Source organism: Aestuariivivens sediminis (genome assembly GCF_022662105.1).
GTDB classification, from domain to species: domain Bacteria; phylum Bacteroidota; class Bacteroidia; order Flavobacteriales; family Flavobacteriaceae; genus Aestuariivivens; species Aestuariivivens sediminis.
The window spans coordinates 1-115,343 of record NZ_JAKMCP010000006.1 but is presented as its reverse complement, the minus strand read 5'-3'; the positions used below and the strand labels follow the sequence as shown (position 1 = coordinate 115,343).

The window sequence follows — 115,343 nt, the reverse complement described above, 5'->3', positions numbered from 1 at the left end:
TACGTAGAAATCGATGAAATCTATAGAATTGCTGGTGTTTTGGAAGCGAACTCCTGTGAGTATTCTACGGATATAATGAAGCATTATTAAATTTAACTCTATATTGATTATAAACAGTGAGGTATTGTTGGTGTCGATAACTGGTATCCCAAACCACAGAACCGATATATGCCAAACGGAAACGTAAAGCGGAATTATAGTTTTATTTGATTCCTTTAAAAAATGCTTCCAAAGCTGACTTTAATACATTAGGTAAACTGTATAATTAGTCGAATTGTGATTTTAAAATAATAACTTTATAGCCCATAGGGAGGAATTAAAAAAAAATGAATTAAATGACACCAGATTTTACAAAAGTTCACAACAGGTTTAAACTTAACAACCATCACTATAATTTTAATGATTTAATGGAAGTCGCTTACAGTTTTGTTAAGGAAGGAGAACCTTTCGAAAGGGCTTTAGGCAATTTTTTATTGGACTGGCTGGATAATAAAGATTACTTGAATGTCCAAACTTCGGGGTCTACCGGGACACCAAAAAAACTAAAAATCAAAAAGCAGCACATGGTCAATTCGGCCATTATGACGGGAGATTTCTTCAAATTGGAACCAGGGGATAATTTATTAAGCTGTTTACCATCTAATTTTATTGCTGGAAAAATGATGATAATTAGGGCAGTAATATTGGGATTGGAATTGGAATTAATAAGACCTTCTGCCTTTCCACTGATTGATTATCAAAGGAAATATGACTTCTGTGCCATGACACCGATGCAACTCAAAAATTTTTTGAAGTATAGTGATAATTTAAAGACCATTATTGTTGGAGGTTCTAAAGTCCCCAAATCATTAATTAAGGATTTGCAAGAGGTCAAGGCAAACGTTTATGAGACCTTTGGAATGACAGAAACTATAACCCATATTGCTGTTAAGAAACTAAATAATTTTAAAGAAGAAGATGTGTCCACTTCTTATTTTAAAGTATTGCCCGATATCAAAATAAATCAAGACAAACGCGGATGCTTAATTATTGATGCCCCAAAACTTTCAGATGACACTATCGTAACCAACGATGTAGTGACTTTACATGGTCAAAATGAATTTGAATGGTTGGGACGGTATGATAATGTTATTAATTCTGGGGGTATAAAATTACACCCGGAAGCGATAGAATCTAAATTAAGGAAAAAGATTCAGGAGCAATTTTTTATAGCATCAGAGGAGGATGATACTTTGGGATCACGATTGATATTGGTTATAGAGAGTGATACCAATACATTGGGGACTTCAATATTTGATGATCTTGGAAAATACGAAGTTCCTAAAAAGATTTACACCCTTAAAAAATTTATAGAAACCAAGTCGGGGAAAATCCACAGAAAAAAAACATTGGCTTTATTAAATACTAAATCGAATTAAATTAAAATGCTTTATCCTCTAAAAGGATTACTGCTGCATCTTCAAGTAATAATCTGCTGAATGTCTACCGGAACCATAAATAATAAAGAAAATAGACACTAAAAGTGTGATACTTGCCATGATTAAATTATTTACAATCATGTCACCAGCAAAATTGATTATGATAGCTCCAATCAATATGGGGATTTGAGCAAGTATTGCCCATCTGGTCAAAAGACCAAAGGCAATTAAAGTACCGCCAATAAAATGGGCAGGGGCAACATAATGCACAATTAGCATGCCTCCAGCCATACTATGCAAAGGCTTGAAAAGATCCATTAACATTTCGCTGTCAGACATAAAATTCACTCCTTTGATAAATAAAAATACACCTAGGGCAATACGCAGCAAATCGATAGGCAAATACGAATGCGCATTAGCCCATTTGTTTAATGATTTTATTGTTCCCATGACTAAATTTAATTTTGGTTTACAATCTAAAAGGTACAAAAAATAGGTGAAATTTTAAAATTATACTTGCAAGACCCCCATATTAAAAGGTTTATCTATTGGAGCATGGTTTGCTGCTTCAATACCCATGCTAAGCCAGGTTCGAGTATCTAATGGATCTATTATGGCATCTGTCCAAATATGGGCAGCGGCATAATATGGTGAGATTTGTTTATCATAGCGGGCTTTTATTTGGCCAAATAATTCTTCTTCTTTTTTTGGTGTTAATTTTTCACCTTGACTTTCCAAGGATGCCTTTTCTATTTGTAACAACACTTTGGCAGCACTGTTACCGCTCATTACAGCTAATTCTGCACTTGGCCAAGAGACAATAAGACGCGGATCATAAGCCTTTCCACACATAGCATAATTACCGGCCCCGTAACTATTCCCAACAATTATTGTAAATTTAGGTACCACCGAATTACTCACAGCATTTACCATTTTAGCACCATCTTTTATAATACCATTGTGTTCACTTTTGCTACCCACCATAAAACCAGTGACATCTTGTAAAAATACTAATGGTATTTTTTTCTGGTTACAGTTGGCAATAAACCTTGTAGCTTTATCCGCACTATCATTATAAATTACACCTCCAAACTGCATTTCACCTTTTTTGGTTTTTACCAGTTTACGTTGATTGGCCACAATACCAACCGCCCATCCATCAATTCTGGCATAACCGGTAATAATGGTTTGTCCATATCCCGCTTTATATTCTTCAAGTTCAGAGTGGTCTACCAATCGCTTAATGACTTCATACATATCATACTGATCGGTTCTCGATTTTGGTATAATACCGTAAATTTCCTCTGGATTGTTTTTAGGTTTATTCGGCTCGGCTCGATTAAAACCAGCTTTATCGTAATCTCCAATCTTATCTACTATATTCTTTATAGTATTTAAAGCATGTTTATCGTTTTTTGCTTTATAATCCGTTACCCCGGAAATTTCACAATGAGTAGTTGCACCTCCCAGAGTTTCATTGTCAATCGTTTCACCTATGGCGGCCTTCACTAAATAGCTACCAGCAAGGAATATGCTACCTGTTTTATCAACAATTAATGCCTCATCACTCATTATGGGTAAGTATGCACCGCCGGCTACGCAACTTCCCATAACTGCAGCAATTTGGGTAATTCCCATGCTGCTCATAATAGCATTATTTCTAAAAACACGTCCAAAATGCTCTTTGTCCGGAAAGATTTCATCTTGTAGGGGTAAGTATACTCCAGCGGAATCAACTAAATAGATTATGGGTAATTTGTTTTCAATCGCAATTTCCTGGGCCCTTAAATTCTTTTTCGCGGTTATAGGAAACCAAGCACCTGCTTTAACGGTAGAATCATTTGCCACCACAATGCACTGTTTACTTTTAACGTAGCCTATTTTTACTACAACACCACCAGAAGGACAGCCTCCATGTTCAGTATACATATCCTCCCCGGCCAATGCTCCGATTTCTATGGACGGGCTGTGGTCATCCAACAAGTATGCAATACGTTCTCTCGCTGTCATTTTACCCTTGCCGTGAAGTTTGTCAATCTTGGACTTTCCCCCACCTAAATGAACTTTTAGGAGTCTAGATTTTAGCTCGGAAAGTAATAGCTTATTGTAATCTTCATTTTTATTGAAGTTAATATCCATGGAGTAAATAGTTTCTTGCTAATGTACAAAAGTTTCAAATTTTAAATGGATTATGTTAATTAAATCATAAAATACATAACATGGTAATAATTACCTTGGTAAATAAAAATATTTGATGTATATTTGTACCAAATAAAAAAATAGAATGAATAGAATTATAGCTTTTGCAGGTAGTAATAGTACCAAATCCATAAATAAACAATTAGTTGCATGTGCAGCGGGTCTGATAGAGCAATCTGAAGTGAAGATATTAGACCTAAATGACTTTGAATTGCCCTTATTTGGAGTGGATTTGGAAAAAAAATTTGGAGGACAGCCCAAAAACGCCCATCGATTTTTAGAACATATTCGATTAGCCGATGGCATAATCGTGTCTTTAGCGGAACACAACGGGGCTTACACGGCTGCATTTAAAAACTTATTTGATTGGATGTCACGTATTGAAGGCAAAACCTTTTATGGCAAACCCATGCTACTTATGGCCGCATCTCCTGGGGGAAGGGGAGGGAAATCGGTTTTAGATATTGCACAAGATCGCTTTCCAAGACATAATGCCAATATCGTAGACATTTTTTCATTGCCATCATTTGACGATAATTTCAATGACGGAAAAATAACTAATCTGGAATTGAATGATGATTTAACCCGGAAGGTTGAAAAATTTCAAGCGGCCATAAAGACTATTACAGAAACTGCAAGTGGATAACGGTGAATTAAATCAAAGTTTATGGGCAATCTTTCAAAAGACATAAAATCCAAGTTTCAAAATAACAGGGTAAAGGCCATACTCAATATTATTTATACGGCTAATTGGATCAATACCAAACGGAATGCCTTTTTTAAACCTTACGGGATATCGCCACAGCAATACAATATTTTAAGAATTCTGAGAGGAGCCGGTAACCCTCTAAAAGTGCAGACAATTAAAGACCGGATGTTAGAGCGATCGCCAAATACAACACGCCTAATGGATAAACTCTGTGATAAACAATTGATTAGCCGAATTCCTTGTCCCGGAGATAGACGTGTGGTACATGTGAAAATCAATGATCAAGGTTTAACATTATTGCAGGAGATCGATAAATACTTACATCATGATTATATAAATAACTTGACCGAAGAAGAGGCTGCAATATTAAGTGATCTCTTAGATAAAATTAGATAAATAAAATAGAAAGGAAACATTAAAATGAAAACAGTAGTCCATAAAGCAGATAGTAGAGGTTTTGCGAACAATGGATGGTTACAGGCGAACCATTCCTTCAGTTTTGCTAATTTTTATAATCCTGAAAAAATACATTTTGGAGCATTGCGGGTACTTAATGACGATGTAATTGCACCTAAAATGGGTTTTGGCACCCATCCTCATAACAATATGGAAATCATTACAATACCTTTAAAAGGTGTTTTAAAGCACAGGGATAATATGCACAATGCATGGCAGCCTATATTGCCTGGGGAGGTGCAGGTTATGAGTGCAGGTACGGGAGTGCAACACTCAGAAATTAACGGATCTGAAAAAGAACATTTAAGCCTGTTCCAAATTTGGATTATTCCAAATAAAGAGCAAGTATCACCGAGGTATAATCAAAAAAAATTTCTCGAAGCGGGTCGGAAAAATAAAATACAGACACTGGTCACATCAATTGATGAAGATCATGAAGGTAGTCTAAAAATTCATCAGGATGCTGTCATATCTAGAATTGATTTGGATAAAGGAAAGTCCTTTGAATATATCTTAAAGAAATCTGATAATGGCGTTTATGTAATGACCATAAATGGACTCGTTCAAGTTGATAGTAAAGTTTTAGAATCTAGGGATGCCGTAGGAATTTCCGAAACGGAAAAATTTCAAATAATGGCCAAAGAAGATTCCAGCCTGTTGTTTATTGAAGTTCCCATGCATATTTAATTGGAATATCATTATCAGTGTCATTAAACATCCAACATCTGGATGTTTTTTTGTTTAAAAATGCGATATTTGCTGATAAGTTATTAACCAAAAACGAAAATTTTATGGCAATGAATAAAAACACGGTGTTGGCTTGGGCCACATGGATAATGATCTTTGTTGGACTCGCATTAATTGCACTTGGTGCTTTTAGATATGATGAAATTGCAGGCTGGGGATTTGCCTCTGTGGGTATTGGTTTTCTGGCAAATGCATGGGTGTTTAATGCTTTAAAAGGCAGGGTATAATGAGCGACGATAAGAAAGTGATTTTCTCAATGTCTGGGGTTTCTAAGACCTATCAAAGTGCAAATACCCCTGTACTAAAAAACATCTATTTAAGTTTTTTTTATGGTGCTAAAATTGGCATTTTGGGTCTGAATGGATCCGGTAAATCCACACTTTTAAAAATAATTGCCGGAATAGATAAAAACCATCAAGGGGATGTTGTTTTCTCGCCGGGATATTCAGTTGGTTATTTAGAGCAGGATCCGCAATTGGACGATAAAAAAACAGTATTGGAGGTAGTCAAGGAAGGAGCATCAGAAACTGTTGCTATACTAGATGAGTATAATAAAATAAACGATATGTTCGGTCTGGAGGAGGTATATTCTGATCCTGATAGAATGGAGAAATTAATGAATAGACAAGCAGAACTTCAAGACCAAATTGATGCCGTTAATGCTTGGGAATTAGATACGAAGCTCGAAATAGCCATGGATGCTTTACGTACCCCTGAAGGGGACAAAAAAGTAGGTGTTTTGTCGGGAGGTGAACGACGTCGTGTAGCGCTCTGTAGATTATTGCTTCAAGAGCCGGATGTTTTGTTGTTGGATGAACCTACAAATCATTTGGACGCAGAATCAGTACATTGGTTAGAACACCACTTGGCACAATATAAAGGAACTGTCATTGCCGTTACCCATGATAGATATTTTTTAGATAATGTTGCGGGGTGGATTCTCGAACTGGACCGGGGAGAGGGTATACCCTGGAAAGGAAATTATTCATCTTGGTTAGAACAAAAATCAAAGCGCTTGGCTCAAGAACAAAAGCAAGCCAGTAAGCGTCAAAAGACTTTAGAACGTGAGTTGGAATGGGTTCGAATGGCGCCAAAGGGACGGCAAGCGAAGCAAAAGGCACGTTTAAGTAATTATGATAAATTATTGAGTCAGGACCAAAAACAACTCGACGAGAAGCTTGAAATTTATATTCCTAATGGTCCTCGTTTGGGGGTGAATGTTATTGAAGCGCTAAATGTAAGTAAGGCTTATGGTTCTAAATTACTTTATGAAGATTTAAATTTTAAATTACCCCAAGCTGGAATAGTTGGAGTTATTGGCCCAAATGGTGCTGGTAAAACTACTGTTTTTAAAATGATTATGGGGGAAGAAAGTCCAGATAAAGGAACCTTTACTGTAGGTGACACCGTCAAAATAGCGTATGTAGATCAAAGCCATTCCAACATTGATCCGGAAAAAACCATATGGCAAAATTTCAGTGATGAGCAAGAATTAATTATGATGGGAGGAAGACAAATAAATTCTAGAGCCTATCTTAGTCGATTTAATTTTTCAGGTAGTGAGCAAAATAAAAAAGTTAAATTGCTTTCGGGAGGTGAACGTAACCGTTTACATTTAGCCATGACCTTAAAGGAAGAAGGGAACGTCTTACTTTTAGATGAGCCTACTAACGATCTGGATGTAAACACGCTGCGCGCTTTAGAAGAAGGATTAGAAAATTTTGCGGGGTGTGCCGTAGTTATTAGTCACGATCGTTGGTTTTTAGATAGAATATGCACGCATATTTTGGCTTTTGAAGGGGATAGTCAAGTCTATTTTTTTGAAGGAGGTTTTAGTGATTATGAAGAAAACAAAAAGAAAAGGCTAGGAGGCGAAATAATACCAAAAAGAATAAAATACAAGAAATTAGTGAGATAATTTATGGGTATGATGATCTTAAATCATTTAGAATCGGTATTCTTATTTTCATACATATGCCCTTCAGTAAAATCCTGATAGGGTTTGTTTTCATCAATTTCAAAATTTTTCAAACTGTTTAGACGCTCATTTTCTTTTTTCAATTTATAAGACTTTCTTACGCCTAAGAATAATAAAATTCCAAAAAATATTAAGACAATGGTAAGTATGGTAACAATATCAGCTTGACTTATGAGAAAAAATAATAAAAAATTAGACATTTTAATGATTAAAAAAAGTTTACATTATAACAAAGATATAGTATTATTAATGTCTAAACAACATAAATTTACATAGATGAAGGACTCTCGGGTTAAAAATATAAGGATTGATCTTCTTTCGAAAAAGGCGTATACACTTAATAATATTACATTCGATTACCAACTAAAAAATGGGAATTGGGTCAGGCAATCTAGGGAGTGTTATGATAGAGGGGATGGGGCTGCAATTCTTCTATATAATAAAAATAAAAAAACGATTATTCTTGTAAAGCAATTTAGGATGCCAACATATGTTAGTGGTAATGGCGATGGTTTTTTGGTAGAAGTGTGTGCTGGATTACTGGACAACCAAGATCCGATAGACTGTATTATTAGGGAAACGGAAGAGGAGACTGGTTATCGTGTTTCCAATGTAAAAAAAGTGTATGAAGCTTATTCCTCTCCAGGGGTAATGACCGAAAAAATGCATTTTTTTGTTGGAGAATATTCAAGTAATATGAAAGTGAATGATGGTGGTGGCTTAGATAGTGAACATGAGGACATTGAAGTTTTGGAACTTACATTTAAAGAGGCTAAAGCAATGCTCCAGAACGGTTTTATTAATGATACCAGAACAATTGTTTTGTTACAATATGCGTTAATACAAAACATCTTATAATTTTAATTCCATTTTAATATCACTGCGTTTATAGGGACTATTTGGTTCCAGGTCAACCTCCGAAAAACCATATTTCCTGTAGATATAAATGGCATTTTCCAATTTGGTATTGGAATACAGGATTAATTTTTTAAGGCCATTGACTTTTGCGAAAGTGATACAGTATTCCATGAGTTGCTGGCCAATTCTATACCCTCGGTAATTAGGCTGAACCGCCATTTTGGTCAATTCATAATGTCCAGTGTTTTGAAACGGCATAAGGGCAACTGTACCAATAACTTCACTTTTTAAAAGAGCAAAGAAAATATAACCCCCATTATCAATAATAAACTTTTTGGGGTGTTTTAATACTTCTTCGTCATAGGGTTCAACATAAAAATAGGTTTTGAGCCATTCTATATTTAATGTGTAAAATGCCTGATCATATTGCTTTTCATAAGTAATGATCTCAATGGTCATAAGCTCTGATAAAATCAGTTATTAAATACGAAATGAGTTTGCCAACTTTCATTTCTGTTTTTTTGGATGGTGAAGCTTCACATATATGAAGGTAGCATGCGTTTTCATGTTTTGCCATATAGGATAAAAAAGAACGTGTTTTATTAGTGCTAAATCCACTTGGTGTCATAGCGCTACTTGGAATATCCTGTATCGCATCACAGTCTATTTCTATCCCAAATGGCTTATCTTCAACATGGTTTAAAGCACGGTGCATTTCTGCTTTAAACTTCAATTCCTTCCTTATTTCAATGGATTCAAAAGTATTATATTGAATAAACTTAGACTTCTTTAACGATTGAAATAATTTATCTGAAGTGTAATTTTCATGAATTCCAAAGACAAAATACTTTTCCAAAAACCCTTCGCTATAAGCGTAACTAAATCCATTACCACTATGCCTGCCTTCTTCCGGTCTAAAATCGCTATGCGCATCAAAATTTATGACGTTTATCGTTTTATTTGAAGCCATAGCTGCGCCTTTAATATTACCGTAGGCATTATTATGACCACCACCAATCACTATTGGCGTTTTACCGGCTGAAATAATTTGGTAAACGAGATGGGAAACATAACTGTCAATATTTTCAACGATCGATCTTGCATCTTTAATATGTTTCTTTTTAGATGAGTCCATTTGATATATCAATTTTAATTCTTCGCTAAAGTCCAAATGACCCAATAATAAGACAGATTTAGGATTACTATAAATATTGCTTTGTATATTTAACAACGATTTTAACGTAGCTTCCCATGCCTTTGAAGTACCAATTTTTCCGTGATTGGCAAAGACCCCGATATCTTCCGGTATGCCAAAAATTACATACTTGACATCCAAACTTTTAAGTTGAACGTATATATTGGAAATGTTAGGTAATAGTTGAACATGTTCACCAAATTTGGATTCTCCGAGACGTTTATTGATTAGTTTAGTTTTAAGCTGTCTATTAAATAAAATGAGTTTATCCACAGGGTATAGTTAATTAAATTATTGATAAAAATAAAAATACATCAATTATTACGTTTACATTACAAATTATAAAACAATTATCATTTTAAAGATTAAAACAAAACAATTATGGAAAGTAACAAAAGTAGCATGGGGTTAAAGGTGGCATTGGGCATAGCCTTGGTATTATTTTTAGGTACGGCCTTCTATACCATGAATCTCTACAAGGAGAGTAACGATACCAAAAAGCAATTAACTGAAGAAAAACAATTGGTTATGAATGATTTAAATGCCATGGCCAAGCAATATGATGAAGCGATTAGCGAAAATGAAATAGCCAATGCAGATTTGGTTGAAGCGAGAGCGCGTATTCAAGGGTTAATTGATTCATTAAAAATTTCTGAAACTAATGTTAAAAGTTTGTGGAGATATAAAAGTAAATATTTAGCCTTACAAAAAGAAATGGATGTACTGTTAGCTCAAAATGACTCTTTAAGAGTTGAAAATTCATATTTGGCTACCTCCCTTGACAGTACACGAGTAAGATTAGAAGAACGTACCATTTTTACAGATTCTTTATTGGTACAAAACACGGCTCTGGCTGAAGTTGTAGAAAATGCTGCTGTATTATCAACAGTTGGATTAAAAGGTTTTGGTGTTATAGAAAGAACCTCGGGAAAATTAATTCCAACTGAAAGAGCAGGTCGTGCAGACAAAATAAGAGTTTGCTTTACGGTTGCAAAAAACGCCTTAGTTCAGTCCGGTGATCAAGAATTGTATATTCAGGTTATTGATCCTAAAAGCAATACACTCGGATTAAACGAACAAGTTCAGTTTGGAGAAAAGACACTTAATTATAGTTTAGTGAGTAAGTTTAATTATGAAAACAGTAACCTAAACATTTGTGAATTTGTTACTTCTAAAAATGATTTTGAAAAAGGGCGCTATGTGGTAAATGTTTTTAATCAAAAGGATTTGGTTTCGACATCAGAATTTACACTCAAATAGCACTTATTATTAGAGTATTTATAAAAGCCACAAACAGAAATGTTTGGGGCTTTTTTAATTAAAAATTCTGCCATTTATCAGAACTTGCTCTATATGATTTTCTCCAAATGCGTAGGGCAAATAATTATAGCTTGGTATATTTTTGGTAATTATCAAATTAGCTTTTTTTCCAATACTTATACTTCCATAGTCTTGAGCGCATCCCATGGCATATGCACCATTAATCGTGGCCGCATTTATAGCCTCCTCAGGGGTCATTTTCATTTTTATACATGCTGTACTGACTACAAAATTCATATTACCACTAGGAGTAGAACCTGGGTTATAATCTGTGGCCAATGCCAATGGTAGACCTGCATCCATTAAAGACCGAGCAGGGGTATAAGGAATACCCAAAAAAAAGGAGCAGGAGGGAAGAGCAACAGGTATGGTTTTTGAACCTTTCAACGCATTAATATCTGCAGCATTCAATTCTTCAAGATGATCTACAGAAAGTGCACCATGCTTTACTGCAAGGGCAACACCACCAAAGGCATTAAACTGATTAACATGAATTTTTGGTAGCAGTCCATATTCCTTTCCCGCAATTAAGAGACGAGCGGTATCTTCTAGATTAAAGTAGCCTTTTTCGCAAAATACATCAATAAAATCGGCCAAATTTTCCCTATGTATTAAAGGAAGCATATCGTTAATTATATGGTCTATATAAGCAGTTCTTTTGTTTTTAAAATTGAAAGGGAGTGCATGAGCGCCTAAAAAGGTCGCCTTTATCATAATTGGAACAGCAGTCTTTATCCTTTTGATTACACGCAACATTTTTAATTCAGATTCAAGAGAAAGGCCATATCCCGATTTAATTTCCAGAATACCGGTACCCATTTTAATGACTTCTTTCACTCTTTTTATAGACTGATTAAACAACTCATCCTCATCTGTAAGTTCAAGCATTTTAGCCGAATTTAAGATGCCTCCACCACGGTTAGCGATTTCTTCATAGCTCAGCCCATTGATTCTATCGACAAACTCTTGTTCTCTATTGCCGGCATAGACAATATGACTGTGAGAGTCGCACCATGTTGGCAAAACCAATTTACCCGAAACATCAATTATTTGATCATATGTGATGTTAGAGCATTCATTCATTATTCCATAATTAGCAATACGATCATTATCAATTAAAAGATAAGCGTTCTTTATGGTTGGAAGAGCTTTCATGGCATTTCCTGCTACTAAGTTCTCTCCTTTGTTCCTTACTTGTACAAGTTCCTTTATGTTGGTGATTAGGACTTTCATTTTTTATTTTAAAAAAACAATTTGGTTTAGACTACAAACAAAGTAATAATTTCATTAAATTTAAATATTGTATAGACAAATGTTATGATTTTTGTTTAAAATACAATTTTACCCCTTATGGCTAATAAAAATTTTGACTATTTAAATTCTATAACTGATATTTCTGAGGAACTTTTTGAGAAGCTCAAAAGTATATCCGAGTTTAAGGTTATACCCGAAGGCACTCAGCTTGTAAAGTTTAATGAAGTTCCCACGAAAGTTAATATGTTAGTTTCGGGATTGGTCAGATGCTATTTAACCACCGAAGAGGGTAAGGAATATAACAAAAGTTTTTATCTTCCAATTAGTTTTGTTGCTTCTCTAACCGCTTTAATGAATAACAAACCATCACTTTTTGTATTTGAAACCCTAGCTGATTCTGAATTTTTCGAGATAGATTATAATAAATTAATGGCTTTATGTAGTGAAAATAGTCAGATTAATACACTTTACACTAAAGTTCTGGAAATATTATATTCAAAATATGAAAGGCGATTGGTCGAACTCATTTCGTTAAATGCAAAAGATCGTTATTTGGCTTTGCGTGATCAAATTCCAAATGTTGATATTACTATTCCTCAATATCACATAGCCTCTTATCTGGGCATCACAGCAGTACAATTAAGTAGAATTAGAAGGAAAATGGATATACATTAACATTTGTTAACGAATATATGTCATATATAATATAAATTTATCGCGATTTCTTTTTAGATTAAAAAAGATTGATAGCTAACCAACCAAAAAAAACAGGCATTATAATTATAATGCCTGTTTTTGATTTTTAAAACGATTATTTTAAACTACCAACCATATCTTCAGGTTTAACCCAGGCGTCATATTCTTCGGCGGTGACATAACCTAAATTAATAGCCTCCTCTTTCAAGGTTGTACCATTTTTATGAGCTGTATTAGCAATTTCAGCAGCTTTATAATACCCTATTTTAGTATTTAGTGCGGTAACCAGCATTAATGAATTATTAAGAAGCTTTTTAATTACATTATGATTGGGCTCAATACCAACGGCACAGTTAATATCAAAGCTCACGCATGCATCTCCAAGTAATTGGGCAGATTGTAATACATTTGACGCCATTACTGGCTTGAATACATTTAATTCATAATGCCCTTGCAAACCACCAACAGATACGGCAACATCGTTACCAATAACTTGTGCACAAACCATAGTTAATGCTTCACATTGTGTTGGATTGACTTTACCAGGCATAATTGAACTACCAGGTTCATTGGCAGGTATTGTAATTTCTCCTATACCGGAACGGGGACCTGAGGCCATTAAACGTATATCGTTGGCTATTTTATTTAGTGAAACAGCCAATTGTTTTAATGCCCCATGAGTTTCAACCAAAGCGTCATGAGCAGCTAAAGCTTCAAATTTATTTGGAGCCGAAATAAATGGCAGGTTGGTAAACTTGGAAATATATTCAGCAACGCGTTTGGCATACCCTTTTGGAGTATTCAGACCCGTTCCAACTGCGGTTCCCCCCAAAGCCAACTCGCTCAAATGGGGTAAAGTATTTTCTAAAGCATTTAACCCGTGATCCAATTGGGCTACATAGCCGGATAATTCCTGACCTAAGGTAAGAGGAGTGGCATCCATTAGGTGTGTGCGACCAATTTTAACTACATTTTTAAAAGTTTCTGCTTTTTTGTTAAGTGTGTTTCTTAATTGCTTGACACCAGGAATAGTCGTTTGCACGATTTTCTGGTAAGCGGCAATGTGCATTCCTGTTGGGAAAGTATCATTGGACGATTGTGATTTATTAACATCATCGTTTGGCTGTATGACTTTTTCACCTTCTCCAATGACCTTTCCAGCCAATTGTTGGGCCCTATTGGCAATAACTTCATTGACATTCATGTTGCTTTGCGTTCCGGATCCTGTTTGCCAAATTACCAACGGAAATTGATCATCGTGCTTACCTTCTAAAATTTCATCGCAAACCTTGGCAATTAAATCACGTTTTTCAATTGGTAAAACCCCTAATTCACAATTTGTAAAAGCCGCGGCTTTTTTCAAATAGGCAAAGCCATAAACGATTTCTAATGGCATGGAAGCCGGTGCTCCTATTTTAAAGTTATTTCTGGAACGCTCTGTCTGTGCACCCCATAATTTATCGGCAGGTACTTTTACCTCACCCATAGTATCTTTTTCTATTCTAAAACTCATTTTAAAATGATTTAATTATGTCACAAAGTTAAAGTTTTGTAACGTTCTGAATCATGATTTGTATTAGTTTTTTTAATCTTTAACAATAATACAACTGCTCATTTCTTTGAAATTCCAATTAAATATACTAATTTAGTAGGATTTAAAAAATTAATATAAAAATGGCAACAATTAGATTAGGAGATGTAGCTCCAAATTTTACTGCAAAATCTACAGAAGGCGAAATTGATTTTCATAAATGGCTAGGGGATAGTTGGGGGGTTTTATTTTCCCATCCAGCAGATTACACACCCGTTTGTACTACGGAATTGGGTACCGTCGCAAAATATAAAGCGGAGTTTGATAAAAGAAATGTAAAAGTGGTCGCTTTGAGTGTTGATGGCATTGAATCACATAATGGATGGATTAATGATATTAACGAAACCCAAGGGACTACTGTAAACTTTCCTATAATAGCAGATGAGGATAGAAAAGTTTCTGTCTTATATGATATGATCCATCCCAATGCGGATAGCCAATTAACGGTGCGATCGGTGTTTGTTATTGCCCCAGATAAAACAGTGAAATTGATTATTACGTATCCCGCATCTACAGGTCGGAATTTTGATGAATTATTACGCGTTATTGATTCGCTACAATTAACGGCATACCATAAAGTGGCCACTCCAGCTAATTGGAATAATGGCGATGATTGCGTTGTAGTGCCCGCAGTGGCAACCGAAGATATACCCAATTATTTTCCAAAAGGATTTAAAGAGATTAAACCGTATTTGCGAATAACACCACAACCCAATCTGAATTAGTTTAATATGCTGCCGATAAAATTTTATTTCATATTGTGAAACACATTCCTTTGCCTTATATTTGCAGTATATTTTAATAGACAAAAAATAACCATGTTTGAATTTGATCAATATTTAGGCTTTTTAGCATTTTTAACCATACTGACTATTGGCTTTTGGTTAATGATTTTTTTATTAACCTTTGTCATCCCTTATTGGATTGGGGGTTCTTTAATTGAAAGATTAAAGGAAATTAAGGAAGATAAAAAAGCCAAACGATTAAATTCTTAATGTTTAGCTTATTTTGAAAAAGGGAAATGTTTTAATTAAAACGTTTCCCTTTTTTAATGTTATGCTTTTGAAATTTAACTTTTACATTTCTATATCACCACCACCAAAATTACTAGGTCTTTGCGGTTTCTTTTTTTGATTAAATCTGTATGTAAAGGATAAATTATATGATCTAACACCTCTAAATCTTAATTCTCTCTCGTTTATAAAGTCTTCCGTTTCTACAGTTCCATTATAAGATCTTGAATCAAACAGATCATTTATATTGAATGCTATGGAGGCCTTCTCCTTAAATAAATCTTTGCTAAACGCAAGATTGGTAGAGAACACACCATCTCTTCTATTCTGGGCATCTTCACTTGGACCTCTGTAGTTTAAACTCGTTTGCCAATCAATTTTTCCTGGCAGGGTAAGTTTATTATTAAGTCGAATTCCCCAGGTTAAATTTTCAGAGTCAAAATTCGTATCTTCAAAATTTCCATCAATAATGGAATTATAAACATTGAAATCCGTATTCACACGCCATTTTCTATTTGGACTATACGAAAGATTAAATTCTAAGCCATAACGATTTTCTGTTGCAATATTAGCAGGGCCTCTTTGGATAACTGGTATATCCTGGCCATCAATATCTACAGTTTCACCGGTTTCCCTACTAATAAACTTAATGACATTGATGGAATGTTGATAATATAGAGAAGACGTTAATACAAATTTGTTGAACCGGTTAAGATACCCCAAATCAAATGACCCGGTGTATGTCGGTATTAAACCAGGGTTTCCTTGAAAGATATTGGTAAGACTACTTCTGGATGGATACGGATTTAAAAAGAAGGACCATGGTCTTCTTAGTCGTCTGTTATAACCAAAAGTTAGATTTTCATCTTCATTAAATTCATAGGTTAAATTGATCGTTGGAAATAGTCCGGTAAAATTTCGTTTTTCAAAATCACCGGAGGTTGGTTGGTCCAATGTCAATTGTGTATTTTCCATACGAAGTCCTACTAAATAAGAAAATTTATTGATTTTACTTCCAAACTGGGCATAGGCCGCGTGAATATAATTTCTAAAATTAAACACATTGGTTAAACCCGTATCGATTTCGAAAACTCCGGTATTTTCATTCAATAGTTCGACTTTATAGTCGGTAACACTTTCATCAAAATCTCCACGATATCCCATTTCAAATTGACTATCTTCACCTATGGGCAATACATAATCCGTTCTCAAGAATATTTTGGAATTATCTACAAGCTGGGTTAGGATATCAGTATCAATACCATCTACGTTGATTAAAGAATATTGATCATTATTATTGTCTTCAAATTGAAAATCAAATGTCAAGGTATGTCCATCGTTTTGAAAGTTCTTTGTATAGTTGAATGAATACTGAATGTTCTTTGAATCGCGTAATTCTGGATCCAACCTCAAATTTTCACTTAGAAGGTTACCATTAGAATCATATTGCAAAAGTAGATTTGTTGAATTATTATCTCCACTATTATCACTATAGACCATAGCAGTAGTAATCGAAGATGTTTCGTTAATATACCATTCTACCCCAAAATTATTGGTAAAACCTTTGGTAGTCTCGATCCAGTCTCGCTTCTCATCACTGATGTTACCATTTCTTTTAAATGTCGTATACGTGTACCATAACCCGGGTGATTCATTATATCGATACGATAAGGTATTAAACAAATTTATATCACCGGTTCTAAAATTGATATTCCCCGAAATTCCAGCCTGGTCGGGATGTCCAACATTTGTGGTTAAGGCGCCATTAAGACCTTGCAACTTACTTCTTCTTAAAATAATATTGAGAATACCTGCTGTGCCTTCAGCTTCATATCTTGCGGAAGGAGATGTGATAACTTCTACTTTCTCTATGGCTTCAGCTGGTAATTGTTTTAATGCATCACTGGATTCCAAACCTACTAATCCAGATGGTTTCCCATTGATGAGTATTCTTACATTATCATTACCCCTTAATGCAATATTACCCTCGGCATCAACGGATACAGATGGAACATTATCCAATACATCACTAACATTACCACCTCTTACAGTAAGATCTTTTCCCACATTATATATTTTTTTATCGAGTCTAACTTCAACAGTTGTACGTTCTGCAATAACTTCAACGGCATCCAATGTGGCTATGTCAAGATCCAAATTAATAACTCCCAGATCCAAATCTGCTACAATTTTTTGGTTAAAAAGTTGGTAGGGTTTGTAGGATATGTATTCTACTTTAACATCGTAAATTCCTTTTGCTACTTTTAATTCAAAAAACCCGTTAATATCGGTGATGGTTCCATCGATAACTTTCTTATTTTCATGACTATATAATGAAACGGTAGCATATTCGAGAGGTTGTTGCGTTTCACGGTCAATTACTGTCCCTGTAAGCGTCATTTTTTTTGGATTGTATTCAGCTTCTTCTGAAGGCAGGGGCTGAGCGGTTACATAACTAATAAAAAACAAATAGGAGATAATTCCCAGAAGAAACTTGTACATGATTGATTTTAAAAAATTAGACTACAAAAATAGGGTACGGTTTAGACCACATGGGTTAATTATTTGTTAAAAAACTAACCTTGAAAATCAAGATTCTCATCATTTCCATTGTAATTTCCGTTACCCTTATTTTGCTGTTTTTGCTGGTTAAATCTGAGAATGAAAGATAAATTTATTTGTCGCTGCCTCCATTGAGATTCTCTTTCATTGACAAAGAATTCTGTTTCCGTGATTGATCTGTATTTTCTAGAATTGAATAAATCCCGAGCATTGAGTGAAATAGTAGCTTTATTGTTAAACAGTTCTTTACTTATCGCTAAATCTAAAGAAAATATGCCTTTAGTTTTACTTTGAGCATTTTGCCTGGCACCTCTGTAATTTGCATTGGTTTGCCAATCAATACTATTAAACAATCTTATTTTGCTGCTGAACCTTGTGAACCAGCTTACATTTTTAGCTCCATAATCGACATCGTTAAACGACCCCTGGGTCTGAAACTGAAAAATATTAAAACTTGTATTAAACCTCATGGATTTATCCGGATTATACATTATTCCAAATTCACCCCCCGTTCTTTTATTTGTAGAGAGGTTTACGGGGATACTTCTTATGATATCTATCTCATCTGAAGTTTGCCGACCGGTATTTTCTTGGATACGCTCAAACGACCCTGTTTCGTATTGATAATAAATTGATGTCGACAAGGTCAAGTTTTCCCATCGCTTTAAGTATCCAATATCAAAGGTACTAGCAAAAGCCGGATCCAGATTTGGATTTCCCTGGAACACATTGGTTCTACTAGAACGTGTTGGAAATGGATTGATATACCATCCGTTTGGTCTGTTAATTCTTCTATTGAAGCCAAAAGCTAGGTTTTCTTCAGAATCTTCTTCATTACCACTTAAATTGTAAATTACATTTATTGTGGGAAATAGTCCTAAATAGTTATTGTTAAATTTTGTTTCTATCGGGAAGCCAAAAGCGTCTTCAATTTCTGAATCCGATAATCTCGAGTCAATAATTCCTTTTAATTGCGTGTTTTCCAAACGAAGTCCAATAAGGAAAGAGAATGCCCCAACTTTATTGCCATACTGCGTATACAAGGCATTAATATTCTGAGTATAATCAAACACATTGGAAATGGTATCATTAATAAAAAAGGTACCATCTTGAATGTTTTCTTGTTCTAAAGCGTAATTAGTGATTTCATTTTCAAAGGTCCCACGGTAACCTGCTTCAAACCTGGAGTTCTTACCGATAGGTAATACATAATCCGTTTGAATAAGGTATTCCTTTTCATCTTCAGTAGCAAAAATACGTTCTTCTTGAAATGGTTCGGGATCAGTTTGGTTTGTAATTAAATAAATTTCATTAATCTGGGTATATTGCTCTTCAGAATCACTTTCAAACTGAAAGTCCCCGGTAAGCTGGTGTCCGGTATCATTAAATTTGGTTATATAGTTTAATGAAATTTGGTAGCTGTTATCTTTTTCATTAATGCCTTCTCTCCGTAGGGTTTTCTCAATAACATCACCAAAATTTAGACGGGTACTATTATTGCTTCCTAAATCGGCATCCTCTCCATAACGAAAGAAAACACTCCCGGAAAGCGAAGTTTTTTTGGATAAAAAGTACTCTAAACCAATATTTCCATTGTAATTTCTATTTAAACGTTCAACCTTCTCATCCTCTATAATTCTTTCGAACTCTGGCTTTATTGTCGTGTTATTTTCTATTTTATCAAAATATCTGGTGTTTTGATAACTGTTTCTTGGAGCATCAAAATATCTAAAACCAAGATTTGAAAATAGATTAAACTTTTCCGTTCTGTAATTAAGATTTGATGAAATTCCTAAATTGTCCGGTTGCCCTAGGGTAAGGTTAAGAGACCCGTTAAATCCTAATGTTTCTTTTTGTCTTAAAATAATATTCAAGATTCCGGCAGTTCCTTCAGCATCATAACGTGCAGAAGGAGAAGTAATGACCTCAACGCGCTCGATGGCTTCAGCAGGCAATTGACTCAATAGGTTTGTGTCTCCAAAACCGGCTAGTGCAGAGGGTTTACCATTAATTAAAATACGTACATTTTCATTTCCCCTTAAGCTGATGCCTCCTTCAATATCAACCGAAACGGAAGGGATATTATTTAGTGCATCACTTACAGTCCCACCTGAAGTCGTGAGATCTTTACCAATGTTATATATTTTTTTGTCAAGTTTTATTTCCACTGTTGTTCGTTCTGCAGTTATTTCAACAGCCTCTAAAGATTCTATGTTTAATTTTAAGGCAATGGTACCTAAATCTAAATTTTGTGAAATCATGCGATTGTTATACGATACAGGTGTATAAGAAATATATTCCACTTTAATGTCATACGTCCCTTGAGAAATCCTTACACTAAACAATCCATTTAAATCTGTAATAACGCCATCAATTAGTTTTTGTTCGGTATGACTGTAAAATGACACAGTAGCATATTCAAGAGGTTGATTTGTTTCAGCATCAATGACCCTGCCTTTGACCGTGATGTTTTTTTCGATTCCTAAAGCATTTATATTAAAACTCAAAAAAAATAAAAGAAGAAATTTAGTGTGTAATCGTGTAAGCATATACTTGTTTTGGGTAAAATTACACGAAGGATATTAGTTTATGGTTAATAATTTGTTAAAACATTTCATAAAATAATTAAACAAAATTAAATAATGGTTGAAATTATTTCCGGTGGTCTACCAACTACAGCCCGGTTGTTATGTTTGACAATTGGACGCTCAATAAGTTTTGGATTTGCTATCATTGCTTCAATAATTTCGTCATCCGATAAGTCTTTACCCTTATAGTTTTTTTTCCAGATATCTTCATTTTTTCTAACCAATTCCTGAGGTGAAATGTTTAAAATAGTGATGATTTCTTTTAGCTCCTCAACAGAGAGGGGATTGTCAAGATATTTAACAACTTTAAAGGGTTTATTGGAATTTTCCAATATTTGTAAGCCCTGTCGGGATTTTGTACAACGTGGATTGTGATATATGGTTATCATGCTAATAGTATGTTAAACTTTTTTAAGTCTTGTTTTAACTGACTGGGGCTTTTAAATTGAATGCTGTTTAAGTTTAATGTCTGGGCAGCCTCTACATTTCTAAGATTATCATCAATAAAAATCGTATTTGAGGGAGATAGACCAAAACGATTTAAGGTAATTTTATAAATGTCATTAAAGGGCTTTCTGGTTTGTTCTTGGCCAGATACTACGATGCCTTCAAACCAGTGTAAAAATTCAAATTTTTCTAGTGCAATAGGAAAAGTTTCTGCACTCCAATTGGTTAAAGCAACAATTTTGTATTCTTTAGAATTTATTAATTGCTTGAGGATATCAACCGAACCACTTATGGCCCCACCTAACATTTCAACCCAACGTCCATAAAACATTCTAATTTCCTTCTCATATGCCGGGAATAAAGCCACCCGTTCTTCGGTAGCTTTAGCTAGAGGATAACCGGCGTCTTGATTTTCATTCCAATCATGAGTACAAATAGTATCAAAAAACCATTTCATTTTTTCTCTATCATTACCAAACACATCAAGAAAAACATATTCTGGATTCCAATCAATAAGTACACCTCCCAGATCGAATATGATTGAATTTATTGTTTTCATTTATATGGTGTTTGATCCTTCTTGTTTTTGTCCCATCATCATTAGGTAGGCTTTTAAAAAAGCATTGATATCACCATTCATTACCGCATCAATATTTCCAGTTTCATAATTGGTACGTACATCTTTAACCAATTTGTATGGATGCATCACATAATTTCGTATTTGGCTACCCCATTCTATCTTCATTTTACTGGCCTCAATGTCATCTCGTTGTTCGAGTTGTTTTTGCAGCTCAATCTCGTACAATTGGGATTTTAACATTTGCAAAGCACGAGCCCTGTTATCGTGTTGTGATCGTGTTTCGGAACAGGATATTTGAATACCTGAAGGCTTATGCGTTAACTGTACTTTAGTTTCAACCTTATTCACATTTTGTCCTCCTGCACCACTGGATCGCGCAGTGGTAATATCAATATCTGCTGGGTTTATTTCTATTTCTATGGATTCATCAACTAATGGATAAACATAAACCGAGGCAAAACTGGTATGTCGTTTGGCATTGCTGTCAAAGGGAGAGATTCTAACCAGTCTGTGTACACCATTTTCACCTTTTAACCATCCAAAAGCAAAGTCTCCTTCTATTTCTAAGGTTACGGTTTTAATACCAGCCACATCACCTTCCTGGAAATTAAGTTCTTTAACTTTAAAACCACTTTTTTCTGCATACATTAAATACATCCGCATTAACATACTAGCCCAATCACAACTCTCCGTCCCTCCAGCACCGGCGGTAATCTGCAATACAGCACTTAGGTTATCTCCTTCATCCGATAGCATATTTTTGAATTCAATATCCTCTAACAAGGTGGAAGCCTTTTCAAACTGCTGTTCAACTTCTTCAAGTGTGGATTCACCTTCTTTGTAAAACTCATATAGCACGCCTAAATCCTCAACACGGGTTTTAATGGTATTGTAGTCTTCTACCCATTTTTTCTTAACACGAAGTGACTTCATAATGACTTCAGCTTCTTTGGGGTCATTCCAAAAATTAGGGTCAAAGGTTTGTTCTTCTTCGTTTTGAATTTCAATTAACTTGGCATCTATGTCAAAGATAGTGCCTTAGTTTGTCAAGGCGGGTATTAAGATCTTTAATCTGATCGGAATTTATCATTGTCATAAGTATTTTGAGCAAAAATAGGATTTATCACTTCAGCAGAAAATAAATATGACTATAATTTTATAGCTTTACCAATTTAACTTAAATTATGAGAATTGATCTTAGAAGTGATACCGTAACCAAACCCTCCCCAGAAATGCTTAAGGTAATGATGCAAGCTGAAGTTGGAGATGATGTGTTTAGGGAAGATCCAACCGTAAGCATTCTGGAAAAACGTGTGGCAGACATGTTCGGTAAGGATCAAGCATTGTTTTTTCCAAGTGGTACTATGGCCAACCAAACGGCCATAAAATTACATACCCATCCGGGAGAGCAGTTGATTTGTGATAAATATGCACATGTTTACAATTATGAATCTGGTGGCGTATCGTTTAACAGCAATGTATCCTGTAAATTGATAGATGGAAATAAAGGAATGTTTACGGCACAGCAAGTCATTGAGGCCATTAACCCAAAAGATTATTGGTATGCCAAAACCAGTGTTGTGGCGATCGAAAATACAACTAATAAAGGAGGTGGTGCCTGCTGGGATTTTAATGAGATTTTAAAAATTAAAGGAGTGTGTCATGATCACAATTTGGGACTTCATTTAGATGGAGCACGATTGTGGAATGCTTTGGTGGCCAAAAATGAAACAGCAAGTCAGTATGGAAACGTTTTCGATACCATTTCTGTTTGTTTCAGTAAAGGCCTGGCATGTCCCGTAGGTTCTATATTAGTTGGTGACCATAACATTATGGAAAAGGCAATTAGAATACGTAAATTGTTAGGGGGTAACATGAGACAATCAGGTTATCTGGCTGCTGCTGCATTATTTGCTTTAGATAACAATGTGCAAAGACTGGTTGAGGACCACCGAAAGGCAAAAGAAATAGGAGAAGTGCTGAATAAACTATCTGTTATAAAAACCGTTGAGCCCATTGAAACCAATATTATCATTTTTGAATTACACGATAATATCGAAGAAGCGGGTTTTATTCAATTATTGGCAAAGAAAAACATTCATATTATGACCATGGGTGGTGGTAAATTACGTATGGTTACTCATTTAGATTATACCAATGCCATGCACGACGTATTGTTACAGGTATTATTTGAAAACTTTAAGAATCCCTGATTACTTAAACATATCCAAACCGGGAATATTTGGTAACCCTTCCTTAGCTACTGCTGCTAATTCAGTTTCATTAACTTTAGTTGCCTGTTCAATTGCTTTGTTTAGCGTAAATATTAAATCCTTCTCTAACTGGACTTTATCTTGCAATAAATTGTCATTAATATCAATATCTTTTATGATCCCATTGGCTGTTATGGTTATTTTGATATTGCCATCATCACTTAACGCATTTATTGAAATAGTATCTAAACGCCTTTTAGTTTCTTCAACTTTTTTCTGGGTTTCTTTGAGTTTACCCATCATACTCATCATATCTCCAAACATAATTTTAGATTTAAAAATTAAACAACAAAGTTATTACAAACTGAAGTAATGTATTGTTTTTTCTCATGAAAAATTAAAAACATCCTCATAATTCTATCACTAAGTTTTATTTTTGCAATTTCTTCTCCAGGAGAGAAAGTCATGAATATGAAAACAATGGATCCAAAACCACCAATTGCTAAAAAAATACCAAAAGAACTTAAAATTCATAATGATGTTAGAATAGACAACTACTATTGGCTAAGGAATAGAGACAATGAAGAAGTGATAGCGTATTTAAATGCGGAAAACGAGTACACCAAGAGCGTTATGAAACATACGGAAAGGTTTCAAACAGCACTTTTTGAAGAAATGCGAGGTCGCATAAAAGAAGACGATACGACAGTACCATATAAACTGAATGGCTATTGGTATATAACCCGTTATGAAGTAGGAAAGGATTACCCGATTTTTTCTAGAAAAAAAGACACCTTGGATGCTCAGGAAGAGATCCTGTTCGATTGTAATGATATGGCCAAGGATCAAGTCTATTTTAATTTAGGTGGAATTTCGATTAGCCCGGACAATACTATGGCAGCTTTTTCCACAGATTTGGTGAGTAGAAGACAGTACACCATTCAAATTAAAAATTTGAAAACGGGAGAAATTTATCCGGATAAAATTGAAAATACTACTGGAAATGCTACATGGGCTAACGATAATAGAACATTGTTTTACGCTCGTAAAGATGAGCTAACTTTGCGTTCTCATAAAATCTTCAAGCATGTATTGCATTCCAACGAAGAAGATTTAGAAGTGTACCATGAACAAGATGAAACGTTTAACATCTTTGTATATAAAACGAAATCTAGAAAATATATTGTTATAGGTTCGTCAAGCACATTAACTTCAGAATATCGTTTTCTTGATGCCAATACCCCAAATAAGTCTTTTAAGGTATTTCAGGAACGAATTAGAGAATTGGATTATAGCATTTCACATTATGGCGACCATTTCTTCATTATAGCCAATTGTGATGGCGCCACTAATTTTAAGTTATTAAAAACTAACGAACGTCTAACCCAAAAGGAAAACTGGCAAGAGGTTATTCCATATCGGGATAATGTTTTGATAGAAGACATAGAAATTTTCAAGAATTATATCGTTATTAATGAACGGGAAAATGGATTAAACCGATTGCGAATAATGAGCTGGAACGGAATTGAGGATTATTATATTCCTTTTAAAAGTGAAACCTATACCCTTTATATCGGTAATAACCCCGATTTTGATAGTGATTTACTGCGTTATGGATTTAACTCTTTGACTTCACCCAGTGCAATTATTGACTATAATTTAAATACAAAACAAAGTGAAGTTAAGAAAGAACAAGAAGTACTAGGTGGCTCCTTTAAAAAAGAAAATTATACATCCGAACGTATTTGGGCCACTGCACGCGATGGCGTTAAAATTCCTATCTCATTGGTTTACAGAAAAGGAATTAAACGCGATGGAAAGAATCCATTGTTACAATATGCATATGGATCATATGGTTCAACCATTGACCCGTCGTTTTCAAGTATTCGATTAAGTTTGTTGGATAGGGGGTTTATTTATGCCATCTCACATGTACGTGGTGGTGAATATTTAGGACGAAATTGGTATGAAAACGGAAAATTGCTGCATAAGAAAAATACATTTTTCGATTTTATTGATTGTTCAACACATTTAATAGAACAGAAATACACTTCAAAAGAACATCTGTATGCTTATGGTGGTTCGGCAGGAGGGCTACTAATTGGGGCGGTCATAAATAGTAATCCAGAACTATACCATGGCGTTTTGGCCGCTGTACCTTTCGTTGATGTCGTGACAACTATGTTAGATGATACTATTCCATTAACAACTGGTGAATATGATGAATGGGGAAACCCAAACGATGAAGCGTATTATCATTATATGAAATCGTATTCCCCCTACGATAATATAGAAGCTAAATCTTATCCGAATTTGTTAGTAACCACTGGTTTTCATGATTCACAAGTGCAATATTGGGAACCGGCCAAATGGGTAGCGAAGCTTAGGGCATTGAAAAGAGATAACAATAAATTGCTTTTTAATATTGATATGGATTCTGGTCATGGAGGCGCTTCTGGAAGATTTGAAAGCTTAAAAGAGGTCGCTTTGGAGTATGCTTTTTTATTAGATTTGGAAGGAATAAACAACTAATAAAAAAAAATGTACTATTTTTGCATGGTTTTAGCTTATATTTATTTTGTGAAAAAATATGGCTCTCTAAAAGTGTTTATGAATTTAACAAGACTGAAACATTTCTTTTTTTAAAGAAATTTATGTTAATTTATATATTGTTTTTAGAACAGTAAAACGAACTAATGAAACATAGCAACCAAGTTTATGATAGCGTCTTAGATTTAGTTGGTCAGACACCTCTCGTAAGACTTAATAAATTTACCGCAGACTTCAAAGGGAGTTACTTCGCTAAAGTAGAATCTTTTAATCCAGGTAACTCATCAAAAGACAGGATAGCACTTTATATTATTGAAGAAGCTGAAAAACAAGGAGTTTTAAAACCCGGTGATACAATTATTGAAACCACATCAGGTAATACTGGATTTAGTATTGCCATGGTGAGCATAATTAAGGGTTACAATTGTGTACTGGCTGTAAGCTCGAAATCTTCAGCAGATAAAATTGATATGCTAAAAACCATGGGGGCTAAGGTTTATGTTTGTCCGGCCCATGTTAAAGCAGACGATCCCAGGTCGTATTATCAAGTCGCTAAACGTTTACATGAGGAAATAAAGGGATCTGTTTACATAAACCAATATTTTAATGAATTAAATATTGATGCACATTACTACAGTACGGGCCCTGAAATTTGGCAACAAACCCGGGGTAAAATTACCCATTTAGTGGCTTGCAGTGGAACTGGAGGTACCATTTCTGGTACGGCAAGATATTTAAAGGAGCAAAACCCGAATATTAAAGTGTTAGGTGTAGATGCTTTTGGTTCCGTTATCAAAAAATATCACCAAACTAAGGAATTTGATGAAAAGGAAATTTATCCATACCGAATTGAGGGATTGGGTAAAAATTTGATACCTTCTGCTACAGATTTTGATATTATTGATGAATTCATAAAAGTTACAGACGAAGATAGTGCCCATACGGCACGTGCTGTTGCAAAAACAGAAGGCCTATTTGTTGGGTATACCTCAGGAGCCGTAATGCAGGCAGTTAAACAATTAAATGATTTAGGAAAGTTTAAAAAAGAGGATCAAGTGGTTGTCATTTTTCCAGATCATGGTTCGCGATATATGAGTAAAATTTACAGTGATAAATGGATGAGTGAACAAGGGTTCTTTGATAGTATGAATGAAGTAACAGAAAAGATCCAGTATATAAAATAGTCGAAATAATTAAACGTTGATAAGGAGGTAACCTGTATTGTTTCTGCAATATGTTATCTCTTTTTATTTCCAAATTAATTGTCCATTAAAAAATTATGCTCAAACCATTTAAATATTTAATTTTGCGGATTGAACTGAGGTCTGAAAGTTTTTAAATAAATGGGAATATTGTCTCACATTTGGTTATGAAATGTTCACACAGTAAAAGTTTAAGGACTTTGCCTTGTAATTAATAGCAATAATAGTTAAAATAAATGAAAGATTTATTTGATAAAATTTACAAAGATAAGGGGCCATTAGGGAAATGGGCTTCACAGGCTGAAGGATATTTTGTGTTTCCAAAGTTAGAAGGAGAAATTTCCAACCGGATGAAATTCCAGGGAAAAGAAGTTATTACCTGGAGTATTAATGATTATTTAGGACTTGCAAATCACCCTGAAGTTCGAAAAGTAGATGCCCAAGCAGCAGCTCAATATGGATCAGCATATCCTATGGGAGCAAGAATGATGTCTGGTCATACAGATCTACACGAAAAACTTCAAGATGAATTGGCTGCCTTTGTTAAAAAAGAAGCCGCATATCTTTTAAACTTTGGGTATCAGGGTATGGTATCTACCATTGATGCCTTGGTAGCTAAAGATGATATTATTGTTTATGATGTCGATGCACATGCTTGTATTATTGATGGGGTACGGTTACATATAGGTAAACGATTTACTTATAAACACAATGACGTTGAAAGTTTAGAAAAAAATCTTGAACGTGCCACTAAAATGGCAGAACAGACTGGTGGCGGTATTTTAGTCATTTCTGAAGGTGTTTTTGGTATGCGTGGGGAACAAGGACGTTTAAAGGAAATTGCCGCATTAAAAAAGAAATTTAAATTTAGATTGTTTGTTGATGATGCTCATGGTTTTGGAACTTTAGGTGCCACAGGAGCAGGTGCAGGAGAGGAGCAAGGCATCCAGGATGATATAGATGTGTATTTTGCTACTTTTGCTAAATCTATGGCAAGTACGGGAGCTTTTATTGCTGGAGATCAAGAAATTATAGACTATTTAAAATATAATTTACGGTCCCAAATGTTCGCTAAATCATTACAGATGCAATTAGTTGTTGGCGCATTAAAACGTTTGGACATGTTAAGAACTATGCCGGAGTTAAAGGAAAATCTATGGACTATTGTTAACGCTTTGCAGTCTGGCTTAAAGGCGCGAGGTTTTGATATAGGAACTACTCAAAGTTGTGTGACTCCAGTGTATTTAAAAGGTAGTATCCCTGAGGCTATGGCATTAGTTAAAGATTTAAGAGAAAATTATGGAATCTTCTGTTCTATTGTCGTTTATCCGGTAATCCCTAAAGGGTTGATTTTACTAAGAATGATTCCAACTGCTACGCATACAATTCAAGATGTCGAGGAAACCTTAGATGCATTTGAGGCTATCAGGGAACGTCTTGATAACGGCACATATAGGCGATTGTCAGCAGCGGTTATGGCCGCGATGGGAGATTAATACTTTTTAATTAGATCGAAAATTCAGTTAAGAATTATGTTTTAAATTAAAGTTTTCTTAAATGTCTTGCGACGTTTATAGACAACGGGGGAGAAGTGTTTCCATATTTGATGGATTGCTATATTATCTTCAAGTTCTGGAGTTCTATAACATGTTTTAATCCCTTTTTCCGTAAATACTTTGTAATACTCATTAAAGATCACAGCGTGAACTCCTTTATGCTGATAGTCCGGACGGATCCCAATCAAATAAAAAATTACATCTTTACTGTGTTTCTTGGCATGTAAAATATGTAAAAATCCAAAAGGAAAGAGCTTGCCTTTTATTTTTTGAAGGGTTTTAGAAAAAGCTGGCATTACAATAGCAAAACCAATTAAATTATCATCTTTATCTATTATAAATTTGATATATTCTGGGTTTACAAAACTTATAAACTTCTTTTTGAAATAGGCTTTTTGTATGTCATTGATAGCAACAAAAGAAGACAATGAAGAATAAGATTCATTAAACAGATCAAACATCCTGTCAACGTAAGGCATAACTTCTTTTGTTTTCTTAAAGTTCAAAGCTTCAATTTGATAGCGTCTTTTTATAAGTTCATTCGCTTTCATAAAGGTATCTGGATTTACATTTTTGAAATCAAATTTACTCTCAGAGTATTCCTTTTCTATAATATAATTCTCAGATTCATAATGCTTGCGGTAATACGGGTGATTATACCAAGTTATCATGGGTCCCATGGAATCAAAACCTTCTGTGAGTAACCCAACTTTATCTAAATTAGAAAAACCAACAGGTCCTTCAGTATATTCTAAGTTATTTTGTCTACCTATTTCTTCTACTTTATTTAACAACGCTTGTGATACTTCAAAATCATCTATAAAGTCGAACCATCCAAAGCGCATCTTTTTTTGATTTTGTTCTTTAATCTCGATAAAATTCATTATTGCCGCAATTCTACCAACAATTTCATCATTCCTGTAAGCCAAGAATAATTGAGCCTCAGCATCTTTAAAAACTGGATTTTCCGTTTTGTCAAAGGTTTTCATTTCTTGACTTATAATTGGGGGGACCCAATTTTCAGAGTCTTTGTATAAGGTAAAGGGAAACTTAACAAATGCTTTTAAATCCTTTTTGCTTTGAACTTCTTTTAGTGTTATCATAGAGCAATTAATCGAAATCTATTGAACGTCGTTTTTGTTTTTCAATAATGGAATCAGATCCTTCTTTTGATCTTTTGCGTTTAGATCTACGGTCTACTTCCATGGCAGAACCACCATTTTCAATATTCTCCTGATCCTTATCTTCATGAAAATCAAATCTATAGGATGCTCCAAAATTAAAACTAAATACTGCTGGTGTATCTTTTGAATTAAAAGTTATTGCAGTATCCAATTGAAAGTTTGGACTCCATAAGTATGCACCACCAACCCGAAAAAGGTTGTCTGCATAAAAATCGCTTTTAATACCTTGCGTTTCACCAAAAATAACCCATTGTGGATTAAAGGAATGTGTTAATGTGAAAATATATTGAAAATCAGACTGATCCGTTCCAATTCTATCTTTTATTAAATTTACTACAAAAACCCAGCCCCCGGAGAAATTGTTTTGTGTTGCCAGGATAACTTTGGGACTAAAACCTTCGATATCCGCTGCAGTATATGGGTTGTTTTTGGTATCATAATTTGCACCTGCATATACAGATACCGCTGGAATCAAAGAACGCCATTTAAATCTATGATTTGCTTTCCAGCTGTAAAGATTAGGTTTGTCATTAGCATTTTTATAGGGGTCATAAATTAAATATTTCGCACCTAAAGTAACATGCTTGAAATTGGACCGGTCTTCTTCAAAAGGAATGCTCGAATAATACGTTTTTTTGTCATTTTGATAAGTTCCCTCAATATTCAATTCTAATTCTTCCCATAGAATTCCATAACGAGCAGCAAAATCAACACCAAAACCATCAACCTTTGTTCTTAATGCAGGCGTGCGTTTTTCATTAATAATATAGGGGCCAACCTCAAACTGAAGTACATTGGTGCCCACCGAAAAAGCACTCCTTGATACGCCGGGCCTATTAGAATTTATAACATCGGTATACTGGGCATAAATAAAAGTACTTAACAAAATAAAAATTAAATTTATAGTAGATTGGAAAGGCCTCATAGTTATTGATTTTAGATTGTGTTTTATAGGCTTAATTGATGAAAATTATCATTGAATAAGCTAATAACGCGTTCTCAAATATAGATATTTTATACTTTTTTTATCATTTATAAACAGTTTTTAAGTCAATAGAATTGTATTTTTGTTTTAAAAGAACATATATGCTACAAGAAGCTTCTGTAACTGGATTGGTAAGAATGATCCTGATTATTCTACTCATCTATTTCGGAATAAAAATATTAGGACGCCTACTAGCTCCCTTTTTAATTAAATATGTCTCCAAAAAAGCGGAACAACAATTTGGGGATCAATTTGGGCAATTTCAAAAAAAGGATCAACAAGAACACCCAAAAAAGGAAGGTGAAGTGACTATTGATAAAATGCCTAACACAAAGACGTCCAATAAAGATGTTGGGGACTATGTGGATTACGAAGAAATTGATTAATTTCCCCATCCATAGTCACTAAAACACTTTTATGACATTTTCTTTAAAAAAAATACTTCCACACCTTTTAGTGGTATTAGGGTTTATAATGCTTTCCTTAGCTTATTTTAATCCTGTATTAAAAGGAAAATCCATTTTCCAAAGTGATATCATGCAATTCATAGGCATGTCCAAACAACAAACAGATTTCAGGGAAGTTACAGGAGAGGAAACTTATTGGACCAATAGCGCCTTTGGTGGTATGCCAACCTATCAGTTAGGAGCAAAATACCCCCATAATTATATTAAAAAACTGGATTTGGCGCTTCGATTTTTACCACGACCAGCTGATTATTTATTTCTGTATCTTTTAGGGTTTTACCTCTTATTATTGGTTCTTGGTGTGGATTGGAAAACTTCGATAATTGGAGCTATTGCCTTTGGGTTTTCAACCTACTTAATTATAATTTTAGGCGTTGGCCATAATAGTAAGGCCCATGCTATCGCATACATGCCATTAGTTTTAAGTGGTATTATATTAACATTTCAAAAGAAATATATTTTTGGGTTTTTATGGACTGTTATTGCCATGGGGTTGGAGTTAATAGCCAATCATTTTCAAATGACTTATTATTTATTCCTGTTAGTCCTTGTTTTGGGTATAGCCTATTTGGTTGACGCTTACAAAAAAAAGATACTGTTCAATTATTTTAAATCTCTTGGTGTTTTAATCTTTGCCGTAGGTTTGTCAATGGCTTTAAATGCTTCGGTTATTTTGGCGACACAAGAATATGTTAAGGAAAGTTCCCGAGGTCAAAATGAGGTAACTATAAACCCTGATGGATCTTCAAAAGAAATAACCAATGGATTAGATCGGGATTATATTACGCAATACAGTTATGGGATTTTAGAATCTTTGAATTTATTCGTTCCAAGGTTGACAGGCGGAGGAAATGGTGAGCCTATGGGTCGAGAATCCCATACTTATGAGGCCTATAGAAAACTTGGAGCATCACCAAGTCAGGCGATTGAAGCATCAAAACATGCACCATTATATTGGGGTGATCAGCCTATTGTCGAAGCTCCTGCTTATGTTGGAGCCGTTGTGCTATTTTTGTTTGTTATTGGGTTATTTTTAGTAAAGGGACGAATCAAATGGTGGTTGGTGGGAGGTACCGTATTGTCTCTATTACTGTCTTATGGCAAAAACTTAGAATTTTTGACCAATTTTTTTATTGATTATGTCCCCCTGTACAACAAGTTTAGGGCGGTAACGTCCATACAGGTTATTTTGGAACTATGTGTACCGGTAATGGCCGTTTTTGGATTGGTTAATCTGTTTAAAGCGAATCGAAATGAAAATGACAAATGGCAGGCTTTAAAATATGCTGCTGGTATTACAGGAGGTATGGCCATAATGTTATTGCTTTTTAAGTCGTCATTTGATTTTTCCGGTGTCAATGATTCGTTTTATCGTCAAAATTATGGACAGGATTTTGTAGATGCGATAAAAGCGGACAGAAAGTCTGTTTTCACCCTTGATACATTACGTTCCTTAATTTTAGTCTTATTTTCAGCTAGTGTTATTTTTGCTTATTTAAAGGAAAAACTAAAGCAAGAATGGGCTATTGTGATATTTGGTTTTCTTGTATTGTTTGATTTAGTTGGTGTAGATAGGCGTTATGTTAATAACGATGATTTTGTATCTTCCAAACAGGTGAAGTACCCCTTCCAAATGTTGGAGGCCGATAAAGAAATAGCTAAGGACACCACGCACTTTAGAGTATTTGATTTAACGTCATCTGGAGCAAGAGCATCTTACTTTCATAATTCCTTAAATGGGTATCATGCAGCTAAATTAAGACGATATGAAGATGTTTTTGATTTTTATGTTGTAAAAAACAATATGAATGTCTTAAATATGTTAAATACCAAGTACATTATAGCTCAAGATGAAAAGGGCAATACGTTTAGCTATCTTAACGATGAAGCTAACGGTAATGCTTGGTTTGTTAAAAAACTTCAGCGATTACATACGGCGAATGAAGAAATTTTAATTTTAGATAGTTTAGATACAAAAAGCAAAGCAGTTTATACTTTTGGCAATGTATCGAAAAACCAGAATGAAGAAATGACTGAACTTAAATCATTCATGGTGGATTCGACTGCATCAATACAGTTATTAACACATCGGCCAAATTATTTGAAGTATCGATCGAATAATAAAAATGAGGGTTTTGCTGTGTTTTCTGAAATATATTATCGATATGGTTGGAAAGCTTTTATTGACGGACAGGAATCATCACATATTCGTGTTAACTATACATTAAGAGGCATGGAAATACCAAAGGGTACCCACATTATAGAATTTAAGTTTGATCCCGAGGTGGTTAAAACTGGAAGTAAAATTACCTTAATGAGTTCTATTCTATTTGTATTACTGTTGTTAGGGGGCATTTTGTATAAACTTAAAAAAGATTCCAATAAACTTTTAGTTTCAAAAAATAGGTGATCTAACATCTTAGGATTGACCGTAATGGGCAAAAAAAAAGTTTTAATAATTACATATTATTGGCCACCAGCAGGAGGACCAGGTGTCCAACGCTGGTTGAAGTTTGTAAAATATTTACCGGATTATGGTATCGAACCTGTTGTTTACATTCCAGAAAATCCTCATTATCCCATTATAGACAATACTTTAGTGTCAGAAGTATCAAAAACCTTGACTATTTTGAGGCACCCGATTAAGGAGCCTTATAAATTGGCTAGCATTTTTTCTAAAAAGACCACGACGACGATTAGTAGGGGCCTTATTTCCGAACATAAAAAGCAGAATCTCCTGGAAAAGCTAATGCTTTATATTCGTGGAAACTGTTATATTCCCGATGCCCGAGTAGGATGGGTGCAACCTTCTGTTAAGTTCCTTGTTGATTATTTAGAGAAGAGTGAAATAAAAACAGTAATTACTACCGGTCCACCACACAGTCTACATCTTATCGGTCTAAAACTTAAAAATACAACAGAAATAAAGTGGATCGCAGATTTTCGAGATCCCTGGACTACCATAGGATATCAAAAGCAATTGAAATTAACAAATAGATCAAAGCAAAAGCACAAAATCCTTGAGAAAGAAGTCTTAAATGCAGCTGATCAAATCATTGTTACCAGTCAAGTCTTGAAATCTGAATTTGAATCTATTACAACGCATCCCATTGCATTAATTACGAATGGATTTGATTACGAACCGGTTACTGAAATTAATTTAGACAAAAAATTCACCATGTCGCATATAGGGTCTTTACTGTCCAAACGAAACCCTGAGATACTTTGGCAAGTTTTAAGTGAATTAATTGATGAAAATGAATCATTCGCTAGTCATTTTCAATTGAATATAGTTGGAATTGTGAGTGCAGAGGTCTTGCAATCCATTAACAAATATAACTTAATTAATTATTTAAATAACATTGGTTATGTTTCACATAAAGAGTCTATTAAGTTTCAAAAGCAATCACAAGTATTACTGCTTATTGAAATTGATTCCGAGGAGACCAGGTCAATTATCCCAGGAAAACTTTTTGAATATATTGTTTCCAATAGACCAGTTATTGCCTTGGGACCGAAAGGATCTGACACAGAGCGCATACTGAAGGAAACTAATACAGGCCAATACTATTTATATTCTGAGGACAAACTTCTAAAAGAAGTTATTCTAAACTATTTTGAGTCCTATGAAAAAGGAACATTACAAACATTTGGGATAGGTCTTCAAAAATACAGCAGAAAATCGTTAACAAAAGCGCTATCTAATTTAATTTAATGGGAGTAATAGTATCACAATCAATAAAAAACACCATTGTTACCTATATAGGGTTTTTTATAGGAGGCGTGAATGTCCTGTTTTTATTTACAAATTTTTTAAGTGATGCCTATTTTGGGTTGATTCAGTATTTATTTTCGACAGCGGCCATAATGATGCCACTAATGGCTTTTGGGGTACATAACACCATGGTAAAGTTTTATTCTTCTTATAAAACACGTCAATCCCAAAATAGTTTTTTAACCTTGATGCTTATTTTACCCATGTTTGTGGCCTTACCGATTGGTTTAATAGGGTATGCCTGTTTTGAAACTATTAGTCATTGGCTTACCATTAAAAACAGTATTATTCAGGATTACATTTGGGTGATTTATATAACGGCAATTTTATTAGCCTACTTCGAGGTCTTCTATGCTTGGAGTAAAGTACATATGCAAAGTGTATTTGGAAATTTTATGAAAGAGATTTTTTATAGGCTTTGTACGACTTTATTATTGTTTGCCTTATATTTTAATTTAATTTCGGTGGAACAATTAATTTACGCACTAGTAATTGTACATTTTGTGCGTATGCTTATCATGGCATTATATGCCTTCAGTTTAAGGTTCCCGGTGATGTGTTTCTCAAGATTACTTAACATCAAGTCTATTTTAACCTACTCTGTTTTGATAATTCTAGCCGGTTCTATAGCAAATATAATTTTAGAGATTGATAAGTTTATGATAGGACTATATATTGAAATTGAAAATGTAGCATACTATGCCGTCGCCATTTATATTGCTAGTGTAATTGGTGTTCCTTCTCGTGCAATGCACCAAATTACGAATCCTTTAACTGCTAAATTTTTAAATGATCATAACAAGCTTGAGTTAAAACTATTATATCAAAAAAGTTCCTTAACACTTTTAATTATTAGCGGATTGATTTTTCTGCTAATAGTATTAAACATTAATGAACTTTATCATTTAATTCCGGAAAAATATCAGGGAGGAATAACTGTAGTTCTTCTAATAGGCTTGGCAAAACTTTTTGACAATCTCCTCGGCAACAATAATGCCATATTATTTAACAGTGATTATTATCGGGTGGTATTGGCTTTAGGGGTTGGATTGGTCATAATAACTATACTGTTAAACACGTTGTTTATACCTAAATTTGGAACTATTGGTGCTGCATATGCAACATTTATTTCCGTGATAACCTACAATGCGGCCAAACTATTTTTCGTTAAAGTTAGGTTCAAAATAGTTCCATTTACGGCCGATACTTTTAAAGTTGGTGTCGTTATTGTATTATTTTTTTGTGTGTTTTATTTCTGGGATTTTTCATTCCATACAATTTTAAACATTATTATTAAATCCACAGTTATAAGTATATTATATTTAGCTCTGATTTACCAATTTAAATTATCAAGCGATATATCAAATATTTTAAATAGATACTTTGGTCTTTTAAAGAAATAAAAGAGAAAACCCCACGATGTTGCTTTGAGGCAAACTTATCGCAGGGCTTTCCAACTAACCAACCAAAGAGGTTAAGATCTTCTTCTAATAGATCTTGTACTTTTATTGTCTGAGCTACTGTTATTTTGTGTAACTCTATGATTTGAACTTTGTCTAGATCCGGGAATATCATGTTTAAAAGTTCTGGATGTATTTCCCATTGGTCTTTTTGTGACTTTAGACTTTACAGATTTTGTAATGTCTCTGTTATAATTACGAAAATTAGAGCTATTTGGTTTTCGATTTGTAGAATTATTTCTAGTACGATCTCCGGAGTTAATTCTCGAATTATTTTGGGCATTAGATCTCGTTATTCTTCTAACGTTGTTATCTGCGTGTTTAGTATAATTTATTTGGGAATTATCACTTGTATTTCTTGAATAGCGTCTATTGGTATTATTACTTGCTGAATTAGGTGTAACATCTTTTCTATTTCTTCCATTTGCCATTGACGTATTCGCGTTATAATTTCTTCTTGAATCCGAAGTATTTGCATTTCTATTTACACGAGTCAAGTTCCTAGAACTCCTGTTAACAGTTGCATAATTTCGGTTCCGAGTAATTGCACTTCCTCTTCTGGTTGCAACAGAAGTTCGCGGTCTATAATTGTTGTAGAATGGTCTATTGTAAACATACCTAACCGGGGTATAATATTGTCGATATGGTCTATTGTAAACTACACAAAAATCATTGGCGGGAATACTATAATAACGATGCCATGGTCTATAGACATAATGCCTGTTATAAACATTTATAAATCCGGTACAGTGACTAAACCTATTGTACCTGTTGTAGTGCACATATAAACCGCCTAATCGTGACACATATCCAAAATTATTATAATGAATATTCACATTTCCAGCCTGAATGATACGGCCGTAATAGTCATAATAAATGGGTATGTTCTCTATTTGAATTACAGCACCAAATTCGTCATACTGCACATAAGCGTTGTAATTATATCCAGAATTAAAACTAATGTTAAGATGTGGGGCTCCAATTGATACGCTTAATTGGGAGTTGTTACGCAAGATATTGAAATCAAATTGCCCATCCGGAAATACAGAAAATTCAATACCACCTTCTATAAATATGAAAGAATTACCATAACCACCATAGATTACTGATGATGAATTGCTATTTTTACTTAAGGTTGTTTTTGCATTAGTGGTAAACCCAAACATGAGAAATCCAACTAATATTAATGCTAATTTTTTCATAATTAAACGTTTTACTTGTGAATACAACCTACTGAATACAAACAACGTGCCAAAACAAAAATAACAGGTTAATTGATTGATAACCAAAAGATAATAAGCTTTAGTTTATTTAAATTATAACCGAAAAGAAATCTGATTATCTTATTCCTTTTGAAAATCGAATAAAATGGAATCAAATATAAGTCACTATTTTTTGATAAAAATTTTATTTCATTGACTAGACAAACCTCATGTTAAACTTATTCACCATGAAAAACATAGATCGCAGAAACTTTATAAAGAAAACCGCACTTACAGGTGCAGGGATGTCCTTAGGAAGATTATTTTCATCTTATTCAAGTAATGATGTTTTATTTGAACCTAATGACAGATATATGGGAGGATTTAAAGCCCCTAAGTTGGATACTGTACGAATTGCACTCATTGGAGTAGGAGCTCGTGGCAGTAGTCATGCCATTCAATTAGCATCTATTGCGGGAACTGAAATAATAGCCATTTGTGATTTATATGAGGACCTGGCCAAAAGTTCAGCTGTAAAATGTACTCATATAGGAAAAGGTTTGAGGCATAAACATATTGGGACATATTACGGTGATGAAGATCAATGGAAAGTGATGCTTGAGGAAACTAAACCGGATGCCGTTTTTATAGCAACAAACTGGAATAATCATGCACTAATGGCAATTGCTACCATGAAAAAAGGGGCACATGCCTTTATTGAAGTTCCTATCGCAGTTACTTTGGAGGAAATGTGGGAAATTGTATTTGCCTCTGAGCAAACCCAGAAACACTGTATGATGATGGAAAATGTAAATTATGGTAGGGAAGAACTCCTCTATTTAAATATGTGTCGACAAGGTGTTATTGGCGAATTATTACATGCCGAAGCCTCCTATATTCATGATTTGAGAGAGCAGATGTATAATGTGGATCGAGGTACCGGGTCATGGCGAACATACCATTATGCGAAGAGAAATGGAAATTTATACCCAACTCACGGCTTAGGTCCTGTAGCCCAATATATGAATTTAGTTAGGGGAGAAGATAATTTTAGTAGCATAGTATCCTTTTCAACCTTGGCACTGGGAAGAAAATATTTTGCTGAAAAAAATTTTCCAAAGGCGCATAAATGGAATCAAATTAATTATACCGGAGGTGATTTAAATACTTCAATTATTAAGACAACAATGGGAAGAACTATTATGATTCAATGGGATGAGACTAGCCCTAGACCATATACCAGGCATAATTTAATTCAAGGGACTAAAGGGACATTGGCAGGCTTTCCAACGCGAGTTTCTTTGGAAGGAGGTGTTGAAGGCGTAACTGAAGATCACCACAATTGGGTCCAAGGGGACCATTTAGAAAAAATTTATGAAAAATATGAACATCCCCTTTATGTGAGGTTGGGAAAATTATCCGAAAAGATGGGGGGACATGGAGGCAAGGATTTTATGATGCTCTTCAGAATAGTAGAATGTTTAAGACAGGGTGAACCTCTTGACCAAAATGTGTATGAAGGATGTTTTTGGAGTGCGGTATCTCCACTAAGTGAAAGGTCTGTGGAACAAGGCGGTGCTCCTCAGGTCTTTCCTGATTTTACAAGAGGAGAATGGAAAAGAACCCATCCCTTAACCATCATTAAGTAGCGTTTGTTAAGTGGTCCATGCACAATAAGAAAACGCCCAAATTCCATTGGGCGTTTTCATTCAAAACTGAGTGTATTACGTGATCATCTTTTTCGCTTTTTTGATTTGCCGTTATCTTTGTAATAGTAATATGCATCATTATTATCCTTCCAATCATTATGCTCATGACTGTGAATTCCACTTGAGTGAGACATATGGCAAGAGTTAACACCACAAATGTTACAATAATTATTAGGGTTTACACGACCATGGGAACTTACAATTTCACCCCAACGGTTATAGTTAACATGTAATCCCCCAACTTGTGTTAAAGTTCCGTTTCTACCTCTTCCATATGTAATAAAGACGGAGCCTATGCGGGTAACCTTTCCAGTTCTGTCGTAATTTATAAGGACATTATCGACTCGTCTTACCCTTCCCAATAAATCTCTAGAAATAAAGACACCATTGTTTCTGTTAGGCGTATAGCCCATATTAACATTTGGCCCTACGTGATTCATATTAATATGGGCCCGCTTCGAACGTTTTTTATAGTAAATATCAACATTATATGAATGGTATTTGTTGGCATCAAAATCAAAACTTCCATCGGGGAAAATTAAAAATTCAACACCACGTTCCATAAAAACAACAGGCTCTGAAAAGTTATTAAATGAGTTAATGGTTACCTGTCCTACACTATGGTCCAGGGAATTTGTTGCTGATACTGTCACCAATCCTATTGACAACAAGGTAAAAAATAGTAATGCTTTTTTCATAGTTCATAAGTTTTAAGTTTCCCTACTCTTTTTTAGCTTTTCGGCTTCCGCTATACTTGTTAATTTTCAAGAGGTATGCCAAATAAAATTGCAGAAAAGATGATTAACTAAATATTAACATTAATTATCATGCTAATTTATTCTTTATCAAAATGTTAAACTATGATCTTGAATTGGTGTTAAACAAATTGGTTTTTAATTAGTTGTAAAATAAAACAATAATTTTATTAATTTTATGGCACTAATGAAACTAAATGAAAAGCAATCAAGACTCATGCAAAAATTGTGAACAGGAGTTTGATGCAACCTTTAACTTTTGTCCTTATTGTGGGCAACAAGTGAAGGAAGACCTCACAGTAAGTGTATTATTTTATAATACCATAAGCAATTACTTTTCATTTGATGCTAGGTTTTTTAAGAGCTTTTTACCGCTAATCTTTAAGCCAGGTTTAATTCCCAAGCGATTTGTAGCAGGTAAACGCCTTAAATATTTGCATCCTGCGCAATTTTATTTATTTGTATCCGTAGTTTTCTTTTTTATTTTTTCGTTTAAGGTCAGGGAGTACAATAGTAATGTTGATAAGGCTCTTAAAACGAGTTTTGAATCCGTCAATACCGTGGATTCTGTTCAGATAAAGCGTATAGACTCCACCATAGCTGCTAAAGCTGAGGTTCCACCGATTTTAAATAATCCTAACATCAAAACCGGCTTATCGAAAGATGAATTAAAAGCATTGGACTCGACCATAAAAAGTAACACAAGCACATCAAGAAAAACCATATTCAATCTGACTTATGACCTTAAAAAATTGGATTCTTTAAATGCTGCCGGGGCTTCTACAGAAGAACAATTGAAATTCATTGGAATGGATGAAAATACGGGATTCATCAAACGTACATTTTTAAAGCAGTTATTGAAGTTCCACAAACAAAGGGGGGGTGGTATTGTACAGGCATTTTTTGATAGCATACCGGTAGCACTATTCTTTTTGCTGCCATTATTTGCCTTCATTCTTAAATTGTTATATTGGCGACGCGGACAATTTGCCCACCATTTGGTGTTTAGTTTTTATTATTTTTCTTTTCTATTTATTGTACTTGGCGTTATTATAACAGTTAACGAATGGATAATAGATATACCGGACAGCATAGATTGGCTTATCATGCTGTCTACCTTCGTGTATTTGTGGTTGGGATTGAAGCGATTTTATCAGCAGGGGTATTTTATATCATTTTTTAAGGCTGGAATGACAACCTTCCTGTATATGTCCCTTATTGTACCAACCGCTTTAATCGTAATTTTGGCCACTGCCTTTTTGTTTTACTGAAAAAGTTTAATTGGGACTGAACAATTAATTAATAAGTTTGTCTTTTAAATATTTCCCCGTTTCAGAAGTTTTTACCCTAATAATGTCTTCTGGAGTACCGCAGGCAACAACATTACCTCCACGTTCTCCTCCGGATGGCCCTAAGTCTACAATATAATCGGCACATTTAATCAGTTCTAAATTATGTTCAATCACAATAACGGAATGTCCCTTTTCAATAAGGGCATTAAGGGATTTCAGTAATTTTTGAATATCGTGAAAATGCAGTCCTGTGGTAGGCTCGTCAAAAATAAAAAGCGCCTTATCCGAACTACTACCTTTGCCCAAAAATGAGGCCAGTTTAATCCGTTGAGCCTCACCACCGGAGAGCGTGGAAGAACTTTGTCCGAGAGTAACATAACCCAACCCCACATCTTGAAGAGGTTTTAGTTTATTTTTTATTTTAGCTTGATCATGGGATTCAAAAAATGATATGGCATCATCTATAGTAAAATTTAAGATATCATCTATGGTCTTGTTGGCAAATGTAACTTCAAGAACCTCTTTTTTAAAGCGTTTCCCTTTACAGGTCTCACATTCCAAGTGCACATCTGCCATAAACTGCATTTCAATAGTCACTTCACCTTCCCCTTTACATGTTTCACAACGTCCACCATCAACATTAAATGAAAAATGCTTCGCTTGATAATTTCTAATCTTACTTAATTTTTGATTAGCAAAAAGGGCTCGAATATCATCATAGGCCTTAATATAGGTTACGGGATTGGACCTTGATGACCTTCCTATAGGATTTTGATCCACAAACTCAATAAGTTTGACATTGCTAAAATTTCCTTCTATGGCAGTAAACTGGCCTGCTTTGTCACTAAAATCAGTGAGTTCTTTTTGTAGTGCAGGATACAATATTTTTTTGACGAGAGTACTTTTACCACTGCCAGAAACCCCGGTTATAACAGTTAACATTCCAAGAGGAAAGCGTACAGTTATGTTTTTTAAATTATTTTCTCTTGCTCCAATAATGTCAACGTAATATTTACTAGTCCGTCTTGTTTGGGGGATATTAATATTTAAATATCCGTTTAAATATCTGGCAGTTAATGAATTTGAACTCAAAATAGTATCGTAATTACCCTGGGCCACAATCTTACCCCCAAAAGTACCAGCTTCTGGACCAATATCGATGATTGTGTCAGCAGCTTTCATTATATCTTCATCATGTTCAACAACGATAACGGTGTTTCCCAAATCACGTAGAGATTTTAAAACTAAAATTAACCTTTCTGTATCTTTAGGATGAAGCCCTATGCTGGGTTCATCTAAAATATACATAGAACCTACTAAACTGCTTCCCAGAGAGGTGGCCAAATTAATACGCTGACTTTCTCCTCCGGATAGGGTATTGGATTTCCGATTTAGCGTTAAATAATCAAGCCCCACATTACTAAGAAAACGTAATCGGCTATTAATTTCTTTTAATAAACGACGCGCTATTTTAGTATCATAATCATTAAGTTCCAACCGATTGAAAAACCTCGCGAGTTTATCCAATGGCATTTCTACCAAATCTGTAATGGTGGCACCACCAATTTTTACATAGTTTGCTTCAGTACGCAAACGTTTACCACTACAGACTTTACACTTTGTTTTACCACGATAGCGAGACAACATGACCCTGTTTTGTATTTTATAGGCTTTAGCTTCTAATTCTGTAAAAAATGAATTTAAGCCCTCAAAATATTCATTGCCCTCCCAAATGAGTTGCTTCTGTTCTTTTGTAAGTTCGAAATAGGGTTTATGTATAGGAAAATTGAATTTATGGGAGTTATTAACCAACTGATTTTTGTACCAGCTCATGCTTTCACCTCGCCAAGGGAAAATGGCTTCTTCATATATGGATAAACCCGTATTGGGCACGACCAGATCTTCATCTATACCAATAATATCTCCATATCCTTCACACTTTGGACAAGCACCATAGGGGTTGTTAAAACTAAATAAATGAATATTTGGATCTAAAAAGCTAATACCATCAAGTTCGAACCTGTTGCTAAAATGATGTTTGGAGTTATTATTTAAAGCTTCAATAATGCATTCTCCCTTTCCTTCGTAGAAAGCAGTTTGAATGGCATCAGCCAGCCTGTTATAAAAATCTTCTTCATTTTTAACTATAATTCTATCCACAACCAAATGAACACTGTCAGAATCTTTAACATTGGTTAGCTCACTCATTCTAACAACTAAATCATTCACTTTAATTCTGGAATAGCCCTGTTGTTGAAGCGCCTTAAGTTTATCAGAAAATGTCCTGTTTTTTTCTAAATGAATAGGGGCAAGGAGTAGTAACTTCGTGCTTTCAGGAAATATTTTCACATAATTTAAAACATCTGAAACCGTATCCTTTTTAACCTCTTTGTTTGAAATAGGAGAGAAAGTCTTCCCAATCCTCGCAAATAATAATTTAAGATAATCATATATTTCAGTAGTTGTTCCAACAGTAGATCGTGGATTCGTTGAATTTACTTTTTGTTCAATGGCTATGGCCGGGGCAATGCCTTTAATAAAATCAACCTTGGGTTTGTTCAAACGCCCCAAAAATTGACGAGCATAACTAGACAGGCTCTCAACATAACGTCGCTGTCCTTCAGCATACAGTGTATCAAAAGCTAAACTCGACTTACCAGATCCCGATAAGCCTGTAATAACTACTAATTGATTTCTTGGTATAACGACATCAATATTTTTCAGGTTATGTAGTTTAGCACCTTTTATAATGATATTTTGTTTAGAATCTATGCTTTGAATGTCAGTGTTCATGGGCCGTTAATGAAAACAATCTTGCAAAGATACTATAAGTATTTTACAGGTAAAATTTTAAGAATAATTAAAAAGATAAGAATGGCAACGTCTTCTAATGTTAATATACAGACACAAGTTAGTAAGAATTTATGCAAACTTTCAGGGTTAATTTCATCGATGTAAAACCCGATAATTAGGAAAAAATCACAAAAAAATAGCTTAATTATTGTTTTTTAAAATGGATTCTTACTATATTTGAAATGTCTATTAATCAATTTAATACCACTTGCCTATCGCATAATATTACTTTTAAACCATAAACCCCAAGCACAGAAGGAGACTTCTTGCAATAAAAGTAATAGATATGCAGCACAAAATTATTCCAGATGCAACGCTAGTTAATAACTATATTAACGGTGATGAAAATGCGTTAGAAATTTTAATATTAAGGCACAAAAATAAAGTTTATAGTTTCATTTATTCCAAAGTTTATGACAGAGATGTAGCTGAAGATATTTTTCAGGATACATTCATAAAAGTCATTCGTACCCTAAAAAGAAAGGCTTACAACGAGGAAGGTAAGTTTTTACCTTGGGTAATGCGTATCTCCCATAATTTGGTGATTGATTATTTTCGAAAGAATAATAGGATGCCAAAATTTGATAACAGTAACGATTTCAGTATTTTTTCTGTATTGAGTGATGGGGAATTAAATGCTGAAAAACGTATTATAAAAGAGCAAGTAGAAAATGATGTTAGACGTTTAGTTGATGAGCTGCCGGAAGATCAAAAAGAAGTACTGGTCATGCGGATTTATAAAGATATGAGCTTTAAGGAAATATCTGAAATAACAGGGGTTAGCATTAATACCGCTTTAGGAAGAATGCGTTATGCCCTCATTAACTTGAGAAAGGTAATAGATAAGCATAATATTGTTTTAACTAATTAATACAATAAAGTAATTGGAGTAGCGTTATTAGTTTAAGCAACCCTTAAATTAATATTAATGGCAAAAATTTACTCTAAAGAATTAATTGAAAATGTGAATGATCTGAAACCGAAAGAAGAAACGGTTAATTTTCTTCTTAATTATTCAAAGGCTTTAAGTGTTATAAATTGTAATAAATTAAAGTTTGAAACCTTTCTTAATTAAACTTTGGAAAGTCCTGATAATCTTCAGGACTTTTTTTGGGATTTATAATAGGCGTTTATTACGGATTTTCGACCAACTGTTTTAGTAATAATGTCTTGATCTAAATTCCACCCTCTGGCCGGTGAATATTCCCTTCCGTAATAAATAATCTGCAAATGTAATTCATTCCATAGTTCTCTAGGGAATAGGCGTTTTGCATCTTTCTCGGTTTGAGTAACACTTTTTCCATTACTTAAGTTCCATCTGTACATTAAACGGTGAATATGGGTGTCAACAGGAAATGCAGGAATACCAAAGGCCTGCGACATAACTACGCTTGCAGTTTTATGACCAACAGCAGGTAAGGCCTCAAGTGCCTCAAAACTTTTTGGAACTTGTCCGTTATGTTCTTCTATTAGAATTTTTGAAAGGCCATGAATCCCTTTACTTTTCATAGGAGACAGTCCAACAGGTTTAATAATATCCCTTATTTGATCCACAGAAAGTTTAACCATATCATAGGGGTTGTCGGCCTTTTTAAAAAGTAAAGGTGTGATTATATTAACTCGTGCATCAGTACTTTGAGCGGATAATAAAACCGCAATTAATAGCGTGTAGGGATCTTTATGGTTTAATGGAATAGGAATTTTAGGGTATAGTTCCTTTAAGGTTCTAATAATAAAGTTTATTCTTTCTTGTTTGGTCATACAATTGTATTTTAGCAAACAAAGTTAATAAATAAGAATATGCCTAATTAAGAGTTTCTATTATAAAATAGTATTAATTAAGTGACTTTTTAAAAACATAATACATACGATGAATACATTAAAAGCAGGGGATAAGGCTCCAGATTTCGAAACCAAAGATGAACAAGGAAATACCGTAAAACTATCCAATTACCTTGGCAAAAAGGTGGTGATATTTTTCTACCCTAAAGCCAATACTCCAGGTTGTACGATAGAGGCCTGTAATTTAAGGGATAATTACAGTGCTTTAAAGGCTGAAGGGTATGAGATTTTAGGCGTTAGTGCAGATACTGAGAGCAAGCAGTCCAATTTTAAAAAGAAATTCAACTTTCCGTTTCCTTTACTGGCAGATACGGATAAAGCTGTGATTAATGCTTTTGGTGTTTGGGGGCCTAAAAAATTTATGGGTAGGGCGTTTGACGGCATACACCGCATTACTTTTATTATAGATGAAAACGGTATTATTGAACGCGTTATCGATAAGGTAAAAACAAAACAGCATGCCGAACAGATTCTTGACAATAATTGAAAAACGGGGATAAGTCTATTTTTTTACTATAATTTGATCTTTGAAATTAAGCAAAGGGTTTAATTTTTTATCCTTTTTTTAATGGACAGAGGTTTTAATGGTTTACGCGTATAACCAAAAAGGCGGTAGTCTTTGATAAGATCTGAGGTGCCTTCTGGAAGTTTGTCTTCCCAACCACGTTCTCCATTGTCAATCATATCAAGGATTTCCCTGGAGAAAATATTCATGATGCTCTTATCGTAATCCTCAATGTCAACTACTTTACCATTATATTTAAAGAACTTGTATAATTCTTTCATTCTTGGGTAAACTTTTAAATTATCACTATTTAAAAGCTCTCCTGTTTTTGGATCTAACATTGGATAGAGATAGACTTTAAGATCTTTGAAGAATAATTTACCAAAAGCCTCGAGGATACCTCCGCTTAAATGGCGATAATACTTTTCATCAAAAATATCAACCAAATTACTTACACCCATAGCAAGACCCATTCTAGCTTTCGTATACTTGGAAAAATATTCTACGACCTTATAATATTCCTGAAAGTTTGATATCATCACAGATTGTCCCAACGCACATAGTAAATCCGCTCGATCCATAAAATCCTGTTCATCAATCTCTCCTTCCGCCCTTAGATTGGAAAGTGTAATTTCGAACACGACCACGGTATTATCTTTATCTACCTTATTTTCATTTGTGAACATTTGATATGACTTCTCATACATGGCCATATTTACTTTTGTCACAGGCCTGAAACTTCCTCGTAAAGCCAAAATATTTTTTTTATAGAATACTTTTGCAGGTAATACATTGGTCCCGTCTGGACCAAACATTACTGCATCGGTCATCCCATTTTTAACCAATTGCAAGCTCATAAGTCTGTTGTCCACATTCTTAAATACAGGTCCAGAAAAGTTTATGGTATCAATTTCTAACTGATCTTTGTCTAAATGATCATATAAATAACGGAGCAATTTTTTTGGTTCATTGTATTTATAAAACGCACCATAAATCAAGTTTGTGCCTAAAATACCAAGAGTCTCCTGTTGTAATCTTGCATCCGTTTCTTTAAAACGTATGTGTAAGATAATCTCGTTATAGCCACCTCCTGCCTCAACTTGATACTTAATACCAACCCAACCATGACCTTTATATTGTTTTGCAAAATCTATTGTAGCAACCGTATTAGCATAGGTAAAAAATATTTTATTTGGATTCTTTTCACGGGTTAACCTAGTTTCTATAAGATTCATTTCATGAATAAGCATTTTACGCAAACGAGCTTCCGTTACATAGCGTCCATCTTCTTCAGCACCATAAATGGCATCACTAAAATCCTTGTCATAGGCAGACATTGCCTTCGCTATAGTACCGGAGGCACCCCCAGCTCTAAAAAAATGCCGGCAGGTTTCTTGACCTGCCCCAATTTCAGCAAATGTTCCGTAAATGTTTTCGTTTAAATTTATTCGAAGTGCTTTGGATTTTAACGAAGGAACGTCATCAAATTCCTTATCTCCTTTTATGGTAATCTCCATACTAAATAGGTTATGAACTAACATCACAAAGGTATTAAATAACTGTAGTAAACAAAAAAATAAACTTACTTTTGTCTGTAAAGCAATGGTTTTGAAGATTACTTTCTTAGGAACGGGTACATCCCAAGGGATACCAATCATAGGCAGCTCACATCCTGTTTGTTTAAGTAAAAACCCTAAAGACAAACGGTTGCGTGTTTCTATTATGGTGGAATGGGATAAATTCAAATATGTTATTGATTGTGGCCCAGATTTCAGGCAACAAATGCTGAGAGAAAATTGTTCAAAAATTGACGGTGTTCTTTTTACTCATGAACACTCCGATCATGTTGCGGGATTAGATGATATTAGAGCTTTGTGCTATAGGCATGGAGGCATGAACATTTATGCGCATAAAAGGGTAATTAAATCTATTAAAAAACGTTTCGATTATATTTTTGAGACAGAAAACAAATATCCAGGGGCTCCAGAAGTAGTCGTTAATATTATTGAAAACAGGCCATTTTTATTATCTGGAATGGAAGTAATTCCTATTAGTGTTGATCATCATTTTGTGCAGGTTTTTGGTTTTCGTTTTAATGATTTTGTTTATTTAACAGATGTAAAATCTGTTCCAACAGAGGAAATGGAAAAATTAAAAAAGGTAAAAGTTTTGGTGGTCAATGCGTTGCGAATCACACCACACATATCCCATTTTAATCTCGACGAAGCACTAAATTTTATCGAACAGGTAAATCCCGAAAAAGCATATTTAACCCACATAAGCCATCTCCTGGGATTTCATGATGAGGTGGAAAAACAACTACCAAATAATGTATTTTTGGCATACGATGGTTTACAAATAACAGTTTAATTTTAAAATCATGAGGCAAAGAATTTTTATGTATTTATTCGTTTTTTCATTATTACTAGTTTTGTTTCAATATGTAAATGCAAAACGTGTATTTGAAGATTTAAACCATTCTGTAGATAAATGCAAATCCCTAAATATTAAATTTAAAGATTCAATTTCAACATTGCGTGACCAATTATCTGATCGATCCCATTTTAGTATTGAGGGTAATGAAGATGCCCTTACTTATTTTGAAAACGATGGATATGATGTCTCAGAACTCATTCCTTACGTTAAAGATGAATTATACAAGTTAAATGAAATAGACGGGGAACACCCCGTCGTACCCTATGCATCTACAAAGAGTCGAAAAATGTTAATAAATACGGTTAAAATTCTTAATCATAAATGGATTATCGCCGACTTTTCTGATGGTGATTATTGGGGAGAGTTGTTTCTAACCTATCAGGTGCATTCAGACAGAACCGTAGAATTTAACTTAGTGGAATCGTTTCTATATCCTTTTGATTAATCAAGTCTAAATGCAACCCCTTTTTGTTTCTTGATTTCACCCACATACGAGTATTCAAAAGTATAAGAAGAATCCGTTGTAGTTAAAATTTTTAAATGTATATCCTTTTTATCGGCCATGTTTTTGGGGTTTATGGTTTTAAAAATGACCTCACAGTCATTTAGCCATCTAAGTCTTGAAGAGTCTATATTTTTATTATAATTTTCTATTTGAAGCTGCTTATTACGGGTAAATTCTGAATTATAAACAACACCATCAATGATAACTTCACTGTAAAAATGCCCTGTTTTATAATCCTTGCAATTCCTTTCTATTTCATAACAACCGGTCAAACTTAGAAGCAAAAAAAATATTAAAAATCTCATAAACTGAATTTTTCACAAAGATACTTAAGAATTACTTCCGTTCTGGAAGTTTTTAAAAGTACCATCAGTATAAAAAATAACGATGCGCTCTATGGTTTTATGGCCTTGATCTATTCTTTTGAATTCTGACTCTTTTGGGGAGTGTTCATAGTTGTCCGAAATCTGTGGTGCAGTACTTGTGGTTTTTGAAATGGCAGGAAATTCCCCCTTCCCGTTTAAAAGCCAATAGAGTTCAATATCGGGATAGTACGATATTATTTTTAAGACAAATTCCAAACTAGGTTTGTTTCTACCGGAAAGGATATGGGATATACTTGATCTTTGTACGCCAATTTTTTCGGCAAAAGATGAAGCGGATTCGTTATAGTATTCTATTACTTTTTGAAGCCTATTGGCAAATGCTTCACTGTTTATCATTGTAAACATTTTTTTTAAAATTTACTACTACAAATGTAAATAAAATCAATTAATTTTTAATACTGTAAACTATAAATTAACAAATATATTAACTTATAACTTCAAATATATATTCTTAAAATACTGAAATATAATTATTTAAAATTATAAAATAAACACAAATAGATTTAATTATGAAATGTCGTTAATCTATTCAGGCTTAGTTTAATATTGTAAACTTTACAAAGGAAGAAACATGTTTACTTTTGTAAATATCTAATTGTTTACATTTGTGCAAAGTGATTACGAGATGAATTTGGAATTATTGAGTAACTTTTTTGAAGCGAATAAAGAAAGGCAATTATATCATCGTTATATTACCAACGCACACCTGCTTCCATTGTTGGAAACATTGGGATCTCATTTTACAGTGGAATCCGTAGGTCATTCCGTTTTGGATGAACCTATCTATGCCGTGAAAATTGGAGATGGTAAAAAGAAAATATTAATGTGGTCCCAAATGCATGGTAACGAATCAACTACCACTAAAGCGCTTTTCGATATTTTTAACACCTTATTGGTTAAAGATCAAATAATTACTTCAATACGTTCCTCTTGTTCCTTATACATTATACCAATTTTGAATCCGGATGGTGCAAAGACCTATACTAGAGTTAATGCCAATTCAGTAGATTTAAACAGAGATGCGCAGCTATTATCCCAACCTGAGAGTATAATCTTAAAGTCGGTATTTGATAGTTTTGAGCCCCATTTTTGTTATAACCTGCATGGACAACGTACAATTTTTAGTGCTGGTTCTTCAAACCAACCCGCTACAGTTTCGTTTTTAGCGCCTGCTCAAGATGAAGCGTGTACCATTACTCCCAATCGAAAGGTAGCAATGGAAATAATTGGAGTAATGAATGCGCTTTTGCAGAACGAGATTCCAGGTCAAGTTGGAGTATATGATGATGCTTTTAATTTAAACTGTGTTGGGGATTCATTTCAAAGTAAAAATGTTCCAACGATGCTTTTTGAGGCTGGGCATTATGCGAATGACTATGGCCGTGAAATTACCAGAAAATATATTTACATGGCCCTTTTGGAATCCTTGATTTATATATCTAAAAACAACATCACTGGTACAAAATTCAAGTCATATTTCAACATACCAGAAAACAAAAAGCTTTTTTTGGATATCATTATAAGAAATGCAAAATTACGAGAAAATGACGCTGCATTAGATATTGGCATCATGTATCAAGAGAGGTTAATAGAGAATGAAATCCAGTTTATTCCTGTAATTCATAAATTTGAGGATCTTTCAGGCTATTTTGCCCATAAAGAATTAGATGCCAATGGCAACATGGTTTTATCTGAAAACAAAACACCATTAAAAGTTAATGACGAAAACGTTTTCGTAATGATAAAAAATGATAAAATCGCATTAATGTTGAAATAAATTGCATCATTTATGCGTAATTTTTAATAAAAATGTGTTAATTTTGGTTTTTGTTTAACAATAAATTAATTATGGGGAAAATTAAATTAGACGAAATCGATCATCAAATTCTAGATATGTTAATCGATAATACCAGAATTCCTTTTACCGACATTGCAAAAAAATTGCTTATTTCTGCAGGAACTGTGCATGTACGTGTAAAGAAAATGGAAGAGGCTGGTATTATAAGAGGTTCCTCCTTGACCTTAGATTATAAAAAACTCGGTTATTCCTTTATTGCTTACGTCGGTGTTTTTTTGAACAATACCTCTCAAACCAAGTTCGTTTTAGAACGTATTAATGAAATACCTTTTGTGACCGTAGCACATATTACAACTGGGAAATTTAACATTTTTTGTAAGATTCGAGCACGTAGTACTGAACATGCGAAAGAAGTTATTTTTAGATTGGATGACATAGAGGGGGTATACAGGACCGAAACCATGATTTCCCTTGAAGAAAGTATTAATGACAAAAAAAGATTAATGCATTCTATTTTTAATGATATGTAGTCAAAGGGATTTAATTCAAAAAATGAGAATCTTAATTTTAATGTAAATCAGATTGTTATTCTTCTTCATCTAGTATAAGATCAGGGTCGTGGGCTTCATCTAAATCAACGATAACATGTCCCATATCGTCGACCTCAAAATTATCATTATCAAAATTAGTCATTGTATAATGCAATTGACTGTGTACCTTCACTAAATAAATTGTATTATCTGTTCGAATCTCAACGGCATCAATTGTTTGGTTGTGATGATCATCAAAAGTAATAATATCATCATCGCCATAACCATCTGGAAATTTCTCTGTTAATGCCTTTAAAACTTCTGGTTTTAATTTTTTGTAATCGACAATAATTCTTTTCATAAGTTACCATTTATTACATATATCATATACACAACAAACAAACTGTTCTATGTCTTCAGACATCCATCAGTTTAGAACTTAATTTAAGTCGCAATATCTATAAAGTTACAAAAAAAAATATTTCAAAAAATTAAGTAGCGTAATATTTAAATGCCTCAATTATAATGTTATCTGGAACGATACAGTCGATTTTTGGTTTTCCGATGGCTTCTAACAAGACAAAGTTTATATTTCCATGTGCATTTTTCTTGTCGTACTTAAGCAAGTCCATTATTGTAGCATATTCTTCTTCAGAAATACGGACATGTCCATAGAAATTTTTGAGTATCGTCTTAATATGATTGGCATCTTTTTCAGGAAATTTGGTTAGTTGCACGGAAATATATGATGCCATGACCATACCAATGGCAATAGCCTCACCGTGAAGTAAATCCGGTTTTTTCGAATTAGACAAAAAATAGGATTCTATGGCATGGCCTAAAGTGTGTCCAAAGTTTAGGGTCTTTCTTAAATTGTCTTCATAAGGATCCTGATCAACGACACCTTTTTTAATTAAAACCGATTCATAAATTAAGCCCTCTAAATCATCTAACTTTAAATTGCTTAGATCATTAAACTTATTCCAATAATTAAAATCACTTATTAAACCGTGTTTAAGCATTTCTGCCAAGCCTGATTTCATTTGATTATTTGGTAGGGTCACTAAATACTGAGTGTCAATAATTATGATGTCCGGAGAACTTATTACTCCAATTTGATTTTTTAAATGACCCAAATCGACACCTGTTTTTCCTCCCACAGAGGCATCAACCATCGATAATAACGTAGTAGGAACATTTATATAATTTATACCACGTTTAAATGTGCATGCCACAAATCCACCTAAATCTGTCACTACGCCACCGCCAACATTTATCATTAGGCTTTTTCTGTCGGCATCCAATTCAGACAAACTCTGCCAAACACCCGAACACGTCTCAATAGTTTTATGAATTTCACCGGCTTCAATTTCTATAACTTCAATAGTAATATCGGTGGCTAATTTTGACATGAAATGTGCCAAGCAGTGGGTATGTGTATTTTCATCTACCAAAATAAAAATTTTAGAGAAATTCCCATTTTCTATATAGCTGTTCAAAGCGGCGTAACCGTTGTGATCAAAATATATAGTAGAATTATTTGCTTCAATTGGCTCCATAAACATATTCATTTTTCAAGGCTGTGAAATTAAGGAGTTTTTATATAAAATTATAGTTAACTCCTATATATTTGTATAAAATTTTATAATGATTACCGAACCCATTTTCGAAAATACCCAAATTGCATTTGCCCTTAAAAGTGACGCTGAACTTGAACGTGCTTACTTTTTGTTCAAAATGATTTCCATTCAACCTCTGGTTAAAATTGGTACGACAGCAACCAATTTTGCCATTAAAGCAAATTTACCTGTTGAAGGTTTGATTAGGGTTACTGTGTTTAATCATTTTTGTGGTGGTGTAAACGAATATGATTGCTTACCTGTTATAGACAAAATGTATCAAAAGGGGGTAAGTTCTGTTTTAGATTATTCGGTTGAAGGCAAAGAAAGTGAGGCGGAATTTGATTCTGCCTTAATTACCGTGTTGCATATTATGGATTTTGCTCAGGAGCGTAAAGCCATGCCTTTTGCTGTTTTTAAGCCAACAGGTTTTGGTAGATTAAAGTTATTTGAAAAGGTAGGCAGTGAGGATGTGTTGACAAATGAGGAATTAAGGGAGTGGCAAAAAGTGGAGAATAGATTTGATACGGTTTGTAAAAAAGCTAAGGACAATGATCTGGCCCTTTTGATAGATGCTGAAGAAAGTTGGATGCAAGATGCAGCAGACACACTGGTTACAAAAATGATGGAAAAGTATAATACCAAAAAGGCCGTTGTTTTCAATACCTTACAAATGTATCGCCATGATAGGCTAGACTTTTTAAAAGCTCAGCATGCTTTAGCAAAAAGCAAAGGATATTATTTAGGTTACAAGTTGGTTAGAGGGGCCTATATGGAAAAAGAGAACGAAAGGGCCCAAGAACACAACTATGAATCTCCAATTTGTAAAAATAAATTTGCTACAGATTCAAATTTTGATGCTGCGGCAAAATACATTTTGGATAATTTGGATGAGGTAAGTTTGTTTGCGGGTACGCATAATGAGGATAGCACGTATTTAATTATGGAACAAATGAAAATGAAGGGGATTGCTAATAATGATCCACGAATATGGTTTGGACAGCTCTATGGTATGAGTGATCACATAAGCTTTAATTTGGCAGACAAAGGCTATAATGTCGCCAAATATGTTCCTTTTGGACCGGTGAAAGATGTTATGCCCTATTTAATAAGAAGGGCTGAGGAAAATACATCTGTTGCCGGACAAACGGGAAGGGAGCTAAGTCTTTTGTCTAAAGAAAAAAAACGCAGAAAACTTGATAATTAATGGGACGCTTTATTTTTAATAGTTAAAACTTTAACCATGCTATCACAATTTTCTAAAGTTAAGATCATCATTTTGTTCTCATGGTCTTCTTCGATAACATATAAACCACAAGGCTCTTTTCTTGGGTTGCTTTTAGAGAAATTCACATGACCATTATTGAGTATTTTCTTCACCAAGGATGAGTCGGACCTATTGACCTCATCTCCATATGTGATTTTTTTAGAATTTAAAGTTTTTAATACTCTGGATTGTGGACCATAACTGCAGGAGGTTCTTTTGGCATTAAAAAAAAAGGCTAAAATTATTAGTCCTATGGCTAAACCACCGAGGTAGTAACCAACTCTTTGAATTAACTTCATTAAGATATATTGTGTTTTTACGCGGATTCACCACTAAAAAATAAGTAAATTTATATCACTATATTTTAAGTCGAACCATTCAGCGACAGGTTTACTGGTTAATATTCCGTGATAAAAGTACAATCCATTTTTTAAACCTCTATCAAATCTTAACGAATTTTCTATTCCACCGTCTTCGGCAATCTTTAATAAATAAGGCGTAAAAATATTACTTATTGAGACTGAGGAGGTCCTGGGGTATCGCGCAGGTATGTTGGGAACACAATAGTGTATAACACCATGTTTAATAAATGTGGGTTGTTTATGTGTTGTTACTTCGCTTGTTTCAAAACAACCACCCATATCAATACTTACATCAATTATTACCGCTCTTTTTTTCATGGTTTTAACCATGTCTTCAGAAACAACAATTGGAGAACGATTTGTACCTCGTAATGCACCTATTACGACATCACATCTCTTTAGTGCTTTTGTTAAATTTTTAGGCTGTAATGTCGACGTATGGAGTGGCTTACCTAAGTTGTTTTGTATCCGTCTCAATTTTGTTATAGAATTGTCAAAAACCTTTATATTGGCTCCCAGTCCCATGCAACTTCGGGCTGCATACTGTCCTACAGTACCGGCGCCAATAATGACGATTTCAATAGGAGGCACGCCACTGATGTTACCAAACATTAAACCATTACCATCCTTTTGGTCAGACAATAACTCTGCAGCAATTAAAACAGATGCCGTTCCTGCAATTTCACTTAAGGACCTCACAGCAGGATAGGTGCCATCATCATCCCGAATAAACTCAAATGCCAAGGCAGTAATCCGTTTGGATGCCAGGGCTTCAAAATACTTTTTTGATTGCGTTTTAAGCTGTAGTGCTGAGATTAAAATAGTTTGAGGATTTATTAGTCCTATTTGCTCCAAGGTAGGGGGCTCCACCTTTAGAATCATAGGACAAGAAAAAACTTTAGCTTTGTCTTTTGTAATTTCTGCTCCGGCCTCACTGTAATCTCTATCACTAAAACTGGCATTATTCCCAGCGCCCGACTCTATTAAAACCCTGTGACCGTTACTGACTAAGGCTGATACAGCGTCAGGTGTTAAGCAAACTCGGCTTTCCTGGTAAGCTGTTTCTTTTGGTATGCCTATAAATAATTCCCCCTTTCTTTTTAAAATCTCAAGTTTTTCCTCTTGGGGCAAAAGCTGCTGCTTTGTAAAGGGAGACAAAGATTTAGACATATTTTCAGGTGTTAAAAAAAATGAAATTACAAATTAATTTTTAATACCTAACCAGAGATGGTTAATAATTTAAACTTTTTCACACCCACGTTTAATCACGTAGGAAATTCAGCTATAACTCCTGTGGTTTTCCCATATAAAGATTTAAATTAATTATTATATGTTTGTATATACAAACAAATTTATGCGGTTAAAGTTATTTTTAGGCACTTTATTAATAGGTTTTTTATCCGGTTTTTCACAAGAGTTACAAATAACAGGTTCTATTACAGACGCAAGCAGACAACCCATACCCTTCGCAAATATTATTTTAGAGACTTTAGACGGATCACAACCTACTACCGGTACAGTAAGTGATGATCAAGGAATGTTTAGTTTTAATGACCTCATTGCTGCGATGTACCGCATTGAAATTAGATATCTGGGATTTAAAACAAAAAGTTTGGACTTAAACTTAACACAGAGTACAGCTTTAGGATCGATAATCCTTATTGAAGATACTGAAGAGCTGGATGGGGTTACGGTCATGGCCAAAAGACCTACGATAAAAAGATTAGTGGACCGTTTAGTGTTTAACGTAGAAAACTCAACTTTATCCAACAATAATGTACTCGATGTACTAAAGCATACACCAGGAGTTTTTGTTAATGATGGGAACATTTCTATTAAACAGGCAATTCCCACGTTTTATATAAACGATCGAAGGGTCCATTTGTCGGTCAATGAAATACAAAGGTTACTGGAGGGCACGACAGCGACCAATTTAAAATCCATTGAGGTCATTACCAATCCACCTGCCAAATACGAAGCTGAAGGTGGCGCAATAATTAATATCGTGATGAGCAAAAATATCATTGCAGGCTATAATGGAAGTGTGTTTGGTAATTTTAAACAAGGATATCAATATCCAAAGTATTCACTGGGTACGAGTCATTTTTTTAAGGGTAAAAAGTTAAATGCGTACCTTAATTTTAGCGATAGTCCACAAAAAGAATTCAGGAATAATAAGGAGCGGATAAACTTTTTTTCAAATCAGGGGGATCTTGCCACAAGTTGGGAAACGGATTATAAAAGAACTAGAAAAACTTCCGATAAAAGCATAAATACCAATATAAATTATGAACTAGATAAGCACAATAATTTAGGTTTGTCGACCAATATGTTAATTGCGCCCAGAGAGAGTACTAAAACTTTTGTAAATTCAGCTACCGATGTTTTTGATTCAAATAAATTATTGGATTCCACCTTCGTTACCGATAATAGGTTGGTTGATGAAACCTATAATTTAGCCTTTACATTAGATTATGAGCATAAATTCAATAAAGAAGGAGAGAAGTTATCAATAAGTACACATCACACAAATTATGATTTTTCGAGTTTTCAAAATGTGGATACGGATTATTTGTTTCCTGATAATACTTTAATACGCAACAACAGATTTCAAACGTTTTCAAGTCAATTAATACAATTATATACAGGGCAATTGGATTATGAATTCCCCGGCACTTCATTTCAATTTGAAACTGGGGTCAAGGTATCCAATATTAATTCAAAAAGTATCCTAACACAGTATGTTTTCAATGATAACACCAAAGAAATAGACGAAGATAATTCCGATACATTTCTCTATGATGAAACCAATTATTCGGCTTATGCAAGCTTTTCTAAGGATTGGGATAAATGGATTTTAAAAACAGGGCTTAGAGCAGAATATACAGATACCAGAGGTCAGTCATTATCGGCTAATCAAATTAACAGTAACGATTATTTAAAGGTTTTTCCCTCCATTCATATTCTAAACAGGATAAACGATAAAAATGAACTTTATTTTAACTACAAGAAACGTATTTACAGACCGAGATATAGTCAGCTCAATCCCTTTAAATACTTTTTGAATGATAACGCTTTTGTTACTGGTGACCCTAATCTAAGGCCTCAGATTGATGATGTTTTAACTTTGGGTTATACTTTTAATAAAGATTTTACATTTGAATTATATTATCGCTATGAAAATAATCCGACTTTACAAGTTGTGTTTCAAGACAATGAAAATAATTTAATAAAGTATAGTAATACGAATATTGATAGAAGTATTACATATGGTTTGGATTTTACCACCTACACTAAATTAGATAAGCGTTGGAATCTGTATTTACTGTCATCAATTTTCTTTTATGACAACCAGTTCTTTGCAATAGAAAGTAACAATCAATTATATAATAATGAAAAATGGTCTTTGTATGCTAATGTCATCAATTACTTTAATCTGCTAACGGATAAGAGTTTAGATTTAGAAGTTTCTTTCTTGTATATATCTTCAGTATATGATGGTCCTAAAGCGTTATCAGCAATTTCAGGATTAAACCTTAATTTAAGAAAATCAATATTGCAGAATAAGGTGGCATTAAGTATTGGAGTTCAGGATGCTTTTAATTCTTTAAATGTTTCATCAACAACGAGATACTTAAATCAAGATTTATTTTACAAGTCGAGCGAAGAAAATAGATTATTCACTTTTGGATTTATTTATAAGTTCGGTAATTTTAATTTAAGAACGAACAACAAGGGAATTGATCTGGAGGAAAGGGAGAGATTAAACAGGTAGAGTCTTGGTAGTTATGCAAAAAAAAAATACCCAAATAATCATTTGGGTATTTCTCCTAAAGTTAAACGTATTAATACCATTTAAATTAAGCAACCATTGCATTGGTTATTGCTTTCTTTTCAACATTAAAAGCAACCATGGCATTGGTTATCGCCTTTTTTTCTACTTTGAAAGCAACCATTGCATTGGTTATTGCTTTCTTTTCTACTTTTGCTGCTTCCATGTCTTTAGTTGTAGTTTGTGCTAAAAAAAACAAACCTCCTAAAATGGCAACAGCAATAAAATACTTTTTAGCTTTCATAATATAAGGGATTAATTAATTAATTATCCCAAATTTAACTACAAAGAAATGTTGAGATTTAGTACAAATGTTAAAATTATGTTAAAAACAAAGAATTTGAAAAATGTTGCTGTGGTTTTACCGTAAAACCAAAGAAATTTCAATATTATCATGGTAATATTCAACTAGATCATGCATCAAAAAATCAAAATTTAAATTAAGGAGAGGGGTTGGCTAGAATAAGAAGAATATGGTTGAGTTAAAGACGCTCTTTCCATTCCAGATAGAGGAGTAAAACCCGTTATTAACAGGTATTAGTCATTACCTTGATATGCATGTGGTTTAAAAATATTGTGAAATTTTGTCCCAAAAGTTTTTTGGTGATATCTTGAATTCTTCTTCCAGTTCTTCCATAGATTTATTCGATTCATTTATTTTATTAAATATTCTAGCCCTAATCAAATAAATAGAAGGAATAATTACAGCCATAATAGGAATCAAATAGATGAGTTGATTGGTATCGACAAAAGCAGCATCCTTGTTAATGACATCGAAGATTTGATAGGCATACATCGCTATGGGGACTAATAAGGTGTGATACCACCAGTGTTTGCAAGTAAAAAACCAAAGAAAAAGAATATAAAGGGGGATTAGTTTGCCCGTTAAAACCCACATGAACAAATATGCCGTTTGATAATTATTCGCTGTATACTTAAATAAGAATGTTTCCCATACCTTTTCTTGAGGAACGTTTTCATACATATAAAACAAGTAAGGCGTTATAGCAACCAGGGTAGCAATTAAGCTCCCCAAAATTAAATTTTTTCTGCTAATTCCTGATTTTATTATTTTTCGATGATTTTCTTTCATTTTGTTATGGTATATCTGCGGCTTGATAAGTTGATGTAAAAAATTATGCTCAACAATAGTTTAATTTTAAATTTCTAGAGCTATTACCCTTAATTGTAACCATTATTTCATCAAATTTCTCAAAAATCATTTCCTTTATTAATTCAGGCCATTCAATAAGAATCCAGCTGTCTGAATTCAAATAATCCTCAATTCCAAAATTATAGACCTCTTCAATATCTTCAATTCTATACAAATCAAAATGGTAAATCGTACCCTGTCTTGATTCGTATTCATTAACGATCGAAAATGTTGGACTACTGACTTCATCGTCACTCTCCAATGCTTTGACAAATGATTTGATAAGGGTTGTTTTTCCTGCTCCCATTTCGCCCTTAAAAAGCAAAATTTTTGAACTCACATTTGCTCTAAGCCATTTACCGACATCATCAACCTCATTAAGGTCATAAACAATTTCCAATACGTTTTAATTTTATACAATATTAATAATAAAAAATAGAAAAACCTAGAAAAAAGTGTATTTCATCGATTATATTTGCATTTTGTGGATTTATTTAGGTTGGAAAATCACCAATGGAATAATCATCTCTTCTAATGAAACCCCACCATGTTGAAAAGTGTTTCTGTAATAACTAACATAGTGGTTAAAATTATTAGGATAGGCGAAAAACAAATCGCCTTTGGCGAATATATATGAGCTGCTCATATTTATTGCAGGCAGATGAATTTCCCCCGGATCTTTTGCGACAAAGACATCCTTACTGTCATAGGTTAAGCTTCTTCCTGTTTTATAACGTAAGTTTAAACTAGTTTCCTTATCCCCGATAACCTTTGAGGGATTTTTTACATTAATGGTGCCGTGGTCTGTGGTCAATATTAATTTAAACCCCATGTGCTGCGCTTTTTGTATTATTTCCAATAACGGGGAATTTTTAAACCAGCTAAGTGTGAGAGACCTGTAGGCCTTATCGTTGGATGCTAATTCTTTGACAACTTCCATTTCTGTTTTAGCATGCGATAACATATCAACAAAATTGTATACTATAACCGTTAAATCATTATTTTTCAAGGCTTTGAAATTGTCAACTAATCGTTTACCTAATTTTAAGTTGGTGATTTTATGATATTCATAATTTAAATTGGTAAGACCGAGTCTTTTTATTTGAGTTTCTAAAAATTCAGCTTCAAATAGATTTTTTCCTCCTTCATCCGTATCATTTTTCCAATACTTGGGAAACAATTTTTCCATGTCACTGGGCATTAAACCAGAAAATATGGCATTACGGGCATACTGGGTAGCAGTAGGTAAAATACTAAAAAAGGCCTCTTCTTTTTCCTTTTTGTAATAATTGTTTATAACCGGTTCGAAAGCCTTCCATTGGTCATAGCGCAGGTTATCTATAACAACAAATAGTGTAGGTTGTTCCTTGCTTATTTCAGGAACCACTTTTTCTTTAAAGAGGGTATGCGACATAATAGGGGCCTCAGTATTTGGTTTAAACCAATTCGCATAATTTTTGTCAATGAACTTTCCAAATTGAATATTGGCCTCTGTTTTTTGAGATTCTAAAATTTCAAACATTCCGGCATCCTCTATGTCTTCTAGTTGAATTTCCCAATAGATAAGCTTTTGATAGAGGCTAACCCAATCCTCAAACGAGTTAACCATAGCCATGTCCATAGCTATTTTTCTAAATTCCTGCTGATAATTGGAGGTAGTCTTTTCTGAAACTAATCTTGAATGGTCCAAATTCTTTTTAAGGCTCAGTAATATTTGATTAGGGTTTACAGGTTTTATCAAGTAATCGGCTATTTTGTTGCCAATAGCCTCCTCCATGATATACTCTTCCTCACTTTTTGTAATCATAACCACAGGTAGATTATCCTGCTTTTCCTTTATTTCATTCAAGGTTTCAAGTCCTGTAAGACCAGGCATGTTTTCGTCTAAAAAAACAATGTCAAAATTTTGTTTGTCGAGAATTTCAATGGCCTCTGTGCCACTAGTACAAATAGTCACATCATAATTCTTTTTCTCCAGAAATAGGATATGAGGTTTTAATAAATCTATTTCATCATCGACCCAAAGTATGTTTATCATAGTAATTTGAATGTATTTTTAAAGAGGTTTGAATTTATTAATTTCTAATTGTTTATCATCACATCACCATTATGGATGTCATATAGTTATATTTGTAATAAGTTAATATAAAAATTTAAAGTTTGAATAAACTTAAAATATTAAACGACCCAATTTACGGATTTATTACTATACCAAATTCGTTAATATTTGATTTAATCCAACATAAATATTTTCAACGTTTGCGTCGAATTAGTCAAATGGGGATGTCGTATTTGGTTTATCCAGGAGCACATCATACCAGATTTCATCATGCCATTGGATGTGTACATTTAATGCAGAAGGCGGTTAATGTGCTTCGTTTTAAGGGTGTTATCATATCAGAAGATGAAGAGCAGGCTTTATATATTGCAATACTACTGCATGATATTGGCCATGGTCCCTTCTCTCATGCCATGGAACATAGTATAGTAAATGGTGTATCTCATGAAGAAATTTCTCTGTTGTTTATGGAACAGCTTAATATGGAATTTAACTCAAATTTAACGCTTGCCATAAACATTTTTAAAGGGGAATACCCTCGGAAGTTTCTGTGTCAGTTGGTTTCCGGTCAATTGGATATGGACCGTTCAGACTATCTCAAACGTGACAGTTTTTATACGGGTGTTGCCGAAGGTAATATAAATAGTGAGCGTTTAATTACGATGCTGCATGTGGTGAATGATGATCTTGTAGTTGAAGAAAAGGGTGTATATAGTGTAGAAAAGTTCCTTATTGCAAGACGATTTATGTATTGGCAAGTCTACTTGCACAAAACCGGTCTGGTCGCTGAGCAGTTATTGATAAGAGTTTTGAAACGTGCCAAGGAATTAACGGATTTAGGCCTACGTTTACCATCAAGTCAAGCACTCCATTTTTTTCTGGAAAATGATATTTCACATAACCATTTTAATGAAGCCGCTTTAAAAATCTTCGCAAGTTTAGATGACTACGATATTATTTCTGCCATGAAAGAATGGCAACGACAAGAGGATTTTGTTTTACGCAATTTATGTGACATGATAATCAATAGAAACTTATTAAAGATAAAAATTAAAACCAAACCCATTAAATTAAAAAGCATTAACAAACAGTTGGAGGCGTTCATGAAAGCCCATAACGTGTCTGAAACCGAAGCTAAATACTTTGTTTTTAAGGGTGAAATTTCAAATCAGGCATATGAACCAAGGAACAAAAAAATTAACATATTGTACAAATCAGGGAAGATTGGAAATATTGATGCGGTTTCAGACCAGCTTAATTTAACCTCATTATCAAAAACGGTAACCAAATATTATCTATGCTACCCCAAAGGAAATGATTCATAAACCGAGCTTGATATAATGGTTTTACAATTTTTATAAATACGTTTATCAAATGAAACCAAATAAGACAATAAGCTATACTTTGGGACATTTTTCATATTTTTGCGAAAATTAAATCAAACCAACAAACTAAAACGTGTGAAATTTACAGCACAACAAATAGCAGAAATTTTAGAAGGGGATGTTGTGGGAAATGCTGATATAGAAGTTTCTAAACTTTCAAAAATTGAGGAAGGCACTAAGGGATCCCTAACATTTCTTGCTAATCCTAAGTATACCCAATACATATATTCCACAAAGGCTTCTATTGCCATTGTCAATAAAACATTTCAACCGGAATATAATCTTGGCGTAACACTTATAAAGGTTGATGATGCTTATTCTGCATTTTCAAAAGTGTTAGAATATTATAATTTGGTAAAACTTAATAAAACAGGAATAGAGCAGCCTTCCTATATCTCAGAATCTTCGAAATATGGGGAAAATGTATATATTGGAGCGTTTTCATATTTAGGTGAAAATGTAATTTTGGGAGACCATGTAAAAATATTTCCCAATGTATATATAGGTGATAATGTCACCATTGGAGACCATACCATTATTTTTGCCGGTTCAAAAATTTACTCGGAAAGTGTAATAGGTAAACATTGTGTCATCAATTCCGGAGCTATTATTGGGGCGGACGGTTTTGGTTTTTCACCAAATGAAAATGGTGAATACATTAAAGTTCCCCAAACTGGAAACGTAATTTTAGAAGACTTTGTAGATATTGGTGCGGCCACCACCATAGACAGAGCAACTTTAGGCTCCACTATAATACACAAAGGAGTAAAATTGGATAACCAAATTCAAATTGCACACAATGTTGAAATAGGAAAAAATACAGTAATTGCCGCTCAAACAGGTATTGCTGGATCTACCAAAATCGGAGAAAATTGCCAAATTGGTGGACAGGTTGGTATTGTAGGTCATCTTTCTATAGGAAATAATGTAAAAATTCAAGCACAATCAGGTATTATTCGTAATGTTAAAGATAATGAGGTTTTACAAGGTTCACCTGCACTTGGTTATGGGGATTACAATAAATCGTATGTACATTTTAAAAACTTACCTAAGATTGTAAAAGATATTAATGATTTAGAGAAAAAATTGAATGGGAATAGTTAATACAGAAACCAAGCAAAAAACCATACAAAAGGAAATATCTTTAAATGGAGTTGGTCTGCACACTGGAAAAGATGTTACTTTAACATTTAAATCGGCCCCGGCAAATTCAGGTTTATCCTTTAAACGCATAGATTTAGAGGGTGAACCGGTTATTGAGGCAAATGCCAATTTTGTTACCAATACCCAACGGGGGACCTGTCTAGAAAAGAATGGAGTCATGATACAGACTTCCGAACATGTTCTGGCAGCATTGGTGGGTTTGGATATCGATAATGCCATTATTGAACTCAATGCCTCTGAGCCTCCTATTATGGATGGATCATCAAAGTTTTTTGTGAATGCCATTGAAAAAGCCGGGATAATCGAACAAGACGCCTTTAGGGAAGAGTTTGTTGTAACAGATATCGTATCTTATACTGATGAAGAAACGGGTAGTGAAATTTTAGTTATGCCCGCAAAAGAATATCAAATTACCACTATGGTGGATTTTGGCACCAAAGTTTTAGGCACGCAAAATGCAACTTTAAATCATATTTCGGATTTCAAAAAGGACATTTCGAATTCGCGCACATTTAGCTTTCTGCATGAAATAGAAATGCTATTGGAAAATGGCTTAATAAAAGGTGGCGACCTGAACAATGCCATTGTTTATGTAGATAAGCCCCTGTCTCCAGCTACCATGGAGAAATTAAGAGCGGCATTTAAAAAAGACAATATTGCCGTTAAACCTAATGGGATTTTGGATAATTTAACCTTACATCACCCTAATGAAGCAGCCAGACATAAATTATTAGATGTCCTGGGTGATCTGGCTTTAGTAGGAACACGGATCAGGGGAAAGGTTATTGCCAATAAACCAGGTCATTTTGTAAATACCCAGTTTGCCAAAAAATTATCCAAGCTTATAAAAAATGAAAGACGGAATAATGTGCCAAACATCGATTTGAACCAGGTACCCTTAATGGATGTTACACAGATTATGGGTATGTTGCCCCATAGGCAGCCATTTTTATTGATTGATAAGGTTTTTGAGCTTACAGATAACTATGTTACAGCTTCAAAAAATGTAACCATGAACGAAGAATTTTTCAAGGGCCATTTTCCTGGAACTCCTGTAATGCCCGGTGTATTAATAGTTGAAGCTATGGCTCAAACCGGAGGTATTTTGGTTTTAAATACGGTACCTGATCCTGAAAACTATTTAACATTTTTCATGAAAATGGATAACGTTAAATTTAAACAAAAAGTAATTCCCGGGGATACCCTAATATTTAAATGTTCATTAATTACTCCGATACGTCGAGGCATTTGTCATATGCAAGGTTATGCTTATGCTAATGGAAAATTATGTGCAGAAGCAGAACTTATGGCCCAAATCACTAAGGTAAAATAAACGATAGTGTTATTTTACTGTATTATTTAATTAAACATCATAAAAAATGAATCAACCTTTAGCATATGTACATCCTGGGGCAAAAATTGCAAAAAATGTAGTTATTGAACCATTCACTACTATTCACAACAATGTGAAAATTGGTGAAGGGACATGGATAGGCAGTAACGTCACCATTATGGAAGGTGCTAGAATTGGCAAAAACTGTAATATTTTTCCCGGTTCTGTTATTTCTGCAGTACCTCAGGACTTAAAATATAACGATGAAGAAACGACAGTCGAAATAGGTGATAATGTTACTATTCGTGAATGTGTTACCATTAATAGGGGAACAGCAGATCGGATGAAAACGGTAATTGGAAACAATTGCTTAATTATGGCGTATTGCCATATTGCTCATGATTGTATAGTAGGGAATAATTGTATATTTTCTAATAACAGTACTTTGGCAGGTCATATCACCATAGGTGATTTTGTTGTATTGGCGGGTATGACGGCTGTTCATCAATTTTGTTCAATTGGTAATCATGCGTTTGTAACCGGAGGATCCTTAGTTAGAAAAGATGTGCCTCCTTACGTAAAGGCTGCAAGAGAGCCTTTATCTTATGTGGGAATAAATTCCGTAGGTTTGAGAAGACGGGGATTTACTTCAGAAAAAATAAGAGAAATTCAAAATATTTTTAGAATCTTATATCAAAAAAACTATAATAATACCCAGGCCTCAGAAATTATTGAGGCTGAAATGGAGGCTACTCCTGAACGTGATGAAATTCTTCAATTTATTAAAAATTCACATCGTGGTATTATGAAAGGATATTTCAAATCAAATTAATCATATGGGAAGTACAAGTGATATTAGAAATGGATTATGCATAAGGTATAATCATGATATTTATAAAATCATTGAATTTTTACATGTAAAACCTGGTAAGGGACCGGCTTTTGTTAGGACAAAATTAAAAAGTGTGACCACGGGAAAGGTGATTGACAACACTTTTTCGGCAGGACACAAAATTGAAGATGTTCGTGTTGAAACACACAAGTTTCAATTTTTGTATAACGATGGTGAGTTTTATCATTTTATGAACACCGAAGATTATACGCAAATTCAATTGCAGGAAGCTGCTTTAGATAGACCGGATTTAATGAAAGAAGGTGAGGTGGTTACCGTTTTGATTAATACTGAAGACAATATGCCGCTATCTGTCGAAATGCCTGCAAGTGTTATTTTGGAAATTACACATACCGAGCCCGGGGTTAAAGGCAACACGGCCACCAATGCCACAAAACCAGCTACCGTAGAAACTGGAGCAGAAGTTAACGTCCCCTTATTTATTAATGAAGGCGATAAAATTAGAATTGAAACTGAAAAAGGAACTTATAAAGAGCGGATTAAAGAATAACAATTAATAAGATTACCTGAATTTAAACCTGTGAAATTCCCAAAGCAATATACCTTAAAAGAAATAGCCGAGTTAATTGATTGTGAATTTGTGGGTCCGGATGCATTTCCTGTATACGGCATGAATGAAATTCACGTTGTTGAGCCAGGAGATATCGTATTCGTAGATCATCCCAAATATTACGATAAGGCCTTACAATCTGCAGCAACGGTTATTTTAATCAATAAAACAGTGGATTGTCCTGAAGGCAAAGCCTTACTTGTTAGTGATGACCCTTTCAGGGATTTCAATAAGTTAACCCAACATTTTAAACCTTTTAAATCAGCGGATACATCCATTTCAAGCTCAGCAGTAATTGGGCAGGGTACAATTGTTCAACCCCATTGTTTCATTGGTAATAATGTTGTCATTGGAAGCAATTGTGTGATTCATCCGAATGTTTGCATTTATGATGATACGATAATTGGGGACCATGTAATTATTCATGCGGGTACCGTTTTAGGGGCAAGTGCATTTTATTACAAAAAGCGACCGGAAGGTTATGATCAGTTATTATCCGGAGGTAGAGTGATCATTAAAAATAATGTGCATATCGGAGCTTTATGCACTATAGATCGTGGTGTTACGGGAGATACTATTATAAATGAAGGTTCAAAACTAGATAACCAAATTCAAATTGGACATGACACGGTAGTTGGGAAAAATTGTCTGATTGCCTCACAAGTTGGTATTGCGGGTTGTGTCATTATTGAGGATGAAGTCACCATTTGGGGGCAAGTAGGAAGCACCAGTGCCATAACCATTGGGAAAAAGGCCGTAATTCTTGCGCAATCCGGAATTAGTAAATCTTTAGAAGGTCATAAAACCTATTTTGGTTATCCTGCAGAAGAATCCAGACTTAAATTAAAAGAGTTGGCTATGATCAAAAAAATACCCGAAATAATAGCGCAATTAAAAAACAAACCTTAGGTTTTATAAATACATTTCAATATGCTACTTTTGTGGCGCGTTTTAACGAAAAAAAACAAAAAAACATGAGTGTTTTAGTAAATAGAGATTCAAAAATTATAGTTCAAGGGTTTACTGGAAGTGAAGGGACATTCCATGCCGGTCAAATGATTGAGTATGGCACGAATATAGTTGGGGGTGTAACCCCTGGAAAAGGAGGGCAAACCCACTTAGGAAAGCCTGTATTTAATACGGTTCAAGAAGCCGTAAAACAGGTTGGTGCCGATACTACCATTATATTTGTACCACCAGCCTTTGCGGCCGATGCTATTTTAGAAGCTGCCGATGCCGGTATCAAGGTTATCATCACTATTACAGAAGGTATTCCTGTAGCCGATATGATAATAGCTTCAAATTACATCAAGAATAAAGATTGTCGTTTGGTGGGTCCAAATTGTCCCGGGGTGATAACCCCTGAAGAAGCAAAAGTTGGAATTATGCCTGGTTTTGTGTTTAAAAAAGGAAAAGTTGGTATTGTTTCTAAATCGGGAACCTTAACCTATGAAGCCGCCGATCAAGTGGTGAAGCAAGGCTTGGGAATTACGACAGCTATTGGTATTGGAGGCGATCCAATTATTGGTACCACAACAAAAGAAGCAGTGGAACTATTAATTAATGATCCTGAAACAGAAGCTGTTGTTATGATTGGCGAAATAGGTGGACAATTAGAAGCAGACGCTGCCAATTGGTATAAAGAGAGTGGAAGCAAAAAACCTATAGTCGGGTTTATCGCAGGAGAAACAGCTCCAGCTGGACGTACAATGGGACATGCGGGCGCTATAGTTGGTGGTAGTGATGACACTGCCCAGGCTAAAAAGAAAATTATGAGATCTTGTGGTATCCATGTTGTCGATTCACCTGCCGAAATTGGAAAAAAAGTAGCCGAAGTCATGGCTTAACGACTTATTTTTAAAGCTAAAAACCTCACAATTTTGTGGGGTTTTTTAATATATACAATTTTGTTATTAGTATATTTGAACTTTAACCGTTTTACTAAAAAATAAATACCGAATATGAAATTATTAGAAGGAAAAACAGCTATCGTTACAGGAGCGAGTAGGGGAATTGGCAAGGGCATAGCCCAAGTATTTGCAGACCAGGGAGCCAATGTGGCGTTTACTTATAGCTCTTCTGTTGAAGCGGCAAAAGCATTAGAAGATGAATTAAAAGCTAAAGGCATTAAAGCTAAAGGCTATCAAAGTAATGCGGCAAGTTTTGTCGAAGCTCAAAAACTGGCAGATGACGTTGTTGCCGAATTTGGAAGTATTGATATTTTGGTCAATAATGCAGGTATCACTAAAGATAACTTGTTAATGCGAATTAGTGAAGAGGATTTCGATACCGTTATTGAGGTTAATTTAAAATCGGTATTTAATATGACCAAAGCCGTACAGCGTACCATGTTAAAGCAACGTAAAGGATCTATAATTAACATGAGTTCGGTGGTTGGTGTTAAAGGCAATGCAGGCCAAACCAATTATGCAGCTTCCAAGGCTGGAATTATTGGGTTTTCCAAATCCGTTGCACTTGAGTTAGGTTCAAGAAATATAAGAAGTAATGTCGTTGCTCCAGGATTTATTGAAACCGAAATGACTGCAAAATTAGATGAAAATGTAGTCAAAGGTTGGCGTGATGCTATTCCGTTGAAACGAGGAGGAACGCCGGAAGATATTGCCAATGTCTGTGTCTTTTTAGCCAGTGATATGAGTGCCTATGTTACGGGACAAACACTACATGTTGATGGTGGAATGTTGACTTAAATTACGGGTTACATAGTACGATTTGACAATCAATAAATCGTTAAGCAAAAAACCTGCCCTGAGCCTTTGATAAGGTTCAAAAGTCGTAAATTCATGAACACAGAGACTATTTTATATATTATATTATCCGGAATCTTAGCCTTATTATTAGCAGGGTTTCAATATATAATTAAATTAAAGAGCATTACCAAACTGAGCTTGCTCTTTTTAATTTTAAGGTTTCTTACCTTATTTTCAGTTCTGCTCTTACTCATTAACCCTAAATTTGATCAGGTATCCGTTTCAATCGAAAAGCCTCATTTAATTATAGCTATAGATAATTCAAATTCTATTCGGTATTTGAATCAGCAAGAAAAGGTCAAAAATTTGGTTCAGGAGATTACGGAGAATGAATCCATAAAACGTAAATTCGATTTAGATTTTTATACGTTTGGTGAAGAATTTAAAAACACAGATTCGCTTACATTTTTAGAAAATCAAACCAACATAGATAATGTGTTTGATCAATTGGGGCAGATTTATAAACAAACCATATCACCAACCCTATTAATTACGGATGGTAATCAAACTTACGGTAATGATTATGAGTTTTCGATTTCAAAATACAATCAAATGGTTTATCCGGTAATCTTAGGTGATACAGTAACCTATACCGATTTAAAAATTCAACAGCTCAATGTTAACAAATACGCTTTTTTAAAAAATCAATTCCCCATAGAGGCCATATTGGTTTATAATGGAACTGAAACTATTAATTCCAAATTCATTGTAACTAAAGGTAACATCACGGTTTTTTCACAAAATGTTAGCTTTAATAATTTAAACAATTCAAAAATTTTAAGTTTTACTTTACCGGCTTTAAAAACAGGAGTGGGGACTTATAAAGCGACCTTATTGCCAATTGATAATGAAAAAAATAAAATAAATAATTCAAAAGATTTTGCAGTTGAAGTGATGGATCAGAAAACTAAAATTGCTCTTGTCAGTAGTATTTTGCATCCAGACCTGGGCGCTTTTAAGAAAAGTATAGAGCATAACGAACAACGTTCTGTTTTGATTCTAAATCCTGAGGAGGCAATAAAGCAAATAGATGATTTTCAGTTACTTATTTTATATCAGCCCAATGGAGCATTTCGGTTGTTAATCGAAACATTGGATAAGGTCGGTAAAAATAAATTAATGGTTATTGGTCCAAATACGGACTTGAATTTTTTAAATCGAATTAGTAAAAATTATCAATTTGAAATATCCGGACAATATGAGTACTATCAAGCAGATCTGAATAATAATTTTTCGCCATTCTTAGTTGAAGATATTAGTTTTGAAACATTGCCGCCATTAAAATCCTATTATGGAAGCATCGAATTTAAAACGCCTTACGAAACAATTTTAGACAAAACGATTAACAACATACCTACCGATGAGCCATTATTGGCAACCATGGAATCTAACCATGTAAGAGAGGTTCTACTGCTTGGAGAAAACATTTGGCAATGGCGGGCCCAGAGTTATCTCAATTATAAGTCTTTTAATGAATTTGATGATTTTGTTGGTAAAATCATCCAGTATTTAGCGTCCAATACCCAACGGAATCGTTTAAATCTTGAATATGAAACATTTTATGATGGCAATACAGGTGTTATTTTAAAAGCACAATTTTTTGATAAAAATTATCAGTTCGATAGTCGTGAATCAATCTCTATTGTGGTTAAGGATAACATTTCTGAAGAAATCAAAACGTTTCCCTTTGTTCTGAAAAACAATAATTACGAAGTTGATTTAAGCAATTTAAGGCCATCAGAATACAGTTTTACAGTTAAAACAGCCCATGAAAACCTATCCACGTCAGGCAGCTTTCGAATTCTGGAGTACAATGTGGAACAACAATTTTTAAATGCGAATGTTGCAAAATTACAGCGATTGGCTGCTCGCAGTGAAGGAAGAAGTTATTTTATTGATGAAGCAAATAATTTAGTTAATGACCTTTTAAACGATAATCGTTTTTTGCCCATTCAAAAAAGCCATAAAAATAGCTTACCTTTGATAGATTGGAAATATCTACTTTCAATAATTGTATTCAGCCTGTCAGCTGAGTGGTTTTTAAGAAAATATAACGGATTAATTTAAATAAATATATAGAATGGAAAAATTACCAAAAATTGCACTACCTTTTATAATTGGAGTCATAGTACTTGTTATTATACTGTCAAAATCTGCTGTAACCATAGGATCCGGTGAAGCAGGGGTACTTTACAAAACCTTTGGAGGGGGTGTTGTAACCGATAAGGATCCTTTAGGGGAAGGGTTTCACATTGTCGCCCCGTGGAATAAGGTTTATGTTTACGAAGTACGTCAACAGGAACTTTTTGAAAAAATGAAAGTATTGTCATCCAATGGATTGGAAATTCAAATTGATGCTTCTGCCTGGTATCAACCCGTTTACCAGGATTTAGGTAATCTGCATCAAACTTTAGGTGAGAACTACTTGCAACGTGTTATTCAACCTGCAATTAGAAGTGCAGCAAGAAGTGTGGTCGGTCGCTATACGCCGGAACAATTGTATTCTAGTAAGCGGGATGCCATTCAAGATGAGATTTTTGTAGAAACAAAAAAGATTTTAGAAAAGCAATATGTGCAGCTTAATGAAGTTTTAGTTCGGGATGTCACCCTTCCACCAACCATTAAGGAGGCTATTGAGCGTAAGTTAAAACAAGAACAAGAATCATTAGAATACGAATTTAGGTTGGTTACGGCGGCCAAGGAGGCAGAAAAAGTAATTATTGAAGCACAAGGAAAAGCGGATGCCAACCGGATATTAAGCGCTTCTTTAACCGATAAAATTTTACAGGACAAAGGTATAGAGGCCACAATAAAATTAGCGGAGTCACCCAATAGCAAAGTTGTCGTTATTGGTTCTGGTGATAGTGGTTTACCCATTATTCTGGGAAATCAATAAATTAAAATTTTAATGATATTAGAATTCTGTTGCGTTTTAGGTAAAAATGCAATAAAAAAAATGTTGAATTTCTAATATTATTAAATTTGACCTATTTTATTTGGTTATTTAAGGATTAATTATAGATATTTGTAGCTCAAAATTTAATATGAATTTTATTCTAACACATCATCATTTTCAAATTTGCTCTCAGGCGAAGTGAAAATGTATTGAATAAAATCAAGATATTTATAAACCCGTTTGAGACAATCAAGCGGGTTTTTCATTTAAAAACTTAACCCGATTGTTTCAAACTCATAACAAATAGAAAAATGAGTAAATTAAGAATTGCAATTCAAAAATCCGGACGTCTAAATGAAGACTCCATGCAAATTTTAAAGGATATTGGTATATCCATTGATAATGGTAAAGACCAGTTAAAAGCTTCCGCAAGGGATTTTCCGGTAGAAGTGTTTTATTTAAGAAATGGTGATATCCCCCAATATCTGAAGGATGGTGTTGTGGACGCTGCCATTATTGGGGAAAATGTGTTAATAGAAAAGGGAGAAGGTATTGGTATCGCTGAAAAACTGGGGTTTTCGAAATGTAGGGTATGTATTGCCGTGCCTAAATCCGTAAAATATGGCAATATAAAGGATTTGGAGGGCAAGCGTATAGCAACATCTTACCCGGTTACGGTTCAACGCTTTCTAGAAAAGCAAGGCGTTAATGCCCATCTGCATATTATCAACGGTTCGGTGGAAATTGCACCAAATATTGGTTTGGCCGATGCGATTTGTGATATTGTTTCTAGTGGAAGTACCTTATTTAAAAACAACCTTAAAGAAGTTGAAACGATATTAAAATCGGAAGCAGTACTTGCTGTATCACCGGTATTAAGTGAAGAAAAGAAAGCGATTTTAAGAACCATACAGTTTAGAATCCAGTCAGTTTTAAAAGGCAGGAATTCGAGATATGTTCTGCTCAATGCACCCAATGATAAACTCAAGGATATCATAAGTGTTTTACCCGGAATGAAAAGTCCAACGGTTTTGCCTTTAGCTGAGGAAGGTTGGAGCTCTGTACACTCCGTAATTAGTAAAAATGAGTTTTGGAATGTTATTGATGAATTAAAGGATAAAGGAGCGCAAGGCATTTTAGTGTGTCCAATAGAAAAAATGGTACTTTAGTATATGATGAACTGCTGTCACCTTGTAGTAAGCCATTCCCTGTTTTTCTTAAAATTAAAACCATGCAAATAATTGATAATCCAAATAAAGTAAATTGGGCGGATATTTTGAAGCGTCCAACACAAACCATTGACGATATAGAAGGGGTTGTAAACGAAGTGTTTATGGATGTAAAGGAATATGGAGACAGGGCCGTTAGAAACTACACGGAACGATTTGATGGTGTCACTATACAGGATAATTTAGTTTCTCTTCATGACATTGAAGAAGCCTCTAAAACGATTTCAGAAGCGCTAAAAACCGCCATTAAAAGGGCAAAACAAAACATAGAATTATTTCATGCAGCTCAGAGAACGCAAACCATTGATATAGAAACAACAGTGGGGGTGCGTTGCTGGCAGGAAAAAAGGCCTATCGAAAGTGTTGGGTTATATATCCCAGGAGGAACGGCACCATTATTTTCAACCGTTCTAATGTTAGCCATTCCGGCTAAACTTGCGGGCTGTAAGGAAATTATATTGTGTTCTCCACCAAACAAATCGGGAAAGTTAGCCCCAGAGATATTATATGCTGCCAGCCTCTGTGGCGTCACAAAAATATTTAAAATTGGAGGTATCCAGGCGATAGCTGGACTAACCTTTGGCACTGAAAGTATACCGCAAGTCTATAAAATTTTCGGACCTGGAAACCAATTTGTTACTGTCGCTAAACAGTTAGCAACAAAATATGGGGTAGCCATAGACATGCCTGCAGGTCCGAGTGAACTTTTAGTATTCGCCGATAAGGATGCAAATGCTGGTTTTATTGCTTCGGATTTGTTGAGTCAGGCCGAACATGGTGCTGATAGCCAGGTAATTTTAGTGTCTACGTCTAAAGACATGATCGCCATGGTCTCAGAGGAGATACAGACGCAACTTCAGGTGTTGTCAAGACGGAATATTGCAGAACAGGCCATTTCAAATTCTAAGTTAATTTATGTTGAAGACGATAATACCGCATTAGAATTGATTAATATGTATGGCCCCGAACACTTTATCATATGTAGTAAAAATGAAGCGTTTTTTGTTAATGGCATTATAAATGCAGGATCGGTTTTTATTGGGGATTACACACCTGAAAGTGCAGGAGATTATGCTTCCGGAACGAACCATACCTTACCGACTAACGGATTTAGTAAAGCCTATTCCGGAGTTAATTTGGATAGTTTTTTAAAGAGTATGACCTTTCAAAAAATTTCCAGAGAAGGTATCTTAAATATAGGAAAAACTATTGAGCTAATGGCCGAAGCAGAAGGCTTGCAAGCGCACAAAAATGCAGTAAGCATCCGATTAAAGGATTTAAAAAAATAATGCCATGCTCAATCATAACACGTTGCTTGTTTAATTGTGATCCTGGCATATTAATGATAAACAAATGAATGTTCTAGATTTAATACGACCTAACATAAAAAACCTTAAACCGTATTCGTCGGCCAGAGATGAATTTCAAGGTTTTAAAGAGAATATGGTGTTTTTAGACGCCAATGAGAATCCATTTGAAAATGGTGTTAATCGGTACCCAGATCCCTTACAGAGACGTGTTAAAACCCTTTTATCTGAACTAAAAGGGCTTTCTCAAGACCATATTCTTTTAGGAAATGGAAGTGATGAAGTGTTGGATTTAATATTCAGAGCGTTTTGTGAGCCCAACAAGGATAATATTATTACCTTACCACCTACCTATGGCATGTACGGTGTATTGGCTAATATCAATGCCGTGGCCATAAAGGAAATGCCGTTAACCAAAGATTTTCAACCACAGGTTGACAAAATTTTGACCATGGCTGATGTGAATAGCAAACTCTTATTCTTATGTTCTCCTAACAATCCTAGCGGGAATAGTTTTTCACCAGAATCCATAGAGAGATTAATCAAAAACTTTCAAGGTATTGTGGTTATAGATGAGGCATATATTGACTTTACGTTACAGCCCAGTTGGATTAACAGATTAAACGAATATCCCAATTTAATTGTTACACAAACTTTATCCAAAGCATACGGAATGGCCGGCATTCGACTGGGTATATGTTACGCTTCCAAAATCATTATTTCAGTATTGAATACCATTAAGCCTCCATATAACGTGAATGAGTTAACACAACAAAGAGCCATAGAGCAGTTAGAGAATAGAACCTTGACTGAGCAACAAATTAAATCCATCTTAAATGAAAGAGACCGATTAATCGACGAGTTGCATAAAATTTCTTTCGTAACTAAAGTTTATCCTACGGATGCCAATTTTGTACTTGTCAAGGTAGACGATGCTACAATGCGATATCATCAGTTAGTTGAAAGGGGTATAGTGGTTAGGAATAGATCGACCCAGCCCGGTTGCGAAAATTGTTTACGGTTTACCGTTGGCATTGCCAATGAAAATAAAGCATTAATTACAGCATTACATGAATTAAGTTAATGGGCTATTCGGCATAATCATTGTAACCTTCGCGGTTCATGCCGAATCCAAACAAACATAAATGAGTATTAAAAAACGACCTTTGCTGGAGTTAATTTATAGCAACAGTCGAGACAGAAATTAAAATAATGAGTAAAAAGGTATTGTTTATAGACAGGGATGGCACATTGGTTTTAGAACCACCTGTGGATTATCAATTAGACAGTTTGGAAAAATTGGAGTTTTACCCCAAAGTATTTCAATATATGGCAAAAATTGCCAGCGAATTGGATTACGAATTAGTTATGGTTACCAATCAAGATGGACTGGGAACTGAGCTGTTTCCGGAGGATACCTTTTGGCCTGCACATAATAAAATCATTGATGCATTAGCCAAAGAAGGGGTGGTATTCTCGGCAATTCACATAGATAGATCGCTACCTGAAGACAATGCACCAACACGAAAACCAAGGATAGGAATGTTGAACCACTATTTTTCAAAAGATTATGATCTTGCAAATTCATATGTCTTAGGGGATCGAATTACCGATATGGAACTGGCCAAAAACTTGGGAGCAAAAGGTATCCTTTTATCAGAAAATGAAAAGACAGGTGTGGGCTCCAATGAAATAGAGTCCTCCAGACCGGACATTTTGGACCACATTGTACTTACTACGACTGACTGGGCAAAGGTCTATGAGTTTTTAAAACTAAAGGATCGCGTGGCTGAGATAACTCGAAATACTAATGAAACCCAGATTTATATTAAACTAAACCTGGATGGATCAGGACAAAATAATATTAGTACAGGACTGGCATTTTTCGATCATATGTTGGACCAAATAGGACGTCATGGTGCCATGGATTTAACTATCAAGGTTACGGGCGATTTGGAGGTCGATGAGCACCATACCATAGAAGATACCATGATTGCTTTAGGGGAATTGTTTCACAGAGCATTGGGTAATAAGCTGGGAATAGAACGCTATGGGTTTTGTTTGCCCATGGATGACTGCCTCGCCCAGGTCGCAGTAGATTTTGGCGGAAGAAATTGGTTAGAATGGGATGCCGAATTCAAACGGGAGAAAATAGGGGATATGCCAACAGAAATGTTTTTCCACTTGTTTAAATCTTTCGCCGATGGGGCTAAGTGCAATTTAAATATAAAAGCAGAAGGCACCAACGAGCACCATAAAATAGAAGGCATATTTAAGGCCTTTGCCAAAGCCATCAAAATGGCCGTAAAGAGAGATGCCAATAAGATGTTTTTGCCAAGTACCAAAGGAATGTTATAAGGTAAATAGTATATACAACAAGTGTAAAGGTTTAAATCCTTTTACTTATAATGTCTAACTTTAATATTATTAAATTGAAATTAATCATTATAGATTACGGTGCAGGTAACATTAAAAGTATACAATTTGCCTTTAATCGTTTGGGATATGATGCCGTTTTATCCAAGAATCCCGAGGAAATTAAATTAGCTGATAAAATTATTTTTCCTGGCGTAGGCGAAGCACGTTCTGCCATGACTATGCTTAAAGAAAGTCAATTGGACAAATTAATACCATCCCTCAAGCAACCGGTATTGGGGATATGTTTGGGCATGCAATTGATGTGTCTGCATACCGAAGAAGGGCATACCAATGGGTTGGGGATATTTCAAACTAAGGTGAAACGATTTTCCAATTCGGTGAAGGTTCCCCAAATGGGATGGAACGTTATAAAAAATTTAAAATCGGATTTATTCAAAGGGATTAGAGAAAACGAGTATATGTACTTGGTGCACAGTTATTACGCTGAACATTGTGATGAAACCATAGCGGCAACCGATTATGACATAAATTATGCCTCTGCATTACGGCATGAAAACTTTTATGGCGTACAATTTCACCCGGAAAAGAGCAGTGTGGCAGGAGAAAGAATTTTAAAAAACTTCCTGGAACTATAATATAAATTGAGACCTTTGAGGCAATAAAAACCAAAGAGGCCTAAAGAGACATAACATATGAGAATTATACCGGCCATAGACATTATTGAGGGGAAGTGTGTTCGTTTAACCAAAGGGGATTACGGTACAAAAAAAATTTATAGTGAAAATCCTTTGGAAATAGCAAAGGCATTTGAGGATTCGGGGATTCAGTATTTGCATTTGGTAGACCTGGATGGAGCCAAAGCTCAGCATATAGTCAATTATAAAGTTTTGGAACAAATTGCTTCAAAGACGAATTTAAAGATTGATTTTGGTGGTGGTTTAAAAACCAATGAAGATCTGCACATTGCCTTTAATTCGGGTGCCAGGCAGATTACAGGCGGCAGTATTGCAGTCAATGATCCCAAAACCTTTGAAGGATGGATCGCAAAATACGGAACCGCAAAAATTATTTTGGGGGCCGATACCGATCATGGTAAAATATCCATTAGTGGCTGGCAAGAACAAAGTACAGAGGATGTGATTCCATTTATAAAATCCTATCAAAAGAAGCGTGTTCAATATGTTATCTGTACTGATATTTCAAAGGACGGTATGCTTCAGGGGCCCTCTGTAACATTGTATCAGCAAATTATCGCAGAATGTACCAACAGTAGTAGTGATCAATCCATTAAACTTATTGCTTCTGGGGGCATCTCCGATATTGATGAATTACCTGTTTTGAAGGACATAGGTTGTGAAGGTGTTATTATTGGAAAAGCCATTTATGAGAATAGAATCAGTTTAAAACAATTAGAAAAATTCATTTGAACGTGACCTATGAAAGAATAGAGTCCTTAGTATGCATAATACATTATTTTGACCTTTCATAAGATATAGTAACATTAAAATAAATCAATGTTAACAAAACGAATTATACCTTGTTTAGATATTAAAAACGGACGTACCGTAAAAGGCGTTAATTTTGTGGATTTACGCGATGCCGGTGATCCGGTGGCTCTCGCAAAGCAATATGCCGAACGTGGAGCAGACGAACTTGTTTTTTTAGATATATCGGCAACATTAGAGGAACGAGCAACAGTGTTGGATATGGTATTACATGTAGCGGAGCAGGTTAATATACCCTTTACGGTTGGCGGTGGTATTTCGAGTGTCGAACACGTAGATGCGCTATTAAAATGTGGTGCGGATAAGGTCTCTATTAACTCATCGGCTGTTAAACGCCCTGAACTGATTAATGAACTCGCGGATAAATTTGGAAGCCAGTGCGTCGTGGTTGCCATTGATGCCAAGCAAATTGATGGGGATTGGAAAGTACACCTAGCCGGTGGAAGTATTCCCACAGAAATAGATTTATTCGAATGGGCCAAAGAGGTTGAACAACGTGGTGCCGGCGAAATATTATTTACCTCCATGGACCACGATGGTACTAAAAATGGTTTTGCCAATAGGGCACTGGCACAATTGTCAGCCAAGTTGAACATACCTATCATTGCATCGGGGGGGGCAGGAAATGTGCAACATTTTATTGATGCCTTTAAGGAAGGTAAAGCGGATGCCGCATTGGCAGCAAGTGTGTTTCATTTTGGAGAAATCCCTATTTTTGAATTAAAACATGAATTAAAAGCTCACAATATTGAGGTTAGACTGTAATGGTTATCTCTTATTATTGTGCTGAGTACTCCGAGAGAATTCCGGTGTGCAATCGGAAACCAAATAAATAGAATTTAAATTATAGATTCCGACTTTTAGTCTATCCAATGGGGTAGTGGAAATGTGGAACAAAATAGAATTATGAAAATAAAATACGATTCCAAGGGATTGGTACCTGCAATCATTCAGGATGCCGTAACCAAAACAGTATTAATGTTAGGGTATATGAATGAAGCAGCGTACCAAAAGACTATTGAAACAAAACAAGTAACATTTTTTAGCAGAAGCAAGCAACGCTTATGGACTAAAGGTGAAGAAAGCGGTAATGTGTTACATCTGGTAAGTATTGCAAATGATTGTGATAAGGATACCCTTCTGGTTCAAGTCAATCCAACGGGACCCACCTGTCATAAAGGAACCGATAACTGCTGGGGCGAAGATAATAAGGCCACATATGGTTTTTTCTCAACCTTAGAAGAAATTATAGCCGAACGCGTTGCGAATAGCGATACCAAAACATCTTACGTGGCCAGTTTATTTGCTAAAGGCATCAATAAAGTGGCACAAAAAGTAGGAGAGGAGGCTGTGGAAACCGTTATTGAAGCGATGAATAATAACGACGACTTGTTTTTATACGAATCGGCCGACCTACTATTCCATTATCTTATGTTACTGCAAGCTAAAGGGTTTACTTTAAAGGATATTGAAGCGGAATTAAAAACAAGGCATAAGTAAGGTTTTAAGTTAGAGATTTTAAGTAACTAAAGGTTAAAGGATGAAACCACACCTTAAAACGTGAACATTAGTCATTATAGTGAAAAAATTCTATTACGTCATTACCATTCAGTATTTGGGCTACCGTTTTCATGGGTGGCAAAAGCAGCCCAATGTGAAAACACTTCATTTAATGGTAGACAGAACCTTAAATTTTATACTGGAGGGTAAACCGTTTAAAAGTCTGTGCGCCGGACGTACGGACGCTATGGTGTCTGCAGAAAATGCCGCTTTTGAGCTGTTTTTGTCGGAACCTCTCAAAGATGAGAAAGCCTTTTTGACTTTGTTTAATTATAACCTTCCGCAAGACATTCGAGCACTTGACATTAAGGAAGTTGATGAGAAATTCAATATCATTCAGCATTCAAAAACAAAAGAATACCATTATCTTTTTACCTATGGAGCAAAGTGCCATCCCTTTTGTGCTCCTATTATGACCACTATTTTAGACGATTTAAATATCGATATCATGAAACAAGGTGCCAAACTGTTTGAGGGTGAACATTATTTTAAATCCTATTGCTATAAACCTACTAACACTGGTGTTTACGATCGTGAGATTTTAAGATGTGAACTCATTGACAATCGCATCTATAAGGCTAATTATTTTCCCGAAAAATCGTATCTCCTTCGAGTGAGGGGCAAAGGGTTCATGCGAAATCAAATTCGATTGATGATGGGAGCTTTAATTGACCTGGGTAAGGGAAATTTGAAGCTAGAGGATATTAAAAAGAGCCTATTACCCGATAGTGAAATAAAAATGAATTATATAGCACCGGCGTCTGGGTTAATTCTGAAATATATCGACTTTGATTAAGCTTATTTTTTTAGGTTTCCTTTGTCTTGTTGTCTAGTCATGCCAATCTAATTACATTTCTACTTCTTAATGTATTGAGTACCTTAAGAATTTAGATTATATTCGAGGAAAATTTTATTGAAACCTTTGGTTTCATTACCTAGCTAAGTTCTCAACTTTGCATACAATAATATTAATCAAATCAATAATAGATGAAAATTAAACTCGTTCTTTTTGCCATGCTATGCAATTGTTTTCATATGATGGCATCACAGGTAGATACGCTAACGGTAATGAGTCAATCCATGAACAAACCTATAAAGAATGTTGTGATTTTTCCAGACAGCTATGCTTCTCAAGAAGATGAATTTCCTGTATTGTATTTGTTGCATGGTGCTGGTGATGATTTTTCAAAATGGGTAACCACGGTACCAAATATCAAAAATATTGCAGATACTTATAATATGATTATTGTATGTCCAGATGGCGCAGTTACCGGCTGGTATTTTGATAGTCCCATAGATAGCACCATGAAATATGAAACCTATATTTATAAGGAGCTTGTAACTACTATAGACAATAAATACAATACGATAAAAGAAAAAACGGGACGCGCTATAACAGGTATAAGTATGGGAGGGCACGGCGCACTTTATCTGGCGTTTAGACATCAAGATATATGGGGCGCCGCAGGAAGTATGAGTGGTGGCGTTGATATTCGTCCGTTCCCAAATAATTGGAACCTCAGTGAGCGACTGGGTAAATATTCTGAAAATAAGGAGGTATGGGAAAGCCATACAGTGATCAACCTCTTACATTTATTGGACGGCGATTTAAAACTTATTATTGATTGTGGCCATGATGATTTCTTTTTCGATGCCAACCAAAGACTGCATAAAAAACTGATTGAAAGAAACATTGCGCATGATTTTATTGAACGTCCGGGTAAGCATAACTGGACCTATTGGACTAATGCCATTAAATATCAAACACTGTTCTTTAATGATTACTTCCAGAAGAATAGATCAATGTAAAGCAATGTGTTTCTAAAACATCATACTATGAATACAACAGTACCAAAATCAGCCTTAGATTTTTTTAAAAAATTGGAAAAAAACAATAACCGTGACTGGTTTAATGAGAATAAAAAGGAATTCAAAGCTATCGAGGCCCAAGTAAAGGAAGTCTACAATGCTGTTCTGGCAAATCTCAACAAACACGACGACATTGATAAATTGAAAATGTTCCGTATTTACCGGGACGTGCGCTTTTCAAAAAACAAATTGCCTTATAAAACACACTTTGGTGGTTCCTTTCATAGAACAAAGCCTAAATTAAGAGGTGGTTATTATCTACATATCCAACCTAATAACGAAAGCTTTATCGCCACAGGGTTTTGGGAACCTGCTCCGGCGGACTTGTTACGGATCCGAAAGGAATTCGAAATGGATGATGATTACATAAGAGAAATCATCAATGAGAAAACCTTTAAAAGCGTTTGGGGAGGTTTGGTAGGTGACGAAGTAAAAACAGCTCCAAAAGGGTTTGACAGAGACCATAAAGCCATCGATTTAATAAAAAAGAAACAATATATTTTTATTAAAACGTTTGCGGATAATCAGGTTTTGGATAATAATTTCATTAATGAGGTAGATCATGCATTCAAAGCAATTCGACCCTATTTTGACTATATGAGCGATGTTCTGACTACCGATTTAAATGGGGTACCACTAATCCAATAACTAAACCGCTGTTAAGAATTCAGGTTTATCCAATAATTGAATATTGCTAAGCAGGCGTTCCTTGACGAGGTTCATCATGCGTTTATTTAAAGCACAGGAATTTTCAATATAAATAGCATATTCCTCCAAGGTAAACTGGCCAATTACCATACCCTTTAAAGAATTTCTAAATTTCATATCCTTATGGATGGCGTTTTCAATATAATCCATTCGCTTTTGCAAGGTAAGACCATAAAACACCGATTTGTGTTTTGTAATATAATTCTTAAAAACACCAATAAACAAATCATTCTGTAACTTTATAACCGGTCGCAAAACCAGGTTTTGAAAACGTTCCTCGCTACTCATGTCATCATTAATGGTGTTGGTCAAAATTTCTGGTCTCATTTGTTTCAGACTAAGGTCTCTTGTGTTCATGATTTGGTGTTTTCAATAAAATTATAGATTATTAAAACTGATATGGCCATTTAAAATTCTAATTATTAACGAGGTTATCAACATGAAACATTTATTTATATTTAATGTTTTAAAAACTTTGGAAAGAGCAGGTTTCTAGTGCGTGCAACCTTAATTATGAATTTATGAAATTTGGCCGAGTAGACCATCCCGAACTAATCGATTTTAAATTACCTCATGATCACCCCGACACCCTTAAGGTATTGGAAAGGCAGAAGGATGCGTATATCCCTAAAATTTATGTAGGCTGTGCTAAATGGAATAGGACCGACTTAAAGGGGTTCTATCCGAGAGGAACAAAAGATGAATTAAAATATTACTCCAGTCAGTTTAACTCCATTGAATTGAATGCGACATTTTATCGCATTTTCCCGAATGAGCAATTTTCTGCTTGGTATAATAAAACGCCGGAGGAGTTTAAATTTTTTCCAAAATTGTATCAAGAAATCAGTCATTGGAAAAGATTATCCGAAACTAAAGACGTGGTACAGCATTTTTTGAATAATGCTTCCAATCTTCAGGAAAAACTGGGTAGGGTATTTTTACAAATGCACAATAATTTCACACCCAAGAATTTCGACCGGGTTGTAGATTTTATTGAATATTGGCCTAAAGAATTTCCACTTGCTATTGAATTTCGACATACCGATTGGTACAATGACAGGACGGTTTCGGAAGCCCTGTACCAATTATTGGAAACCCATAATGTTTCCAATGTGATGGTAGATACGGGGGGTAGACGCGATTTATTGCATATGCGTTTAACCAATACAACTGCTTTTATCAGGTTTGTTGGAGCCAATCATGAAACCGATTTTACACGGTTGGACGACTGGATAACTCGCCTGGAACAATGGAAATCCCTAGGAATAAAAGAAATCGCATTTTTCATTCATCAAAATATGGAAAAGGAATCTCCGTTACTCTCAGCTTATTTTATAAAGAAAATTAATAAGAGCCTGGGTTGTGATTTAAATGTACCAATCACCTACACTAACATTTGAACCACTTTAAAGTATCGTTAATGAACGCAATATTATGAGTTTAAATAAATATAAGTTAGCTTTTAATCAAAATTAATCAAAGGAATTTAAAGTAAAGGAAGCGGACTAAATCAAACCATCTATGGTGGATTGGGATATAATAGCCTCAAAAAATAAGATTACCAGAAATTTCTGTGAACCTTTGGATGCCGAGACATTAAGGGATTCAAGTTTGGTTAAAAAAAGGAGGTTCACTTTTGACTAAATTTTTTTCTTGGCTTTCGTAAATTTTGGACTTTAAAATATTTTCAATAAACGCTTTATTTCATTAGCGTAATGGTTGATATAAACATAATGATTAAGAATTATTTAAAAATGTTGACCATCGTAGCATAGATTGCAAAATTTGGCTTGAAAACAAGCTGTATTTTATAAATTTGTCAACTGAACCAATTACAGCGATTATGAGTAATACATTGTTTGATAAAGTTTGGGACTCTCATGTAGTAAGAAAAATTGAAGGTGGCCCAGACGTATTTTTTATAGATCGACATTTTATACATGAAGTAACGAGTCCTGTGGCCTTTTTAGGATTAAAAAACAGAGGCCTCAAAGTGCTATATCCCGAGCGTACATTTGCAACCGCAGATCACAACACACCGACAATCAACCAACATTTACCGGTTGAAGATCCCTTATCGGCAAAACAATTAAAAGCCTTGGAATCCAATGCGAAAGAGCATGGTATTAGCCATTGGGGTCTTGGTCATAAAAAGAATGGAATCGTTCATGTTGTAGGTCCGGAAAATGGGATTACTTTCCCGGGTGCTACTATAGTTTGTGGGGATTCCCATACCTCAACTCATGGGGCTTTTGGAGCTATTGCATTCGGTATTGGGACCTCGGAGGTAGAAATGGTATTATCCACGCAATGTATCATGCAGCCTAAGCCCAAAAAAATGCGCATCAATGTGAATGGCCAATTGAGCAAAGGCGTGACCCCCAAAGATGTGGCGCTATTTATTATTTCCCAATTAACCACTTCGGGAGCAACGGGATACTTTGTTGAGTATGCCGGTGATGTGTTTGAAAATATGACTATGGAAGGACGGATGACCGTCTGTAACCTATCCATAGAAATGGGAGCAAGGGGAGGTATGATTGCCCCCGATGAAACAACTTTTTCGTATTTAAAAGATAAACCACTGTCCCTAAAAGGTGACGCCTGGGATGAAGCAGTTGCATATTGGAAAACCTTAAAAACGGATGAAAACGCCGTATTTGATAAGGAATTTAATTTCAATGCCAGTGACATAGAACCCATGATTACCTATGGTACTAATCCCGGGATGGGTATTGGCATCTCTAAACATATTCCTAATGCTGAAGATGTGGAGGGCGGTGTGGCGACCTACAAAAAATCCCTGGATTATATGGGTTACAGTGAGAGTGATTCCATGATTGGTAAAAAAGTAGACTATGTATTTCTTGGCAGTTGTACCAATGGGCGAATTGAAGATTTCAGAGCATTTGCTTCCATAGTCAAAGGTCGGAAAAAGGCAGATCACATCACGGCTTGGTTAGTTCCCGGTTCCCATGAAGTAGAAGATAAAATAAAGGAAGAGGGCATTTTGGATATCATCACTAATGCAGGATTTACCCTCAGACAGCCAGGATGTTCTGCTTGTTTAGCTATGAACGACGACAAAATTCCAGCGGGAAAATATGCTGTAAGTACATCAAACCGTAATTTCGAAGGGCGTCAAGGTCCCGGTTCAAGAACCATGCTTGCAAGTCCATTAGTAGCTGCCGCAGCGGCCGTAACAGGAGTTGTTACGGATCCGAGGGAACTATTATAAAAAAGGTTTTGAAACGGCTATTATGCATACTGACTACCAAAAACATGTTTAAAAAGAATATAAAAATATCTGCCGGCAGATTCCTGGCAGACTGAATACAAAAAAAATGGCATACGATAAATTTAATGTTTTAACGAGCTCGGCAGTTCCTTTGCCGCTAGAAAATGTGGATACCGATCAAATTATTCCTGCTCGTTTTTTAAAAGCGACGGAGCGTAAACGATTTGGAGATAATTTATTTCGGGATTGGAGATATAATGCAGATGATACGCCGAAAGAAAGCTTTGTTCTAAATAACCCGTTGTATAGTGGAAAAATTTTGGTAGGCGGTAAAAACTTTGGTTCCGGCTCATCTCGGGAACATGCGGCATGGGCCGTTTACGACTATGGTTTTCGTTGTGTAGTGTCAAGTTTTTTTGCCGATATATTTAAAAACAATTGTTTGAATGTTGGTGTTTTGCCGGTACAGGTGAGTCCTGAGTTTTCAGAACAAATTTTTGAAGCTATTTATAAAGATCCTAATACAGAAATTGAAGTAAACTTGCCCAAGCAGACGATTACCATTCTTGCGACGGGAGCAAAGGAAACATTTGAAATTAACAGCTACAAAAAAGAAAATATGCTAAATGGATTCGACGATATTGATTATCTTCAAAATATGAAAGATGAAATTGAATCCTTTGCAAACGATTTGATGCTATAAATGGCGACCACAAGGCAAATTGAAATAATGGATACGACATTACGCGATGGTGAACAAACCTCGGGAGTGTCGTTTTCTGCATCTGAAAAACTTACCATAGCCAAACTCCTTTTGGAAGAATTAAAGGTCGATCGAATAGAAATCGCCTCTGCAAGAGTTTCTGAAGGCGAGTTTCAAGCCGTAAAGGCCATTACCAAATGGGGAGAAGAGGCCGGATTTATCGATGTTATCGAAGTCCTAACCTTTGTGGACAACGGGGTTTCCATAAATTGGATGATAGAAGCTGGAGCCAAGGTACAAAACTTGCTAACAAAAGGTTCATTAAACCATTTAACATATCAGCTTAAAAAGACTCCAAATCAGCATTTTACGGAAATTTCAAAAGCGATTAAATTAGCCCAGTCTAAAGGTATTGAAACAAATATTTATTTAGAAGACTGGAGTAATGGCATGCGGAATTCCAAATCCTATGTATTCGAATTTTTGGAATTTTTAGCCACGCAACCCGTAAAGCGTATTATGTTACCGGATACTTTAGGGATTTTAACCCCCAGAGAATCCTATGATTTTGTAAAGGAAATCAGGGAAGCCTATCCCGATTTGCATTTTGATTTTCATGCACACAACGATTATGATTTAAGCGTTTCCAACGCTCTGGAAGCCATAAGGGCTGGAATAGATGGCTTGCATCTAACCGTTAATGGTATGGGAGAACGCGCAGGTAATGCACCAATGGCAAGCACCATCGCCGTTATTAATGATTTTCTGCCAGAAATTGAAATTAGGGTTAATGAAAAAGTATTGTATACGGTAAGCAAATTGGTAGAAAACTTTACAGGGGTAATGATTCCTGCCAACAAACCCATTATTGGCGCCAATGTGTTTACCCAAACTGCTGGAATCCATGCCGATGGAGATAATAAAAAGAACTTGTATTTTAGTGATTTAATGCCGGAGCGTTTTGGAAGAAAGCGACAATATGCTCTGGGAAAATCCTCCGGTAAGGCCAATATTCAAAAAAATTTACAGGAATTGGGACTTCAGTTAAATGACGAAGACTTAAAAAAAGTAACCCAGCGAATTATTGAATTAGGTGATAAGAAACAAGTCGTGACCAAAGAAGACTTACCCTATATCATTTCTGATGTTTTAGATAATAGCTATGAAGAAAAGGTAAAAGTTAATTCGTATGTATTGACGCATTCAAAGGGCTTAAAACCTTCGACAACGATTTCTGTTACAATTGAAAATGAAACGTATGAGGAAAATTCACAAGGGGATGGGCAATTTGATGCCTTTATGAATGCCATTCGAAATATATTTAAAAGGAAGAAAACGACCTTACCCGATCTTATAGACTATGCTGTTCGAATCCCACCCGGAAGTCGATCGGATGCCTTATGTGAAACCATTATAACATGGAAAAGTACTGATAAGGAGTTTAAAACTCGTGGATTGGATTCCGATCAGACGGTATCGGCCATAAAGGCCACTGAAAAAATGCTGAATATTATTATTAATTAGAAAATAGCGATAAAACGATTTACAAATAACATCTAACAAATAACTTTTTTAAATGAAATTTAACATAGCCCTTTTAGCAGGTGATGGTATAGGACCGGAGGTCATTGATCAAGCCGTAAAAGTTTGTGATGCTGTTGCTTATAAATTTGGACATGACATTACTTGGAAACCTGCATTAACCGGTGCTGCTGCTATTGATGCAGTAGGCGAACCTTATCCGGATGAAACCCATGATATATGCGTCAATGCAGATGCCGTATTATTCGGAGCCATTGGGCACCCCAAATTTGATAATGATCCTTCGGCGCCGGTAAGGCCAGAACAAGGCCTTTTAAAAATGCGTAAAAAACTAGGCTTATTTGCAAATGTTCGTCCAACCTTTACCTTTCCGTCTTTAATCGATAAATCGCCTTTGAAGAAAGAGCGTATCGAGGGAACCGATTTGGTGTTTTTACGTGAATTGACCGGTGGTATTTACTTTGGAGAAAAAGGCAGAAGAGATGAGGGTGAAACCGCTTTTGATAATTGTGTTTATACGCGCAAAGAAGTGCAAAGATTGGCTAAAAAAGGATTTGAATTGGCCATGAGTCGTAGAAAAAAGTTATGCTGTGTGGATAAAGCTAATGTTTTGGAAACATCTCGTTTGTGGCGAGAAACGGTTCAAGCCATGGAAAAGGATTATCCTGAAGTAGAGGTTAGCTATGAGTTTGTAGATGCAGTGGCCATGCGTTTGGTACAATGGCCAAATAGCTATGACGTGTTAATTACGGAAAATTTGTTTGGGGATATTTTAACCGACGAAGCCTCTGTTATATCAGGATCAATGGGCTTGATGCCTTCAGCCTCCATGGGAACCGATATTGGATTATTTGAGCCCATTCATGGATCTTACCCTCAGGCAGCAGGGAAAAATATCGCCAACCCATTGGCAACGGTTCTATCTGCTGCAATGATGTTTGAAACAGCGTTTCATCTTCCGGAAGAAGGTCAGGCCATAAGGGAAGTCGTCAATAAATCACTCGCCGAAGGCATAGTAACCGAGGATCTTGCCAATGATGGTAAGGCTTATGGGACCAGTGAAGTAGGGGATTGGTTAGCGGCAAATATTTAAAAGGCCTGTGACTGAGGTGGTGTAACAGGAATTAATATTGTGGCGTGTAATAAATTTAAAAAAAAGCGCTTTCTAATTAAGGCTCTTTTTTTGTGTGGTATTGTTGAAGCTTGATCCTGTGGGCAATTCAAAAATCTCTAGGTCAAAATAGGGAAGGGCAGCGATTAAATGATCGAAGATATCAGACATAATGTACTCGTAATTTTCCCAACGCTTATCACTGCTGAATGCATAAATTTCCATAGGAATGCCCTGAGTAGTGGGGGCCAATTGCCTGGCCATGATCATCATATCCTTATTGATCGCAGAGTGGTGTTTTAAATAAACATCAATATATTTTCTGAATACCCCAATATTGGTGAGGTTTCTACCATTTAACAGGAGATTTTTATCGATGTCTTGGACCTTATTAAACTGATCGATGTCGTGTTGCCTGGTTTCCAGATAGGAGGTGAGCAATTGTATTTTTTTAAGCTCCTCAACTTGCTTCTTAGTTAAATACTTAACCCCATTTTGCTTAATATAAAGGGCCCGTTTAATACGTCTGCCACCAGAGCTCGTCATGCCGCGCCAGTTCTTAAAGGAATCTGATATGAGGGCATAAGTGGGAATGGTGGTGATGGTTTTATCGAAATTTTGAACCTTTACCGTTGCTAAATTGATTTCAATGACATCCCCATCTGCACCGTATTTCTCAAAAGTTATCCAATCTCCAATGCGTACCATGTCGTTAATAGACACCTGAATACTGGCTACAAAGCCCAATATGGTGTCCCTAAACACTAAAATAATAATAGCTGAGGCTGTTCCTATACCCGCCAAAAACTCAATAAATTTAATGCCACTCACAATGGCAAAGGCAGAAAAAATTCCTAAGACCCAAGCAAAGATCATAAACACCTGAATATAACTGTCTATGGGCTTGTCATTGTAACGGGGAAGCGTCTTTAAATAATCCTTAATACTATTTAGAATACTGCGTATGATCCATAGGGTTAAAACAATAGCAAAAATCTTCAACCCTTTTTCAAAGACGTTTTCAAAATTTTGAAAATCATAAAACACTATCGGAATAAACTTTATGGAAAGTAAAAGCGGTATGATATGGGCAATGTTTCTGGGGACCTTATTGGTAACCAACAAATCATCAAAGTTCGTTTTCGTCTTTACAGCCAATTTGGTAAACGAAACACGAATTAATTTTCGAATAACAAAATCGCTTATAAAAACGACTATAAGTAACCCAAAAAGCAAGGCGAACATATTAAGGTAGGCTGATGTTGATTCGGATAAGCCTTTATTAATTAAGTAATCGTAAACGAGATGGGTTATGTTATTCATGTTTTAAACTTAGAAATTTTTTGTCAATATAAAAGGTGCCAAAAGGAATAACAGAGGCCAAAAGAACATGGTTGAACTGCCTGTTGGTCCATTTTAATGTTGGTTTCAAAATAATGGACAATGCGAAATAGGCGATAAACAGTAATCCATGAGGCATACCCAAAAGTTTTACATACTGAGGATCATCCAGAGTATATTTAATGGGAGTAGCCACAAAGAGAAGCAGAACATACGAGAGCCCTTCCAAAAAGGCTACCACTCTAAAAATACGTATATAAGACATTCCAATTTTTTTTTTGCAAAAATACACCTCAAAATACAATTATCTGTCAAAATTCAAACTAATTTAAGATTTAATAAAAGTTTATGGAGAATCATTGAACTGAGAAGAAGGACTAAAGGGACAACATATTATTGCAACACCTTTCATTTATTTTTTAAAATACTAATGCTATCTTTAAATAATCATAAAATGTTGAATTAATGAAATTCAAATTGCGGCTTGCTATTTTCTCGAAGATATCACCTGTTGCCTTCCTTGCGCTTTTAAGCGTTTCCGAGAGCCAAAAAGCTATCAAATACACCCAGTTATCAACCGGCACGGAAGTATCGATAGGTTGTGAAGGCTTCACCAGAAATGCCATTGTACGTTCCATTCTAAATAAAGGCACTAGTGAGGGTAGAATCCATGAAGATCTGAAGCCCCACTTAACAGAACATCCGCTGGTTTTATGGGCCAGGGAACCCGATATTAGAGCCGATGGTACACCACCTAAGACACCTCCCGTAACACTTAAAGAATATCAAAAGGCCGTCACAGCCCGGTTTGAGGCAGGGGCTATTCTACCATAAGATTAATTACCAAAAGATGAATACCATGGAAATTTCCTTTACCATCAACAACCTATCACAAACCATTGAACTAGAAGATGGACAAACCCCATTATTGTGGGTCATTAGGGATATCCTGGACCTCAAGGGCACTAAATTTGGTTGTGGGATGGCTGCCTGTGGAGCCTGTACCATTCATATTGATGGTGAAGCCGTACGGGCTTGTTCTTTTCCGGTAGAAATGGCAGGAGGAAAGCACATTACTACCATAGAAGGATTAGGCACTCCGGAACATCCACATCCCGTGCAACAGGCATGGATCGATGCAATTGTTCCTCAGTGTGGCTATTGTCAGCCCGGATTTATTATGGCAACGGCAGCACTTTTAAATAAAATTCCCAATCCTACAGATGAGGATATAGATCGGAATATCATCAACATTTGTAGGTGTGCCACCTATTACAGAATGCGAAAGGCCATTCACAAAGCGTCCCAGTTACAATCACAAACTGTAAATCCGTTAAAATCTTAGACCATGGGTAAAGGTAAAATCTCCAGAAGAACGTTTCTAATACGTGGTGGTTTGAGTACCATAGGTGTTTTGGCTGTAGGGACCTATGTTTTTAGAAATGCATTAAGACGTAAGGCGCTTAAATTTGTTGATACCACGGATGCTTTGTATGTAGGTAATACGAACGACCCCATGCTCTGGTTTGAAATCACCAAGAATAACACCATAATTCTACATTCACCAAAGGTAGAAATGGGACAAGGGATATTTACCGGATTAGCCCAAATGGCTGCCGATGAGCTCGAAATTTCCATGGATCAAATAAAAGTGGTTCATGCCAGTACAGACAGTGGTAATATAGATGGTCTGAGTACAGGAGGGAGTCTTTCCATTGCTGGTTTATGGCACCCTCTCAGAGAGTTGGCTGCCGTGACTCGTGAAATTATAAAAGCCGAAGCAGCAGCTAAGCTTGGTGTGGAAATGCGTTATTTAACGGTCTCAAACGGGACTCTTACCGCCAATGGTAAAACGATGAGCTATGCCGAAGTAATGGAAGGTGTAACCGAATGGACACTTCCGGAGGTTTCGCCGACATTAAAACAATTAAAGGATTACAGGTTTATTGGGAAACCCATCCCTAGAATTGATTTGTATGACAAAGTATTTGGAAAACCTATTTTTGGAATGGATGCCGAAATGCCCAATATGTTGTATGGTGCCGTGGTAAGACCGGATAGGATAGGGGCAACCTTTATCGATGCCGATACTTCGGACGCCGAACAGATGCCCGGTGTGGTACAAATTGTAAAAGAATCCGATTTTGTTGGCGTTATTGCGCACTCCTATATGGAGGCCGAAAACGCCAAAAACGCCATAAAAGTCAACTGGAAGGTAGAACGTCACTGGCAGTCGAAGGATATTGAAGACCTGATTAAGGTCGGGAATGGGCGTTCCCAGATCATACAAAAAGAAGGGAATTCAGATAAGGTGTTACAGGAAGATGATGTATTAACCATGGCTTTTACCTCCCCCATAGGGGCTCATGCCCAACTTGAACCCAATGGGGTAGTAGCCTCGGTTGAGGCCGATCGCGCAACCATTATAATCTCCACTCAGGTGGTCGGTATCACCAGAAAGGAAGTGGCTGAGTGTCTCGGTTTTAGGGAAGAGCAGGTAACTATTATACCAACCTATTTGGGAGGGGGATTTGGAAGACGTTTACACACGCCACATGCCATGCAAGCAGCCCTGATGTCCAAAGCCATTGGTAAACCGATTAAATATTTCTTTAATAGAAAAGAAGAGTTTCAAAATGATATGTTTCGCCCGCCAACTCATCATATTCTCAAAGCAAAATTAAATGATGATGGGCTTATTGAGGCTATAGAACATCAGGTTTCAAGCGGTGATGTAGCACATAATTCACCCATTTTACCCCATTTTGTACTTCCTTTAATCGGGGCGGATATTGGAGCAATTAGGGGAGCTTATATTAGATATAGTAGAATTCCCAATCAAAAAGTTGTTTCCTGGCATGTGGACTTGCCCTTTGCCACGAGTTGGTGGCGCAGTTTGGGCCTGTTGGCCAACACCTTCGCTATTGAGAGTTTTATGGATGAATTAACGATAAGGAGTGGTAAAAACCCTGTTCATTTCCGTTTGGAACAAATCCATGATGATGAGGCGGGACAACGCCTGAAAGCAGTAATTAAAGCAGCCGTAAAGACTTCCGGATATCAGGATGAGGTACGGAATGGCAGGGCTATGGGTTTTGCAGCATCGGTTGATTCCGGCACACCTTGTGCCCAGGTGGTAGAAGTCTCTATAGACGATAATCACATAAAGGTGCATAAGGTCACTTGCGCCTTAGACCCGGGTGTTGTCGTAAATCCGGATCAGGTGAGGGCCCAGTGTGAAGGGGCCATCATTATGGGGTTAAGCGCCTCCTTATACGAGCGGATGTATGTTAAAGATGGTGCATTGTATCCCACTGTATATGGCCCGTATGAAATGGCCTTGATGAGACATGCCCCAAAAGACATCGATGTGGTTCTCTTGCAAGGTATGGATGATGCCGGCCCGGTAGGTGAACCACCATTGGGACCCATCGGTGCGGCAATTGGAAACGCTTTAAGGAGGTTAACCGGAAGACGTTACCGTAATTTGCCCCTTAGTTTGGTTTAAAAATTGGAAAAAAATTGCATACAAATTGAAATAAATGTATTTTTAAGGGGGGGTGTACGACACCTTAAAAAATCCGCGAATCGGTTTTTTGATGACAACGGGAGTCAGAAAACTGAAAAACATAGCCTCAAACGTTTTAAAAACCATAGGGATTTGCTGTCAGAATTTGGTTTTAAACAATTTGGATTCCTACGATGCGTGTATGATTAATATAACTAAATAGAAATTTATTAAACTTTTTCAAATGACTTAGGTCATTTTTTATCACTTTAAAAGCTTGTAGTTTTATTTCAAACTAAACGAATAGGTACTATGAAAATATTTGATGATAAGCACATTAAGAATGTGGTCTTGGTTGGAGCGCATAACAGTGGAAAGACCGCATTGTGTGAAACTATGTTGTTTGAGGCAGGACTGATAAATAGACGTGGGACTATTGAAGATAAGAACACGGTATCCGATTATCATGACGTTGAACACGAACGTCAGGCCTCAGTATTTGCAACACCCATACATACCGAATGGCGCAATTACAAAATTAATATTATAGACACACCTGGTTTAGATGATTTTATCGGGGAAATTATTTCGTCCATCAGGGTGGGAGACACGATTGCCACCGTGATAAACGGTAGGCAAGGCGTAGAGGTTGGCACTGAAATTATCTGGAATTACTCCGATAAATATAACAAGCCAACCTTATTTATTATAAACCAAATTGATCATCCCGATTGTCATTTTGACGATGCCTTTAAAAGTATAAAAACTTTGGTGGGCAACAACGCGGTTCAAATTCAGTATCCCATTAAACTGGATGGGGCCCATTGCATTGTTGATGTTTTAAAAATGAAGTGTTACAAATTTGGGCCGGAAGGGGGCAAGCCGGAAAAATTAGCGATCCCGGATAGCGAAAAAGAAAAGGCTGATGCCCTGCATAATGAACTGGTGGAAAAGGCTGCCGAAAATGACGAAGAACTCATGGAGCTGTATTTTGATAAAGGCACCCTGAGTGAGGATGAAATGCGTCAGGGAATTAAAATTGGTATGCTTAACCATGATCTGTTCCCCGTTTTCTGTGTATCTGCCTTAATGGACATGGGCAGTGGAAGGCTTATGGGCTTCATTGATAATGTGGCTCCTGCGGCCGCCGATTTAAAATCGCAGCAAAGCGTAGAAGGCGATGAGATTGTTCCAAAGGTGAACGCTCCAACATCGCTTTTTGTTTTTAAGACCCTTTACCAATCCAATTTGGGAAAAATCACTTTTTTTAAGGTAAAGTCAGGTGAAATCAATGTCAATGATAAGCTGACCAATTCCAGATCGGGAGAAACCGAGGTCATCAACCAACTCTTCATTATGGATGGTAAAAATCGAGAACCTGTCGATAAATTAACGGTTGGGGATATTGGAGCCACATTGAAGTTGAAATTTACAGAGACTACAGATACCTTATACAGTGGTAACAAACCAATTACGATTAAGCCCATACAATATCCGGAACCTAGAATTCAAAAAGCGGTATCGGTGGAGAATAAGGCCGATGACGAAAAACTTAGTGAAGCGCTGAGGCGCATTCACAAGCAAGATCCTACCGTTGAGATAACTTATTCAAAGGAATCCAAAGAATTGTTGTTAGGATGTCAAGGTGAGTTACATTTGTCCATAATCGATTGGATGTTGGTTAATGAATATCGGTTAAATGTCACCTATAGCAAACCAAAAATTAAATATAGAGAAACCATCCAGCGTTCTTCAACAGCCAATTACCGACATAAAAAACAATCGGGCGGTTCAGGACAATTCGCACAGGTACACTTAAAAATAGAGCCCTGGATTGAAGGCATGCCGGAACCTGAAGGCTTTAATATTAGAGGTAAGGAGGAAGTTGATTTACCTTGGGGTGGTAAATTGGTATTTTACAATTGTATTGTTGGTGGCGTTATTGATTTACGCTATTTGCCGTCTATTATGAAAGGTATTATGGAGGTTATGGAGGAAGGTCCTTTAACAGGTTCTTATATCAGGGATGTGCGAGTGATGGTTTATGATGGTAAAATGCACCCGGTAGACTCAAATGATATTTCTTTTAAAATTGCAGGGGCACATGCCTTTAGGGAGGCTTTTTTAAATGCCAAACCTAAACTGTTGGAACCCACAAATGAGTTAACCGTTAAGGTGCCGGAAGATATGGTAGGTAATGTCATGACCGATTTACAATCGCGACGCTCCATAATTCAGGGGTTTGCCAATCTGGATCGTTATCAGATATTAAAATGCACCATTCCGGCAGCCGAACTTTACGGCTATTCCACTGATTTAAGATCGTTAACCCAGGGAAAGGCCACTTTTAGTTCTAAATTTTCGTCGTACCAATTGGTACCAAGTAACATACAACAACAATTAGTAAAAGCTGAAGTGTAATTTTAAAAGTCAAAGCATGATAGTTAAAGCAAATTATTTAAGTGACCTCAAATTTAATTTGGACACCTGGAAAAGAGAACTACGGTTTCATTTTGATGAAATGGATACGTTTGAAGAGAAATTGGAAGAAATAGCCAGCCGTGAGTACGATAAAAAGGCCACCATGATGATCGAAAATTTTCAAAACAGAATTATGATTGAGAAAGCGGCCATTTCAAAATTAAAGCACCGATGCCGGAATAAACTGGCCAATATTTATAAGGCAGATTTCAATGAAAATATAGATGGTCGCTTACAAGGCGAACAAAATACCCTAAAGGACGATATGCGTACGTATATAAAAATGCATTATGATTTGAAAGAGGAAATGATGGATTTCTTTAGGGAATGGCTTTAACCCTTAGATGGGGTAATTCCTGAAATAACATTACATTTTAAAGGCTATCGATATGGAGCATGGCACAATCGTATAGCCTTTTTTTATATCTTCTAACGATCCATCTCACCGTGTACTATATGTAATTGTGGTAGGGACTATACGACGTGAAAGATCACAAGTCCGTATAAAAAAAAGCGCAATATCCTTAAGGAACCAAAAAGCATCACCCTACGAAACGAAACGTGTATGAGGCCGGCCGTTAAACAGGAAATGGAAAAGGGCAGTGGCAATAGGGCTCCAACAACAATGAGAAAAACACCCCATTTACGGGACTGTTTCAATTGTTTTTCCAATTTTCGAGCCATATAATCATGTACCTTGGGAAGTAGGGTAATTCCTTTGCCAAAGGCGTAGCTTATTAAACCACCGGCGTAGGACAGCATGGCCAAGAGAGACAAAAATAACCATGGCAAACTCATTTTGTCGGACCAGGCGATAAAAATTTCCGGAGGTATGAGTCCTAAAAAGGTCTCAGAAGCAAAAAAGAATCCCAAAACACCCAAAGGATGTAAAGTTTCGGTTAAATAGACCAGGCCCTCGCTGATGTTAAAAAAATGATTTGTGAGAACAATAGCAAGCACTAAGCCAGTGATAATGGGAAGGGCTTTCTTTAAACTGTTCCATATAAATACATAAAACCCGGTATAACTATAGTACTGGTGCAAGAGTTGTAAACGTGTCTTTTGTGTCTTTTCCTTAGAGGGGTTTTTCATGCAATTCGGGATAAATAGAATGCAAAGATACGTCACCATTTAAGAATAAATACTATATTTATAAAGAATTTGGCAATGGTATAGCTTCAAGTCATTGCGAAAATCAGTTGAAAATTTCATAAAAAGTACCACTTATGGAAACCAAAAACTCGACATCCCGCAAAAAGAAGTACGCCGATTTTCAAGATGCTTACCGACGGTCATCTAACTTCATGTCGTTTAGCAAGGAAGAGTACAAAGCGTTTAAACTGAAGGGTAACGGCTATTTAAAATATAAGAAACCACATGAGGATACAGAGTAGAAGTTATCCGTGGTATCTTATGTGCCAGGGTCAGGGATGCCTGTATATTCTATTTGACATAATATAAATTATAGGACATTTTACAACAATTAGCGTAATAGCGCTTTTGGGCGATATTTGACATAATTGCAGATATAATGTCGCAGACTTATATCGATAGTAATTATGTCAAGCTAATTGTGGCTTCGTTGTTGTGTTTATTAATGTGCAGCTATAATTCTCTATAATGTAAAATATTCCAGAAAGTATTTAGATTTAAAAGAATACGCAATACTTGGGTCATTAAATTTTATCGTTTTGATTTTCGTATAATTTTAAAATTCTGTACAATTACCGGGAATTTTTTAAATACGCGATTCTCAAGGAACAGCTCCCAAAACATGTGATACTCTAAATTGCCGTTATGAAAAATTGTTTCTTTAAAGGCAGGCATATGGTTTATTTATGCTCATGCGGATGCTCCAGGTAATGTTGCCTGAGCAGGTCCTTACCATAATCATTGCCATTCGGTGTACGAACCACCGCATGGATATGTTGCCGATGGACGTCATTTCCATATAATTTTTTTGTTCCCAATGGTTTCTGATGGTCAAATTCAATGATAATAACCGGGCTATGAATCCGGTAATAGTAAACAGCATCATCTCCGCTACCCCCAATCCAGGCAAACCATGTATCATCAATGTATTTTTGTACCTCATCCATCTTGACTTTCGCATGACCATCATCCATATGGTCAACATACAGTTGTATCAGCAAAAGTAACTGATCCTTTTGTGCACGGGTAAATGACGATGCTTTTATACCGGCATAGTCCAGTATCACATTATCCGACCAGGCAGCGGTCAGGACGTTATTCCCTGCAGTAGACGGCGCAATTATAGCCTTACTTTTTTGCTCATCGTTCAAAGCCCTAAGCATTTTCAATCCCGAATCCTGCTCGTCCTGCAAAATCGAAACCCCTTTGTACTTTCCAATGTCAGCAATGACGGGTTCCGATCCAACAAATAATGGTGTCATCACGACCTGGTCTCTTAAAACAAAATAGTTAATAATGAGATGGTGTCCTTCCATTTGCCAACCCCATGGTTCCGTTTCCGAGGGTTCGCCCATAATCGTTATCCAATAACGCCATTCACCATATCTTTCCATATTTCCGCTGATCTCTCCCAGGGTATAATTCAATTTCATAATGTCCTGGCTCAATTTCAATCCTTTTGCGCTTAAGGACGCCCCCATGAGATCAAAAGCGGCTTTCCGCTGTTTTTCGGACATTTCAATAAAACCAACACCTTGTCTAACATAATAGTCCTGATTCATCCATTTGCGCCACTCATCGTCATCTATGGAAAATTTTGTTTTTTCCCGCTGCACATCATCCAGTGATTCGAGAAAGGCAACAGCGGCATTCCGGACGGGTTCGGTTGTGACTCCGGTAGAATACAGTTTAAAAAGACCTTCCTGAATTGTTCCATTGGTGGTAATTCCTTTGAAGGGCGCTTTCAAGCCTTCATTCTCCTTCTTCAAAGATTGTTGTTCCTGCCAGGTTAATTGAGCGCAAACCGGATTGGATAATGCGCATAATGTCAGAAATAAAATAAATTGGACAGTGTAAGGTTTCATCAATTTTATAGTTAGGATTATTGTAAATATAATGCCTTTAGGCTTATATCGTTACAACATTATGTCAAAATGATTTGCGGGATAGTTATTGTAACACCAATCCTCCTATCTATAATTTCGTAACCTATCAATTTGGGAAACGGCCGCTGCCAAACACCCGATTGTTTTGTAAAACAAAATGCGGTGCCTATAGGTCTGTCGATATGATTTCCAATTTTTATTGGCTAATAGCTTTTAAATGCGCATATACAGGATGGTCTTGTACTTTCATCTCCACAGGTCTGTCAAAAATCTTAATCCCCTTTACGGCATTAAGTTTTCCGTCTGGAGCAAAAGCCTTAACTGCATAATGCTCTCCATTTTCATTAATGGCTTTAACATGAATGATATTACCGGATCGACTAATGCCTTTTACATCCAGTTTTTTCTGGTCTTCCGTTAAGGCCTTGATATCGTAAATAGTACCGTCTGGTCCAATAGCCTTAATGGGTGAATAGGTATCTGAGGCTGCTCTTTGCATTATTTTAACAGGTAATTCAACACCTTCAACAAAGACCTTAATGTTCAAGAAGCTATGTTGTTTGGAATCTTGCACCGCACTTACATCAAAGGTATTGCCTTTGGGGTCAATAGCCTTTATATCCAGATTTTTACCATCGGGAGTTATTGCTTTAATATTCCATATAATGGTTTCAAAATCACTTTTGTAAGCGCCTTTGGTTATATTTTTCTTCGGCAGAATAAAGTGATCTTCATTATCGGATGGATGCATTGCTTTTACATGAGCATAGATGCTATGGCCTTTTAAAGTCATCTCCCTGTCTTGGGAATTCACTTTTATGCCTTTAATATCATTAAGTTGTCCCGTTGGGGAAATGGCTTTTACACCATAGAACTTTCCCTTTTTGGTCAGGGCTTTCATAATGACAATGTTACCATATCTGGCGACACCTATTATTTCCAATTCCTCCCCTTCTGGAGTTACGGCTTTGAGTTTATAGGCACTACCTGAGTTTGTAATGGCTACCACAGGAGTAAATTGATTTTCACTCACTAATATCTTAACAGGTAAGATCTCATCATTGACCATGGCTTTTACGTCCATTAAGTAATCTTGATCGGAGTTTTGAATGGCTTTGATGTCGAAACCTTCTCCTGCATTATCAAACATTTTAATGTCCAGGCTTTGTCCGTTGGGATGGATGGCTTTCACGTTCCAATAAATGGTTTCAAATTTTGCCAGGTTATTCGGTTCAGTCGTATTGGTTTTATCTTTTGAAGGTTTATTGTTACAGGCCGTTAATAACAAGATAAAACCAAGAGTAAATAAAGAATAGCACGTTCTTTTAACTAATGGAAAGGTTGCATTTTTCATCTGTTTAAATTTATTATTTTTTATCGGTCAGACCTGCCTTGCCGTCAGGCAGGTGTAATGACTCACATCACAATTATTTTTTTAAAGTGGTCGTGACCCTTCGGTTTGCCAATAATTATCTTGTGGGTATCAAGAATTGTTATGGCTCATTTCATGATTATGACATTTAACTTTAGAAACATCTAAAGGTAAAAAAGGATAGTCCCATTTTTTATGACTTTGGTCATGTAAAAATGACCAACCACAAAAACGTTTTGGAAGAAAACAGGGAAACCGAATTACTTAGGAAGCCACAATAGCATCCACCTCAATTTCTATTAACCATTCCGGGTTAATAAAGCGGGTGACCTGCACGATAGTATCAACGGGTTTGATGGTTTTAAAATAGGAAGAACGCACCGCTGCCGCCGTTTCCCAATCGGTTATATCGGTCAGGAACATACGGGTCCTGACCACATCGTTTAAACCCGATCCGGCTGCTTCCAGGGCCATTTTAATCACTTCCAAACATTGTTTGGTCTGTGCAGCAATATCACCCTGTCCTACCGTTTTTCCGTTTGTATCTATTGGGGCGGTTCCGCCAACTGTAATATGGGGTCCCACACGCACAGCACGGCTAAAACCTACAAGGTCTTCATAGGGGCTGCCACTTGATATTAAGATGCGTTTCATCGTGTTGTTTTTTTAATGGAAGTAACTACTCCCCTTTTATACGTCGCATTTGATCATTGGCTTTATTGAATATGTCCCGTATCACATCGCCATTGGAAGGTTCTTCCTCAAGGGTTTCAGGATCCCATTGGGAGCGTTCGGTGGCAAAAAAATCACCACCATAAATATGCAGTCCACCGGTAAATCGTTGTAACGGATTGGTTACCGAGTGGATGGCGTTGGTATTAAGGGTGGCCACATCGCCTGCAAATAAACACCGTACATCATGAGCTTCCAAACCATCCGTTTTTCTTTGCCAAAGAATATTGTCTTCCCGTCCCGTATAGATACCAATATTGGCCCACATCCGGTGATTGTGTGGCATAAGGTTCATTTGCGGGGTCCAGGTGGCTGCAAAAATGGTCAATTCCCTGGACCGAAGAAATACTTTTAAACCCGCTTCCCTTGGTTCTCCAATGGCCTTTAACATGGCTTTATGCTCGTAAACCCCTCTGGCCAAAACCGCTTTAACGGCTTCCTGGGGATCGGATTCCTTGTTGGCCGCAACGCAATCTTCAATAAATTTTTGCATGTCATTAAGTTCTTTTTCCTTTACTGGAATAATGCGTTCCCCATGGTCCAATGCAGCTTGTGGCACATCCGTCATTGCAGCGTACATAAAGGATGGAAGTGCAGATAGGCTTATCCCGAGCCCCAGGGTTTTAATAAGACCACGTCGGGAGAGCTGTACATCGTTTTTTGAATTAATCATGGTGTTGTGGTTTTAAGGATTTGGTTTTCTGATATTCCTGAGTAAAACGCTCATTAAAAGACATGGCTTTCAAGGAGGCCTCAATACGATCAAGATGCCTAATTATAGCGAGATCTTCATTTAACATCTTATAGATAGCGTTTTCGCAACAGGACCATATATGTTCTAATTTGGGAAGAAGATTATAGGATTTTGGGGTTAGCGTGATGTTTTGTTTTCTTTTATCCAAGGGGTCCTTTTCGGAAACGATATAGCCTTTAGCCGTCATTTTTTTTAGCATGACCACCATCGAGGGATGGGAATAACCAAGCTGCTCTGCAATTTCAACCATGGTGAGTCTGTTGTGATCCCTTAATAATTTAAATACTAAATGCCAGCTGGGTTCCACATCGATATCCATTTGTTTAAAGAATTTTCTCGTATCGTGTGCCATCCGATCGCTAATACGCTTTAGTCTATTGTCCAGGGCCCTATAACCCAGGGCTTTGATGTAGTCTCTTTCCATGTGTCACAATTATACCGCAAAGATAATAAAAATATAGTTAGTTAACTACATAGTTGATTAAATATATTGATAAACCGGTTAAAACCAGTCATAGTATTAGTCTATGAATACAGAGGTCATACTAATGCTGCCCATAACCAAATCATCATTAAATAAACTCAAATGGTCGTGATCAGTTTCCTGAAGTGCCAGCGTATAAAGTAAGGGTAAAAAATGTTCCGGTGTCGGTATCGCCAATTGTAAGGCTTTATTGGAATGATAATCGAAAAGGGATTTAAAATCCCGAAGGACGATTTTATTGTTGATAAAGGCCCTGGCTTCCAATGCCCAATCGTAGCCCTGGTTAAGCGAAAAATGTAAACGACGTAAATTGTGTACCATATTGCCACTACCTATAATCAAAATGCCTTTGTGCCTCAATACCCTTAACTTTTGGCCTAGTGTAAAATGATATTCAGGTCCCTGTGTATAATCTAAACTCATTTGGATCACGGGAATGTTAGCCTCGGGATACAGATGCTTGATCACACTCCAGGCACCGTGATCCAAACCCCAATCATAATCCATAGTAACCGATAGCGGTGCCATTAATTGCGCGGTTTCTTTAGCCAATTCCGGACTACCGGGTGCAGGGTATTGTATGTCATACAAGGCTTTGGGAAAACCACCAAAATCATGAATTGTTCTCGGCATCTTCATAGCCGTAACCTTTGTTCCTTTGGTTTCCCAATGCGCTGAAATACACAAAATGGCCTTCGGCGTCGGAATTTTTTTGGTTATGGTTTTAAAACCCTGAACAAAAGGATTATCGTCGATAGCATTCATAGGACTACCATGGCCTAAAAACAAGGCCGGCATTTTGGGTGTGGATTTCCATATTTTGGACTGCCGGTATAGGCTATTGAGATCCATAGCGGGTTTTAATGTATACTAAAATATAAAAATAAGAAATTAAGGTGATACGGTCCTATGCGCCTATGATATCCTATCTAATGGAATGACTAAAGTCCGCGGAAAAAAACATTTTTTGGCATCACAGGCTTGATAAAATAATTCGGCCGTGTGCTTTTTCAAATCGGTTAAATGCATTTGTTGCCCTTCCAGAACAACGCTAATGGTAAAACCCTCAGAAATCACTTTAAAGTCACGGTAGTGGTCCATATGCCATGTTCGGGGTTCAAATTCAAATACCATCGATTTTACATCGTAATTCAGGGATGGTGCTATTTTAAACTGCGTTGCGATAAAATTATCACAATCCACAACATCCGGTTGAATGTGGTAACCCGGAGTAATGGTAAATGTAAATTTCAATGCCACTTCAGACGCGGTGTGATCACTAACTTCAAGGCCCACTAAGCTCACAAACTGCTCATGTTTTATGTCCTTTTGAGACAGATGACTGGCTTTAGGGGTTTTTCCACATGACAGGCAGCCTAACGCATAAAACAGGAGTATAAAAATGCGATATTTAGTAGAGCAGCTCATCGAGTTTATTTTTAACATGGATGAGTTTAGAATCGAAATTTTTAGTATCCAATAAACTCATGAATTGCATGTTTCCGTTTTGATCAATAATAATATTGGAGGCCAGCATGATCTCATCTCTGGCCAGCTCGGGTAAGACCTCTTTGGGAGCGAAACTGGCAGCCACTGTACCATCCGTATCTAATACAACAGGAAAACTCAGTTGGTGTTGTTGAACCCATTTTTCCTGAACCAGTGCTTTTGGTTCTTTAACGTCAATAATTAAGACCACCACACCCCTATCCTTATAGTCTCTGCTTAATTGCTCCAAATATGGGGCTTCGGCATTACAGTATGGACACCACGTTGTGGCGATATGAAGAACCACCACCTGACCGCTATAGTCCGACAACCTAATCGGGGTTCCCTCGGTTGATAAGAGTTCGAAATCCGGGGCTTTTACCATAGGGGTTTCCATGGTATTACGAGACACCATGGTCGTTTCGGTGTTATTGTTTTTACAGGAGGTCAGGGTTACCGTACTTAATACGCCTAACACCAAGCATAAGGATAAAAATCTTAAGTTGAAGCATGTTTTCATGATGGTATAGATGATATTAACAAAATCTATCATTCCAATCTCATGCCATAAATTTAACTATTTGTAAATCAATTATATAGAAGAATTCATATCATAACGGGAATTACGATATATCGCAACATTATGAGATGTCGTTAATGATTTTACGACATTTCGAGAATTTCTGGGGAAAGGTTACAAGGAGGCCACCACAGTATGTGCAGGATGTTGATCTTTCAGCACAATATTCTTTTCGGCCACATACAGATCACCTTCTTTTCTTAGGGTCAACATGCCTTGGTAGTCCATACGTTCCAGTTTTTTTCTGCAACGGTCAGAAATGGCCGGATCGTCATCAAAAATAAAGGCATCGAAGTCATATTCGGGTTTACCGGGGACTTTTATAACCGGAAGAATTTGTTTCATACCTCGTTTACGAGGATATGTAAGCGGTACATAAGGCGCACCGGGAATAAACGTATAGATGGTATATTCGCCATCGGCATTGGTTTTTACCCATGCCCTATGTTCTATATATTTTTTGCCACTGGTAGTTTTATGGGTTTTAAAATCACCATCCGCATTGGGTTGATAGACATATACAATAACATCCTTAGCGGGTGTAACACCGTCATTATAGTAAATGGTACCCGATATTTTCAGTTTGCTGTCCTGCTCATTAAAGCCGGGAATGGTATCCATATGGTTTAAATGCCGTTCGGAATAATCATATAGTGGACTATGCGTATCATTTTTTGCGATGACGTCTTGTGCAAATGACGTATTTACATTTACAATACATGCAAAACAGGTTAGGGCTAATAGCGTTTTCATGGGGTATCCAGTTTCTATTCATTGTTAAAAGTATATAATAGAAGAGGTTAACACCTAAAAAATCATATGAACTCAAGAAATACACGATAAAGTGAATAAATCATGGCATACCGCTAAAACAGGGGCTTTCGTTTATCGATTAAATTGGTTTTTTAACTACCATCCCGGCGACTTAAGTCTTTTTAAGGGTCTCTCTCATTCAACCAAAATAGAACAGCACAAGCTCATGCCCTACTCCATTTTTAACTGCTTTATGGTCCCACTATACTGAATGGGAAGCCGGTAGACCCCATTCAATAGCATAGAAGTTTTGAGATTGGGGAACACGTCAAGGACTACGCGATAGTTTTCGGACTGGCCATCGGCACTAAAATTAATACGGTAACTCCCATTTTTATTTTTATTAATGGTATAATCACTCAGGATACTTTTAAGTTGAATGGCTCCATCACCCGAGCCATAGCCTGCCCGCATACGGCGTTCGCCAAAATAGGGTAAATAAGAGAATACACTGTCGTTACGGATCCTTAAATAATTGGGATTTCCGATTAAACTGATGCCTCCTGCATTGCTTCCCGGTTGCAATAGCCCTGAGTTCAGGACCTGTTGTACCGCATTGCTCACCTGTGGGTAGGCGAAATTTGATTCAACTTCAAAAGTTCCGGAGCTTACAATGGTTTCCAGAGCTTTTAATTCTTCTGCTGAAGCCGTGGGTTTTGTCGATGCACATGCCACCAATAGAAGCATGGATAAAAAACGTAAGGGGATCACACGTTTCATACTCACTTTTTTTTTATAAGCATTTTACAATCACTAATTTACAAAATATAATACTAAGAATTCCGATACCCTTCAGGTATTAAAGTGCTTCGTAACCATTTTTTCAAATATCCTCGAAAGGTATATTTTTTCGGATAACGTGTTATTCCTAAGCCTTTTACCGAAATAATGAGCCACCTGTCAATATTTTTTGCTTTCAAAACACCGCTTATCTAGTTTTAAAATACCAAATCTTAAAACCCTGTTGTTATGGATACGCATTTTGCCTTATTCAATCAAATTAACAGTTTATCCTTCTGGTTACTCCTTGAAAGTAATTACCGAAGTAATGTCAGTTTAAATGCAGAAGAGGATCTTTTTTTCATTTCGGTGAAAAAGGGGAACGCCATTTTATACGCTCATGAAATTAGCAATTTGAGCAAAAAGAACAAAAAATACCTGCAATTTGAATTGTCTGCCGTGGTTAACCACCTGCTGCACATCAAAAACAATATTACGTACCAGACCAAAAAAAGTGCTTAAATACCGAGAATGGCAGTAATGGCTTTGATCCAATCCTCTATGGTTGTACTGTTGGTATCCAAGGCTATGCTACCATTTCCATAAGGAGCATAAACGAGTGGATTGGTTACCGAAAAAAACCCAACCGTTGGAGTCAAAGCGGCACTGGCTAAATGCATGACCCCGTTATCTGCAGCTATAAAAATGGATGTGTTTGCGATAATGGCACCCATTTCGCGTATATCCTTACTGTAAAAATTAGGCGCCTTAAAATGAATCTTTGAAATATTCTCAATGGGTAACATTTCAATAATGTTATAATCCGGATATTCGTCTAATAGCCTATCATAAAGGGTTTCCCACCAAGTTTCAGAGTAACATTTATCTCCCGTGGCATTGGTATAAATACAAATGGACTTTTTGTCGTTGTTAATAATGCCATCCAAAATGGCTTTCCCCCGGGATATTTCATCCTCACTGAGTTTTATATCCAATACAGGTACATCGCTATGATCTTGTTCAATGCCTAATTGAGACAAATAGTACCTTAGATTATAAACAGGGTACTTTGCAATATGGTGGTAGTCCGAATGTACCTTTTGAATATTTTCGTAAATCTCACCAAACACTTTGAAATTGGCTTTACTGATCTGAGTTAGTAATCGACCTGAAGCGGAATTTCGGTCGGCATTAATAACCAAATCATAACGTCTTCTTCTTAACCCTATCCACTTGGCCATATAGGTAAACAGATTATTAAATGGCTTTTTAGGAAGCGGAATGATTTGATGTATTTGATCATAATTTTCAAATACCGGAAAAGCAACACCACCCTTTACAAACAAATCAATTTTACAATATGGAAAGGTATTAATGACTTCCTGTACAATGGGCGTTAATAATAATTGATTTCCCAAACGGTGATTGGGTCTTACAATTAATACGTTTTTAATGGCCTCGACATGGAGTGAACCAAATACCGGCTCCCTATGGGAACGACCTATATTTTTGGTTATGCGATGCATAACGTTTCTGCGAATGTCGTTGATTCGTTTAGGTACTTTCATTCCTCATTCTTAAAGGGGTGCAAATTACAAATAATAGGTATAAAATAAGCTAAAGACTTAGGTAACTTTTGGTTAGCGCCCAATAATCCTGGGTTTGGTCAGAACCCGTTTGGAATTTATGAAATATACCCCGGTAAGCAAAACCACAGCAGCTATAATGGACTGCAATGTAATTCGTTCATCAAGGATCCACCATCCTAAAATAAGGGCTATAATAGGGTTTACATAGGTGTTGGTAGAAACTTTTTCGGGTGAAACGACTTTGAGTAAATAATTGAATGCCGTAAAGGCTATGATGCTTCCAAAAAATATCAGCCCCAGCATGGCCCATTGCACATTACTACTCCATGTTGAAGGCAGTGACCATGTTTCACCAAAACAAAAACTGGCCATAGCTAACATAATACCTCCCGTTAACATTTGGTATCCCGTATTCACAAAGTAATTAGCCGGCATATCTGCCCTGCCCACAAATAAACTTCCATAGGCCCAACTCACCATACACACAAAGATCATGATCATACCCACGACCTGGTTGTCTTGACTGATTAATTGTTTTTGACTGACCAAAAGGTAAATTCCAATAAATCCTAAAAGGACTCCAATATAAGACATGGCCGATATTTTTTTACCCTGAATCAACCACATTAATAGTAAAACCACTAAAGGTTGTGCCGATATTTCCAGGGCGGCGAAACCGCTGTCCACAAATTTTAAGGCCCATACCACTACGCCATTCCCAAAGGTTAGGAATAGAAAACCGGCAATAATGGTATTTTTAAATTGCCTCTTTGTAATGGTTATCCGGACTCTTAAAACCTTGGCAATAATGAAAATAAAAACACTCGATACAAGAAATCGTATAGAGGCTAATTTAAAAGGAGGTAATTCACTCACCGCTATTTTATTCAAGAGGTACGTGGATCCCCATATGACATAAATGGCAAAAAAAGCGAGTAAGATGGAAATGGTTTTGCGCGGCACACTCATGAATGGAATTTAAAAGATGTTAAGGCCATAGGCCAAAAAGTTTGGTAAAAGTAAACTTATTTTTAAAAGATGCAGACATTGTTAACAAACAATTTAAGGCCATGGGATCAAAATTGTGCTTAGCGAAAGAGACGCCTTAATTTACGTCATTATAAAGAATTCAGTCCTTCGGCGGATAGCCATGAATAGAGGCATAGACGTCATCAAAATTTTGACGTATATAGGTATTTAGCTTTTTTCGGTAATCCCCTTTAAGCCATTCTACAAAGTTAAAGGTACTTTTGCTAATGCATTTGGTATAGCGGTTAATTCTAAAATCAATATCATCTCCGAGTTTTTTTGCCAGAATTAAAGCATCATAAACATCTTCGCTGTTCTCGACACAAATTTCGGCGTGCTGTTTTATAGACAGTTTTAGAACGGATTTGGAGGATTTTCCGTTTCTAATACAATCCACATAGGTTTTTTGGATATCAAAATAGACCTCTTTAGAATTTGAAAACTCAGCACGCAACTCATCGGGCATCTCATATTTGAAATTGCTTTCAAGCTCTTCGTCGCTCAATAGAGCGTCTAAATAATAATTGGGCGATTTAAAGATGCGTTGCCAGTCCAGATTATCGCCCCATGGACCAAATCGATGAAAGTTATTGCCTAAATCGACTACCGTAAACGTGTTTTTATTTTTTAAAACACGTGATCCCCTACCAATCATTTGATAATAGAGGGTCAAGGATTTTGTAGCTCTGTTGAGAATAATACTTTCCACTGTGGGTTCATCAAAACCGGTCGTCAATATACTCACGGAGGTTAAAATGGCATCGGGGGTGTTTTTAAACCATTTTAAAATCATGGCCCGTTCCTTTTTGGTATTGGTATTATCTAAATGTGCAATTTTATATCCTGCCCTTTTAAAGGTTTCATAGACATGCAGGGAGGTATTAATACCATTATTAAAAATTAGGGTTTTCTTGCCTTTAGAACGCTCCTCATAGGCATACAACAGCTTCGATAGCATATCGTCGGCAGTATACAGGTCTTCCGATGATTTTACGGTATAATCACCATTGGCGCCAACCACCAGAGAGGTAAGCCCTACATTATAGGAATACATTTCAGCCCGGGATAAAAAACCGTTCTGAATAAGGGACTCTATACTTTCCCCGACAATAAGTTCATTGTAATTGTCGGTCATCGGTAATTCAATACTCGAACTCAGGGGGGTTGCCGTGACACCAAGGATAAAGGACTGACTAAAAAATTTGAATAACTTGGTAAATGAATTGTAATGCGCTTCGTCTATAATAACGAGGCCAATATCTGAAATATCCAGTTTATCGTCATGTAAGCGGTTATTTAGGGTTTCCACCATGGCCACAAAACAGCTGTATTCTCCCTGATCGCTCAAATCAGCCTTACTGTCAACGACTTTGTTAACCACGTTAAACTCGGTAAGCATTTTAGAGGTTTGTTTACAAAGTTCAATCCGGTGGGTCATTACCAGAACTTTTTTATGGTGGTGCTTTAAATACTGCCTTACAATTTCGGAAAAGATAACTGTCTTCCCTCCTCCTGTCGGTAATTGATACAAGAGATGGTAATCCTCAGGTGATTCTTCAAAGGCCTTAAAAATTTTGTTGATAGCGCCCTTTTGGTAACTGTATAAATCCTTACCTGCTTTACGTTCTTCTAATTCTAATGTGGAAACACTCATAAAAAAAATTGCAATGTGCAAAAATAACACCTTTATTAAGTTTATCGTGAACAATTGCACTAAAATTATTAAGGAATATTAACAGCCCTGTTTATTTTGTGAATATGTCTATAATAATACCGGTGTTATCGATGAAATGCAATTATATGTATTCATAACCCTACAAAATAAAACCTTTTATCGATAAAATACTATATTATTCGTTTAAAAGTAAATTATTTGTATTTTTAGCTTGAATTTAACCTACTTGATTATGAAAAGACTACTACTATTAATTTGTATTATAAGTGCAAATTACCCATTAATTGCCCAATGTTATGATACATTACCTGTTACTGAAACTTTTGACGATTCTTCGGTAATTGGTGTATGTTGGAATGTTTCTGACAAGGACGGTGATGGTAATAATTGGTACTGGAGAGAATATGGTGCCACCTATGGAGGACACAAATGTTTAACCTCTAGATCATGGAACTCAGTTCAGGGTGATTTAAACCCCGATAATTGGATTTACTCCAATAGTATTGATTTGACTTCTTTTAATTCAGGTGATAATATTCAAGTTACCTGGAAAGTAAGAGGAGAAAATGCGACATACTCGCACGAATACTACACGGTTTATGCTTCAACCGGTAATCAGATTTCTGATTTTCAATCAAGTCCTGTACAGCGTGGTGAATATGCTGATGAAGTTGGAGGAAGTGGGACCTTTGTTACTCGTAGTTTAGATATTTCTTCTCTTGCAGGAAATATGATTTATTTGGCATTTCGACATGAAAATATTTCAGGAAGTCAATTTATTTTAAATATTGATGATGTTTCTGTTAGTTCAGCACTTTTGAGTACACCGGAGGAAATTTCGAATTTAAATTCCGTTAGACATTACTATGACTTAGCCAATCAGAAACTCGTTTTAAAATCAGATTCAGAAGTTTTTAGCGAAATCTCCCTGTTTAATGTACTTGGGAAAGAAGTATTAAATAAAAAACTTAATTCCACTCAGGAATATATTGATCTTTCTAATTTTAATAGAGGTATTTATATTGCTAAAGTTAGAAACTATAAAAGTTATTACACCATTAAAATATTAAAACAGTAATTTAATAATATTTAAGTGCAACTATTTTAAAATACAGTAGTAACATCAAAAAAAAGAGCCGCATTGAGCGGCTCTTTTTTATTTAAATTTAGTTAAATATCCTATTGTGGACTGGACGATACTATTTTTTTAACAATAGTTCCCTCCGCTGTCGTTAACCTTACAAAGAACATTTGATTATCGGTTCCTGAAAGATCAATAGTCGTGGTTTCCAAAGACCCTTTAATATATTGGGTGTTTTCAGATGATCTGATTAAGGCACCCTTCATATCAAATACGTCAATACTAACATCGGTATCGTAATCGAATGAATAGTTAATATTCACTTCCTGATCAAATGGTACCGGGTAAGCTTTGAAATCTACAGTTCCAAGGTCTTGAACCAGTTCAGGCTCACAAGAGCCACCACCTGCACAGGTAAAGCCACCGTCAAATGATACCATTCCACCTTCATTTTCTGATAATAAATCACTCTCAGAAGGTGAACACATACAAAGAACCTCACAGGTTACCGCATGAGCAATCACATATATTGGTCCACTAATATCGGTAACCTTAACAGAATAATTCTGCACGGTACCTAGGTTGGACGGATTATACGGATATTGTCCTGGTGCAACTGTGTCCGATCCATTCTTTTGAGGATAGGGTTCACAACCTACATAGACATGGGCTTCGGTCATAACGTAACCAGGGGCTAAATCGCCATAGGTTACAGTAACCATACCACCAGTGTAATCAACCGTCACAGTACCTACAAGAGCGCCTTTAGACACATCACATTGTGCTGCTCCGGCATATAACGGCAATTCATAAGTGCCTTCACATTCGAAGTAATTGGTCCAACCCCAACGTTTAAAGTCCGGGATAAAACATTCTGCGCCTTCATCTGCTCTTGCAAAAGCCGTTTCACAGTTTCCGACCTTATCCCATTCGCTGATGTATTCGACCGTAACAGTTTCTGCTGCATTTCCTGCACAATCCGACACATTAAACACATACTCATAAATTGCTGAACATTCATCACTACTTACCATATTGGCATAGGCCATAATAGTACCTCCATCACCACAATTATCACTCCATGTAGTTTCTAAATATTCCGGTACTTCACCGTTACAAACATAGCCACCATCTAAAGGCGTAATTACTGGATCGATATTATCATCTATAGTGTAGACATAATCCCAGGTTGCACTGTTACCGGCACAGTCGGTAAAGGTATAGGTAAATGTTCTTGTACCCTCACACTCTACGGCTCCTGTGTCTCCTGTAAGCTCGCTCATCAGGTCATTACCACAGGTATCCTGTAGTGTTGGTGCTCCAGGAGCTACCGCATCGTCAGGACAGTTAACCGTTTCAGCACCATCTCCAGGCAAGGTGAAGGGAAGGA

General features: G+C 35.7%; 112 protein-coding genes (1 of these 112 running past the window's edge). 64 read left to right on the top strand and 48 right to left on the bottom strand.

Features of this window, described 5'->3' with window-relative positions:
* Together MR054_RS14225 and MR054_RS14220 are read left to right on the top strand one after the other, a co-directional pair.
* Positions 1–90, top strand: partial view of a hypothetical protein gene (locus tag MR054_RS14225; RefSeq protein WP_242158475.1) — the 3' portion only. 72 nt of this gene lie to the left of the window's left edge; only the last 90 of its 162 coding nucleotides appear in the window; the start codon falls outside the window, past its left edge; its stop codon occupies positions 88–90.
* A 245-nt stretch (positions 91–335) separates the two neighbouring features.
* Positions 336–1,418, top strand: a complete 1,083-nt coding sequence (locus MR054_RS14220) for an AMP-binding protein (RefSeq protein ID WP_242158474.1) — start codon at positions 336–338, stop codon at positions 1,416–1,418.
* Positions 1,419–1,445: 27 nt separating this feature from the next.
* On the opposite strand, the gene MR054_RS14215 is transcribed toward MR054_RS14220, so the two are convergent.
* Both MR054_RS14215 and MR054_RS14210 read right to left on the bottom strand, forming a co-directional pair.
* Positions 1,446–1,868, bottom strand: coding sequence for a DoxX family protein (locus tag MR054_RS14215; protein WP_242087215.1), 423 nt, complete (start codon positions 1,866–1,868; stop codon positions 1,446–1,448).
* 60 nt (positions 1,869–1,928) lie between these two features.
* Positions 1,929–3,557 carry an acyl-CoA carboxylase subunit beta gene (locus tag MR054_RS14210; protein WP_242158472.1) on the bottom strand — a complete coding sequence of 543 codons (1,629 nt, stop codon included), beginning with the start codon at positions 3,555–3,557 and terminating at the stop codon, positions 1,929–1,931.
* 145 nt (positions 3,558–3,702) lie between these two features.
* Between MR054_RS14210 and MR054_RS14205 the strand changes: the two genes are divergently transcribed.
* From MR054_RS14205 to ettA, 5 genes are all read left to right on the top strand, one after another.
* Entirely contained in the window at positions 3,703–4,263 is a 561-nt protein-coding gene (locus tag MR054_RS14205) for an NADPH-dependent FMN reductase (protein WP_242158470.1), read from the top strand.
* Positions 4,264–4,284: 21 nt separating this feature from the next.
* Positions 4,285–4,722 (top strand): MarR family winged helix-turn-helix transcriptional regulator, encoded by a 438-nt coding sequence (locus MR054_RS14200; RefSeq protein WP_242087208.1) that lies wholly within the window; start codon positions 4,285–4,287, stop codon positions 4,720–4,722.
* A gap of 24 nt (positions 4,723–4,746) precedes the next feature.
* A complete protein-coding gene (locus MR054_RS14195; RefSeq protein WP_242158468.1) occupies positions 4,747–5,469 on the top strand; it encodes a pirin family protein in 723 nt (240 codons plus the stop codon).
* A 104-nt stretch (positions 5,470–5,573) separates the two neighbouring features.
* Positions 5,574–5,756, top strand: coding sequence for a CAL67264 family membrane protein (locus tag MR054_RS14190; protein ID WP_223548118.1), 183 nt, complete (start codon positions 5,574–5,576; stop codon positions 5,754–5,756).
* Entirely contained in the window at positions 5,756–7,447 is a 1,692-nt protein-coding gene (gene ettA / locus MR054_RS14185) for an energy-dependent translational throttle protein EttA (protein ID WP_242158466.1), read from the top strand. Before MR054_RS14190 ends, ettA begins: the two co-directional genes overlap by 1 nt.
* 23 nt (positions 7,448–7,470) lie before the next feature.
* On the opposite strand, the gene MR054_RS14180 is transcribed toward ettA, so the two are convergent.
* Positions 7,471–7,707: a hypothetical protein gene (locus tag MR054_RS14180; RefSeq protein ID WP_242087203.1), complete on the bottom strand. Its 237-nt coding sequence runs from the start codon at positions 7,705–7,707 to the stop codon at positions 7,471–7,473.
* A 76-nt stretch (positions 7,708–7,783) separates the two neighbouring features.
* Between MR054_RS14180 and MR054_RS14175 the strand changes: the two genes are divergently transcribed.
* Positions 7,784–8,365 (top strand): NUDIX domain-containing protein, encoded by a 582-nt coding sequence (locus MR054_RS14175; RefSeq protein ID WP_242158465.1) that lies wholly within the window; start codon positions 7,784–7,786, stop codon positions 8,363–8,365.
* Here the strand turns inward: MR054_RS14175 and MR054_RS14170 are convergent.
* Both MR054_RS14170 and MR054_RS14165 read right to left on the bottom strand, forming a co-directional pair.
* Positions 8,360–8,824 carry a GNAT family N-acetyltransferase gene (locus MR054_RS14170; RefSeq protein WP_242158464.1) on the bottom strand — a complete coding sequence of 155 codons (465 nt, stop codon included), beginning with the start codon at positions 8,822–8,824 and terminating at the stop codon, positions 8,360–8,362. The genes MR054_RS14175 and MR054_RS14170 overlap by 6 nt on opposite strands.
* Positions 8,814–9,833 (bottom strand): formimidoylglutamase, encoded by a 1,020-nt coding sequence (locus tag MR054_RS14165; RefSeq protein ID WP_242158463.1) that lies wholly within the window; start codon positions 9,831–9,833, stop codon positions 8,814–8,816. The genes MR054_RS14170 and MR054_RS14165 overlap by 11 nt, the downstream gene beginning before the upstream one ends.
* A 108-nt stretch (positions 9,834–9,941) precedes the next feature.
* On the opposite strand from MR054_RS14165, the gene MR054_RS14160 reads away from it, so the two are divergent.
* Positions 9,942–10,820 (top strand): chromosome partitioning protein ParA, encoded by an 879-nt coding sequence (locus MR054_RS14160; protein WP_242087195.1) that lies wholly within the window; start codon positions 9,942–9,944, stop codon positions 10,818–10,820.
* A gap of 54 nt (positions 10,821–10,874) precedes the next feature.
* On the opposite strand, the gene hutI is transcribed toward MR054_RS14160, so the two are convergent.
* The gene (hutI, locus tag MR054_RS14155; protein ID WP_242158462.1) at positions 10,875–12,113 is read right to left on the bottom strand and encodes an imidazolonepropionase; all 1,239 of its coding nucleotides are present in this window, start codon (positions 12,111–12,113) and stop codon (positions 10,875–10,877) included.
* A gap of 117 nt (positions 12,114–12,230) precedes the next feature.
* Between hutI and MR054_RS14150 the strand changes: the two genes are divergently transcribed.
* A complete protein-coding gene (locus MR054_RS14150) occupies positions 12,231–12,809 on the top strand; it encodes a Crp/Fnr family transcriptional regulator (RefSeq protein WP_242158461.1) in 579 nt (192 codons plus the stop codon).
* Between the two features lie 136 nt (positions 12,810–12,945).
* Here the strand turns inward: MR054_RS14150 and fumC are convergent, their stop codons facing one another.
* The gene (gene fumC, locus MR054_RS14145) at positions 12,946–14,343 is read right to left on the bottom strand and encodes a class II fumarate hydratase (RefSeq protein ID WP_242158460.1); all 1,398 of its coding nucleotides are present in this window, start codon (positions 14,341–14,343) and stop codon (positions 12,946–12,948) included.
* Positions 14,344–14,504: 161 nt separating this feature from the next.
* On the opposite strand from fumC, the gene MR054_RS14140 reads away from it, so the two are divergent.
* A complete protein-coding gene (locus MR054_RS14140) occupies positions 14,505–15,146 on the top strand; it encodes a peroxiredoxin (protein ID WP_242158458.1) in 642 nt (213 codons plus the stop codon).
* A gap of 93 nt (positions 15,147–15,239) precedes the next feature.
* Positions 15,240–15,416, top strand: coding sequence for a hypothetical protein (locus MR054_RS14135; RefSeq protein WP_242087190.1), 177 nt, complete (start codon positions 15,240–15,242; stop codon positions 15,414–15,416).
* An 81-nt stretch (positions 15,417–15,497) separates the two neighbouring features.
* Here MR054_RS14135 and MR054_RS14130 read toward each other — a convergent pair whose 3' ends face one another.
* The 5 genes from MR054_RS14130 to prfB form a co-directional block, all read right to left on the bottom strand.
* The gene (locus MR054_RS14130; protein WP_242158457.1) at positions 15,498–17,936 is read right to left on the bottom strand and encodes a TonB-dependent receptor; all 2,439 of its coding nucleotides are present in this window, start codon (positions 17,934–17,936) and stop codon (positions 15,498–15,500) included.
* Between the two features lie 74 nt (positions 17,937–18,010).
* On the bottom strand, positions 18,011–20,545 hold the full coding sequence (locus MR054_RS14125) for a TonB-dependent receptor (protein ID WP_242087188.1): 2,535 nt from the start codon (positions 20,543–20,545) through the stop codon (positions 18,011–18,013).
* Positions 20,546–20,631: 86 nt separating this feature from the next.
* Complete coding sequence (arsC, locus tag MR054_RS14120) at positions 20,632–20,973, bottom strand: arsenate reductase (glutaredoxin) (protein ID WP_242087187.1); 342 nt, start codon at positions 20,971–20,973, stop codon at positions 20,632–20,634.
* Entirely contained in the window at positions 20,970–21,590 is a 621-nt protein-coding gene (locus tag MR054_RS14115; protein ID WP_242087186.1) for an HAD family hydrolase, read from the bottom strand. The genes arsC and MR054_RS14115 overlap by 4 nt, the downstream gene beginning before the upstream one ends.
* Positions 21,591–22,701, bottom strand: a protein-coding gene (gene prfB, locus MR054_RS14110) for a peptide chain release factor 2 (protein WP_242158456.1) whose coding sequence is annotated in 2 segments (ribosomal slippage) — positions 21,591–22,637 and positions 22,639–22,701 — 1,110 coding nt in all. Because the reading frame shifts where the segments join, the coding sequence is not laid out codon by codon here.
* A 94-nt stretch (positions 22,702–22,795) separates the two neighbouring features.
* Between prfB and MR054_RS14105 the strand changes: the two genes are divergently transcribed.
* On the top strand, positions 22,796–23,824 hold the full coding sequence (locus MR054_RS14105; protein ID WP_242087184.1) for a threonine aldolase family protein: 1,029 nt from the start codon (positions 22,796–22,798) through the stop codon (positions 23,822–23,824).
* On the opposite strand, the gene MR054_RS14100 is transcribed toward MR054_RS14105, so the two are convergent.
* The gene (locus MR054_RS14100; protein WP_242158455.1) at positions 23,825–24,148 is read right to left on the bottom strand and encodes a YbaB/EbfC family nucleoid-associated protein; all 324 of its coding nucleotides are present in this window, start codon (positions 24,146–24,148) and stop codon (positions 23,825–23,827) included.
* 141 nt (positions 24,149–24,289) lie between these two features.
* Between MR054_RS14100 and MR054_RS14095 the strand changes: the two genes are divergently transcribed.
* From MR054_RS14095 to capB, 3 genes are all read left to right on the top strand, one after another.
* The gene (locus MR054_RS14095; protein ID WP_420868350.1) at positions 24,290–26,356 is read left to right on the top strand and encodes a S9 family peptidase; all 2,067 of its coding nucleotides are present in this window, start codon (positions 24,290–24,292) and stop codon (positions 26,354–26,356) included.
* Positions 26,357–26,520: 164 nt separating this feature from the next.
* The gene (capA, locus tag MR054_RS14090; protein ID WP_242158454.1) at positions 26,521–27,558 is read left to right on the top strand and encodes a cysteate synthase; all 1,038 of its coding nucleotides are present in this window, start codon (positions 26,521–26,523) and stop codon (positions 27,556–27,558) included.
* 254 nt (positions 27,559–27,812) lie between these two features.
* Positions 27,813–29,072 carry a cysteate-C-fatty acyltransferase gene (gene capB, locus MR054_RS14085; RefSeq protein ID WP_242158453.1) on the top strand — a complete coding sequence of 420 codons (1,260 nt, stop codon included), beginning with the start codon at positions 27,813–27,815 and terminating at the stop codon, positions 29,070–29,072.
* Positions 29,073–29,113: 41 nt separating this feature from the next.
* On the opposite strand, the gene MR054_RS14080 is transcribed toward capB, so the two are convergent.
* Together MR054_RS14080 and MR054_RS14075 are read right to left on the bottom strand one after the other, a co-directional pair.
* The gene (locus MR054_RS14080; RefSeq protein ID WP_242158452.1) at positions 29,114–30,235 is read right to left on the bottom strand and encodes a GTP cyclohydrolase; all 1,122 of its coding nucleotides are present in this window, start codon (positions 30,233–30,235) and stop codon (positions 29,114–29,116) included.
* Positions 30,236–30,242: 7 nt separating this feature from the next.
* Positions 30,243–31,241, bottom strand: coding sequence for a transporter (locus MR054_RS14075; RefSeq protein ID WP_242158451.1), 999 nt, complete (start codon positions 31,239–31,241; stop codon positions 30,243–30,245).
* A gap of 161 nt (positions 31,242–31,402) precedes the next feature.
* Here MR054_RS14075 and MR054_RS14070 point away from each other — a divergent pair, with 161 nt between their 5' ends.
* The 4 genes from MR054_RS14070 to MR054_RS14055 are packed head-to-tail and all read left to right on the top strand — an operon-like array spanning position 31,403 to position 36,946.
* Positions 31,403–31,687, top strand: coding sequence for a DUF4834 family protein (locus tag MR054_RS14070; RefSeq protein ID WP_242158450.1), 285 nt, complete (start codon positions 31,403–31,405; stop codon positions 31,685–31,687).
* A gap of 31 nt (positions 31,688–31,718) precedes the next feature.
* Positions 31,719–34,178, top strand: a complete 2,460-nt coding sequence (locus tag MR054_RS14065) for a YfhO family protein (RefSeq protein WP_242158449.1) — start codon at positions 31,719–31,721, stop codon at positions 34,176–34,178.
* Positions 34,179–34,202: 24 nt separating this feature from the next.
* Entirely contained in the window at positions 34,203–35,483 is a 1,281-nt protein-coding gene (locus MR054_RS14060; RefSeq protein ID WP_242158448.1) for a glycosyltransferase family protein, read from the top strand.
* Positions 35,483–36,946, top strand: a complete 1,464-nt coding sequence (locus MR054_RS14055) for a lipopolysaccharide biosynthesis protein (RefSeq protein ID WP_242158447.1) — start codon at positions 35,483–35,485, stop codon at positions 36,944–36,946. Before MR054_RS14060 ends, MR054_RS14055 begins: the two co-directional genes overlap by 1 nt.
* A 71-nt stretch (positions 36,947–37,017) precedes the next feature.
* Here the strand turns inward: MR054_RS14055 and MR054_RS14050 are convergent, their stop codons facing one another.
* A complete protein-coding gene (locus tag MR054_RS14050) occupies positions 37,018–38,205 on the bottom strand; it encodes a protein regulator of cytokinesis family protein (RefSeq protein WP_242158445.1) in 1,188 nt (395 codons plus the stop codon).
* Between the two features lie 248 nt (positions 38,206–38,453).
* Here MR054_RS14050 and MR054_RS14045 point away from each other — a divergent pair, with 248 nt between their 5' ends.
* The gene (locus MR054_RS14045; RefSeq protein WP_242158444.1) at positions 38,454–39,854 is read left to right on the top strand and encodes a Gfo/Idh/MocA family protein; all 1,401 of its coding nucleotides are present in this window, start codon (positions 38,454–38,456) and stop codon (positions 39,852–39,854) included.
* A gap of 83 nt (positions 39,855–39,937) precedes the next feature.
* Here the strand turns inward: MR054_RS14045 and MR054_RS14040 are convergent, their stop codons facing one another.
* The gene (locus tag MR054_RS14040) at positions 39,938–40,612 is read right to left on the bottom strand and encodes a hypothetical protein (RefSeq protein WP_242158442.1); all 675 of its coding nucleotides are present in this window, start codon (positions 40,610–40,612) and stop codon (positions 39,938–39,940) included.
* A 254-nt stretch (positions 40,613–40,866) separates the two neighbouring features.
* On the opposite strand from MR054_RS14040, the gene MR054_RS14035 reads away from it, so the two are divergent.
* Positions 40,867–41,940: a DUF3667 domain-containing protein gene (locus MR054_RS14035; RefSeq protein WP_242158441.1), complete on the top strand. Its 1,074-nt coding sequence runs from the start codon at positions 40,867–40,869 to the stop codon at positions 41,938–41,940.
* Positions 41,941–41,964: 24 nt separating this feature from the next.
* On the opposite strand, the gene uvrA is transcribed toward MR054_RS14035, so the two are convergent.
* Entirely contained in the window at positions 41,965–44,754 is a 2,790-nt protein-coding gene (gene uvrA / locus MR054_RS14030) for an excinuclease ABC subunit UvrA (protein WP_242158440.1), read from the bottom strand.
* A 346-nt stretch (positions 44,755–45,100) separates the two neighbouring features.
* On the opposite strand from uvrA, the gene MR054_RS14025 reads away from it, so the two are divergent.
* Positions 45,101–45,685: an RNA polymerase sigma factor gene (locus MR054_RS14025; protein WP_242087158.1), complete on the top strand. Its 585-nt coding sequence runs from the start codon at positions 45,101–45,103 to the stop codon at positions 45,683–45,685.
* Between the two features lie 227 nt (positions 45,686–45,912).
* Here MR054_RS14025 and MR054_RS14020 read toward each other — a convergent pair whose 3' ends face one another.
* Positions 45,913–46,575 (bottom strand): endonuclease III domain-containing protein, encoded by a 663-nt coding sequence (locus MR054_RS14020; RefSeq protein ID WP_242158439.1) that lies wholly within the window; start codon positions 46,573–46,575, stop codon positions 45,913–45,915.
* Between the two features lie 109 nt (positions 46,576–46,684).
* Between MR054_RS14020 and bcp the strand changes: the two genes are divergently transcribed.
* A complete protein-coding gene (gene bcp / locus MR054_RS14015; protein WP_242087154.1) occupies positions 46,685–47,143 on the top strand; it encodes a thioredoxin-dependent thiol peroxidase in 459 nt (152 codons plus the stop codon).
* Between the two features lie 59 nt (positions 47,144–47,202).
* Here the strand turns inward: bcp and MR054_RS14010 are convergent, their stop codons facing one another.
* The gene (locus tag MR054_RS14010; RefSeq protein WP_242158438.1) at positions 47,203–48,678 is read right to left on the bottom strand and encodes a TonB-dependent receptor; all 1,476 of its coding nucleotides are present in this window, start codon (positions 48,676–48,678) and stop codon (positions 47,203–47,205) included.
* A 91-nt stretch (positions 48,679–48,769) separates the two neighbouring features.
* On the opposite strand from MR054_RS14010, the gene MR054_RS14005 reads away from it, so the two are divergent.
* Entirely contained in the window at positions 48,770–49,531 is a 762-nt protein-coding gene (locus MR054_RS14005; RefSeq protein ID WP_242158437.1) for an MBL fold metallo-hydrolase, read from the top strand.
* A 10-nt stretch (positions 49,532–49,541) separates the two neighbouring features.
* Positions 49,542–50,042, top strand: a complete 501-nt coding sequence (locus tag MR054_RS14000; protein ID WP_242158436.1) for a hydrolase — start codon at positions 49,542–49,544, stop codon at positions 50,040–50,042.
* On the opposite strand, the gene MR054_RS13995 is transcribed toward MR054_RS14000, so the two are convergent.
* Together MR054_RS13995 and MR054_RS13990 are read right to left on the bottom strand one after the other, a co-directional pair.
* Positions 50,039–50,407 carry a DNA topoisomerase IV gene (locus tag MR054_RS13995; RefSeq protein WP_242087148.1) on the bottom strand — a complete coding sequence of 123 codons (369 nt, stop codon included), beginning with the start codon at positions 50,405–50,407 and terminating at the stop codon, positions 50,039–50,041. The two genes, MR054_RS14000 and MR054_RS13995, sit on opposite strands and share 4 nt — an antisense overlap.
* A gap of 24 nt (positions 50,408–50,431) precedes the next feature.
* On the bottom strand, positions 50,432–50,824 hold the full coding sequence (locus MR054_RS13990) for a helix-turn-helix transcriptional regulator (protein ID WP_242158435.1): 393 nt from the start codon (positions 50,822–50,824) through the stop codon (positions 50,432–50,434).
* Positions 50,825–51,113: 289 nt separating this feature from the next.
* Here MR054_RS13990 and MR054_RS13985 point away from each other — a divergent pair, with 289 nt between their 5' ends.
* Together MR054_RS13985 and MR054_RS13980 are read left to right on the top strand one after the other, a co-directional pair.
* Positions 51,114–52,265 carry a M14 family zinc carboxypeptidase gene (locus tag MR054_RS13985; protein WP_242158433.1) on the top strand — a complete coding sequence of 384 codons (1,152 nt, stop codon included), beginning with the start codon at positions 51,114–51,116 and terminating at the stop codon, positions 52,263–52,265.
* Positions 52,266–52,336: 71 nt separating this feature from the next.
* Positions 52,337–52,816, top strand: a complete 480-nt coding sequence (locus MR054_RS13980; RefSeq protein ID WP_242087142.1) for an Lrp/AsnC family transcriptional regulator — start codon at positions 52,337–52,339, stop codon at positions 52,814–52,816.
* 55 nt (positions 52,817–52,871) lie between these two features.
* Here MR054_RS13980 and MR054_RS13975 read toward each other — a convergent pair whose 3' ends face one another.
* Both MR054_RS13975 and aroB read right to left on the bottom strand, forming a co-directional pair.
* Entirely contained in the window at positions 52,872–53,177 is a 306-nt protein-coding gene (locus MR054_RS13975; RefSeq protein ID WP_242087140.1) for a hypothetical protein, read from the bottom strand.
* 130 nt (positions 53,178–53,307) lie between these two features.
* Complete coding sequence (gene aroB / locus MR054_RS13970; protein ID WP_242158431.1) at positions 53,308–54,375, bottom strand: 3-dehydroquinate synthase; 1,068 nt, start codon at positions 54,373–54,375, stop codon at positions 53,308–53,310.
* 88 nt (positions 54,376–54,463) lie between these two features.
* Here aroB and MR054_RS13965 point away from each other — a divergent pair, with 88 nt between their 5' ends.
* Positions 54,464–55,642: a proline dehydrogenase family protein gene (locus MR054_RS13965; protein ID WP_242158430.1), complete on the top strand. Its 1,179-nt coding sequence runs from the start codon at positions 54,464–54,466 to the stop codon at positions 55,640–55,642.
* Here MR054_RS13965 and MR054_RS13960 read toward each other — a convergent pair.
* Both MR054_RS13960 and MR054_RS13955 read right to left on the bottom strand, forming a co-directional pair.
* The gene (locus tag MR054_RS13960; protein ID WP_242158429.1) at positions 55,639–56,001 is read right to left on the bottom strand and encodes a hypothetical protein; all 363 of its coding nucleotides are present in this window, start codon (positions 55,999–56,001) and stop codon (positions 55,639–55,641) included. The two genes, MR054_RS13965 and MR054_RS13960, sit on opposite strands and share 4 nt — an antisense overlap.
* Before the next feature lie 33 nt (positions 56,002–56,034).
* Positions 56,035–57,234, bottom strand: coding sequence for an alanine dehydrogenase (locus MR054_RS13955; protein WP_242158428.1), 1,200 nt, complete (start codon positions 57,232–57,234; stop codon positions 56,035–56,037).
* Between the two features lie 184 nt (positions 57,235–57,418).
* Here MR054_RS13955 and MR054_RS13950 point away from each other — a divergent pair, with 184 nt between their 5' ends.
* On the top strand, positions 57,419–59,839 hold the full coding sequence (locus tag MR054_RS13950) for an outer membrane beta-barrel protein (protein WP_242158427.1): 2,421 nt from the start codon (positions 57,419–57,421) through the stop codon (positions 59,837–59,839).
* Positions 59,840–59,924: 85 nt separating this feature from the next.
* Here MR054_RS13950 and MR054_RS13945 read toward each other — a convergent pair whose 3' ends face one another.
* From MR054_RS13945 to porX, 4 genes are all read right to left on the bottom strand, one after another.
* Positions 59,925–60,140, bottom strand: coding sequence for a hypothetical protein (locus MR054_RS13945; protein WP_242158426.1), 216 nt, complete (start codon positions 60,138–60,140; stop codon positions 59,925–59,927).
* 321 nt (positions 60,141–60,461) lie between these two features.
* Positions 60,462–60,989, bottom strand: a complete 528-nt coding sequence (locus MR054_RS13940) for a hypothetical protein (protein ID WP_242087126.1) — start codon at positions 60,987–60,989, stop codon at positions 60,462–60,464.
* Between the two features lie 49 nt (positions 60,990–61,038).
* The gene (gene tsaE, locus MR054_RS13935) at positions 61,039–61,449 is read right to left on the bottom strand and encodes a tRNA (adenosine(37)-N6)-threonylcarbamoyltransferase complex ATPase subunit type 1 TsaE (protein WP_242158425.1); all 411 of its coding nucleotides are present in this window, start codon (positions 61,447–61,449) and stop codon (positions 61,039–61,041) included.
* Between the two features lie 90 nt (positions 61,450–61,539).
* Positions 61,540–63,087 (bottom strand): T9SS response regulator signal transducer PorX, encoded by a 1,548-nt coding sequence (porX, locus tag MR054_RS13930; RefSeq protein WP_276520187.1) that lies wholly within the window; start codon positions 63,085–63,087, stop codon positions 61,540–61,542.
* Positions 63,088–63,209: 122 nt separating this feature from the next.
* Between porX and MR054_RS13925 the strand changes: the two genes are divergently transcribed.
* From MR054_RS13925 to MR054_RS13825, 21 genes are all read left to right on the top strand, one after another.
* Positions 63,210–64,433: an HD domain-containing protein gene (locus tag MR054_RS13925; protein WP_242158424.1), complete on the top strand. Its 1,224-nt coding sequence runs from the start codon at positions 63,210–63,212 to the stop codon at positions 64,431–64,433.
* A 135-nt stretch (positions 64,434–64,568) separates the two neighbouring features.
* Positions 64,569–65,597, top strand: a complete 1,029-nt coding sequence (gene lpxD / locus MR054_RS13920) for a UDP-3-O-(3-hydroxymyristoyl)glucosamine N-acyltransferase (protein WP_242158423.1) — start codon at positions 64,569–64,571, stop codon at positions 65,595–65,597.
* Positions 65,584–66,990: a bifunctional UDP-3-O-[3-hydroxymyristoyl] N-acetylglucosamine deacetylase/3-hydroxyacyl-ACP dehydratase gene (locus MR054_RS13915; RefSeq protein ID WP_242087118.1), complete on the top strand. Its 1,407-nt coding sequence runs from the start codon at positions 65,584–65,586 to the stop codon at positions 66,988–66,990. The genes lpxD and MR054_RS13915 overlap by 14 nt, the downstream gene beginning before the upstream one ends.
* A gap of 46 nt (positions 66,991–67,036) precedes the next feature.
* Complete coding sequence (lpxA, locus tag MR054_RS13910) at positions 67,037–67,822, top strand: acyl-ACP--UDP-N-acetylglucosamine O-acyltransferase (RefSeq protein ID WP_242087116.1); 786 nt, start codon at positions 67,037–67,039, stop codon at positions 67,820–67,822.
* A gap of 4 nt (positions 67,823–67,826) precedes the next feature.
* A complete protein-coding gene (gene efp / locus MR054_RS13905) occupies positions 67,827–68,393 on the top strand; it encodes an elongation factor P (RefSeq protein ID WP_242158422.1) in 567 nt (188 codons plus the stop codon).
* Positions 68,394–68,423: 30 nt separating this feature from the next.
* On the top strand, positions 68,424–69,362 hold the full coding sequence (locus MR054_RS13900) for a UDP-3-O-(3-hydroxymyristoyl)glucosamine N-acyltransferase (RefSeq protein ID WP_242158421.1): 939 nt from the start codon (positions 68,424–68,426) through the stop codon (positions 69,360–69,362).
* A 65-nt stretch (positions 69,363–69,427) separates the two neighbouring features.
* Entirely contained in the window at positions 69,428–70,300 is an 873-nt protein-coding gene (sucD, locus tag MR054_RS13895; protein WP_242158420.1) for a succinate--CoA ligase subunit alpha, read from the top strand.
* 114 nt (positions 70,301–70,414) lie between these two features.
* Entirely contained in the window at positions 70,415–71,161 is a 747-nt protein-coding gene (fabG, locus tag MR054_RS13890) for a 3-oxoacyl-[acyl-carrier-protein] reductase (RefSeq protein ID WP_242158419.1), read from the top strand.
* Between the two features lie 93 nt (positions 71,162–71,254).
* Positions 71,255–73,288: a VWA domain-containing protein gene (locus MR054_RS13885; RefSeq protein ID WP_242158418.1), complete on the top strand. Its 2,034-nt coding sequence runs from the start codon at positions 71,255–71,257 to the stop codon at positions 73,286–73,288.
* Between the two features lie 13 nt (positions 73,289–73,301).
* Entirely contained in the window at positions 73,302–74,117 is an 816-nt protein-coding gene (locus tag MR054_RS13880) for a prohibitin family protein (protein ID WP_242087103.1), read from the top strand.
* A gap of 311 nt (positions 74,118–74,428) precedes the next feature.
* Positions 74,429–75,286: an ATP phosphoribosyltransferase gene (gene hisG / locus MR054_RS13875; RefSeq protein WP_242158417.1), complete on the top strand. Its 858-nt coding sequence runs from the start codon at positions 74,429–74,431 to the stop codon at positions 75,284–75,286.
* A gap of 62 nt (positions 75,287–75,348) precedes the next feature.
* A complete protein-coding gene (gene hisD / locus MR054_RS13870) occupies positions 75,349–76,635 on the top strand; it encodes a histidinol dehydrogenase (RefSeq protein ID WP_242087100.1) in 1,287 nt (428 codons plus the stop codon).
* A 64-nt stretch (positions 76,636–76,699) separates the two neighbouring features.
* Complete coding sequence (gene hisC / locus MR054_RS13865) at positions 76,700–77,737, top strand: histidinol-phosphate transaminase (protein ID WP_242158416.1); 1,038 nt, start codon at positions 76,700–76,702, stop codon at positions 77,735–77,737.
* 128 nt (positions 77,738–77,865) lie between these two features.
* On the top strand, positions 77,866–79,011 hold the full coding sequence (gene hisB, locus MR054_RS13860; RefSeq protein ID WP_242158415.1) for a bifunctional histidinol-phosphatase/imidazoleglycerol-phosphate dehydratase HisB: 1,146 nt from the start codon (positions 77,866–77,868) through the stop codon (positions 79,009–79,011).
* A 74-nt stretch (positions 79,012–79,085) separates the two neighbouring features.
* Positions 79,086–79,667, top strand: a complete 582-nt coding sequence (gene hisH / locus MR054_RS13855) for an imidazole glycerol phosphate synthase subunit HisH (protein WP_242087094.1) — start codon at positions 79,086–79,088, stop codon at positions 79,665–79,667.
* A 57-nt stretch (positions 79,668–79,724) separates the two neighbouring features.
* Positions 79,725–80,459, top strand: a complete 735-nt coding sequence (gene hisA, locus MR054_RS13850; protein WP_242087092.1) for a 1-(5-phosphoribosyl)-5-[(5-phosphoribosylamino)methylideneamino]imidazole-4-carboxamide isomerase — start codon at positions 79,725–79,727, stop codon at positions 80,457–80,459.
* A gap of 87 nt (positions 80,460–80,546) precedes the next feature.
* On the top strand, positions 80,547–81,302 hold the full coding sequence (hisF, locus tag MR054_RS13845) for an imidazole glycerol phosphate synthase subunit HisF (protein WP_242158414.1): 756 nt from the start codon (positions 80,547–80,549) through the stop codon (positions 81,300–81,302).
* A 123-nt stretch (positions 81,303–81,425) separates the two neighbouring features.
* Positions 81,426–82,037 carry a bifunctional phosphoribosyl-AMP cyclohydrolase/phosphoribosyl-ATP diphosphatase HisIE gene (hisIE, locus tag MR054_RS13840; RefSeq protein ID WP_338081533.1) on the top strand — a complete coding sequence of 204 codons (612 nt, stop codon included), beginning with the start codon at positions 81,426–81,428 and terminating at the stop codon, positions 82,035–82,037.
* Positions 82,038–82,110: 73 nt separating this feature from the next.
* Positions 82,111–82,893 carry a tRNA pseudouridine synthase A gene (locus tag MR054_RS13835; RefSeq protein WP_242158528.1) on the top strand — a complete coding sequence of 261 codons (783 nt, stop codon included), beginning with the start codon at positions 82,111–82,113 and terminating at the stop codon, positions 82,891–82,893.
* A 191-nt stretch (positions 82,894–83,084) separates the two neighbouring features.
* Positions 83,085–83,906, top strand: coding sequence for an alpha/beta hydrolase (locus MR054_RS13830; RefSeq protein ID WP_242158413.1), 822 nt, complete (start codon positions 83,085–83,087; stop codon positions 83,904–83,906).
* A gap of 27 nt (positions 83,907–83,933) precedes the next feature.
* Positions 83,934–84,614 (top strand): DUF2461 domain-containing protein, encoded by a 681-nt coding sequence (locus MR054_RS13825; RefSeq protein WP_242158412.1) that lies wholly within the window; start codon positions 83,934–83,936, stop codon positions 84,612–84,614.
* Here MR054_RS13825 and MR054_RS13820 read toward each other — a convergent pair whose 3' ends face one another.
* Complete coding sequence (locus tag MR054_RS13820; RefSeq protein WP_242087083.1) at positions 84,615–85,031, bottom strand: glyoxalase; 417 nt, start codon at positions 85,029–85,031, stop codon at positions 84,615–84,617. It lies immediately after the preceding gene.
* 164 nt (positions 85,032–85,195) lie between these two features.
* Between MR054_RS13820 and MR054_RS13815 the strand changes: the two genes are divergently transcribed.
* The 5 genes from MR054_RS13815 to leuB all read left to right on the top strand — a co-directional run bounded on the left by MR054_RS13815 (position 85,196) and on the right by leuB (position 91,250).
* Complete coding sequence (locus MR054_RS13815) at positions 85,196–86,074, top strand: DUF72 domain-containing protein (protein ID WP_242158411.1); 879 nt, start codon at positions 85,196–85,198, stop codon at positions 86,072–86,074.
* A 443-nt stretch (positions 86,075–86,517) separates the two neighbouring features.
* Complete coding sequence (gene leuC, locus MR054_RS13810; RefSeq protein ID WP_242087079.1) at positions 86,518–87,912, top strand: 3-isopropylmalate dehydratase large subunit; 1,395 nt, start codon at positions 86,518–86,520, stop codon at positions 87,910–87,912.
* A 106-nt stretch (positions 87,913–88,018) separates the two neighbouring features.
* Positions 88,019–88,615, top strand: coding sequence for a 3-isopropylmalate dehydratase small subunit (gene leuD / locus MR054_RS13805; protein WP_242158410.1), 597 nt, complete (start codon positions 88,019–88,021; stop codon positions 88,613–88,615).
* Between the two features lie 27 nt (positions 88,616–88,642).
* Positions 88,643–90,139 carry an alpha-isopropylmalate synthase regulatory domain-containing protein gene (locus MR054_RS13800; RefSeq protein ID WP_242158409.1) on the top strand — a complete coding sequence of 499 codons (1,497 nt, stop codon included), beginning with the start codon at positions 88,643–88,645 and terminating at the stop codon, positions 90,137–90,139.
* A 52-nt stretch (positions 90,140–90,191) separates the two neighbouring features.
* Positions 90,192–91,250, top strand: a complete 1,059-nt coding sequence (gene leuB, locus MR054_RS13795) for a 3-isopropylmalate dehydrogenase (RefSeq protein ID WP_242158408.1) — start codon at positions 90,192–90,194, stop codon at positions 91,248–91,250.
* A gap of 72 nt (positions 91,251–91,322) precedes the next feature.
* On the opposite strand, the gene MR054_RS13790 is transcribed toward leuB, so the two are convergent.
* Positions 91,323–92,591, bottom strand: coding sequence for a mechanosensitive ion channel family protein (locus MR054_RS13790; protein WP_242158407.1), 1,269 nt, complete (start codon positions 92,589–92,591; stop codon positions 91,323–91,325).
* Positions 92,584–92,874: a DUF3817 domain-containing protein gene (locus tag MR054_RS13785; protein ID WP_242087069.1), complete on the bottom strand. Its 291-nt coding sequence runs from the start codon at positions 92,872–92,874 to the stop codon at positions 92,584–92,586. Before MR054_RS13785 ends, MR054_RS13790 begins: the two co-directional genes overlap by 8 nt.
* Positions 92,875–93,086: 212 nt before the next feature.
* Between MR054_RS13785 and MR054_RS13780 the strand changes: the two genes are divergently transcribed.
* The 5 genes from MR054_RS13780 to MR054_RS13760 all read left to right on the top strand — a co-directional run bounded on the left by MR054_RS13780 (position 93,087) and on the right by MR054_RS13760 (position 98,935).
* Positions 93,087–93,443 carry a hypothetical protein gene (locus tag MR054_RS13780; protein WP_242158406.1) on the top strand — a complete coding sequence of 119 codons (357 nt, stop codon included), beginning with the start codon at positions 93,087–93,089 and terminating at the stop codon, positions 93,441–93,443.
* 16 nt (positions 93,444–93,459) lie between these two features.
* A complete protein-coding gene (locus MR054_RS13775) occupies positions 93,460–93,954 on the top strand; it encodes a (2Fe-2S)-binding protein (protein WP_420868349.1) in 495 nt (164 codons plus the stop codon).
* A gap of 3 nt (positions 93,955–93,957) precedes the next feature.
* Positions 93,958–96,117 carry a xanthine dehydrogenase family protein molybdopterin-binding subunit gene (locus MR054_RS13770; RefSeq protein WP_242158405.1) on the top strand — a complete coding sequence of 720 codons (2,160 nt, stop codon included), beginning with the start codon at positions 93,958–93,960 and terminating at the stop codon, positions 96,115–96,117.
* A 312-nt stretch (positions 96,118–96,429) separates the two neighbouring features.
* Positions 96,430–98,538 carry an elongation factor G gene (locus MR054_RS13765; protein WP_242158404.1) on the top strand — a complete coding sequence of 703 codons (2,109 nt, stop codon included), beginning with the start codon at positions 96,430–96,432 and terminating at the stop codon, positions 98,536–98,538.
* Positions 98,539–98,554: 16 nt separating this feature from the next.
* Positions 98,555–98,935 carry a hypothetical protein gene (locus MR054_RS13760; RefSeq protein ID WP_242087061.1) on the top strand — a complete coding sequence of 127 codons (381 nt, stop codon included), beginning with the start codon at positions 98,555–98,557 and terminating at the stop codon, positions 98,933–98,935.
* Positions 98,936–99,072: 137 nt separating this feature from the next.
* On the opposite strand, the gene MR054_RS13755 is transcribed toward MR054_RS13760, so the two are convergent.
* Complete coding sequence (locus MR054_RS13755; RefSeq protein WP_242158403.1) at positions 99,073–99,690, bottom strand: YqaA family protein; 618 nt, start codon at positions 99,688–99,690, stop codon at positions 99,073–99,075.
* 134 nt (positions 99,691–99,824) lie between these two features.
* Here MR054_RS13755 and MR054_RS13750 point away from each other — a divergent pair, with 134 nt between their 5' ends.
* Positions 99,825–99,992 (top strand): hypothetical protein, encoded by a 168-nt coding sequence (locus tag MR054_RS13750; RefSeq protein ID WP_242087056.1) that lies wholly within the window; start codon positions 99,825–99,827, stop codon positions 99,990–99,992.
* Between the two features lie 438 nt (positions 99,993–100,430).
* Here the strand turns inward: MR054_RS13750 and MR054_RS13745 are convergent, their stop codons facing one another.
* From MR054_RS13745 to MR054_RS13700, 10 genes are all read right to left on the bottom strand, one after another.
* The gene (locus MR054_RS13745; protein ID WP_242158402.1) at positions 100,431–101,615 is read right to left on the bottom strand and encodes a DUF3500 domain-containing protein; all 1,185 of its coding nucleotides are present in this window, start codon (positions 101,613–101,615) and stop codon (positions 100,431–100,433) included.
* A 217-nt stretch (positions 101,616–101,832) separates the two neighbouring features.
* Positions 101,833–102,990 carry a DUF7486 family protein gene (locus tag MR054_RS13740; RefSeq protein ID WP_242158401.1) on the bottom strand — a complete coding sequence of 386 codons (1,158 nt, stop codon included), beginning with the start codon at positions 102,988–102,990 and terminating at the stop codon, positions 101,833–101,835.
* Positions 102,991–103,272: 282 nt separating this feature from the next.
* Complete coding sequence (locus tag MR054_RS13735) at positions 103,273–103,662, bottom strand: RidA family protein (protein ID WP_242158400.1); 390 nt, start codon at positions 103,660–103,662, stop codon at positions 103,273–103,275.
* Positions 103,663–103,687: 25 nt separating this feature from the next.
* Positions 103,688–104,413, bottom strand: a complete 726-nt coding sequence (locus MR054_RS13730; RefSeq protein WP_242158399.1) for a hypothetical protein — start codon at positions 104,411–104,413, stop codon at positions 103,688–103,690.
* On the bottom strand, positions 104,406–104,918 hold the full coding sequence (locus MR054_RS13725) for a MarR family winged helix-turn-helix transcriptional regulator (protein WP_242158398.1): 513 nt from the start codon (positions 104,916–104,918) through the stop codon (positions 104,406–104,408). The genes MR054_RS13730 and MR054_RS13725 overlap by 8 nt, the downstream gene beginning before the upstream one ends.
* Before the next feature lie 96 nt (positions 104,919–105,014).
* The gene (gene ygiD / locus MR054_RS13720; protein WP_242158397.1) at positions 105,015–105,830 is read right to left on the bottom strand and encodes a 4,5-DOPA-extradiol-dioxygenase; all 816 of its coding nucleotides are present in this window, start codon (positions 105,828–105,830) and stop codon (positions 105,015–105,017) included.
* Between the two features lie 63 nt (positions 105,831–105,893).
* Complete coding sequence (locus tag MR054_RS13715; protein WP_242158396.1) at positions 105,894–106,406, bottom strand: hypothetical protein; 513 nt, start codon at positions 106,404–106,406, stop codon at positions 105,894–105,896.
* Positions 106,390–106,986 carry a peroxiredoxin family protein gene (locus tag MR054_RS13710; protein ID WP_242158394.1) on the bottom strand — a complete coding sequence of 199 codons (597 nt, stop codon included), beginning with the start codon at positions 106,984–106,986 and terminating at the stop codon, positions 106,390–106,392. The genes MR054_RS13715 and MR054_RS13710 overlap by 17 nt, the downstream gene beginning before the upstream one ends.
* A 174-nt stretch (positions 106,987–107,160) precedes the next feature.
* Positions 107,161–107,799 carry a peptidase associated/transthyretin-like domain-containing protein gene (locus tag MR054_RS13705; protein WP_242158393.1) on the bottom strand — a complete coding sequence of 213 codons (639 nt, stop codon included), beginning with the start codon at positions 107,797–107,799 and terminating at the stop codon, positions 107,161–107,163.
* 231 nt (positions 107,800–108,030) lie between these two features.
* A complete protein-coding gene (locus tag MR054_RS13700) occupies positions 108,031–108,579 on the bottom strand; it encodes a DUF4251 domain-containing protein (RefSeq protein WP_242158392.1) in 549 nt (182 codons plus the stop codon).
* A gap of 249 nt (positions 108,580–108,828) precedes the next feature.
* Here MR054_RS13700 and MR054_RS13695 point away from each other — a divergent pair, with 249 nt between their 5' ends.
* Positions 108,829–109,101: a hypothetical protein gene (locus MR054_RS13695; RefSeq protein WP_242087035.1), complete on the top strand. Its 273-nt coding sequence runs from the start codon at positions 108,829–108,831 to the stop codon at positions 109,099–109,101.
* Here the strand turns inward: MR054_RS13695 and MR054_RS13690 are convergent.
* The 3 genes from MR054_RS13690 to MR054_RS13680 form a co-directional block, all read right to left on the bottom strand.
* Positions 109,098–110,147: a glycosyltransferase family 9 protein gene (locus MR054_RS13690; RefSeq protein ID WP_242158391.1), complete on the bottom strand. Its 1,050-nt coding sequence runs from the start codon at positions 110,145–110,147 to the stop codon at positions 109,098–109,100. The genes MR054_RS13695 and MR054_RS13690 overlap by 4 nt on opposite strands.
* 72 nt (positions 110,148–110,219) lie before the next feature.
* Entirely contained in the window at positions 110,220–111,137 is a 918-nt protein-coding gene (locus MR054_RS13685; RefSeq protein ID WP_242087032.1) for an EamA family transporter, read from the bottom strand.
* Between the two features lie 160 nt (positions 111,138–111,297).
* Positions 111,298–112,851, bottom strand: a complete 1,554-nt coding sequence (locus tag MR054_RS13680; protein WP_242087030.1) for a DEAD/DEAH box helicase — start codon at positions 112,849–112,851, stop codon at positions 111,298–111,300.
* A 253-nt stretch (positions 112,852–113,104) separates the two neighbouring features.
* Here MR054_RS13680 and MR054_RS13675 point away from each other — a divergent pair, with 253 nt between their 5' ends.
* Complete coding sequence (locus MR054_RS13675; RefSeq protein WP_242158389.1) at positions 113,105–113,950, top strand: T9SS-dependent choice-of-anchor J family protein; 846 nt, start codon at positions 113,105–113,107, stop codon at positions 113,948–113,950.
* A 101-nt stretch (positions 113,951–114,051) separates the two neighbouring features.
* Here the strand turns inward: MR054_RS13675 and MR054_RS13670 are convergent.
* On the bottom strand, positions 114,052–115,343 hold a 1,292-nt coding region (locus MR054_RS13670), incomplete at its 5' end, for a T9SS type A sorting domain-containing protein (RefSeq protein ID WP_242158387.1).

What these genes read in the sequence shown, in the direction of transcription:
- MR054_RS14220 (WP_242158474.1), top strand. Translation starts at nt 336, where the DNA reads ATGACACCAGATTTTACAAAAGTTCACAACAGGTTTAAACTTAACAAC.
- MR054_RS14215 (WP_242087215.1), bottom strand. Translation starts at nt 1,868, where the DNA reads ATGGGAACAATAAAATCATTAAACAAATGGGCTAATGCGCATTCGTAT.
- MR054_RS14210 (WP_242158472.1), bottom strand. Translation starts at nt 3,557, where the DNA reads ATGGATATTAACTTCAATAAAAATGAAGATTACAATAAGCTATTACTT.
- MR054_RS14205 (WP_242158470.1), top strand. Translation starts at nt 3,703, where the DNA reads ATGAATAGAATTATAGCTTTTGCAGGTAGTAATAGTACCAAATCCATA.
- MR054_RS14200 (WP_242087208.1), top strand. Translation starts at nt 4,285, where the DNA reads ATGGGCAATCTTTCAAAAGACATAAAATCCAAGTTTCAAAATAACAGG.
- MR054_RS14195 (WP_242158468.1), top strand. Translation starts at nt 4,747, where the DNA reads ATGAAAACAGTAGTCCATAAAGCAGATAGTAGAGGTTTTGCGAACAAT.
- MR054_RS14190 (WP_223548118.1), top strand. Translation starts at nt 5,574, where the DNA reads ATGGCAATGAATAAAAACACGGTGTTGGCTTGGGCCACATGGATAATG.
- ettA (WP_242158466.1), top strand. Translation starts at nt 5,756, where the DNA reads ATGAGCGACGATAAGAAAGTGATTTTCTCAATGTCTGGGGTTTCTAAG.
- MR054_RS14180 (WP_242087203.1), bottom strand. Translation starts at nt 7,707, where the DNA reads ATGTCTAATTTTTTATTATTTTTTCTCATAAGTCAAGCTGATATTGTT.
- MR054_RS14175 (WP_242158465.1), top strand. Translation starts at nt 7,784, where the DNA reads ATGAAGGACTCTCGGGTTAAAAATATAAGGATTGATCTTCTTTCGAAA.
- MR054_RS14170 (WP_242158464.1), bottom strand. Translation starts at nt 8,824, where the DNA reads ATGACCATTGAGATCATTACTTATGAAAAGCAATATGATCAGGCATTT.
- MR054_RS14160 (WP_242087195.1), top strand. Translation starts at nt 9,942, where the DNA reads ATGGAAAGTAACAAAAGTAGCATGGGGTTAAAGGTGGCATTGGGCATA.
- hutI (WP_242158462.1), bottom strand. Translation starts at nt 12,113, where the DNA reads ATGAAAGTCCTAATCACCAACATAAAGGAACTTGTACAAGTAAGGAAC.
- MR054_RS14150 (WP_242158461.1), top strand. Translation starts at nt 12,231, where the DNA reads ATGGCTAATAAAAATTTTGACTATTTAAATTCTATAACTGATATTTCT.
- fumC (WP_242158460.1), bottom strand. Translation starts at nt 14,343, where the DNA reads ATGAGTTTTAGAATAGAAAAAGATACTATGGGTGAGGTAAAAGTACCT.
- MR054_RS14140 (WP_242158458.1), top strand. Translation starts at nt 14,505, where the DNA reads ATGGCAACAATTAGATTAGGAGATGTAGCTCCAAATTTTACTGCAAAA.
- MR054_RS14135 (WP_242087190.1), top strand. Translation starts at nt 15,240, where the DNA reads ATGTTTGAATTTGATCAATATTTAGGCTTTTTAGCATTTTTAACCATA.
- MR054_RS14130 (WP_242158457.1), bottom strand. Translation starts at nt 17,936, where the DNA reads ATGTACAAGTTTCTTCTGGGAATTATCTCCTATTTGTTTTTTATTAGT.
- MR054_RS14125 (WP_242087188.1), bottom strand. Translation starts at nt 20,545, where the DNA reads ATGCTTACACGATTACACACTAAATTTCTTCTTTTATTTTTTTTGAGT.
- arsC (WP_242087187.1), bottom strand. Translation starts at nt 20,973, where the DNA reads ATGATAACCATATATCACAATCCACGTTGTACAAAATCCCGACAGGGC.
- MR054_RS14115 (WP_242087186.1), bottom strand. Translation starts at nt 21,590, where the DNA reads ATGAAAACAATAAATTCAATCATATTCGATCTGGGAGGTGTACTTATT.
- MR054_RS14105 (WP_242087184.1), top strand. Translation starts at nt 22,796, where the DNA reads ATGAGAATTGATCTTAGAAGTGATACCGTAACCAAACCCTCCCCAGAA.
- MR054_RS14100 (WP_242158455.1), bottom strand. Translation starts at nt 24,148, where the DNA reads ATGTTTGGAGATATGATGAGTATGATGGGTAAACTCAAAGAAACCCAG.
- MR054_RS14095 (WP_420868350.1), top strand. Translation starts at nt 24,290, where the DNA reads ATGAATATGAAAACAATGGATCCAAAACCACCAATTGCTAAAAAAATA.
- capA (WP_242158454.1), top strand. Translation starts at nt 26,521, where the DNA reads ATGAAACATAGCAACCAAGTTTATGATAGCGTCTTAGATTTAGTTGGT.
- capB (WP_242158453.1), top strand. Translation starts at nt 27,813, where the DNA reads ATGAAAGATTTATTTGATAAAATTTACAAAGATAAGGGGCCATTAGGG.
- MR054_RS14080 (WP_242158452.1), bottom strand. Translation starts at nt 30,235, where the DNA reads ATGATAACACTAAAAGAAGTTCAAAGCAAAAAGGATTTAAAAGCATTT.
- MR054_RS14075 (WP_242158451.1), bottom strand. Translation starts at nt 31,241, where the DNA reads ATGAGGCCTTTCCAATCTACTATAAATTTAATTTTTATTTTGTTAAGT.
- MR054_RS14070 (WP_242158450.1), top strand. Translation starts at nt 31,403, where the DNA reads ATGCTACAAGAAGCTTCTGTAACTGGATTGGTAAGAATGATCCTGATT.
- MR054_RS14065 (WP_242158449.1), top strand. Translation starts at nt 31,719, where the DNA reads ATGACATTTTCTTTAAAAAAAATACTTCCACACCTTTTAGTGGTATTA.
- MR054_RS14060 (WP_242158448.1), top strand. Translation starts at nt 34,203, where the DNA reads ATGGGCAAAAAAAAAGTTTTAATAATTACATATTATTGGCCACCAGCA.
- MR054_RS14055 (WP_242158447.1), top strand. Translation starts at nt 35,483, where the DNA reads ATGGGAGTAATAGTATCACAATCAATAAAAAACACCATTGTTACCTAT.
- MR054_RS14050 (WP_242158445.1), bottom strand. Translation starts at nt 38,205, where the DNA reads ATGAAAAAATTAGCATTAATATTAGTTGGATTTCTCATGTTTGGGTTT.
- MR054_RS14045 (WP_242158444.1), top strand. Translation starts at nt 38,454, where the DNA reads ATGAAAAACATAGATCGCAGAAACTTTATAAAGAAAACCGCACTTACA.
- MR054_RS14040 (WP_242158442.1), bottom strand. Translation starts at nt 40,612, where the DNA reads ATGAAAAAAGCATTACTATTTTTTACCTTGTTGTCAATAGGATTGGTG.
- MR054_RS14035 (WP_242158441.1), top strand. Translation starts at nt 40,867, where the DNA reads ATGAAAAGCAATCAAGACTCATGCAAAAATTGTGAACAGGAGTTTGAT.
- uvrA (WP_242158440.1), bottom strand. Translation starts at nt 44,754, where the DNA reads ATGAACACTGACATTCAAAGCATAGATTCTAAACAAAATATCATTATA.
- MR054_RS14025 (WP_242087158.1), top strand. Translation starts at nt 45,101, where the DNA reads ATGCAGCACAAAATTATTCCAGATGCAACGCTAGTTAATAACTATATT.
- MR054_RS14020 (WP_242158439.1), bottom strand. Translation starts at nt 46,575, where the DNA reads ATGACCAAACAAGAAAGAATAAACTTTATTATTAGAACCTTAAAGGAA.
- bcp (WP_242087154.1), top strand. Translation starts at nt 46,685, where the DNA reads ATGAATACATTAAAAGCAGGGGATAAGGCTCCAGATTTCGAAACCAAA.
- MR054_RS14010 (WP_242158438.1), bottom strand. Translation starts at nt 48,678, where the DNA reads ATGGAGATTACCATAAAAGGAGATAAGGAATTTGATGACGTTCCTTCG.
- MR054_RS14000 (WP_242158436.1), top strand. Translation starts at nt 49,542, where the DNA reads ATGAGGCAAAGAATTTTTATGTATTTATTCGTTTTTTCATTATTACTA.
- MR054_RS13995 (WP_242087148.1), bottom strand. Translation starts at nt 50,407, where the DNA reads ATGAGATTTTTAATATTTTTTTTGCTTCTAAGTTTGACCGGTTGTTAT.
- MR054_RS13990 (WP_242158435.1), bottom strand. Translation starts at nt 50,824, where the DNA reads ATGATAAACAGTGAAGCATTTGCCAATAGGCTTCAAAAAGTAATAGAA.
- MR054_RS13985 (WP_242158433.1), top strand. Translation starts at nt 51,114, where the DNA reads ATGAATTTGGAATTATTGAGTAACTTTTTTGAAGCGAATAAAGAAAGG.
- MR054_RS13980 (WP_242087142.1), top strand. Translation starts at nt 52,337, where the DNA reads ATGGGGAAAATTAAATTAGACGAAATCGATCATCAAATTCTAGATATG.
- MR054_RS13975 (WP_242087140.1), bottom strand. Translation starts at nt 53,177, where the DNA reads ATGAAAAGAATTATTGTCGATTACAAAAAATTAAAACCAGAAGTTTTA.
- aroB (WP_242158431.1), bottom strand. Translation starts at nt 54,375, where the DNA reads ATGGAGCCAATTGAAGCAAATAATTCTACTATATATTTTGATCACAAC.
- MR054_RS13965 (WP_242158430.1), top strand. Translation starts at nt 54,464, where the DNA reads ATGATTACCGAACCCATTTTCGAAAATACCCAAATTGCATTTGCCCTT.
- MR054_RS13960 (WP_242158429.1), bottom strand. Translation starts at nt 56,001, where the DNA reads ATGAAGTTAATTCAAAGAGTTGGTTACTACCTCGGTGGTTTAGCCATA.
- MR054_RS13955 (WP_242158428.1), bottom strand. Translation starts at nt 57,234, where the DNA reads ATGTCTAAATCTTTGTCTCCCTTTACAAAGCAGCAGCTTTTGCCCCAA.
- MR054_RS13950 (WP_242158427.1), top strand. Translation starts at nt 57,419, where the DNA reads ATGCGGTTAAAGTTATTTTTAGGCACTTTATTAATAGGTTTTTTATCC.
- MR054_RS13945 (WP_242158426.1), bottom strand. Translation starts at nt 60,140, where the DNA reads ATGAAAGCTAAAAAGTATTTTATTGCTGTTGCCATTTTAGGAGGTTTG.
- MR054_RS13940 (WP_242087126.1), bottom strand. Translation starts at nt 60,989, where the DNA reads ATGAAAGAAAATCATCGAAAAATAATAAAATCAGGAATTAGCAGAAAA.
- porX (WP_276520187.1), bottom strand. Translation starts at nt 63,087, where the DNA reads ATGATAAACATACTTTGGGTCGATGATGAAATAGATTTATTAAAACCT.
- MR054_RS13915 (WP_242087118.1), top strand. Translation starts at nt 65,584, where the DNA reads ATGGGAATAGTTAATACAGAAACCAAGCAAAAAACCATACAAAAGGAA.
- lpxA (WP_242087116.1), top strand. Translation starts at nt 67,037, where the DNA reads ATGAATCAACCTTTAGCATATGTACATCCTGGGGCAAAAATTGCAAAA.
- efp (WP_242158422.1), top strand. Translation starts at nt 67,827, where the DNA reads ATGGGAAGTACAAGTGATATTAGAAATGGATTATGCATAAGGTATAAT.
- sucD (WP_242158420.1), top strand. Translation starts at nt 69,428, where the DNA reads ATGAGTGTTTTAGTAAATAGAGATTCAAAAATTATAGTTCAAGGGTTT.
- fabG (WP_242158419.1), top strand. Translation starts at nt 70,415, where the DNA reads ATGAAATTATTAGAAGGAAAAACAGCTATCGTTACAGGAGCGAGTAGG.
- MR054_RS13885 (WP_242158418.1), top strand. Translation starts at nt 71,255, where the DNA reads ATGAACACAGAGACTATTTTATATATTATATTATCCGGAATCTTAGCC.
- MR054_RS13880 (WP_242087103.1), top strand. Translation starts at nt 73,302, where the DNA reads ATGGAAAAATTACCAAAAATTGCACTACCTTTTATAATTGGAGTCATA.
- hisG (WP_242158417.1), top strand. Translation starts at nt 74,429, where the DNA reads ATGAGTAAATTAAGAATTGCAATTCAAAAATCCGGACGTCTAAATGAA.
- hisD (WP_242087100.1), top strand. Translation starts at nt 75,349, where the DNA reads ATGCAAATAATTGATAATCCAAATAAAGTAAATTGGGCGGATATTTTG.
- hisC (WP_242158416.1), top strand. Translation starts at nt 76,700, where the DNA reads ATGAATGTTCTAGATTTAATACGACCTAACATAAAAAACCTTAAACCG.
- hisB (WP_242158415.1), top strand. Translation starts at nt 77,866, where the DNA reads ATGAGTAAAAAGGTATTGTTTATAGACAGGGATGGCACATTGGTTTTA.
- hisA (WP_242087092.1), top strand. Translation starts at nt 79,725, where the DNA reads ATGAGAATTATACCGGCCATAGACATTATTGAGGGGAAGTGTGTTCGT.
- hisF (WP_242158414.1), top strand. Translation starts at nt 80,547, where the DNA reads ATGTTAACAAAACGAATTATACCTTGTTTAGATATTAAAAACGGACGT.
- MR054_RS13830 (WP_242158413.1), top strand. Translation starts at nt 83,085, where the DNA reads ATGAAAATTAAACTCGTTCTTTTTGCCATGCTATGCAATTGTTTTCAT.
- MR054_RS13825 (WP_242158412.1), top strand. Translation starts at nt 83,934, where the DNA reads ATGAATACAACAGTACCAAAATCAGCCTTAGATTTTTTTAAAAAATTG.
- MR054_RS13820 (WP_242087083.1), bottom strand. Translation starts at nt 85,031, where the DNA reads ATGAACACAAGAGACCTTAGTCTGAAACAAATGAGACCAGAAATTTTG.
- MR054_RS13815 (WP_242158411.1), top strand. Translation starts at nt 85,196, where the DNA reads ATGAAATTTGGCCGAGTAGACCATCCCGAACTAATCGATTTTAAATTA.
- leuC (WP_242087079.1), top strand. Translation starts at nt 86,518, where the DNA reads ATGAGTAATACATTGTTTGATAAAGTTTGGGACTCTCATGTAGTAAGA.
- leuD (WP_242158410.1), top strand. Translation starts at nt 88,019, where the DNA reads ATGGCATACGATAAATTTAATGTTTTAACGAGCTCGGCAGTTCCTTTG.
- MR054_RS13800 (WP_242158409.1), top strand. Translation starts at nt 88,643, where the DNA reads ATGGATACGACATTACGCGATGGTGAACAAACCTCGGGAGTGTCGTTT.
- leuB (WP_242158408.1), top strand. Translation starts at nt 90,192, where the DNA reads ATGAAATTTAACATAGCCCTTTTAGCAGGTGATGGTATAGGACCGGAG.
- MR054_RS13790 (WP_242158407.1), bottom strand. Translation starts at nt 92,591, where the DNA reads ATGAATAACATAACCCATCTCGTTTACGATTACTTAATTAATAAAGGC.
- MR054_RS13785 (WP_242087069.1), bottom strand. Translation starts at nt 92,874, where the DNA reads ATGTCTTATATACGTATTTTTAGAGTGGTAGCCTTTTTGGAAGGGCTC.
- MR054_RS13775 (WP_420868349.1), top strand. Translation starts at nt 93,460, where the DNA reads ATGAATACCATGGAAATTTCCTTTACCATCAACAACCTATCACAAACC.
- MR054_RS13770 (WP_242158405.1), top strand. Translation starts at nt 93,958, where the DNA reads ATGGGTAAAGGTAAAATCTCCAGAAGAACGTTTCTAATACGTGGTGGT.
- MR054_RS13765 (WP_242158404.1), top strand. Translation starts at nt 96,430, where the DNA reads ATGAAAATATTTGATGATAAGCACATTAAGAATGTGGTCTTGGTTGGA.
- MR054_RS13760 (WP_242087061.1), top strand. Translation starts at nt 98,555, where the DNA reads ATGATAGTTAAAGCAAATTATTTAAGTGACCTCAAATTTAATTTGGAC.
- MR054_RS13755 (WP_242158403.1), bottom strand. Translation starts at nt 99,690, where the DNA reads ATGAAAAACCCCTCTAAGGAAAAGACACAAAAGACACGTTTACAACTC.
- MR054_RS13750 (WP_242087056.1), top strand. Translation starts at nt 99,825, where the DNA reads ATGGAAACCAAAAACTCGACATCCCGCAAAAAGAAGTACGCCGATTTT.
- MR054_RS13745 (WP_242158402.1), bottom strand. Translation starts at nt 101,615, where the DNA reads ATGAAACCTTACACTGTCCAATTTATTTTATTTCTGACATTATGCGCA.
- MR054_RS13740 (WP_242158401.1), bottom strand. Translation starts at nt 102,990, where the DNA reads ATGAAAAATGCAACCTTTCCATTAGTTAAAAGAACGTGCTATTCTTTA.
- MR054_RS13735 (WP_242158400.1), bottom strand. Translation starts at nt 103,662, where the DNA reads ATGAAACGCATCTTAATATCAAGTGGCAGCCCCTATGAAGACCTTGTA.
- MR054_RS13730 (WP_242158399.1), bottom strand. Translation starts at nt 104,413, where the DNA reads ATGATTAATTCAAAAAACGATGTACAGCTCTCCCGACGTGGTCTTATT.
- MR054_RS13725 (WP_242158398.1), bottom strand. Translation starts at nt 104,918, where the DNA reads ATGGAAAGAGACTACATCAAAGCCCTGGGTTATAGGGCCCTGGACAAT.
- ygiD (WP_242158397.1), bottom strand. Translation starts at nt 105,830, where the DNA reads ATGGATCTCAATAGCCTATACCGGCAGTCCAAAATATGGAAATCCACA.
- MR054_RS13715 (WP_242158396.1), bottom strand. Translation starts at nt 106,406, where the DNA reads ATGAGCTGCTCTACTAAATATCGCATTTTTATACTCCTGTTTTATGCG.
- MR054_RS13710 (WP_242158394.1), bottom strand. Translation starts at nt 106,986, where the DNA reads ATGAAAACATGCTTCAACTTAAGATTTTTATCCTTATGCTTGGTGTTA.
- MR054_RS13705 (WP_242158393.1), bottom strand. Translation starts at nt 107,799, where the DNA reads ATGAAAACGCTATTAGCCCTAACCTGTTTTGCATGTATTGTAAATGTA.
- MR054_RS13700 (WP_242158392.1), bottom strand. Translation starts at nt 108,579, where the DNA reads ATGAAACGTGTGATCCCCTTACGTTTTTTATCCATGCTTCTATTGGTG.
- MR054_RS13695 (WP_242087035.1), top strand. Translation starts at nt 108,829, where the DNA reads ATGGATACGCATTTTGCCTTATTCAATCAAATTAACAGTTTATCCTTC.
- MR054_RS13690 (WP_242158391.1), bottom strand. Translation starts at nt 110,147, where the DNA reads ATGAAAGTACCTAAACGAATCAACGACATTCGCAGAAACGTTATGCAT.
- MR054_RS13685 (WP_242087032.1), bottom strand. Translation starts at nt 111,137, where the DNA reads ATGAGTGTGCCGCGCAAAACCATTTCCATCTTACTCGCTTTTTTTGCC.
- MR054_RS13680 (WP_242087030.1), bottom strand. Translation starts at nt 112,851, where the DNA reads ATGAGTGTTTCCACATTAGAATTAGAAGAACGTAAAGCAGGTAAGGAT.
- MR054_RS13675 (WP_242158389.1), top strand. Translation starts at nt 113,105, where the DNA reads ATGAAAAGACTACTACTATTAATTTGTATTATAAGTGCAAATTACCCA.